Origin of the sequence: Pseudomonas sp. GV105 (genome assembly GCF_003058185.1) — a bacterium.
GTDB classification, from domain to species: Bacteria; Pseudomonadota; Gammaproteobacteria; order Pseudomonadales; family Pseudomonadaceae; genus Aquipseudomonas; species Aquipseudomonas veronii.
Window position 1 is genome coordinate 112495 of record NZ_QBUF01000007.1, and the last position, 113157, is coordinate 225651.

At 60.4% G+C, this 113157-nt stretch carries 111 protein-coding genes, 6 tRNA genes and 2 pseudogenes (2 of these 119 cut by a window edge); 66 read left to right on the forward strand and 53 right to left on the reverse strand.

Translation table 11 applies throughout. The features are described 5' to 3' along the window. A protein-coding gene (sctU, locus tag C8K66_RS15185) for a type III secretion system export apparatus subunit SctU (protein ID WP_046488028.1) crosses the window boundary here: on the forward strand, nt 1–63 show its final stretch. It extends 1035 nt beyond the left edge of the window; only the last 63 of its 1098 coding nucleotides appear in the window; the start codon falls outside the window, past its left edge; its stop codon occupies nt 61–63. On the opposite strand, the gene C8K66_RS15190 is transcribed toward sctU, so the two are convergent. The 11 genes from C8K66_RS15190 to C8K66_RS15240 all read right to left on the reverse strand — a co-directional run bounded on the left by C8K66_RS15190 (nt 64) and on the right by C8K66_RS15240 (nt 7233). Next, a complete protein-coding gene (locus C8K66_RS15190; RefSeq protein ID WP_017844419.1) occupies nt 64–435 on the reverse strand; it encodes a hypothetical protein in 372 nt (123 codons plus the stop codon). It abuts the gene before it with no gap. Beyond that, nucleotides 432–635, reverse strand: coding sequence for an HrpT family type III secretion system protein (gene hrpT, locus C8K66_RS15195; protein WP_108525284.1), 204 nt, complete (start codon nt 633–635; stop codon nt 432–434). The genes C8K66_RS15190 and hrpT overlap by 4 nt, the downstream gene beginning before the upstream one ends. After that, nucleotides 632–2773 carry a type III secretion system outer membrane ring subunit SctC gene (gene sctC / locus C8K66_RS15200; protein ID WP_057005745.1) on the reverse strand — a complete coding sequence of 714 codons (2142 nt, stop codon included), beginning with the start codon at nt 2771–2773 and terminating at the stop codon, nt 632–634. Before sctC ends, hrpT begins: the two co-directional genes overlap by 4 nt. 14 nt (nt 2774–2787) lie before the next feature. After that, nucleotides 2788–3135, reverse strand: a complete 348-nt coding sequence (locus tag C8K66_RS15205) for a type III secretion protein (protein ID WP_226926247.1) — start codon at nt 3133–3135, stop codon at nt 2788–2790. Between the two features lie 46 nt (nt 3136–3181). Further along, entirely contained in the window at nt 3182–3400 is a 219-nt protein-coding gene (locus tag C8K66_RS15210; RefSeq protein WP_026139725.1) for a hypothetical protein, read from the reverse strand. A gap of 86 nt (nt 3401–3486) precedes the next feature. Continuing rightward, on the reverse strand, nt 3487–4083 hold the full coding sequence (gene sctL, locus C8K66_RS15215) for a type III secretion system stator protein SctL (protein WP_017844414.1): 597 nt from the start codon (nt 4081–4083) through the stop codon (nt 3487–3489). A 2-nt stretch (nt 4084–4085) separates the two neighbouring features. Further along, nucleotides 4086–4643, reverse strand: a complete 558-nt coding sequence (locus C8K66_RS15220) for a hypothetical protein (protein ID WP_046488039.1) — start codon at nt 4641–4643, stop codon at nt 4086–4088. Beyond that, nucleotides 4636–5442, reverse strand: a complete 807-nt coding sequence (gene sctJ / locus C8K66_RS15225; RefSeq protein ID WP_026139723.1) for a type III secretion system inner membrane ring lipoprotein SctJ — start codon at nt 5440–5442, stop codon at nt 4636–4638. The genes C8K66_RS15220 and sctJ overlap by 8 nt, the downstream gene beginning before the upstream one ends. A 6-nt stretch (nt 5443–5448) precedes the next feature. Further along, entirely contained in the window at nt 5449–5814 is a 366-nt protein-coding gene (locus C8K66_RS31315) for a hypothetical protein (protein ID WP_232566224.1), read from the reverse strand. Nucleotides 5815–5922: 108 nt separating this feature from the next. After that, the gene (locus C8K66_RS15235; protein ID WP_017844410.1) at nt 5923–6126 is read right to left on the reverse strand and encodes a hypothetical protein; all 204 of its coding nucleotides are present in this window, start codon (nt 6124–6126) and stop codon (nt 5923–5925) included. Between the two features lie 180 nt (nt 6127–6306). Further along, nucleotides 6307–7233 (reverse strand): sigma 54-interacting transcriptional regulator, encoded by a 927-nt coding sequence (locus C8K66_RS15240; protein ID WP_017844409.1) that lies wholly within the window; start codon nt 7231–7233, stop codon nt 6307–6309. A gap of 559 nt (nt 7234–7792) precedes the next feature. Between C8K66_RS15240 and C8K66_RS15245 the strand changes: the two genes are divergently transcribed. From C8K66_RS15245 to C8K66_RS15275, 7 genes are all read left to right on the forward strand, one after another. Next, nucleotides 7793–9070 carry a cystathionine gamma-synthase family protein gene (locus C8K66_RS15245; RefSeq protein WP_046384767.1) on the forward strand — a complete coding sequence of 426 codons (1278 nt, stop codon included), beginning with the start codon at nt 7793–7795 and terminating at the stop codon, nt 9068–9070. 151 nt (nt 9071–9221) lie between these two features. Next, entirely contained in the window at nt 9222–10652 is a 1431-nt protein-coding gene (locus C8K66_RS15250) for an amino acid permease (protein WP_108525286.1), read from the forward strand. 51 nt (nt 10653–10703) lie between these two features. Further along, nucleotides 10704–11594, forward strand: a complete 891-nt coding sequence (locus C8K66_RS15255; RefSeq protein WP_046384765.1) for a LysR substrate-binding domain-containing protein — start codon at nt 10704–10706, stop codon at nt 11592–11594. A 16-nt stretch (nt 11595–11610) separates the two neighbouring features. Next, complete coding sequence (gene thrC, locus C8K66_RS15260; RefSeq protein ID WP_046384764.1) at nt 11611–12990, forward strand: threonine synthase; 1380 nt, start codon at nt 11611–11613, stop codon at nt 12988–12990. A 22-nt stretch (nt 12991–13012) separates the two neighbouring features. Then, nucleotides 13013–13450 (forward strand): Lrp/AsnC family transcriptional regulator, encoded by a 438-nt coding sequence (locus C8K66_RS15265; RefSeq protein WP_046384763.1) that lies wholly within the window; start codon nt 13013–13015, stop codon nt 13448–13450. A gap of 175 nt (nt 13451–13625) precedes the next feature. Further along, the gene (locus C8K66_RS15270) at nt 13626–14669 is read left to right on the forward strand and encodes a homoserine dehydrogenase (RefSeq protein WP_108525288.1); all 1044 of its coding nucleotides are present in this window, start codon (nt 13626–13628) and stop codon (nt 14667–14669) included. 10 nt (nt 14670–14679) lie between these two features. Continuing rightward, on the forward strand, nt 14680–16092 hold the full coding sequence (locus tag C8K66_RS15275) for an aldehyde dehydrogenase family protein (RefSeq protein ID WP_046384761.1): 1413 nt from the start codon (nt 14680–14682) through the stop codon (nt 16090–16092). Nucleotides 16093–16275: 183 nt separating this feature from the next. Here C8K66_RS15275 and ychF read toward each other — a convergent pair whose 3' ends face one another. The 8 genes from ychF to C8K66_RS15315 form a co-directional block, all read right to left on the reverse strand. Next, the gene (gene ychF, locus C8K66_RS15280) at nt 16276–17376 is read right to left on the reverse strand and encodes a redox-regulated ATPase YchF (protein WP_046384760.1); all 1101 of its coding nucleotides are present in this window, start codon (nt 17374–17376) and stop codon (nt 16276–16278) included. Nucleotides 17377–17398: 22 nt separating this feature from the next. Then, nucleotides 17399–17983 carry an aminoacyl-tRNA hydrolase gene (gene pth, locus C8K66_RS15285; protein WP_017844407.1) on the reverse strand — a complete coding sequence of 195 codons (585 nt, stop codon included), beginning with the start codon at nt 17981–17983 and terminating at the stop codon, nt 17399–17401. A gap of 166 nt (nt 17984–18149) precedes the next feature. After that, nucleotides 18150–18749, reverse strand: a complete 600-nt coding sequence (locus C8K66_RS15290; RefSeq protein WP_017844406.1) for a 50S ribosomal protein L25/general stress protein Ctc — start codon at nt 18747–18749, stop codon at nt 18150–18152. Nucleotides 18750–18887: 138 nt separating this feature from the next. Further along, nucleotides 18888–19829: a ribose-phosphate pyrophosphokinase gene (locus C8K66_RS15295; protein ID WP_017844405.1), complete on the reverse strand. Its 942-nt coding sequence runs from the start codon at nt 19827–19829 to the stop codon at nt 18888–18890. Nucleotides 19830–19875: 46 nt separating this feature from the next. Further along, nucleotides 19876–19950 (reverse strand) — tRNA-Gln (locus C8K66_RS15300). A 37-nt stretch (nt 19951–19987) separates the two neighbouring features. After that, the gene (gene ispE, locus C8K66_RS15305) at nt 19988–20791 is read right to left on the reverse strand and encodes a 4-(cytidine 5'-diphospho)-2-C-methyl-D-erythritol kinase (protein ID WP_218168556.1); all 804 of its coding nucleotides are present in this window, start codon (nt 20789–20791) and stop codon (nt 19988–19990) included. Between the two features lie 49 nt (nt 20792–20840). Continuing rightward, entirely contained in the window at nt 20841–21458 is a 618-nt protein-coding gene (gene lolB / locus C8K66_RS15310) for a lipoprotein insertase outer membrane protein LolB (protein ID WP_017844403.1), read from the reverse strand. Nucleotides 21459–21462: 4 nt separating this feature from the next. After that, a complete protein-coding gene (locus tag C8K66_RS15315) occupies nt 21463–23187 on the reverse strand; it encodes a tetratricopeptide repeat protein (protein WP_108525293.1) in 1725 nt (574 codons plus the stop codon). Between the two features lie 182 nt (nt 23188–23369). On the opposite strand from C8K66_RS15315, the gene hemA reads away from it, so the two are divergent. From hemA to C8K66_RS15345, 6 genes are all read left to right on the forward strand, one after another. Continuing rightward, on the forward strand, nt 23370–24656 hold the full coding sequence (gene hemA, locus C8K66_RS15320; protein WP_017844401.1) for a glutamyl-tRNA reductase: 1287 nt from the start codon (nt 23370–23372) through the stop codon (nt 24654–24656). Further along, entirely contained in the window at nt 24656–25738 is a 1083-nt protein-coding gene (prfA, locus tag C8K66_RS15325) for a peptide chain release factor 1 (RefSeq protein ID WP_017844400.1), read from the forward strand. The genes hemA and prfA overlap by 1 nt, the downstream gene beginning before the upstream one ends. After that, nucleotides 25739–26569, forward strand: a complete 831-nt coding sequence (prmC, locus tag C8K66_RS15330) for a peptide chain release factor N(5)-glutamine methyltransferase (RefSeq protein WP_017844399.1) — start codon at nt 25739–25741, stop codon at nt 26567–26569. Then, nucleotides 26563–27318, forward strand: coding sequence for a molybdopterin-synthase adenylyltransferase MoeB (locus tag C8K66_RS15335; RefSeq protein WP_108525295.1), 756 nt, complete (start codon nt 26563–26565; stop codon nt 27316–27318). Before prmC ends, C8K66_RS15335 begins: the two co-directional genes overlap by 7 nt. Further along, nucleotides 27311–28105 carry a glutamate racemase gene (gene murI, locus C8K66_RS15340; RefSeq protein WP_046384756.1) on the forward strand — a complete coding sequence of 265 codons (795 nt, stop codon included), beginning with the start codon at nt 27311–27313 and terminating at the stop codon, nt 28103–28105. The genes C8K66_RS15335 and murI overlap by 8 nt, the downstream gene beginning before the upstream one ends. 113 nt (nt 28106–28218) lie before the next feature. Next, nucleotides 28219–28737: an acyloxyacyl hydrolase gene (locus tag C8K66_RS15345; protein ID WP_046384755.1), complete on the forward strand. Its 519-nt coding sequence runs from the start codon at nt 28219–28221 to the stop codon at nt 28735–28737. A 510-nt stretch (nt 28738–29247) separates the two neighbouring features. On the opposite strand, the gene C8K66_RS15350 is transcribed toward C8K66_RS15345, so the two are convergent. From C8K66_RS15350 to C8K66_RS15400, 11 genes are all read right to left on the reverse strand, one after another. After that, nucleotides 29248–29553, reverse strand: coding sequence for a YkgJ family cysteine cluster protein (locus C8K66_RS15350; protein ID WP_026139835.1), 306 nt, complete (start codon nt 29551–29553; stop codon nt 29248–29250). A gap of 75 nt (nt 29554–29628) precedes the next feature. Continuing rightward, nucleotides 29629–30900: a cyclopropane-fatty-acyl-phospholipid synthase family protein gene (locus C8K66_RS15355; protein ID WP_017845512.1), complete on the reverse strand. Its 1272-nt coding sequence runs from the start codon at nt 30898–30900 to the stop codon at nt 29629–29631. Next, complete coding sequence (locus C8K66_RS15360) at nt 30887–31696, reverse strand: DUF1365 domain-containing protein (RefSeq protein ID WP_108525297.1); 810 nt, start codon at nt 31694–31696, stop codon at nt 30887–30889. The genes C8K66_RS15355 and C8K66_RS15360 overlap by 14 nt, the downstream gene beginning before the upstream one ends. Then, nucleotides 31693–32940, reverse strand: a complete 1248-nt coding sequence (locus C8K66_RS15365) for an NAD(P)/FAD-dependent oxidoreductase (protein WP_108525299.1) — start codon at nt 32938–32940, stop codon at nt 31693–31695. Before C8K66_RS15365 ends, C8K66_RS15360 begins: the two co-directional genes overlap by 4 nt. After that, nucleotides 32937–33719, reverse strand: coding sequence for an SDR family oxidoreductase (locus C8K66_RS15370; protein WP_108525301.1), 783 nt, complete (start codon nt 33717–33719; stop codon nt 32937–32939). Before C8K66_RS15370 ends, C8K66_RS15365 begins: the two co-directional genes overlap by 4 nt. Beyond that, nucleotides 33716–34138, reverse strand: a complete 423-nt coding sequence (locus C8K66_RS15375; protein ID WP_017845508.1) for a nuclear transport factor 2 family protein — start codon at nt 34136–34138, stop codon at nt 33716–33718. Before C8K66_RS15375 ends, C8K66_RS15370 begins: the two co-directional genes overlap by 4 nt. Next, a complete protein-coding gene (phrB, locus tag C8K66_RS15380) occupies nt 34131–35576 on the reverse strand; it encodes a deoxyribodipyrimidine photo-lyase (RefSeq protein WP_108525303.1) in 1446 nt (481 codons plus the stop codon). Before phrB ends, C8K66_RS15375 begins: the two co-directional genes overlap by 8 nt. Next, nucleotides 35577–36506 carry a MerR family transcriptional regulator gene (locus tag C8K66_RS15385; RefSeq protein ID WP_108525418.1) on the reverse strand — a complete coding sequence of 310 codons (930 nt, stop codon included), beginning with the start codon at nt 36504–36506 and terminating at the stop codon, nt 35577–35579. Between the two features lie 15 nt (nt 36507–36521). Next, nucleotides 36522–37487 carry a DUF523 and DUF1722 domain-containing protein gene (locus tag C8K66_RS15390; RefSeq protein WP_108525305.1) on the reverse strand — a complete coding sequence of 322 codons (966 nt, stop codon included), beginning with the start codon at nt 37485–37487 and terminating at the stop codon, nt 36522–36524. Nucleotides 37488–37599: 112 nt separating this feature from the next. Beyond that, nucleotides 37600–37815, reverse strand: coding sequence for a TIGR02450 family Trp-rich protein (locus tag C8K66_RS15395; protein ID WP_017845504.1), 216 nt, complete (start codon nt 37813–37815; stop codon nt 37600–37602). Further along, a complete protein-coding gene (locus C8K66_RS15400) occupies nt 37815–38798 on the reverse strand; it encodes an NAD(P)/FAD-dependent oxidoreductase (RefSeq protein ID WP_046384749.1) in 984 nt (327 codons plus the stop codon). The genes C8K66_RS15395 and C8K66_RS15400 overlap by 1 nt, the downstream gene beginning before the upstream one ends. 211 nt (nt 38799–39009) lie before the next feature. Between C8K66_RS15400 and C8K66_RS15405 the strand changes: the two genes are divergently transcribed. Both C8K66_RS15405 and hemH read left to right on the forward strand, forming a co-directional pair. Next, on the forward strand, nt 39010–39909 hold the full coding sequence (locus tag C8K66_RS15405; protein WP_046384748.1) for a TIGR01777 family oxidoreductase: 900 nt from the start codon (nt 39010–39012) through the stop codon (nt 39907–39909). Between the two features lie 14 nt (nt 39910–39923). After that, nucleotides 39924–40949 carry a ferrochelatase gene (hemH, locus tag C8K66_RS15410; protein WP_057005759.1) on the forward strand — a complete coding sequence of 342 codons (1026 nt, stop codon included), beginning with the start codon at nt 39924–39926 and terminating at the stop codon, nt 40947–40949. 102 nt (nt 40950–41051) lie between these two features. Here the strand turns inward: hemH and C8K66_RS15415 are convergent, their stop codons facing one another. Together C8K66_RS15415 and algW are read right to left on the reverse strand one after the other, a co-directional pair. After that, nucleotides 41052–43148: a TonB-dependent siderophore receptor gene (locus C8K66_RS15415; protein WP_108525307.1), complete on the reverse strand. Its 2097-nt coding sequence runs from the start codon at nt 43146–43148 to the stop codon at nt 41052–41054. A gap of 114 nt (nt 43149–43262) precedes the next feature. Then, on the reverse strand, nt 43263–44417 hold the full coding sequence (gene algW, locus C8K66_RS15420; RefSeq protein WP_017845499.1) for a Do family serine endopeptidase AlgW: 1155 nt from the start codon (nt 44415–44417) through the stop codon (nt 43263–43265). A 102-nt stretch (nt 44418–44519) separates the two neighbouring features. Between algW and C8K66_RS15425 the strand changes: the two genes are divergently transcribed. From C8K66_RS15425 to cysN, 3 genes are all read left to right on the forward strand, one after another. Further along, entirely contained in the window at nt 44520–45278 is a 759-nt protein-coding gene (locus C8K66_RS15425) for a Nif3-like dinuclear metal center hexameric protein (protein WP_017845498.1), read from the forward strand. A gap of 180 nt (nt 45279–45458) precedes the next feature. Then, nucleotides 45459–46376: a sulfate adenylyltransferase subunit CysD gene (cysD, locus tag C8K66_RS15430; RefSeq protein ID WP_010565604.1), complete on the forward strand. Its 918-nt coding sequence runs from the start codon at nt 45459–45461 to the stop codon at nt 46374–46376. Nucleotides 46377–46385: 9 nt separating this feature from the next. Further along, entirely contained in the window at nt 46386–48284 is a 1899-nt protein-coding gene (gene cysN / locus C8K66_RS15435; protein ID WP_046488067.1) for a sulfate adenylyltransferase subunit CysN, read from the forward strand. Between the two features lie 175 nt (nt 48285–48459). On the opposite strand, the gene C8K66_RS15440 is transcribed toward cysN, so the two are convergent. From C8K66_RS15440 to C8K66_RS15450, 3 genes are all read right to left on the reverse strand, one after another. Further along, a complete protein-coding gene (locus tag C8K66_RS15440) occupies nt 48460–49359 on the reverse strand; it encodes an acyltransferase (protein WP_046384745.1) in 900 nt (299 codons plus the stop codon). Next, nucleotides 49360–51459, reverse strand: coding sequence for a phosphate acetyltransferase (pta, locus tag C8K66_RS15445; protein ID WP_046384744.1), 2100 nt, complete (start codon nt 51457–51459; stop codon nt 49360–49362). A gap of 79 nt (nt 51460–51538) precedes the next feature. Next, entirely contained in the window at nt 51539–51829 is a 291-nt protein-coding gene (locus C8K66_RS15450) for a DUF3565 domain-containing protein (protein ID WP_046384743.1), read from the reverse strand. Between C8K66_RS15450 and C8K66_RS15455 the strand changes: the two genes are divergently transcribed. Continuing rightward, complete coding sequence (locus tag C8K66_RS15455) at nt 51828–52313, forward strand: peptidylprolyl isomerase (protein ID WP_017845493.1); 486 nt, start codon at nt 51828–51830, stop codon at nt 52311–52313. The genes C8K66_RS15450 and C8K66_RS15455 overlap by 2 nt on opposite strands. A gap of 164 nt (nt 52314–52477) precedes the next feature. On the opposite strand, the gene rpsT is transcribed toward C8K66_RS15455, so the two are convergent. Beyond that, nucleotides 52478–52756, reverse strand: coding sequence for a 30S ribosomal protein S20 (gene rpsT, locus C8K66_RS15460; protein WP_003215870.1), 279 nt, complete (start codon nt 52754–52756; stop codon nt 52478–52480). 253 nt (nt 52757–53009) lie between these two features. Between rpsT and murJ the strand changes: the two genes are divergently transcribed. The 6 genes from murJ (at nt 53010) to ispH (ending at nt 60485) form a co-directional block, all read left to right on the forward strand. Further along, complete coding sequence (gene murJ / locus C8K66_RS15465) at nt 53010–54548, forward strand: murein biosynthesis integral membrane protein MurJ (RefSeq protein WP_108525309.1); 1539 nt, start codon at nt 53010–53012, stop codon at nt 54546–54548. A gap of 120 nt (nt 54549–54668) precedes the next feature. Beyond that, nucleotides 54669–55607, forward strand: coding sequence for a bifunctional riboflavin kinase/FAD synthetase (gene ribF / locus C8K66_RS15470; protein WP_017845491.1), 939 nt, complete (start codon nt 54669–54671; stop codon nt 55605–55607). Between the two features lie 14 nt (nt 55608–55621). Further along, nucleotides 55622–58453: an isoleucine--tRNA ligase gene (ileS, locus tag C8K66_RS15475; protein ID WP_017845490.1), complete on the forward strand. Its 2832-nt coding sequence runs from the start codon at nt 55622–55624 to the stop codon at nt 58451–58453. Then, on the forward strand, nt 58446–58955 hold the full coding sequence (gene lspA / locus C8K66_RS15480) for a signal peptidase II (RefSeq protein ID WP_017845489.1): 510 nt from the start codon (nt 58446–58448) through the stop codon (nt 58953–58955). The genes ileS and lspA overlap by 8 nt, the downstream gene beginning before the upstream one ends. A 7-nt stretch (nt 58956–58962) precedes the next feature. Next, complete coding sequence (fkpB, locus tag C8K66_RS15485; RefSeq protein ID WP_169850802.1) at nt 58963–59400, forward strand: FKBP-type peptidyl-prolyl cis-trans isomerase; 438 nt, start codon at nt 58963–58965, stop codon at nt 59398–59400. A gap of 137 nt (nt 59401–59537) precedes the next feature. Beyond that, nucleotides 59538–60485 (forward strand): 4-hydroxy-3-methylbut-2-enyl diphosphate reductase, encoded by a 948-nt coding sequence (gene ispH / locus C8K66_RS15490; RefSeq protein WP_017845487.1) that lies wholly within the window; start codon nt 59538–59540, stop codon nt 60483–60485. On the opposite strand, the gene C8K66_RS15495 is transcribed toward ispH, so the two are convergent. Then, on the reverse strand, nt 60439–61020 hold the full coding sequence (locus C8K66_RS15495) for a GspH/FimT family protein (RefSeq protein WP_046384738.1): 582 nt from the start codon (nt 61018–61020) through the stop codon (nt 60439–60441). The genes ispH and C8K66_RS15495 overlap by 47 nt on opposite strands. Nucleotides 61021–61224: 204 nt before the next feature. On the opposite strand from C8K66_RS15495, the gene pilV reads away from it, so the two are divergent. The 5 genes from pilV to thiO all read left to right on the forward strand — a co-directional run bounded on the left by pilV (nt 61225) and on the right by thiO (nt 64537). Continuing rightward, a complete protein-coding gene (pilV, locus tag C8K66_RS15500) occupies nt 61225–61710 on the forward strand; it encodes a type IV pilus modification protein PilV (RefSeq protein WP_032804232.1) in 486 nt (161 codons plus the stop codon). Beyond that, nucleotides 61707–62414 carry a PilW family protein gene (locus C8K66_RS15505; RefSeq protein ID WP_046384737.1) on the forward strand — a complete coding sequence of 236 codons (708 nt, stop codon included), beginning with the start codon at nt 61707–61709 and terminating at the stop codon, nt 62412–62414. The genes pilV and C8K66_RS15505 overlap by 4 nt, the downstream gene beginning before the upstream one ends. 46 nt (nt 62415–62460) lie before the next feature. Then, on the forward strand, nt 62461–62952 hold the full coding sequence (locus C8K66_RS15510; RefSeq protein ID WP_233098929.1) for a PilX N-terminal domain-containing pilus assembly protein: 492 nt from the start codon (nt 62461–62463) through the stop codon (nt 62950–62952). A gap of 11 nt (nt 62953–62963) precedes the next feature. After that, nucleotides 62964–63365: a type IV pilin protein gene (locus C8K66_RS15515; RefSeq protein ID WP_017845482.1), complete on the forward strand. Its 402-nt coding sequence runs from the start codon at nt 62964–62966 to the stop codon at nt 63363–63365. 62 nt (nt 63366–63427) lie between these two features. Continuing rightward, on the forward strand, nt 63428–64537 hold the full coding sequence (thiO, locus tag C8K66_RS15520) for a glycine oxidase ThiO (RefSeq protein WP_108525311.1): 1110 nt from the start codon (nt 63428–63430) through the stop codon (nt 64535–64537). Here the strand turns inward: thiO and C8K66_RS15525 are convergent. Beyond that, a complete protein-coding gene (locus tag C8K66_RS15525) occupies nt 64524–64757 on the reverse strand; it encodes a PP0621 family protein (RefSeq protein ID WP_026139830.1) in 234 nt (77 codons plus the stop codon). The genes thiO and C8K66_RS15525 overlap by 14 nt on opposite strands. 125 nt (nt 64758–64882) lie before the next feature. After that, complete coding sequence (locus tag C8K66_RS15530; RefSeq protein ID WP_017845480.1) at nt 64883–65908, reverse strand: outer membrane protein assembly factor BamD; 1026 nt, start codon at nt 65906–65908, stop codon at nt 64883–64885. A gap of 149 nt (nt 65909–66057) precedes the next feature. Here C8K66_RS15530 and rluD point away from each other — a divergent pair, with 149 nt between their 5' ends. The 7 genes from rluD to C8K66_RS15570 all read left to right on the forward strand — a co-directional run bounded on the left by rluD (nt 66058) and on the right by C8K66_RS15570 (nt 71157). Continuing rightward, nucleotides 66058–67020 (forward strand): 23S rRNA pseudouridine(1911/1915/1917) synthase RluD, encoded by a 963-nt coding sequence (gene rluD / locus C8K66_RS15535; protein ID WP_017845479.1) that lies wholly within the window; start codon nt 66058–66060, stop codon nt 67018–67020. Then, entirely contained in the window at nt 67017–67742 is a 726-nt protein-coding gene (gene pgeF / locus C8K66_RS15540; RefSeq protein ID WP_017845478.1) for a peptidoglycan editing factor PgeF, read from the forward strand. Before rluD ends, pgeF begins: the two co-directional genes overlap by 4 nt. Nucleotides 67743–67873: 131 nt before the next feature. After that, nucleotides 67874–70438 carry an ATP-dependent chaperone ClpB gene (gene clpB, locus C8K66_RS15550; RefSeq protein WP_017845477.1) on the forward strand — a complete coding sequence of 855 codons (2565 nt, stop codon included), beginning with the start codon at nt 67874–67876 and terminating at the stop codon, nt 70436–70438. Between the two features lie 304 nt (nt 70439–70742). Continuing rightward, nucleotides 70743–70818, forward strand: a tRNA-Asn gene (locus C8K66_RS15555). A gap of 10 nt (nt 70819–70828) precedes the next feature. Then, nucleotides 70829–70905: transfer RNA gene (locus C8K66_RS15560), tRNA-Pro, on the forward strand. A 5-nt stretch (nt 70906–70910) separates the two neighbouring features. Beyond that, nucleotides 70911–70986 (forward strand) — tRNA-Lys (locus C8K66_RS15565). 94 nt (nt 70987–71080) lie between these two features. Continuing rightward, a tRNA-Pro gene (locus C8K66_RS15570) sits at nt 71081–71157 on the forward strand. A 115-nt stretch (nt 71158–71272) separates the two neighbouring features. Here the strand turns inward: C8K66_RS15570 and C8K66_RS15575 are convergent. The 4 genes from C8K66_RS15575 to C8K66_RS15590 form a co-directional block, all read right to left on the reverse strand. Beyond that, nucleotides 71273–72571: an NAD(P)/FAD-dependent oxidoreductase gene (locus C8K66_RS15575; RefSeq protein ID WP_017845476.1), complete on the reverse strand. Its 1299-nt coding sequence runs from the start codon at nt 72569–72571 to the stop codon at nt 71273–71275. 60 nt (nt 72572–72631) lie between these two features. Next, the gene (locus C8K66_RS15580; protein ID WP_016976295.1) at nt 72632–72805 is read right to left on the reverse strand and encodes a DUF3094 family protein; all 174 of its coding nucleotides are present in this window, start codon (nt 72803–72805) and stop codon (nt 72632–72634) included. Between the two features lie 90 nt (nt 72806–72895). Further along, nucleotides 72896–73525, reverse strand: coding sequence for a DUF1780 domain-containing protein (locus C8K66_RS15585; protein WP_017845475.1), 630 nt, complete (start codon nt 73523–73525; stop codon nt 72896–72898). A gap of 164 nt (nt 73526–73689) precedes the next feature. Beyond that, a complete protein-coding gene (locus C8K66_RS15590; protein WP_108525313.1) occupies nt 73690–74592 on the reverse strand; it encodes a GntR family transcriptional regulator in 903 nt (300 codons plus the stop codon). A 167-nt stretch (nt 74593–74759) separates the two neighbouring features. On the opposite strand from C8K66_RS15590, the gene C8K66_RS15595 reads away from it, so the two are divergent. The 4 genes from C8K66_RS15595 (at nt 74760) to C8K66_RS15610 (ending at nt 77127) form a co-directional block, all read left to right on the forward strand. After that, nucleotides 74760–75509: a hydroxypyruvate isomerase family protein gene (locus C8K66_RS15595; RefSeq protein ID WP_108525315.1), complete on the forward strand. Its 750-nt coding sequence runs from the start codon at nt 74760–74762 to the stop codon at nt 75507–75509. A gap of 172 nt (nt 75510–75681) precedes the next feature. Continuing rightward, nucleotides 75682–76149 (forward strand): hypothetical protein, encoded by a 468-nt coding sequence (locus C8K66_RS15600; protein ID WP_057005137.1) that lies wholly within the window; start codon nt 75682–75684, stop codon nt 76147–76149. Then, on the forward strand, nt 76146–76835 hold the full coding sequence (locus C8K66_RS15605; protein ID WP_046384732.1) for an energy-coupling factor ABC transporter permease: 690 nt from the start codon (nt 76146–76148) through the stop codon (nt 76833–76835). Before C8K66_RS15600 ends, C8K66_RS15605 begins: the two co-directional genes overlap by 4 nt. Before the next feature lie 76 nt (nt 76836–76911). Next, the gene (locus C8K66_RS15610; RefSeq protein ID WP_003171680.1) at nt 76912–77127 is read left to right on the forward strand and encodes a hypothetical protein; all 216 of its coding nucleotides are present in this window, start codon (nt 76912–76914) and stop codon (nt 77125–77127) included. On the opposite strand, the gene yacG is transcribed toward C8K66_RS15610, so the two are convergent. From yacG to C8K66_RS15630, 4 genes are read right to left on the reverse strand one after another with little or no spacing between them, the layout of a single operon-like run. Further along, a complete protein-coding gene (yacG, locus tag C8K66_RS15615; RefSeq protein WP_017845472.1) occupies nt 77124–77324 on the reverse strand; it encodes a DNA gyrase inhibitor YacG in 201 nt (66 codons plus the stop codon). The two genes, C8K66_RS15610 and yacG, sit on opposite strands and share 4 nt — an antisense overlap. Continuing rightward, nucleotides 77321–77944 carry a dephospho-CoA kinase gene (coaE, locus tag C8K66_RS15620; protein ID WP_046384731.1) on the reverse strand — a complete coding sequence of 208 codons (624 nt, stop codon included), beginning with the start codon at nt 77942–77944 and terminating at the stop codon, nt 77321–77323. Before coaE ends, yacG begins: the two co-directional genes overlap by 4 nt. Continuing rightward, nucleotides 77941–78807 (reverse strand): A24 family peptidase, encoded by an 867-nt coding sequence (locus tag C8K66_RS15625; protein WP_046384730.1) that lies wholly within the window; start codon nt 78805–78807, stop codon nt 77941–77943. Before C8K66_RS15625 ends, coaE begins: the two co-directional genes overlap by 4 nt. Continuing rightward, a complete protein-coding gene (locus C8K66_RS15630; protein WP_108525317.1) occupies nt 78804–80012 on the reverse strand; it encodes a type II secretion system F family protein in 1209 nt (402 codons plus the stop codon). The genes C8K66_RS15625 and C8K66_RS15630 overlap by 4 nt, the downstream gene beginning before the upstream one ends. 201 nt (nt 80013–80213) lie before the next feature. On the opposite strand from C8K66_RS15630, the gene C8K66_RS15635 reads away from it, so the two are divergent. The 10 genes from C8K66_RS15635 (at nt 80214) to C8K66_RS15685 (ending at nt 90933) form a co-directional block, all read left to right on the forward strand. Then, the gene (locus tag C8K66_RS15635) at nt 80214–80627 is read left to right on the forward strand and encodes a pilin (protein WP_017845468.1); all 414 of its coding nucleotides are present in this window, start codon (nt 80214–80216) and stop codon (nt 80625–80627) included. Between the two features lie 35 nt (nt 80628–80662). Next, the gene (locus tag C8K66_RS15640; RefSeq protein WP_108525319.1) at nt 80663–82072 is read left to right on the forward strand and encodes an O-antigen ligase; all 1410 of its coding nucleotides are present in this window, start codon (nt 80663–80665) and stop codon (nt 82070–82072) included. A gap of 39 nt (nt 82073–82111) precedes the next feature. Continuing rightward, nucleotides 82112–82187: transfer RNA gene (locus C8K66_RS15645), tRNA-Thr, on the forward strand. A 524-nt stretch (nt 82188–82711) separates the two neighbouring features. Next, nucleotides 82712–83014, forward strand: a complete 303-nt coding sequence (locus C8K66_RS31645; RefSeq protein WP_108525321.1) for a helix-turn-helix domain-containing protein — start codon at nt 82712–82714, stop codon at nt 83012–83014. Then, on the forward strand, nt 83011–83928 hold the full coding sequence (locus C8K66_RS15655; RefSeq protein WP_108525323.1) for a replication initiator protein A: 918 nt from the start codon (nt 83011–83013) through the stop codon (nt 83926–83928). The genes C8K66_RS31645 and C8K66_RS15655 overlap by 4 nt, the downstream gene beginning before the upstream one ends. A gap of 546 nt (nt 83929–84474) precedes the next feature. Continuing rightward, a complete protein-coding gene (locus C8K66_RS15660) occupies nt 84475–84642 on the forward strand; it encodes an antitoxin VbhA family protein (protein WP_256590933.1) in 168 nt (55 codons plus the stop codon). Between the two features lie 175 nt (nt 84643–84817). After that, nucleotides 84818–86386, forward strand: coding sequence for an anti-phage dCTP deaminase (locus tag C8K66_RS15665; RefSeq protein ID WP_108525327.1), 1569 nt, complete (start codon nt 84818–84820; stop codon nt 86384–86386). A gap of 972 nt (nt 86387–87358) precedes the next feature. Beyond that, nucleotides 87359–88750, forward strand: a complete 1392-nt coding sequence (locus C8K66_RS15680) for an ATP-binding protein (protein WP_108525331.1) — start codon at nt 87359–87361, stop codon at nt 88748–88750. Beyond that, a complete protein-coding gene (locus tag C8K66_RS30615) occupies nt 88750–89730 on the forward strand; it encodes an O-methyltransferase (RefSeq protein ID WP_132849949.1) in 981 nt (326 codons plus the stop codon). The genes C8K66_RS15680 and C8K66_RS30615 overlap by 1 nt, the downstream gene beginning before the upstream one ends. 99 nt (nt 89731–89829) lie before the next feature. Beyond that, entirely contained in the window at nt 89830–90933 is a 1104-nt protein-coding gene (locus tag C8K66_RS15685; RefSeq protein WP_108525333.1) for a DNA cytosine methyltransferase, read from the forward strand. A gap of 122 nt (nt 90934–91055) precedes the next feature. Here C8K66_RS15685 and C8K66_RS15690 read toward each other — a convergent pair whose 3' ends face one another. Next, nucleotides 91056–91565, reverse strand: coding sequence for a hypothetical protein (locus tag C8K66_RS15690; protein WP_108525336.1), 510 nt, complete (start codon nt 91563–91565; stop codon nt 91056–91058). A gap of 256 nt (nt 91566–91821) precedes the next feature. Here C8K66_RS15690 and tnpB point away from each other — a divergent pair, with 256 nt between their 5' ends. From tnpB to C8K66_RS15705, 3 genes and pseudogenes are all read left to right on the forward strand, one after another. After that, entirely contained in the window at nt 91822–92181 is a 360-nt protein-coding gene (gene tnpB / locus C8K66_RS15695; protein WP_256590935.1) for an IS66 family insertion sequence element accessory protein TnpB, read from the forward strand. 18 nt (nt 92182–92199) lie between these two features. After that, nucleotides 92200–93713, forward strand: a pseudogene (locus tag C8K66_RS15700) (IS66 family transposase). Nucleotides 93714–93780: 67 nt separating this feature from the next. Then, nucleotides 93781–94041 (forward strand): DUF6429 family protein, encoded by a 261-nt coding sequence (locus C8K66_RS15705; protein WP_108525338.1) that lies wholly within the window; start codon nt 93781–93783, stop codon nt 94039–94041. 128 nt (nt 94042–94169) lie between these two features. Here the strand turns inward: C8K66_RS15705 and C8K66_RS30620 are convergent, their stop codons facing one another. Next, a complete protein-coding gene (locus C8K66_RS30620; RefSeq protein WP_132849950.1) occupies nt 94170–94421 on the reverse strand; it encodes a hypothetical protein in 252 nt (83 codons plus the stop codon). Nucleotides 94422–94744: 323 nt separating this feature from the next. Between C8K66_RS30620 and C8K66_RS15710 the strand changes: the two genes are divergently transcribed. Beyond that, nucleotides 94745–95050 (forward strand): DUF6388 family protein, encoded by a 306-nt coding sequence (locus C8K66_RS15710; protein WP_017845466.1) that lies wholly within the window; start codon nt 94745–94747, stop codon nt 95048–95050. A gap of 42 nt (nt 95051–95092) precedes the next feature. Here C8K66_RS15710 and nadC read toward each other — a convergent pair whose 3' ends face one another. Continuing rightward, nucleotides 95093–95941: a carboxylating nicotinate-nucleotide diphosphorylase gene (nadC, locus tag C8K66_RS15715; protein WP_046384727.1), complete on the reverse strand. Its 849-nt coding sequence runs from the start codon at nt 95939–95941 to the stop codon at nt 95093–95095. 242 nt (nt 95942–96183) lie between these two features. Between nadC and C8K66_RS15720 the strand changes: the two genes are divergently transcribed. The 6 genes and pseudogenes from C8K66_RS15720 to C8K66_RS15740 all read left to right on the forward strand — a co-directional run bounded on the left by C8K66_RS15720 (nt 96184) and on the right by C8K66_RS15740 (nt 102541). Beyond that, the gene (locus C8K66_RS15720) at nt 96184–98334 is read left to right on the forward strand and encodes a DUF1631 domain-containing protein (RefSeq protein WP_108525340.1); all 2151 of its coding nucleotides are present in this window, start codon (nt 96184–96186) and stop codon (nt 98332–98334) included. A gap of 61 nt (nt 98335–98395) precedes the next feature. Further along, on the forward strand, nt 98396–98959 hold the full coding sequence (gene ampD / locus C8K66_RS15725) for a 1,6-anhydro-N-acetylmuramyl-L-alanine amidase AmpD (protein WP_017845463.1): 564 nt from the start codon (nt 98396–98398) through the stop codon (nt 98957–98959). Continuing rightward, nucleotides 98956–99792: a regulatory signaling modulator protein AmpE gene (gene ampE, locus C8K66_RS15730; protein WP_108525342.1), complete on the forward strand. Its 837-nt coding sequence runs from the start codon at nt 98956–98958 to the stop codon at nt 99790–99792. The genes ampD and ampE overlap by 4 nt, the downstream gene beginning before the upstream one ends. Nucleotides 99793–100924: 1132 nt before the next feature. Next, nucleotides 100925–101128 (forward strand): annotated as a pseudogene (locus C8K66_RS31650) (HAMP domain-containing protein); the annotation flags it as partial. 153 nt (nt 101129–101281) lie between these two features. After that, nucleotides 101282–101986, forward strand: a complete 705-nt coding sequence (locus C8K66_RS31655; protein ID WP_370737529.1) for a methyl-accepting chemotaxis protein — start codon at nt 101282–101284, stop codon at nt 101984–101986. 126 nt (nt 101987–102112) lie between these two features. Next, nucleotides 102113–102541 carry a hypothetical protein gene (locus tag C8K66_RS15740; protein ID WP_017845460.1) on the forward strand — a complete coding sequence of 143 codons (429 nt, stop codon included), beginning with the start codon at nt 102113–102115 and terminating at the stop codon, nt 102539–102541. On the opposite strand, the gene C8K66_RS15745 is transcribed toward C8K66_RS15740, so the two are convergent. Continuing rightward, nucleotides 102488–103264 carry a TatD family hydrolase gene (locus C8K66_RS15745; protein ID WP_046384722.1) on the reverse strand — a complete coding sequence of 259 codons (777 nt, stop codon included), beginning with the start codon at nt 103262–103264 and terminating at the stop codon, nt 102488–102490. The two genes, C8K66_RS15740 and C8K66_RS15745, sit on opposite strands and share 54 nt — an antisense overlap. Before the next feature lie 2 nt (nt 103265–103266). Beyond that, entirely contained in the window at nt 103267–104262 is a 996-nt protein-coding gene (gene cra, locus C8K66_RS15750; protein WP_017845458.1) for a catabolite repressor/activator, read from the reverse strand. Nucleotides 104263–104557: 295 nt separating this feature from the next. On the opposite strand from cra, the gene ptsP reads away from it, so the two are divergent. The 4 genes from ptsP (at nt 104558) to C8K66_RS15770 (ending at nt 111760) form a co-directional block, all read left to right on the forward strand. Further along, nucleotides 104558–107416 carry a phosphoenolpyruvate--protein phosphotransferase gene (ptsP, locus tag C8K66_RS15755; protein ID WP_108525346.1) on the forward strand — a complete coding sequence of 953 codons (2859 nt, stop codon included), beginning with the start codon at nt 104558–104560 and terminating at the stop codon, nt 107414–107416. After that, nucleotides 107417–108358, forward strand: a complete 942-nt coding sequence (gene pfkB / locus C8K66_RS15760) for a 1-phosphofructokinase (RefSeq protein ID WP_046384720.1) — start codon at nt 107417–107419, stop codon at nt 108356–108358. An 11-nt stretch (nt 108359–108369) separates the two neighbouring features. Next, entirely contained in the window at nt 108370–110088 is a 1719-nt protein-coding gene (locus tag C8K66_RS15765; protein WP_017845455.1) for a PTS fructose-like transporter subunit IIB, read from the forward strand. Nucleotides 110089–110218: 130 nt separating this feature from the next. After that, nucleotides 110219–111760, forward strand: coding sequence for an alkaline phosphatase (locus C8K66_RS15770; protein ID WP_108525348.1), 1542 nt, complete (start codon nt 110219–110221; stop codon nt 111758–111760). Between the two features lie 179 nt (nt 111761–111939). Here the strand turns inward: C8K66_RS15770 and C8K66_RS15775 are convergent, their stop codons facing one another. After that, on the reverse strand, nt 111940–113157 hold the end of the coding sequence (locus C8K66_RS15775) for a sulfite reductase flavoprotein subunit alpha (RefSeq protein WP_108525350.1). It continues 1308 nt past the right edge of the window; the window shows 1218 of its 2526 coding nt (coding positions 1309–2526); its start codon lies beyond the right edge, outside the window — the gene reads right to left on this strand; the stop codon is at nt 111940–111942.

Genomic DNA, 113157 nt, shown 5'->3' on the forward strand with positions numbered 1-113157 from the left:
CGCGACCTCGACGATGAGGCCAAGCGTGAAACCCTCGAGTTGCCGGAGCTGGAGCAGCGCTGATCAGCGGTTGGCGAAACCATCCAAGGCGTCGAGATCGGCCAGCGACAGCATTCGGCTGAGGACTTGATCCACGGCCTGAAGCTCGGCGGGCAGGGCGTGCCAGATCACCAGTGCGCCCTGGGCATCGAGGTAGATATAGCAGCCATCAAATACCACTGCCTGATCGAAGCGGCGTTCCAGCACGCGTTGCAGTTGCCCGGCTTGCAAGGCCGCCTGGCTGATGTGCAATGCCAACCCCGGGCGGGCGTTGGCGTGCCGTGTGTGCAGGGCGATGCCCAGACACAACGGCAGGTGAGCGGCATCGCCGCTCACCAGGCTATCGAAGAATGCCTGCCGATGCCGCTCATCGTCCGGCACCCTCCCGGCGTTCATCGTTCCAGCGACACCGTTTGATAGTCCGAACGCTCCCCGGCCGGGCCGGGTTCGACGCGCATGTGCGGCGGCCACCAGATCACCAATTTATCGCTGGTCGATTGTGGGCGTGAGCAGGAGTCCCCTTTGCAGGTCGGGGTGCAACCGCTGATGAACAACGCGGCAATCATCAGGGTGGCGCACAACAGTCTTGGCTTCATGGCGTGGTCTTCCGGGTTGGCGTGAGCAGGGACGGGCGCGGCACACTCAGGTGTTCATCCTTCACCACCGGGCGCATGGCGATGAACACTTCGGCTTCTTCGCCCGGCTTGAGCCAGGCGCGTGGCCAGACGGTGACCGCCAGGGTCTCGGAGTTGCTGCATTCTTTTTCATCGATGCGGACATTGCGCTTGTACTGATTGCGCAGCACCACCACGGCCACGTTGAACTGCGGGCCGGCATACCACTGGCTGCGCTCGGTATTGAGCGCCAATAGCTCGCGAGGGGTACACAACGTGTTCAACGCCAGCGGCATCGGTGCGGCCTTGAAGGCTTTGGGCACTTGCCCGCTGACCAGATGCGCCAGGATGCTGGTGATGTCGCTGCGGTTGATCACCGGCTGATGTGGGGCCAAGCGCCGTGCCAGGGGTTTGAGTGCGGCCTGCAACTCGCTCTGGTCGGCCTGCGGCAAGTAACGCGATGGGTCGGACTGATCGCCGATCACGCGCGGGGTGAGAATGAACAAACGTTCGCGCCGGTTGTTCTGGCGTTCCGTCGAAGAGAACAGCGCTTTGCCCAGCAACGGAATGTCCCCCAGCAAGGGGATCTTGTTTTGCTTGTCCGCGCTGTTCGTTACATGGAAACCGCCCACCACCAGGGAGCGTTTTTCCGCCATGACGGCCTGGGTGCTGACCTTGCCCCGACGCACATCGGGGCCGATGCGTTCGGGGTTGGACTCGTCGAAGTTACCGTCTTCGATGTCCACCGCCAGGTGGATCTGATGACCACCGCGGCTGGTGATGACGCGAGGCACGACCTGGAAACTGGTGCCGACGGTGATCGGCAGGATGGTCGCGTTCTCGCTGCCGGCCGTCAGGTACTGGGTGCGGTTGAAGTCGATCACCGCCGGTTGGTTTTCCAGGGTGAGCACCGATGGGTTGGAGACCATGGTTGCCAGCCCGCGCGCTTCCAGGGCGCGCACGTCGGCGTAAAAGCGGTCGCGGTTTTCGATCGACAATTGTGATGAGGTGCCGGGCGCCATGTTGACCCCGCCGCGGAAGCGACTGTTTTGAAAGCCCCAGTTGACGCCGAACTCACGTAATTGGGTGCGTTCGATGTCGAGGATGATGGCGTCGATTTCCACCAGTTTGCGCGCCACGTCGAGCTGACTGATCAGCTCGCGGTACATCCCCTGACGCTCCGGCAGGTCATAGATCAGAATCGCGTTGTTGCGCACATCGGCCTCGACGCGGATTCGGCTGGGGTTGACCGGCGCCCGCGACGTCAGCGCTATGCCGGCGTCCACCGGCCCGGTTGGCGCGGGTGTGCCGAGCATCTGCCCCAGCAGCGGGTTGCTCAGGCGCGGGAACGCCGGCGTCAGGGGCGCGGGCTGGGACTGCGCGGGGGAGCGCTGAGTCATGCCGGTGAGCATCGCGGGATTGCGTGGGTCGAGCAGCCCGCGCAGCATGGTAGCCACGCCGGGGATGGTGATTCTTTCGTTGCGGTATTCCATTTGGCGGTCCGCGGCGTTGGCGAACTTGAGCGGATAGCTCAACACGCTCTGCTTTTCGTCCGGTGAACGGCGCTGGCTGCTGAACTGCTTGATCTGTTCGATATAGCGCCGGGGGCCGGAGACCAGGACGACACCGTCCTCCGGCAATTCGCCCCAGCCGAAACGACTGTCGAGCAGGCCGATATCGGTCAGCGCCTGCTTGAGGTCGGCAATGGTTTCGGACGACACCTCCAGGCGTGCGGACTCTTGCTGATCGAGGGTGCTGATGTGCAGGGTGTTGTTGTAGAGATACCACTGGAAGCGGTGTTCAACGCCCAGCCTGTCGAGCAGCGACTGCGGGGTATTGGCGCGTATCTTGCCGTTGACGTTGCCCTCCAGCAGGCCCTCGATCTGGAGTTGGGTGCCGAAGGTCTGGGCAAAATCTTCCAGGACTTCACGTAACGGCTTGTGCTGGGCTTCATAGGCGTATGCCGTGTTCTTCCATTCGGCGGGGATGGCGGCGAGGGCGCCTGGCGCCGGGGCCAGCAAGCAGGTCAGGGCGATCAGGCACCGCCAATCGGCGCGTCTGGATGAAGTTTCGGGCGGGTCAATGCGCAAGCTGTCGCGCTTGTGGATCTTGTTATGCATAGAAGCTTCTCTGATTAGTACAGCAACGAACGTAGGGAGGTGGGGTTGCGTCGAGGCGCCGGTCTGTGGAGGCGCGCGACGGTGGCGCGCCAGGTATCGCGTTGGTTGAGCAGGGACTCGAGGCAGAGCTGCAGCTGCTGTTCGTCGTGCTTGTCATGCAGGCAATGCATCAGCCAGAGCGCGCCACTGGCCGGCGCCTGGGCGAGAGCGCCTGGAAAGTGTTCCAGGCTGACCTCGCCCAGGCGCAGCCAGCTCAGCAGCAATGATTTGTCCGGGCGAAGTGGCGTCAACTGGACACTGAGCAACAGGCTGTTCGAACAATGACGCAGGATAATTTCGTCATTGTTTTCGAATAACCTCAATTCTCCGGAGCCGCGTTTCAAACACTCGGCCAGCAGCGCGTTCAAGTTACTGACCGCTGTCCAGGCCTGACTTCAGGAGCATATGTTTGACGCGGGCATGCTCATTGAAGACGTATTCGGAAGTTCGATGCTTGGCGACAAGATCGAAAAAAAAGGCAAGGTCTTCTTCAGACCCGGAATTGGTTTCTGCGGCGAGGTTGAGGTCACGTTTAACCTCCCTCGCGTCGTTTAAAAGCCGATTGCTGTAACCGTCGTAATAGTTCATGGATTCACTCCGTTGGGATGTTCTCCTTTTTGGTTTGTATTTCGAATTGGTTCCATGTGCGGCAATTTTTATTTCATGAAGTGTGTTTAAAACCCGTTGTCTGAAGGGCTGTCATCGGGCTTCATGAAAATATTGATCAAGGACGTCCAGTCAATCCGGAAGTCCCCTTCTTCGGTGGTCAATATGAGCGATTGCAGTTTGATCGTATCGTCGGCGCGCAGTGTCCAGTGCGTGCTGCCGCGGTTGGTCAGGCATGCCCGCACCGCCTCCAATTCGAGCGGGTGGCAAACCAGTGTTGCCTTCACCGCTGGCACATGGCTCGCCAGTAATTGCTTGATCAGGGCGGCCATGCGTTGGGGCGCGGGGGTGTCTTCAAGCAGCAGGTGAATGGCCTGGTTGGCGATCGAGGTGGCGTATTGTTCAAGGCTGTCGCACAGGGCCTGACGCTCGATTTCCCAGCGTTTGAGTTGTGCATTGGCACGTTGCCATACTTCAACGCTGACTTTTTCCAGCAGCGCTTCACGTTGGGCGTGTGCCGTCTTCAGCAACTGCCTGGCCTCGGCTTTTGCCTGGTCCACCACATTGCTGGCCTGGGTATAGCTCGCCAGTGTTTCGCAAGAGATCAGGCTCCCCGGCAGGGGCGGCGCGCCCCCGGGCGAGCTGATTTTATATCGGCATAACATCGTTAATCTCCGTGCCCCTCTGAGGCGGCAGCGCTACTGTTCCTGTTCATCGCGCCAATGCGCCACGCCACCGCATGCCAAAGGGTATCGAGGCGGCTATGGGAGTCGCCGAGCGACAGGGCTTTTTCGTCCAGATCCAAAATGCGCCGGCGCGCAAAACGCAACCGGATGCGCTGCCAGGTGGCCGGCGTGACCCAGGCGCGGAGCAATTGCAGCGGGTCATTATCGGGTTGCACCATATCCAGGGGCAGGGCCTTGGCCAGCCTGTTGCACCACTGTCGATGGTTGTCATCGAGTGCGGTGGCATAGGCGGGACGGCAGATGCCGTCAATCAGGGCGAGCCCCAGGTCGAGTTGATCCGTGGGGGCGAGTGCCAGTTGCAGGAGTGCGGGGTCGGGCATTGGCGGCAGGCAAGGGGCAACGCCATAAGGCGTGCCCGTGACGACCTGCCGGCTGCGGTGCAGCTCATTCAGCGCGGCGTGTTGAACGGGGGCTTTCCAGTCTTCGTGGGCACACAACCAGGGCGCGGACCACCATTGGGCCCATGAGAGATTACTCATTGCGGGCCTGGACAGGCGCATCCGGGGATGGGCCGTCTGACAGCGCGTCTGCGGCTCTTTGTGTGCGTTTATGCCAGAACATGCCCGCCGCGATCATCAGCGCCAGGGCGATCAGCCCGAATGTCACACTGGCCCGCCAAAAACCGATGTCATCTCCCGGAACCAGGAACGGCCCGAAGTAAGCCAACCGTTGCTGCTCTAAGTAAGCGGTTGCCGGCACGAAGACGACCGTCAGTTTTTGCGGGTTTTCCACCGCGGCGGTCATCCCCGGAATACTGCTTGCAACCATCCTGCGCACCCGGGCCCTGATATTGTCGGGGTCGAGTCGCGGGTCATGCTTGATGAACACCGAGGCGGAGGCGGGTTGTACCGGTTCCCCCGGAGCGACGCGCTCGGGCAGCACCACGTGTACGCGAGCCACGATGACACCATCAATGTTCGACAGCGTGGTCTCCAGCTCCTGGGACAGGGCATAGATGTAGCGTGCTCGTTCTTCAAGCGGCGTGGAAATAACCCCCTCTTTGCGAAAGGTGTCGCCCAGCGTCGCGCGCGCGACCCGCGGGAGGCCGGCGGCCTCCAGCGTTCGCACAGCGCGGCCGATATCGGTTGAGTTGACCACCACCACAACGCCATCTTTCGCGGGAACCTTGGTGGCGCGGATATGTTTGTCCGCCAGTTCCGCAACGACCTCATTGGCCTCTTGTTCGGTTAACTGACGATGAAGTTCGACACGGTCACTGCAGGCATTGAGCAAGAATGAGAGCGACAGGATTACTAGGATAAGCCGCGGGCGAGTCATGTTGGCCTACTGGAGGTTGCTGATTTTATCGATGCACTGCGCGGTTTTACCGACGCTCTTCGACAACATATGCGTCAGCAGGAGTGCGTCGGAAAGTTGCCCCGGGTATTTTCGCGCCTCTTCCAGTTTGTTCTTGCTGCTTAATGCCCGCAGGCTTTTGGTCATACGCTCAGTCATGGAATTGAGCTTGCCTGCGGCTTCGGAAAGCACATTCGGTGGCAGCGCATGATCGACCGCGGTATTCGCAACTGGGGAAGGCATGAGCGTTGAGTTGAAAAAGCTGACATCGGTGGCCGAGTGGGAGGCCTCCTGTATGCCCGAGGTGCCAGGGAGTTGATTGATTTCAGTCGTGCGGATGCTGCCTATCATCATGTTGCCCTGTCAGATAAGGGTTAGAGGATGAGCGTGTATATGACAACGCTCGTGGCGGTATGGCCTTCCCGGCATCGACTGTCGAGAAGGCCAGCAAGCGTTCAGCTATTACAGGCGGAGCATGTCAGCGGCTGCTTTAATACCGTTGGTATTAGCGTTCTCTGCTGCTTTATATGCGTTTTTTACGCCATCTTTGCGCTTCTTTGATTCTACAGCCTCCATACCAGCATCTGCCTCATCAGCAGACATATTGTTGGCGTCACCGCCACCATAGGAGGCGCCAGAATACGAGCCAATCGAACCGATAGTCATGTTGTTTTCTCCGTGCTTGACGTTAGTTTTACTGGAGTCAGCGATACATCAAAAGACGCTGTTGCACACCTGTATCGCTGTTCCATGACTTATGTGGCTAAACGGATTCATGCGTTCCATATGTTGCGGGAAGGTATGTTTCAAAAGATGTTATTGCGTTAACAGGGGCGGCACCCTGTTTCAGTTGAGTGATATTCCCAAATGCTTTATTCGGTGGTACAGCGTTCGCTTGGCGACGCCTAAAGCGATTGCCACACTGTCCACACAGTGGTCGTGTTGACGAAGCGATTCTTCAATCAACGATTTCTCCATCTGTTGCAATCGTGTCTTCAGGTTCAATTCAAGTTCATGTCGGTTGATCACCGCGGTGGATAACGGCGGCAGGCCCAACACGAATCGCTTGGCCGTCGAGCGCAGTTCGCGCACGTTGCCCTTCCACGGGTGGCACAGCAGTTGTTGCAATAACTGCTTGCTAGGGGGCGACGGCGCGGCGAGCCGGAAGTGATCGGCCTCTTGCTCAATCATGTCCAGGAACAAGGGAATGATCCGCTCTCGCCGATCCCGTAAGGCTGGTAGGTGGATATTGACCACATTCAGACGGAAGTAGAGGTCGCGTCGGAAAGTGCCTTGCTCGACCATTTCGTGCAAGGCGTGCTGGGCCGAGGCGATCACACGCATGTCTACCGGGATAAATCGTGTAGACCCCAGGCGTTCGACCCCGCGTGATTCCAGTACACGTAACAGCTTGGCTTGCAGCGACAGCGGCATGCTGTCGATTTCGTCGAGGTATAGGGTGCCCAGATGAGCGGCTTCGACAAACCCCGCGCGAGATTGCATGGCGCCCGTGTAGGCGCCGCTGTTGACGCCGAACAGTTGGCTTTCGGCCAGGGTTTCCGGGATGGCGGCACAGTTAACTGCAACGAAGTTTCCTTTGCGACGAGACAGCTGATGGATGCGTTGCGCCAACGTATCTTTACCTGTGCCGGTTTCTCCCAAGAGGAGAATATCGATATCGAGAACGGCCGTATTGTTCACGGTCGTTTCGATGGCCGGGCAATCGCTAAAGGTCATGTCCGTTATAAGAACGTTTTCGCAGAGCGTCGACATCGTGTTGTGCTCCGATACTGTTGCCACGTCAGGAGGGCAATTAACCTATGGGCCGGCACGCAGTTAAACAGGAAAGCTTAGTGTTGTCATGATGCGCTGCTTGAGCTGTAGAGTCGCTCGGGTACTTGAATCGCAAGAACTATAAAGTTGCAAGCGCTGCTCGGGGTAGTTGCCCGTGGTTGGTGTAAGATAAATCTTAGAGTGATGAGGAATAGTTGGGATGTTTGATGAGGGTGCAGTTATGTTGCGGTGTGTGTTCTAGAATTCTCGTTATTTTATAATGTGTGGCGATGTTTCACTATCTTGATGCATCGCCCTTTATAGTTCGGCTTCTACCGCAATCAACGTTTGCACGTTAAATCAGCCAGCTAGACAGCCCACTGCCCGCACAAAAACCCACCAGGGCTGGACCCCCTCACCCCGCACATGGATAGCCATTAAAAAAAACAGCCCTTTGGCACCGATAACATCGTTTCTCGGGCGCACGGGTTTTCAATATATTGGCCGCCAGATCCGATTAATGATTCAACATTCACCACTCTCAGTGCGAGTAGTCTTAATGAACAATAAACCTGACAGCACAAGGCTTGAAAATGCCGGAGCGGGGACCCGGGCGGTCTGGGGTGGGGAGCAAGTCAGGCACCCCTACAATGCCACTCAAACACCTATCGTGGTCAGTGCCGCTTACGGTTACGACGACATCGACGTCTGGTACGACGTTGCTCTGGGCAATGCTCCGGGCTTTATCTACAGCCGCATGAGCAACCCGACGGTCGAGACCCTCGAAGCCAAAATCCGCGAGTTGGAACATGCTGAGTCCGCCGTGGCCTTCAGCAGTGGCATGGCGGCGATCAGCAGTGTGCTTTACACCTTCCTGGCCCACGGCAATCGTGTGGTGTCCACTAAGGACAGCTATGGCGGAACCAACAAGATTTTCGAAGAGTTCCTGCCGCGCATGGGCGTCGAGGTGACCTTGTGCGAGACGTTCGATCACGAGGAGATCGAGCGTGAAATCGCCAAAGGCTGCCAGTTGGTGTACCTGGAAACACCGACCAACCCGACCCTGAAAATCCTCGATATCCAGCGTCTGGTGGCTGCGGCCAAGCGCGTCGGTGCCGTGGTGGTGGCGGACAACACCTTTGCCACGCCGCTGAATCAAAACCCACTGGCGCTGGGCGTGGACGTGGTCATCCACAGCGCGACCAAGTTCCTCAGTGGTCATGGCGATGTGCTCGGCGGCCTGGTATGCGGCAGCGAATCGTTGATGGCCAAGGTTCGTCATTACCGGGAAATCAACGGTGCGACGCTCGATCCCTTCTCGGCCTACATGATCATCCGCGGCATGAAAACGCTGGTGCTGCGCCTGCGTCAGCAGCAACACAGTGCCCGTGCCCTGGCAGAGTTCCTCTGCACCGAACCGTTGGTGGCGTCGGTGAATTATCCCGGCTTGACCAGCCACCCGAACCACGCTGTGGCGTGTGCGCAAATGTCCGGTTTCGGTGCCATCGTCAGTTTTGTCCTGGTCGGTGGCATGGACACGGTCAAGGTGCTGTTGCCGCGCCTGCGCTTTGCTCACTGCGCGGGCAATCTGGGCGCGGTGGAAACCATTTACGGTCCGGCGCGGACCACCAGCCATGTGGAGAACACGCTGGAGGAGCGTCTGGCCCTGGGTATCTCCGAAGGGCTGGTACGCGTCTCCGTCGGCATCGAAGACACCGATGATTTGCTCGACGATCTGCAGCAGGCGTTTGCCTTTGTCAGGCATTCACGGGATGAACAGCTACCAGCAAGCAAACAGCCCTCAATCAATGAAACATGCACTGAGGTAGCCAGTTGAAGTTTTAACGTTACTCCCTCACGACAGGGCCGTTAGTGAGGCGTTCATGAAGCGGAATAATAATAAAACCCAGTGGCGACATTTTTTGACTCTGCCCAGTAACTCAGCGCAGACGTTAATGCGTGCCCCGCCAACTTTCATGAGAACAACCATGTCCATACAAGAACAGCAAATCAACCCGCGTGCCAGTTTCAAACAGGAAATGCAGACGCGCCATATTGTCATGTTGGCATTGGGCGGCGTGATTGGTACCGGGCTGTTTCTCACGTCCGGATACACCGTTAACCAGGCCGGTCCGTTAGGTGCGGTCATTGCTTACATCATCGGCGCCCTCATGGTCTACATGGTCATGATGTGCCTGGGCGAGTTGGCGGTGCAGATGCCGGAAACCGGCTCCTTCAGCATCTACGCCACGCGCTTTCTTGGCCCAGGTACCGGCTACACCGTGGCCTGGCTGTATTGGCTGACGTGGACTGTGGCCATCGGCTCGGAATTCACCGCCGCCGGTATTCTTATGGTGCGCTGGTTCCCGGACACGCCGGTGTGGATCTGGAGTGCGCTGTTCGCTGGCGTGGTGTTCCTGACCAACGTGATCTCGGTGCGTTTGTTTGCCGAGACTGAGTTCTGGTTGTCCTTGATCAAAGTAGTGACGGTGGTGGTGTTCCTGATAATCGGCGGCGGGGCGATTCTCGGCCTGTTGCATATCGATCAGGCGCACAGTGCCGGCCTGGGTAACTTCACCCGCGAGGGCTTGTTCCCCACCGGTTTCATGTCGATTGCCATGACCCTGTTGGCGGTGTCCTTCGCCTTCTCCGGTACGGAGTTGATCGGTATCGCTGCCGGTGAAACCAAGGACCCTCAGCGCAATGTGCCGCGGGCCATTCGCACTACCGTGTTGCGTCTGGCGATCTTTTTCGTCGGCACCATTTTCGTCCTGGCGACGCTGTTGCCCCGCGAGCAGGCCGGTTTGGTGGAGAGTCCGTTCGTCACTGTATTTACCTACATCGGCATTCCTTACTCCGCCGACATCATGAACTTCGTGATCATCACGGCGCTGTTGTCTGCGGCCAACTCCGGGTTGTACGCCGCTTCGCGGATGCTCTGGACCTTAAGCGATCAGGGACACCTGCCTAAGCAGTTCTCTAACCTGACCCGCACGGGGACGCCGTTGAATGCCATCGTATTGAGCATGTTCGGCGGCGGTGCCTCGTTGCTCAGTAGTGTGTTTGCCGCTGACACCGTCTATCTGGCGCTGGTGTCGATTTCCGGGCTGGCGGTAGTGGTGGTGTGGATGAGCATCGCCGCGAGCCAGATCGCATTCCGCCGTCACTATGTGGCCAATGGCGGTGATGTCCGCGACCTCAAGTTCCGCGTCCGGGGTTATCCGTGGGTACCTCTGGGAGCGCTGGCCTGCTGCAGCCTGGCCTGCGTCGGGATCGCTTTCGACCCCGAGCAGCGGGTGGCGCTGTACTTCGGTTTGCCATTCATCGCCTGGTGCTACTTCGTGTATTACATTACCCGCAAGAGCCGCGAGCGACGCTTGTCGCTTGCCCCCTTGGCACAACCGTCCGATGCATTCTAGGCAGGGTGGGCAAGCGTGCTCGGTGCGGGGGGCGTCAATGAGGTCCAGACCATGAAGCAAAAGCCGTTACCCCCATTGAACTGGCTGCGGGCATTCGAGGTGTCTGCCCGCTGTCTGAACTTTACCCACGCCGCCGAGGAACTGTTTTTGACCCAGGGCGCGGTCAGCCAGCAGATCCGCCAATTGGAAAGCCATCTGGGGGTGGCGCTGTTCAAGCGCTTGCCCCGTGGCTTGGGGCTGACCGAGGAAGGCCAAGCCTATCTGCCGGTGGTGCAGGATGCGATCACTCGGCTGGCGGTGGGGACCAACGAGATTTTTGGCCAACACAAGCGCCGGCCGATCAAGGTGCGTGGCAGCCTGGCGTTTTTCGTACATTGGCTGGCGCCCAAATTGGTCGACTTTCGTCAGGCTCATCCCCATGTCTACATCCGCTATATCAGCAACATTTGGGTCAAGGAGCTGGATGGCGAAGATGATATGGAAATTCGTTGGGGTCATGGTCAATGGCCCGGCCTGGTCTCGCAACGCCTGACCTGGGACACCTTGTTTCCGGTCTGCTCGCCCGCCCTGATGGCGCGCTCGCCGCTGAAGGTCGCGGCCGACGTGGCTCATCATCCGTTGCTGCACGTTCTGGGTTACGAAGAGGGCTGGGGTTACTGGTTGAACATGGTCGGAGCGGACACCGTCGATTCGTCGACCGGCATGCAGTTCGACACGCTGATCTGCACCTTGCGCATGGCCGAGTTGGGGCAGGGGATTGCCCTGGCCCGCTCCTCGATGGTCGACGAGATGCTCCAGGACGGGCGTCTGGTTGAACCCTTCGCCCAGCGCATCGAAGCCAGCGAATCGTTTTATCTGGTACGCGGTTCGGGGGCCGACCAGCATCCCGACGCGGTCATGTTTTCTACCTGGCTGGTCGAGCAGGCACATCGTTACAAATGAATGGCCGGAGTCAACCATGCACTATGTGAGTACGCGAAGTTCGGCCATGCAGGTCGATTTCGAAAAGGTCGTGTTATCCGGTATTGCCGAGGACGGCGGACTGTTCGTGCCCTTCGAGTTGCCGCTGTTCGAACCCCAGGACATGGCCAATTGGTCGATCTTGCCGTATGACGAACTGGCCTATCGGGTCATGAGTCCGTTTGTGGGTGGGGCCATCCCTGAGGTGGATCTCAAGCGCATGCTCAAAGAGGCGAGCAGCCGCTTCAGTCATCGCTCCGTGGCGCCCTTGCATCAGGTCGACCGCAACGAGTGGGTGCTGGAGCTGTTCCACGGACCTACCCGTTCCTCGAAGGATTTTGCCGCCCAGTTGCAGGCGCAGTTGGTGCAGTATTTTCTGCACAAACGCCAGCGACGCGCGGTGGTGCTCGGGGCTACCAACGGTGATACCGGGCTGGCGGCCATCGAGGCGTTCAAGCACTGTAACGACACCGTCGTGGTGGTGCTCTATCCGGCATCCGGCGTACCACAGAATCAGTTGCAGCATCTGCAGGCGGTGGCTCACCCGAATGTCCATACGTTCGCGGTCAACGGTAGCTTCGATGAGTGCCAGACCATCGTGAACCGGCTGTTCCGGCAGTGGCCATGCACGCAGCACGAGGCAGTCAGTTTCAACTCCAGCAACTGGGTCAGTGTGTTGGCGCAACTGGTGTTTTATTTCCACGCCGTGCTGCAACTGGGAGGCGCTCAGCGTCTGATTGGTTTCAGCGTGCCCGCCGCGAGTTTTGCCGAGGTATATGCCGGTTACATTGCGCAGAAAATGGGCCTGCCGATCACCCAGATGATCGTTGCGACCAATCAGAACGACGCATTGCATCAGTTGTTTCTGAAGAACCACTACTCCAGGTTGCGAACCAACAAGACGTTGTCGCCGGCCATGGACCTGTCGATTTTTTCCAACCTTGAACGTTTCCTCTGGGAGCTCTACGGGCATGACGATCAGGCGGTGAGCGCGCTGATGGCAGCGTTCGAATCCAGCGGCGAGATGACCATCGCCAACGAGTTCTGGTTGCAGGCGCGGATGATCATCGACTCCTACGCGGTCAGCGATGACGAAACCCTGCAGGAAATGACCTCGCTGTACCGTGACACCGGTTACGTCATTGATCCTCACACCGCCACCGGCGTCCTGGCAGCTCGACTGTACCGCCGCAGCCTGGTCGCGCCGATGGTCACCCTGGGGGAAATCTCACCGGCCAAATCTACCGTGCTGCTCGGCGAACTGGGGATCGGTGCGCCGGCGCAACACAGCCCGCTCGCGGAGCAGGGATCGGCACAGCATTACCGGATTCAACCGGACGACCTCGACACCATCCATCAGCTGCTCGGCGCGCTGTGACGGCGTTGCCGCAGGAGGTCAAGTGAAGCGCATTCTGGACCCGCTCGATGAACGTATCATCGCTGAGCTGCGGCTCAATGCCCGGGCGGCCCACGCCGAGCTGGCGACCAAGGTCAATCTGTCGCGCAATGCCGTGCGCCAACGGATCGAACGGCTCGAGCGCGACGGTGCGATACAGGGGTATACGGTGCGAACGGGGGAGGGGCGACAAGCCTCTTCGAGCATCAATGCGGTGATTTTTGTCTATCGCTACGACCGCATGCGCGGCGCGGATGTGCTGCAGGCTTTGCGGGCAATACCGGAAGTCATCGAGTGCGATGTCATGAGCGGCGAGTTCGACCTGATGCTGCGCGTCGGCGCTGCGAGCCCGGAGCGGGTGCATAAGGTCTGGAATGAAATCTCCGCGCTGCCGGGCGTGGAAAACACGGTGACTTCATTCGTTTTATCGTCTGTTGTCTAGCCGGTTTTTTGCTGTGAAAAAGTCAACTTCGGTTGGCTTTTTTTATGCCCGGACGCTTTGCCCAGGCACTGGTCAAAACGCCCATGAAATAGAGCAAATTGGCATATTTCACTGCCCAGGACGTGTCCCTAATCTAGTGCCCAACAACCCATCACCCAGATCAAGGACAATAAAAATGACTGAATACAAACTGGCGCTGGTCGGCTTCGGTGGTGTCAACCGGGCGCTGGCTCAGCTGATTGCAGAGCGTAACGACAGTTGGAAAAACGAACTGGGTTTTACCCTGAAAATCGTCGGCGTCACTGATCTGTTCCTCGGTTCGGTGATCGGTCGCGACGGGTTGGATGCCGCGTTGCTGGCCAATCTTCCAGCGGTCAAGGGCGCTTTCGCGCAACTGCCGGGGGGCGAAGCCGTAGCTCTCAACGAAGCGGTGATCAAGGCGTCCGGTGCGGACATCATTGCCGAAGCGACCTTTACCAACCCGGTGGATGGTGAGCCGGCTACTTCGTTCTGCCGCTGGGCGCTGGAGAACGGCAAACATGTGGTCACCACCAACAAGGGACCGATTGCCCTGCACGGTGGCGAGCTGAAAGACCTGGCCCAGCGCAATAACGTCGCCTTTGAATACGAAGGTTCGGTGATGAGCGGCACACCGGTGATCCGCCTGGCCAGGCAGTTGCTGGCGGGCAGTTCGGTTGTCGGTTTCGAGGGGATTCTCAACGGCACGTCCAACTTCGTCCTGACCCGCATGGAAGGCGGCCTGGGTTTCGCCGAGGCGGTCAGTGAGGCGCAGGCATTGGGGTATGCCGAAGCCGACCCAACGGCGGACGTCGAGGGGCATGATGTACGTCTGAAGGTGGTGATTCTGGCCAACGAGCTGCTGGACGCCAAGCTGAACGTCAACGATGTCAGTTGCAGCGGTATTTCCTCACTTGGCCTTGGCGACATCGAAAAAGCCCGGCAGGACGGAGCACGCTGGAGGCTTATCGGCGCGGCCACGCGTCATGCCGATGGTTCGGTCAGTGCCAGTGTCGAGCCGCGCCTGTTGAACCATGATCATCCGCTGGCCGGTATCTGCGGCGCCACCAATGCCGTGTCGTTCGCCACCGATCTGCTCGGCGCTGTGACGGTTTCGGGGCCGGGAGCTGGGCGCACGGAAACAGCGTTTGCGTTGCTGTCGGACATCATCAGCATCCATCAGTCTGTTGCGCACAACTAGGAGAACGCCTGTGAAACTATCGAGTCTTGCGCTGGCTGCCGTGGCGCCGCACATCGAAGTCTTCAACCCCTTTGACGGGACTGTTATCGGGACCGTAGCGGATGTTTGTGCATCGCAGGTGCCGCAGTTGCTGGTGCAGGGTCGCAGCGGTGCGCAAGCCTGCGCCGAACTACCGCGTCATCGTCGGGCACGCATTCTCGAACAGGCCGCCTTGCACATCGAACGCGATGCCCCGGCATTTGCCCGGCTGATTGTCGACGAAGCCGGCAAGACCCTCAAACAGGCGGAAAAAGAGGTCAAACGCTGCGTCAACACCCTCAAGCTTTCTGCCGAAGAGGCCAGGCGCAATGCCGGGGAAGTGGTGCCTTTCGATGCCTATGAGGGCTCCGAGTCGCGCCAGGGCTGGTTCTCCCGCGAGCCGCTGGGCCTGATCGTCGCGATCACCCCGTACAACGATCCATTGAATCTGGTGGCGCACAAGCTCGGTCCGGCCATTGCCGGCGGCAACGCGGTGATTCTCAAACCGTCTGAGCTGGCGCCGTTGTCGGCCATCAAATTGGTCTCGTGTCTGGTTAAGGCCGGGTTGCCCGAGTCGGTGGTCACCGTCGCCACCGGCGGCGCGGAACTGGGCAAGGCCTTGGTCGCCTCCCGTGAGGTGCGGATGATTTCCTTTACTGGCGGCTTCGTCACCGGCGAGCAGATTGCCCGCACGGCCGGCCTGAAGAAGCTCGCCATGGACTTGGGCGGCAATGCGCCGGTGATCGTCATGGCGGACTGCAACCTTGCGGCCGCCGTCGACAGTTGCCTGTCCGGGGCCTTCTGGGCGGCGGGACAGAACTGCATCGGCACTCAGCGCCTGCTGATCCAGGCGTCGATCTACGCGCGTTTTCGCGAGCACTTCGTCAGCCTGGCGCAGAAACTGGTGACCGGAGACCCATTGCTTGCCAGCACCGACATCGGCCCGATGATTACCCCCCAAGCGGCGCAGAAGGCCGAGCAGGTGGTCAACGAAGCGTTGGAGGAGGGCGCCAGGTTACTTTGCGGCCACCGGCGCGAGGGCTCGTGCTACGCCGCGACAGTGCTGGAAAATGTCGATCATGCCAGTCGCCTGTGGCGCAACGAAGTGTTTGCCCCAGTGGTCGTGTTGCAGCCTTTTGAAACCTTCGATGAGGCCATCTCGTTGGCCAATGAACCCGATTACAGCCTGCACGCGGGTATCTTCACCAATGATCTGGCGACGGCGATGAGTGCGGCGCGGCGGATCGAGGCGGGTGGCGTGATGATCAACGATTCGTCCGACTATCGTTTCGATGCCATGCCGTTTGGCGGCTCCAAGTACGGCAGCCTCGGCCGGGAAGGGGTGCGCTTTGCCTATGAGGAAATGACCCAGCCCAAGGTGGTGTGTCTGAACACCCTGGGTTAAGCGATTCAAGGCAGATTAAATCAGGTCGTTTGGCATTGGGAAGGTCTGGTCACCCGCCCAATGCCTTTTTCTAGCGTTAGCCATGCATTTATTGCCGAGAGTTCAGATCGAATGGCTCGCATGCCTTCAAAGCGCCCACAAAAAAGCCGCGAATAAACGCGGCTTCTTTGATTCCGACAACGCTTACACGTTGAAACGGAAGTGCATCACATCGCCGTCCTTGACGATATATTCCTTACCTTCCAGGCGCCATTTACCGGCTTCCTTGGCACCGGCTTCACCCTTGTACTGGATGAAGTCGTTGTAGGCGATCACTTCGGCGCGGATAAAGCCTTTTTCGAAGTCGGTGTGGATCACGCCGGCGGCCTGTGGCGCGGTGGCGCCGACCTTGACGGTCCAGGCGCGGACTTCTTCGACACCGGCGGTGAAGTAGGTCTGCAGGTTGAGCATTTCGTAACCGGCGCGGATCACGCGATTCAGGCCAGGCTCTTCCAGGCCCAGAGCCTCGAGGAACATGTCTTTTTCTTCGCCGTCATCGAGCTCGGCGATTTCCGCTTCGATCTTGTTGCACACCGGAACCACGATCGCGCCTTCTTCGTCGGCGATGGCCTTGACCACGTCGAGCAGCGGGTTGTTCTCGAAGCCGTCTTCGGCGACGTTGGCGATGTACATCACCGGCTTGGTGGTCAGCAGGTGGAAGCCCTTGACTGCGGCCTTCTCGTCAGCGCCCATGGTCTTCATCAGGCTGCGTGCCGGCTTGCCCAGGGTGAAGTGGGCGATCAGCTGCTCCAGCAGGCCTTTCTGGACCACGGCGTCCTTGTCGCCACCCTTGGCGTTACGCGCGACTTTCTGCAGTTGCTTCTCGCAGCTGTCGAGGTCGGCGAAGATCAGTTCCAGGTCGATGATCTCGATGTCGCGTTTCGGGTCGACGCTGTTGGAGACGTGAATCACGTTCTCGTCTTCAAAGCAGCGGACCACGTGGGCGATGGCATCGGTTTCGCGGATGTTGGCCAGGAACTTGTTGCCCAGGCCTTCACCTTTCGACGCACCGGCCACCAGGCCGGCGATGTCGACGAATTCCATGGTGGTCGGCAGGATGCGCTTGGGGTTGACGATCACGGCCAGGGCGTCCAGGCGTGGGTCCGGCATCGGCACGATACCGCTGTTGGGTTCGATGGTGCAGAAGGGGAAGTTCTCCGCCGCAATACCGGACTTGGTCAGCGCGTTGAACAGGGTGGATTTGCCGACGTTGGGCAGGCCGACGATGCCGCAATTGAATCCCATGGTGTTTCCCCTCGGAAAAGAGTCAGGCCTTCTGGCTGTGCAGGTTTTTCATCGCGCGGTTCCATTCCCCGGCGAGGATATCCGGCAGCACGCCGAGGGCAAAGTCGATGCAGGCATCGAGTTTTTCCTGTTCGGCGCGTGGCGCACGACCCAGGACGAAATTTGAAACCATACTGGCAACGCCTGGGTGGCCAATGCCGAGCCGCAGACGGTAAAAGGTATTCTGATTGCCCAGCTGCGCGATGATGTCGCGCAGGCCATTGTGCCCGCCATGCCCGCCGCCTTGCTTGAGCTTGGCAACGCCGGGAGGCAGGTCCAGTTCGTCATGGGCCACCAGGATTTCTTCGGGTTTGATCCGGAAGAACCCCGCAAGCGCCGCGACAGCCTGGCCGCTGCGGTTCATGTAGGTGGTGGGAATCAACAGACGAACATCCTGACCCTGATGCGAAAAGCGTCCGGTCAGGCCGAAATACTTGCGATCGGCCACCAGGTTTACACCTTGGGCGTGGGCGATGCGCTCAACAAAAAGGGCCCCCGCGTTATGCCGGGTCTGTTCGTATTCTGCGCCTGGATTTCCCAGGCCAACGATCAGTTTAATGGCAGTCACGACAGGGGCCCTTCCTTTGGAGTTGTGGATAACAATGCCGACCTGAGTGCGGCGAAAGTGGACGACAAGGGATCATTTACTCAAGAGTAAACGTCGCGTTATCGCCCGCTTTCTCGCTACGTTTCGGTCCGCGATGTTTCCTCAAGCTCCGGCAATACAGAGTGAATTACTCTGCAGCGCCTTCTTCAGCTTCTGGAGCAACGCGTGGAGCGTGAACGTTGGCAACCGCTTTGTCATCACCGTGAACCAGTGCGACAAACTCAACGCCTTTAGGGGCTTTGAGGTCGGACAGGTGCAGGATTTCGCCGATTTCCAGAGCCGACAGGTCGACTTCGATGAACTCAGGCAGGTCTTTCGGCAGGCAGGTCACTTCGATCTCGGCAACAACGTGCGAAACTTCGCCGCCTTTTTTGATCGGAGCTTCTTCACCAACAAAGTGCACAGGCACGACGGCAGTCAGTTTCTGGCCGGCAACGACGCGAACGAAGTCAGCGTGCAGCACGTGGCCTTTAGCTGGGTGACGTTGCAGGGCCTTGATGATGACGTTCTGCTTGGTGCCGCCGACGTTCAGCGAAATGATGTGGCTGTAGGCCGCATCGTTTTCCAGCAGTTTGGCAACTTCTTTGGCCAGCATGCTGATGGATTCAGGGGCTTTGTCGCCACCGTAAACTACAGCTGGAACCAGGCTTGCGAGACGACGCAGGCGGCGGCTCGCACCTTTCCCCAGGTCGGAACGCACTTCAGCATTCAGAATAAATTCGTTCATGTTGTATCTCCAAAATAACCACATTCGCCCCAGCGTTTGCGACCAGCGCTAAAGGCGATATGGGCAAAAAAGCCCCGCCCCGACAATATGCCGGGGCGGGGCGCTTTTCGTCAGTGAGGTGATCCGAAGGTTTGACCCTTAACGGAACATCGCGCTGATCGATTCTTCGTTGCTGATGCGGCGAACCGCTTCGGCAACTACCGGTGCGATATCCAGTTGGCGGATACGCGGACAGGCTTGAGCTGCAGCGGACAACGGGATGGTGTTGGTCACCACCAGTTCGTCCAGCATTGAGTTCTCGATGTTCTCGATCGCTCGGCCCGACAGCACAGGGTGTGTGCAGTAGGCGAAGACTTTTGCCGCACCGTGCTCTTTCAAGGCTTTCGCCGCGTGGCACAGGGTGCCGGCGGTGTCGACCATGTCATCAACCAGAATACAGGTACGCCCTTCGACATCACCGATGATATGCATCACTTCAGAGTGATTGGCTTTCTCGCGGCGTTTGTCGATGATCCCGAGATCAACGCCCAGGGATTTGGCGACAGCCCGTGCACGCACGACGCCACCAATGTCCGGGGACACGATCATCAGGTTTTCAAAGCGCTGGTCTTCGATGTCATCCACCAATACGGGGGAGCCGTAGATGTTATCTACCGGAATATCGAAGAACCCCTGGATTTGGTCAGCGTGCAGGTCAACCGTGAGAACACGGTCGATGCCTACCACGGTGAGCATGTCAGCCACGACTTTCGCGCTGATAGCTACACGTGCGGAACGCGGACGGCGATCCTGACGGGCATAACCAAAGTAAGGGATTACAGCTGTGATTCGAGTCGCTGAGGAGCGGCGGAAGGCATCAGCCATCACGACGAGTTCCATCAGGTTATCGTTGGTCGGAGCGCAGGTCGGCTGGATAATGAAGACGTCTTTACCGCGGACGTTTTCATTGATCTCGGCGGTAATTTCGCCGTCGGAGAATTTACCGACAGAGATGTCACCGAGAGGGATATGCAGCTGACGAACAACACGTCGAGCCAGATCGGGGTTGGCGTTCCCCGTAAAGACCATCATCTTGGACACGCGCAGTACCTAGAGGCTGAGGGTAACCTGGATGAGTAAAGGAAAATGGCAGGGGCGGCTGGATTCGAACCAACGCATGGCAGGATCAAAACCTGCTGCCTTACCGCTTGGCGACGCCCCTGTATCTGTTGCAACGAGTACCCAGTACTCGGTTCCTTTTAGAGCAGACTTTGCAGCTTGCGATGCAACATCGAAACGTTGCTTCCTTTCGCTACAAACCCTGTAAGGGTCTCTGTAAGAAGGGCCGAGACTTTATCAGCTTCAGCTTTGTTTGGGAAGCCCCCAAACACACAACTTCCAGTGCCGGTTAATTTTGCTTCGGTAAATTTACCTAACAAATTCAAAGCGTTACGTACTTCTGGATAACGCCTTGCTACAACCGGTAAGCAGTCATTTCGACTGTTTCCCTTGGGAACGGGGCGCACTTTAATGGGAGGAGAGTTACGTGTCAACAGTGGATCTGAAAAAATTTCTGCTGTACTTACAGATACTTGCGGGACAAGCACGACATACCAAGGCTCTTCGGGGTTTTCCGGGGTGAGTTTTTCTCCCACGCCCTCGGCAAAAGCCGCGTGCCCATGCACGAAAACCGGGACGTCGGCGCCCAGTGTCAGGCCCAGTGCGGCCAGGCGATCGAGGTCCCAGCCGAGCTTCCACAAGTGGTTCAGGCCCAGCAGTGTGGTCGCGGCATTCGAGCTGCCGCCACCGATGCCGCCGCCCATGGGCAGGATTTTATCGATCCAGATGTCGATGCCCAAGGCGCAACCCGATTGCGCCTGAAGTTTTTTCGCGGCCTTCACGATCAGGTTGCTGTCGTGGGGCACCCCTTCGAATTCGGTGTGCAGTCGGATCACGCCATCGTCGCGCACGGCGAATGTCAGTTCATCGCCGTAGTCGAGAAATTGAAACAGCGTCTGCAACTCGTGGTAGCCGTCTTCGCGGCGTCCCAGGATGTGCAGCATCAGATTGAGTTTGGCCGGGGAGGGCAGGGTCAGTTTCTCTACGGTCACGTTATTGCCCCAGCTTGCGTGGTTGCCAGTCCTTGATCACCAGCGTGATATCAAGGTCGGTGCCGTGCAGTTTGATCCGCTCGGGCAGCCAATAACCGCTCTGTTGCACGTAGCTCAGGTATTCGACCTGCCAGCCGTCCTGCTCCAGGGAAGCCAGGCGGCTGTCGCCATTGAGGCTCAGGCGGCTTTTGCTGTCGGGGGCGGGCAAGCCGCGTACCCACCAGACCAGGTGCGACACCGGCAGTTTCCAGCCGATCTGCTCTTCCAGCAGCGCCTCCGGGGAGACGGCTTCGTAGCGACCCTGGTTGGCCACTTCGAGGCTGACTTGCCCCGGTCGGCCGGTCAGGCGGGCGGCGCCGCGCCCCAATGGGCCGGACAGGCGGATATCGAAGTAGTCCTGGCGTTGCAGCCAGAACAAGGTGCCGCTGCCGGAATCTTTCGGCGCGCGTACCCCGACTTTTCCTTCGATCTGCCAGCCATCGATGCTGCTGAGCTGGGCCTTGTGCTGTTTCCATTGCGCCGGGTTGCCCTGGCCCTCAACGGACTCGCGGGCACCGAAGCCCGCGCAACCGGCGAGCAAGGCGATGAAGCTGAAAACGATAAAGTGGCGCAAGAACATAAACTTAAAGGGTCTCGGAACCGGTCAGGCGCTTGATGGTGCCGCGCAGGATGGGGCTTTCGGGTTGTTCCTTGAGGAACTTCTCCCAGATTTGCCGGGCTTCGCGCTGTTTGCCATTGGCCCAGAGCACTTCGCCCAGGTGGGCGGCAACTTCCTGGTCGGGGAAGCGCTCCAGCGCCTGGCGCAGCAGGCGCTCAGCCTCGTCCAGGTTGCCCAGGCGGTAGTTCACCCAGCCCAGGCTGTCGAGTACGGCCGGGTCTTCCGGGTTGAGCTTGTGGGCCTGTTCGATCAGCACCTTGGCTTCGGCGTAACGCGTGGTGCGGTCGGACAGGGTGTAGCCCAGGGCATTGAGCGCCATGGCGTTGTCCGGGTCGCGCTTGATGATCAGGCGCAGGTCTTTTTCCATCTGCGCCAGGTCATTGCGTTTTTCCGCCTGCATCGCACGGGTGTAGAGCAGGTTCAGGTCGTCGGGGTATTGCAGCAAGGCTTGTTGCAAGACTTTCCAGGCGCGCTCGGCCTGATTGTTGGCCGACAAGGTTTCGGCCTGGATCAGGTACAGCTGGATCGCGTAGTCCGGTTCCGCCTCGCGCGCCGCGACCAGACGTTTTTCCGCCTCGTCGGTGCGCCCGTTGCTCATCAGAATGTCGGCCTGGCGCAACTGGGCGGGCAGGTAGTCGTTGCCGGGGCCGACCTTGGCGTATTCGAGCAGGGCGGCCTGGGGATCGTTGTTTTCTTCGGCGATGCGGCCGAGGTTCAGGTGCGCCGAGTCCACATGGCTTTCGCGCTCGATCAACTCTTCCAGATAGCCCTTGGCCTCGTCCCAGGCCTTGGCTTCCAGGCACACCAGCGCCAGGGAGTAGCGCAATTCGTCATCGTCCGGGTATTGCTGGACCAGGTTGGCGAACTGCACTTTGGCGTCCTCCATGCGGTCCTGCTCCACCAGCGTGCGCGCGTAAGTCAGGCGCAGGCGCTTGTCTTCCGGGTACTTCTTGATGCTTTTTTCCAGCAGCGGAATCGCTTCCTTGCCGCGGTTGAGGTTCTGCAACAGGCGTGCGCGCAGCAGGATCGGCGCGATCTCGCCTTCTTCCGGTGGGTTCTGTTCCAGCAGCTTCAGCGCGGCTTCGGCTTCGTCGTCCTGTTGCAGCAGCAAGGCCTTGCCGAACACGAGCTGGCTGTTCTTCGGGTGTTTTTGCAGCAGGCGGTCGAAACTCTTCATCAGCCCGTTGCGCGTGTCCTGGTCGGTATCGGCCGCCGACAGCGCAAGAAAGTCGAAATGCGTGTCGCCCTTGCCCTGCAGGACTTTCTCCATATAGGTCATGGAGTCGTCGTAGCGCCCCGAGCGCGCCAATTGAATGGCTGCCGCCCGTTGTGCCTCCAGGTCGTCCGGCGCGTTTTTCGCCCAGATCAGCGAGGTGTCCAGCGCAGCCTGGTCGGCCCCCAGGTACTCGGCGATGCGAAACGCCCGCTCCGAGATGCCCGGATCTTGCGTATTGATGGCCTGGGTCACGTAATTATCCAGCGCAATATCGAAACGATTGCGCTGGCCGGCCAGTTCTGCGGTCAGCAGGCTGTACACCGTATCTTCAGTGAACGAGGAGTAAACCTTGGGCTTTTCAGGGGCTGGGGTGCTCTCTTCCACCGGCGGTGTACCGTCGGTCGACACGGGGGCCATGGCCTGGCAGCCGTTGAGGAAGACAAAAGCGAGGAGCAACGCGGAGGATCTATTCATATAGGAAGAGGACGACTAACCTGCGGTCGGATCATCATGACACAAGCCTTCGGCCAAACATAACCGAGTCTCAGTGGATGCCTTTATAGGCACAACGCATAGGGACAATAGACGACGGTGGTTGTTCTGAATCTATCGAAGTAGGACAATTGTCGGCTTCCCGACATCATCAGCGATATTGAATGGCCTTCCTCGCACTCGGTATTAACCACAAGACTGCCTCCGTAGACGTGCGCGAGCGCGTGGCGTTTACGCCTGAGCAGTTGGTTGAGGCCTTGCAGCAGCTCTGCCGACTCACCGACAGCCGCGAAGCTGCGATCCTTTCCACCTGCAATCGCAGCGAGCTTTATATAGAGCAGGAGCATCTTTCAGCGGATGTCGTGCTGCGCTGGCTGGCCGATTACCACCATTTGGACTTCAATGACCTGCGCGCGAGCGCTTATGTGCATGAGGACGATGCGGCAGTTCGTCACATGATGCGTGTGGCGTCCGGTCTCGATTCGCTGGTCCTGGGCGAGCCGCAGATCCTCGGCCAGATGAAATCCGCCTACGCCGTGGCGCGTGAGGCTGGCACCGTGGGGCCGCTGCTGGGGCGCCTGTTCCAGGCCACGTTCAATTCCGCCAAGCAGGTACGCACCGACACCGCCATCGGGGAAAACCCGGTGTCCGTGGCGTTTGCCGCCGTCAGCCTGGCCAAACAGATTTTCAGCGACTTGCAGCGCAGCCAGGCCTTGCTGATCGGTGCCGGCGAGACCATCACCCTGGTCGCCCGTCACCTGCACGACCTCGGCGTGAAGCGTATCGTGGTGGCCAACCGCACCCTGGAGCGTGCCAGCATCCTCGCCGAACAGTTCGGCGCCCACGCCGTGCTGCTGGCCGATATCCCGGCCGAGTTGGTGCGCAGCGACATCGTCATCAGTTCCACCGCCAGCCAGTTGCCGATCCTGGGTAAAGGCGCGGTAGAAAGCGCGCTGAAGCTGCGCAAGCACAAGCCGATCTTCATGGTGGATATTGCCGTTCCCCGGGATATCGAGCCTGAAGTCGGCGAGTTGGACGACGTTTACCTGTATAGCGTCGACGATCTGCACGAAGTGGTCGCCGAAAACCTCAAGAGCCGTCAGGGCGCAGCCCAGGCCGCCGAGGAAATGGTCAGCGTCGGCGCCGAAGACTTCATGGTGCGCCTGCGCGAACTGGCGGCGGTGGACGTGCTCAAGGCGTATCGTCAGCAGGGCGAACGCCTGCGCGACGAGGAGTTGAGCAAGGCCCAGCGCTTATTGGCCAATGGCGGCAACGCCGAAGACGTGCTGATGCAACTGGCCCGCGGCTTGACCAACAAGTTGCTGCACGCTCCCAGCGTACAACTGAAAAAACTCACTGCCGAAGGCCGCCTCGATGCGCTGGCCATGGCGCAGGAACTCTTTGCCCTCGGTGAGGGCGCGTCAGATAGCTCTTCGGATAAAAAACCGTAATGAAAGCGTCACTGCTCAACAAACTGGACGTGCTCCAGGACCGTTTCGAAGAACTGACTGCGTTGCTCGGCGACGGCGAGGTCATCTCCGATCAGGCCAAGTTCCGCGCTTATTCCAAGGAATACGCCGAAGTTGAGCCCATTGTGCTCACCTATCAGAACCTGTTGAAAGTACAGGCCGACCTGGAGGGCGCCCAGGCCCTGCTCAAGGACAGCGACCCGGACATGCGTGAAATGGCCGTGGAAGAAGTCCGTGAAGCCAAAGACAAACTGGCCGAGCTCGAAGGCGACCTGCAACGCATGCTGCTGCCCAAGGACCCCAACGACGGGCGCAACGTCTTCCTCGAAATCCGCGCCGGCACCGGCGGCGACGAGGCGGCGATTTTCTCCGGCGACCTGTTCCGCATGTACTCGCGTTATGCCGAGCGGCGTGGCTGGCGCGTCGAGATCCTGTCCGAGAACGAAGGCGAACACGGCGGCTATAAAGAAGTCATCGCCCGCGTCGAAGGCGACAACGTGTACGGCAAGCTGAAATTCGAGTCCGGCGCGCACCGCGTGCAACGGGTGCCGGCCACCGAATCCCAAGGCCGTATCCACACCTCGGCGTGTACCGTGGCGGTGTTGCCCGAGCCGGACGAGCAGGAAGCCATCGAGATCAACCCGGCGGACCTGCGCGTCGACACCTACCGTTCATCCGGTGCCGGTGGTCAGCACATCAACAAGACCGACTCGGCGATCCGCATCACGCACTTGCCGTCGGGCATCGTGGTTGAATGCCAGGAAGAGCGTTCGCAGCACAAGAACCGGGCGCGGGCCATGTCCTGGCTGTCGGCCAAATTGAATGACCAGCAGACCAGCGCCGCCGCCAACGCGATTGCCAGTGAACGCAAACTGCTGGTCGGCTCGGGCGACCGTTCCGAGCGCATCCGCACCTACAACTTTGCCCAGGGCCGGGTCACCGACCACCGGGTCAACCTCACGCTCTACTCCCTGGACGAGATTCTCGCCGGTGGCATCGACGCGGTGATCGAGCCGTTGCTCGTCGAATACCAGGCCGACCAATTGGCGGCGATAGGTGAATAAATGACCATCATCGCCAGCCTGCTCCGCGCCGCCGACCTGCCCGACTCGCCCACCGCACGCCTGGACGTGGAGCTGTTGCTCGCGGCTGCCCTGGGCAAGTCCCGCAGCTACCTGCACACCTGGCCGGAAAAAATCGTCAGCAGCGAAGCCGCGCTGACCTTCGCCGATTACCTGCAACGCCGCCGCGCCGGTGAGCCGGTGGCCTACATCCTCGGCCAGCAAGGTTTCTGGAAGCTGGACCTGGAAGTCGCGCCCCACACGCTGATCCCGCGCCCGGACACCGAACTGCTGGTCGAGGCGGCCCTGGAATTGTTGCCCGCCACGCCGGCCAAGGTGCTCGACCTCGGCACCGGCAGCGGCGCCATCGCCCTGGCCCTGGCCAGCGAGCGCCCGGCCTGGCACGTCACCGCCGTCGACCGCGTGCTCGAAGCCGTGGCCCTGGCCGAACGCAATCGCCAGCGCCTGAACCTGCACAATGCCACTGTGCTCAACAGTCACTGGTTCAGCGCGTTGCAAGGCCACACCTACGACCTGATCATCAGCAACCCGCCCTACATCGCCGCCAACGATCCGCACCTGGCGGCTGGCGACGTGCGTTTTGAGCCGGCCAGCGCGCTGGTGGCGGGCCATGATGGGTTGGACGACCTGCGGCTGATCATCGCCGAGGCGCCGGCCCACCTCAACGCGGGCGGTTGGTTGTTGCTGGAACACGGTTACGACCAGGCCGCGGCGGTGCGTGACCTGCTGCTGAGTCAGGGCTTTGAAGGCGTCCACAGCCGCATCGACCTCGGCGGCCACGAACGCATCAGCCTGGGGCGCCGGCCATGCTGAGCGACCAGGAGCTGTTGCGCTATAGCCGACAGATTCTGTTGAAACAGGTCGACATCGACGGCCAATTGCGCCTGAAAAACGGTCGCGCCTTGATCGTCGGCCTCGGCGGCCTGGGCGCGCCGGTGGCGCTGTACCTGGCGGCGGCCGGGGTCGGCGAGTTGCATCTGGCGGATTTCGACACCGTCGACCTGACCAATCTGCAACGCCAGATCATCCATGACACGGACAGTGTCGGCCTGAGCAAGGTCGATTCGGCCATCCGACGTCTGACCACGCTCAACCCCGAGGTCAAACTGCTCACCCATCGCACTGCGCTGGATGCCGACTCCCTGGCCGCGGCAGTGGCGGCGGTGGATGTGGTGCTCGATTGCAGCGACAACTTTTCCACCCGCGAAGCGGTCAACGCCGCCTGCGTGGCCGCCGGCAAGCCGTTGGTCAGCGGCGCGGCGATCCGCCTGGACGGGCAGCTCTCGGTATTCGACCCGCGGCGCGCCGACAGCCCGTGCTACCACTGTTTATACGGGCACGGCAGCGACACCGAACTGACCTGCAGCGAAGCCGGCGTGGTCGGCCCGCTGGTCGGTCTGGTCGGCAGCCTGCAGGCCCTGGAAGCGTTGAAGTTGCTCGCCGGTTTCGGTGAGCCCCTGGTCGGACGCTTGTTGCTGATCGATGCCTTGACCACGCGTTTCCGTGAGTTGCGCGTCAAGCGCGATCCCGGTTGCAGTGTGTGTGGGGCGCAGCATGGTTAAGGATGCACCGATCGGTGTGTTCGACTCCGGTATCGGCGGGTTGACGGTGCTCGAGGAAATCCAGCAACTGTTGCCCCATGAGTCGCTGCTGTACGTCGCCGATTGCGGGTACATCCCCTACGGCGAGAAAACGCCGGCCTTTATTTGCGAACGTTTACACCGGGTTGCGGCGTTTTTCCGCGAGCGCGGCGCCAAAGCCTTGGTGATTGCCTGCAACACAGCGACCGTTGCTGCCGTGGCCGACTTGCGCAAGAGCTACCCCGACTGGCCGCTGGTGGGGATGGAACCCGCCGTCAAACCCGCCACCGCTGCGACCCGCAGTGGCGTGGTCGGCGTACTCGCCACCACCGGCACCCTGCAGAGCGCCAAGTTCGCCGCGTTGCTCGACCGTTTCGCCACCGATGTGCGGGTGATCACCCGGCCGTGCCCAGGCCTGGTGGAACTGATTGAAACCGGCGACCTGGGCAGCCCGGCCCTGCGCCAGTTGTTGCAAAGCTATGTCGAACCGTTGCTCAGCGCCGGCTGCGACACCATCATCCTCGGTTGCACCCACTACCCCTTCCTCAAGCCGCTCCTGGCGCAGATGCTGCCCCCCGGCATCAGCCTGATCGACACCGGCGCCGCCGTGGCCCGCCAACTCAAGCGCCTGCTCGGCGAACGCGATCTGCTGGCCGCCGGCACTCCGGGCCCTGCCCAGTTCTGGACCAGCGGCGATGTGTGTCATCTAAGAAATATCCTACCGACACTATGGAAACATCCCGGAGTTGTGAGAAGCTTCGGCTCGTGAAAATTTCGTCAAAATTCGCCGTTAGACGCTGAATTTCTGGCAGTAAGTCGGCTTCTATAAGCGAGATTTCCCTGTGTAAAAACCTATAACTTCGTTCGGAAAGGATGTTTCTTATGAAGCGCTTGTTCTGTTTGGCCGCGATTGCGGCCGTTGTGGTGGGACACTCTTTTTCGGCGCAGGCCGCCGGCCTTGAGTTTGGCCTGGGGGCCACCGGTGATTCGACGCTCACCTATCGATTGGGGCTGACGTCGGATTGGGATAAGAGCTGGATGCAGAGCGACGTCGGTCGCCTGACCGGCTATTGGAGTGGTGCATACACCTATTGGGAAGGTGATCACCGTGCAGGCGCGAGCAGCCTGTCGTTCTCCCCGGTATTTGTGTATGAGTTCGCCGGGGAATCGGTAAAACCTTACATCGAGGCCGGGATCGGGGTGGCGGCATTCTCCCGCACGCGGTTGGAAGACAACAACCTCGGCCAGGCCTTCCAGTTCGAAGACCGCCTGGGCTTCGGTTTGCGCTTTAACGGCGGGCATGAAGTGGGCATTCGTGCCATGCACTACTCCAACGCCGGGCTCAGCGACCATAACGACGGCATCGAAAACTACTCGTTGCACTACACGATGCCGCTGTAACTTCAGAACCCTGCAAAACCCTGCAAAACCTGTGGGAGGGGGCTTGCCCCCGATAGCGCAGTGTCAGTCGCAGAATTTGCCAACTGACCCACTGCTATCGGGGGCAAGCCCCCTCCCACATTGAGATATTCGTCGGCCTGAGATCAGCGGTAAGCGGTCGCGAATCCGTTCGCGTTCGGTGGCATCGAAAACTACTCGTTACCCTGCAAAACCCTGTGGGAGGGGGCTTGCCCCCGATAGCGCAGTGTCAGTCGCAGAATTTGCCAACTGACCCACTGCTATCGGGGGCAAGCCCCCTCCCACATTGAGATATTCGTCGGCCTGAGATCAGCGGTAAGCGGTCGCAATCCCTTCGCGTTTGGTGGCATCGAAAACTACTCGTTACCCTGCAAAACCCTGTGGGAGGGGGCTTGCCCCCGATAGCGCAGTGTCAGTCGCAGAATTTGCCAACTGACCCACTGCTATCGGGGGCAAGCCCCCTCCCACATTGAGATATTCGTCGGCCTGAGATCAGCGGTAAGCGGTCGCAATCCCTTCGCGTTCGGTCAGGCATTCCGGCGCGCCCATCTCGAATTCCCGGCAGATCAGCGGCCGACGCGTATAAATCGTACACATCATCGTGTCCCGGTCCAGCGCTGCGCACCAGCCGTCGTCCAGGCGCAGCATGACTTCGCCGCCCCAATCGTCGGTGTCGATATAGCGCTCGGGCACGCCCGTGTCGGTGATCAGCATGACTTCCAGCTGGCAGCAGCAGGCCGCGCACGTCGAGCAGGTGACGGCGGGGGTGGTGATTTGGGTGTGGGGGATGTTGGTCATAGGCACGCAGTGTAAGGCAAGCGGGTGACACAGGTGTGAAAGGGCTGACAGACGTTAGCGTACCCGGCGCATTGGTTAAGCACTGAAACGCCCAAGCAACGGCGGGTTGATGGCTGCCGGCTTGGCCAGCAGCAACTGCGCGGTGCCGATGGTGCGCTCCATAAAGCCGCCTTCGCAGTAGCACAGGTAAAACTCCCACAACCGCAGGAAGTATTCGTCGTAGCCCAATTCCATGAGACGGCCGTGAGCGCGGCGAAAGTTCTCATGCCACAAGCGCAGGGTTCGCGCGTAATGCAGGCCGAAATCTTCCATGTGCAGCAGGTTCATGTCGGTGTCGCGGCTGATGATCTGCAGCATGTTCTGCACACAGGGCAAGGCGCCGCCGGGGAAGATATAGCGCTGGATGAAGTCGACGCTGTTCTTGGCCTGTTCAAAGCGTTGCTCACGGATGGTGATGGCTTGCAGCAGCATCAGCCCATCGCTCTTGAGCAGGCGCGCGCACTGTTTGAAGTAGGTCGGCAGGAAGCGATGGCCCACCGCTTCGATCATTTCGATGGACACCAGCTTGTCGTATTGGCCGCTCAGGTCGCGGTAGTCCTGCAACAGCAGCGTCACCTGGTCTTGCAGCCCCATGGCGGCGATGCGTTGCTGGGTGTAGACAAACTGTTCCCTGGACAAGGTCGTGGTGGTGACTTTGCAGCCATAGTGCCGCGCCGCGTACAACGCCATGCTGCCCCAGCCGGTGCCGATCTCCAGCAGATGGTCGGTGGGTTTAAGCGCGAGTTTCTGGCAGATGCGTTCCAGCTTGTTCAGTTGCGCCTGTTCCAGGGTGTCTTCGGCGCTCAGGAACTGCGCCGCCGAATACATCATGGTCGGGTCGAGGAATTCTTCGAACAGGTCGTTGCCCAGGTCATAGTGGGCGGCGATGTTCTTCTGCGAACCCTTGCGCGTATTGCGGTTGAGCCAATGCAAGCCTTGGGTGAACGGCCGCGCCAGCTTGGCCAGGCCGCCCTCCAGCGCGTCGAGCACCTCCAGGTTGCTGACCATCACACGCACCACGGCGGTCAGGTCCGGGCTGCTCCAATAACCGTGGATAAACGCTTCGCCCGCACCGATCGAGCCGTTGGCCGCCACCAGGCCCCACACCGCCGAATCGAGGATCTGGATCTCGCCCAGCAGATGCGCTTCGCGGGCGCCGAACACTTGGCGTTCGCCGTCTTCGATCAGCACCAGTTGGCCGTGGCGCAATTGGCTGAGTTGCCGCAGCACGGCTTTGCGCAGCAGTGCGGTGGTCACGCCGTTGACGTTCAGGCGGTTGGCCTTGACCGATAAGCTAGGGGATTTCATGGCGGCGATCCTTGGTGTACCCGACGGCGGTGCGAGAGGCGCCATCGGCGACCTGATGGGGAAAAATCGGTGTGCGTTTGAGCAACAGGCGCAGGGCCTGCCAATAGATCGCCAGGCAGGTCTTGGCGGTCATCCACGGAAAGCGCCACAGATAGCGGTGCAGGCTGGCGCGGCTGAGGGCTTCGCGCTGCAGGCTCAAGGTGGCGTCGAAGACTTTCCGATCGCCCTGCCAGTCGGCCATGTGGACCCCAAGCCTGGCGGCGGGCGGGCTGAAGCTCATGCGGTATTCCAGGTCGGGCGGCAGGAACGGCGATACATGAAACGCCTTGGCCACGGCGAAGTGCTGATGCTCGTCGGCGCCCAGCGCCAGGGCCGGCAGCACGTAGTGATAGCGCTCGCGCCATGGGGTGTTGGTCACTTCACACAGGATCGCGGCCAATTGTCCGTCGGCCTCAAAGCAGTAGAAGAAACTCACCGGGTTAAACGCCAGGCCCCAACTGCGGGCCTGAGTCAGTAGGCAGATAGCGCCCTGGGGTGTACGCCCCAGCGCCTTGCCGACTTGCTGGCGCACGGCATCGCTCAGGCTCATGCCGTGACGGGTGAATTCACGCAGGTAATCCTGCTGGCGAAAGCCGAAGGCGGCCAGGCGACCTGCGCCGGCCAGGGGCGACAGCCCGAGCACTGCGTCCTGTTCGCTCAAGTCCAGGTACAGCAAGCCGATGCGGTAGCGAAACGCGTGGGCCTTGGGCGCAAACCGGCGATGGGCGATCCAGCCGCTGTACAAGGCGCTGTTCACAGGGCTTCTCCAAACGCCTGGGCCACGCGCAAGGCGCTGATCACGCCGTCTTCGTGGAAGCCGTTGGCCCAATAGGCGCCGCAATAATAGGTATGCTGCGCACCGTTCAACTCTTCCCAACGCGCTTGTGCGGCCACGGCCGCCAGGCTGTATTGCGGGTGGGCATAGGTGTAGCGGGCGAGGATCTTCAGCGGGTTGATCATCGATGTCTGGTTGAGGCTGACGCAAAAGGTCGTGGCGCTGTCGATGCCTTGCAGGATGTTCATGTCATAGGTCACCGCCGCCTGGCTCTGCGCATTGCCGCTGAGCCGGTAGTTCCAGCTGGCCCAGGCCAGTTTGCGGTCTGGCAGCAGGCGCGTGTCGGTGTGCAGCACCACGTCGTTGTCGGCGAAGGGCAGGGCGCCGAGGATCTGCTGCTCGGCACTGCTCGGCTCGCCCAGCAGGGCCAGCGCCTGGTCGCTGTGGCAGGCGAACACCACTTTGTCGAAGGCTTCGGTGCCCGCGGCGCTGTGGATCGTCACGCCCTGTGCATCGCGCTCGACCCGATGCACGGGGCAATCGAGGCGAATCCGTTCACGAAAGCCGCGGGTCAGCGGTTCGATGTAGCGGCTTGAGCCGCCCTCGATCACGCACCATTGCGGGCGGTTGCTCACCGACAGCAAGCCGTGGTTCTTGAAGAAGCGCACAAAGAACTGCAAGGGGAAACCGAGCATGTCCGCCAGGGACATCGACCAGATCGCAGCGCCCATCGGCACGATGTAATGCCGGATGAATCGCGGGCCGTAGCCGCCGGTGTCGAGGTAGTCACCCAGGGTCATGTCGGCACTGATGCGTTGCGCTTGCAGGTCCGCCGGCGCCTCGCGGTTGAAGCGCAGAATATCGCGCAACATGCCCCAGAACCCCGGCGACAACAGATTGCGCCGCTGCGCAAACAGGCTGTTGAGGTTATTGCCGTTGTACTCGAACCCGCTGCGGCGGTCGCACACCGAAAAGCTCATCTCGGTGGGTTTGAACTTCACGCCGACCTGACCCAGCAGGCGGATGAAGTTGGGGTAGGTCCAGTCGTTGAATACGATAAAGCCGGTGTCCACCGCATAGCTTTTACCCTCGACGGTGACGTTGACCGTGTGGGTATGCCCGCCGATGCGATCGCCCGCTTCGAACAGGGTGATGTCGTGGCGACGGCTGAGCAGGTAGGCGCTGGTCAGCCCGGCAATGCCGCTGCCGATAATCGCGATCTTCACAGGTCGTCCTTTTTTGGCGGCGGGCTGCGCAGCATGCGTTTGCCGATGATCAGTTGCGCGCGATTCGGCAGTTTCGACAACGGCCACAGGGTGGCGATGAACATCGCCGGGAAGGCGATTTCCAGTGGGCGTTTGTCCAGCTTGGCGAAGATATGCCGGGCCGCCTTGTCGGCAGACCAGGCCAGGGGCATCGGGAAGTCATTGCGCTCGGTCAGCGGGGTGTCGACAAAGCCCGGGCTGATCACGGTGACGTCAATGTTTTCCGGCGACAGGCTGATGCGCAGGGATTCGAACAGGTAGCGCAAACCGGCCTTGGACGCGCCATAGGCTTCGGCGCGCGGCATCGGCAGGTAGGTCACGGCGCTGGCCACGCCCACCAGATGCGGTGCGCGCCCGGCGCGCAACAGTGGCAGTGCGGCTTCGATGCAATAACTGCTGGCGAGCAGGTTGGTGCGTACCACGTGTTCGACGATCGACGCGTCGAATTGCTTGGCATCGACATATTCACAGGTGCCGGCATTGAGGATCACGGTGTCCAGCGCCCCCCAGACCTGGGCGATGTGTTCGCCGATTTCGCGCACGGTCTGGCTGTTGGTCAAGTCGCCCGCCACGACCAGCACTTGGCCGGGAAAGCGCTGGGCGAGCGCTTGCAGCGGGCCTTTGGAGCGCGAGCTGAGGGCCACGTGGGCGCCGCTGTTGAGCAGCTCCACGGCGAGGGAGGCGCCGATGCCACTGCTGGCGCCGGTCAGCCAATAACGACGGGGCGGTGTGAGGTTCATCCGACTCTCCTTTTCAGCCAACTGATCACACGGCCGAACACCGGCAAGTGTTCGTAAAGCATTGCGCCGGCATCGAAATAATCCCGATGGCGGTACACCTTGTCGCGCCACATCAGGTGCGAGCAACCTTCCACTCGGATCACCTTGCCCTTGGCCAGGCGCGGGTGGCAAAAGCTCATTTTCCAGCGCAGGTAACCTTCGCCTTCGGCCACCTGGTCGAAGCCGTGGAAGTCGAAGCGCAACTGGCTGACATTACCGTACAACTGCGCGAAATAGTGGTGCAGCGGCGTGAGCCCGTGGACCTCGTGCAGCGGGTCGGTGAAGACGATGTCCTTGCTGTACAGGCTGTCGAGCAGGTGCAGGTTGTGCTTGTCCAGAGTGGCGAAGGCCTGGGCGAAGCGGCGCAGGAAGTCACTCATGTTCGGCTCCGACGGCCTGGCGCGACGGCAGGCTGCGGAATGCCGCCAATGCACGTTCGCGGGAGTGTTTCAGGTCGACGATCGAGCGCGGGTAGTCGGCCACGCCGAACAGGCCGCCAGCGGCCTGCGGGTCGTGTACGTCGTTTTTATTCAGCGTCGCCAGTTGCGGCAGCCAGTGCTTGATGAACACGCCGTCGCGGTCAAATTTCTGCGACTGGCTCAGCGGGCTGAAAATCCGGAAATACGGCGCCGAATCGGTGCCGGTGGAGGCGCTCCACTGCCAGCCGCCATTGTTGGCTGCCAGGTCGCCGTCGATCAGGTGGCGCATGAAAAAGCGCTCGCCTTCGCGCCAGTCGATCAGCAGGTTCTTGGTCAGGAACATCGCCACCACCATGCGCAGGCGGTTGTGCATCCAGCCGGTTTCCAGCAGTTGGCGCATGGCCGCGTCGATGATCGGCAAACCGGTGCGCGCCTGCTGCCAGGCGGCGAGGTCGTTGGGCGCGTCGCGCCAGGCCACCGCCTCGGTTTCGGGGCGGAAGGCGCGGTGACGGGACACCCGCGGGTAGCCCACCAGGATGTGCTTGTAGAACTCACGCCAGAGCAGTTCGTTGACCCAGGTGATCGTGCCGATATCGCCGCTTTCGAACTCGCCCTGGTTGCGCTGCAGCGCGGCATGCAGGCACTGGCGCGGCGAAACCACGCCCGCCGCGAGGTACGCCGACAGCTGGCTGGTGCCGGGCTTGGCCGGGAAGTCGCGCTCATCCTTGTAGTAGCTGATCTGCTGCGCGGCGAACGCGTCGAGGCGGCGGCGCGCTTCGTCTTCACCGGCGGGCCAGAGGGCGCGCAGCGTTTCGCTCGGCGTTTCGAAACCGTCGACCTGTTGCGGTACCGGGTCGCTGGTCAGCGCGAGGGCCGCTTGAGCCTTGGGCGTGGCCACCCGGCGCGGCAGGGCGCTGTGCAGGCGGGCGTAGCAGACTTTGCGGAACTGGCTGAACACCTGGAAGTAGGTGCCGGTCTTGGTCAGCACGCTGCCGGGCTGGAAAAACAATTGGTCCAGGTAACGGTGGAAGCTCACGCCGTCGGCTTCCAAAGCCTTGGCCACCGCCGCATCGCGACGGCTTTCGTGGATGCCGTATTCCTCGTTGACGTGGACCGACTCGACCGATAGCTCGCGGCACAGTTGGCCGAGTACGGCGGGCGCGTGGTCCCAGGTCGCGGCGCGGCGGATCAGCAAGGGAATATTCAGCGCGCCGAGGGCCTGGCTCAAGTGCTGCAGGTTGCGCAGCCAGAAGTCGACTTTGCACGGCGCATCATCGTGGGCCAGCCATTGCTGCGGGGTGATCAGGTACACGGCCGCCACCGGGCCGCGCTGGCTCGCGGCGGTCAGGGCGGTGTTGTCATGCAGGCGCAGGTCGGTGCGCAGCCAGATCAAGTGCATTTAAACAAGTCCCTGCTGGATCAGTATCTGGTGAGCCGACAACGGGTTTTCGGCGACGAACAATTCAGGGGTGTCGCCGGCTAATGCCGTCAGCTCGGCCTGGTGGATGCATACCGTTGGCCCGACGATCAACTTTGGGCAAGCGATGCCGCCCAGAAGTTTTGCGAGTGCCGACAAATGGAGCGCCTGGCTTGAATACAGCAGCACCGCGCGCGGTTGCAGGTGTTCCACGGCCAGCGCCAGTTCACCGGTCGGCAGCGGCCAGTCGAAGACTTCCACCGGGCAGTCGGCGCTGCTGGCCAGCCAGGCGCTGAGCCACAGGTGCGGTGCCAGGGGCAGGTCGGAATGATTCACCAGCAGCAGCGGTGCGCCGTGCAACTGGCGATTGTTGTGATAGATCCGTGCGCCGAACTTGCTGCGCAACCAGGACAGGAAGAACACCCGTTCCATCTGCGCGCCGAATTGGCCCTGCCAGCGTTGCTCCAGTTCGCGGAGCAGCGGCAGCAGCAGTTGTTCGCACAGGGTGCGCGGCGGGTAGAGCGCCATGGCCTGGTTGAAGGCATCGTCGACCCGGCGTTCGGCCAGCTCGCTGATGGCCTGCACCAGGGTCTGGCGCAGGGTGTGCCATTCGTTTTCGACGGCGTCGGGAGCGACGTGCGCGGAGTCGATCAGGTTTTTCACCTGGCTGACCGGCACGCCGCGATTGAGCCAGGTGAGGATGGTGTGGATGCGCTGCACATGGTCGCGGCTGAACAGCCGGTGACCCTTGGGCGTGCGCTGCGGCACGATCAGGCCATAGCGGCGCTCCCAGGCGCGCAGGGTCACGGCGTTGACGCCGGTCTGGCGCGCCACTTCACGGATCGGCAGCCAGCCGTCTTCGAGGGCTTGGGCGATATCTTCGCCGGGTTCGTCTTGCAAGGCTGTGGTCATGAGGTTTTTCATGGTTCAGATCGCATTGCGCAGGCTGAGATTTTCCGGGTGTGGCTGCAAGTAAGCCTGCTGCGCGATGTAGCGGTCCGGGTGGAGGCGAAAGTGGTGCTTGAGCAAGGTCAGCGGCACCACCAGCGGCACGATGCCTTGGCGGTATTGGCCGATCACGGTTTGCATTTCCTGTTTGTCGTCGGCGCTGATGGCCTGCTTGAGGTAACCGCTGATGTGTTGCAGCACATTGGTGTGGGTGCCGCGGGTGGCGCACTTTCTCAGGCCGCTCATCAGCGCGCTGAAATAGCCGCTGCCCAATGCGTCGAGGTCCTCGCCCTTGGCCATGCCGCCGAGCAGGTTGCCGAGGCTTTTGTAATGCGCCGGGCTGTGGGCCATCAGCAGGTATTTGTAGCGCGCGTGAAAGGCCAGCAGGCGATGGCGGCTCAGGCCTTCGCCGAGCAATTGTTGCCAGCTGGCGTGGACGAAGACGCGGGTCAGGAAGTTTTCCCGCAGCACCGGGTCATTCAGGCGGCCGTCTTCTTCCACAGGCAGGTTGGGGTGGCGCGCGCAAAAGGCTTGGGCATAGATGCCACGCCCGCCGCCGTCCACCGGTGCGCCGTTTTCACGGTAGACCTTGACCCGTTCCAGGCCGCAGGACGGCGATTTCTGCATGAAGATATAGCCGCACAGGTCGCTGTGCTCGGCGGCCATTTTTTCGCCGTATTCACCCAGCGGCGCGGTGACGTTCAGCTCGCGATGCACGCTGCCGACGGCTTGAGGGGACGCGGCATCGCCCACCAGGCGAATGGTCTCTCGGGGAATGCCCAGGCCGATCGCCACTTCCGGGCACAACGGCACAAAGTCGAAGTACGCGGCGAGCACCTCGCTGCAGAGTTGCGATTGCTTGTGGCCGCCGTTGAAACGGACGTTCTCGCCCAGCAGGCAGGCGCTGATACCAATCTTCGGCTTGAAGGACGGGGTGCTGGACATGGGCAAACCTCTGCAAGATTCCTGTACAAGCGTAAAAGCATGTACAGCTAAATCTCATCATAGGTTTGATGCTGTACAAGTCAAATGGTTTGTACAAGTATTTGTGCGAGGGCTATTTCCAGCCGATTCGCCAGTCCTCGGCGCTTTGCAGGGTTTGCCAGGGCAGGCGTTCACCGCGCCGGGTCATGACGGCTTGCAGCTCGATGTCGAGCACGTTGCCTTCTTCATCACAAAACAGTTCGGTGACCAGGAAGTGTTTTTCCTTGTTGCGCGGGTGTGCTGCTGTCCACTTCGACAGCAGCAATTTAGCGGGGTTTATGCGGTTCATTACAGGTGCTCGATCAAGCGTCGCGCGGCTTCCTGGCCACTGAGCCAGGCGCCTTCCACGCGGCCCGACAGGCACCAGTCGCCGCATACGTACAAGCCCAGGTCGGCGTCGGCCAGCACGCCGAATTCATGGGCGCTGGACGGTCGTGCGTAGAGCCAGCGGTGCGCCAGGCTGAACGAAGGCGCGGGCATGGCGCTGTGCAGCAGTTCGGCGAAGGCGCCGTGCAGGTGTTCGATCACTGCTTCTTTGGGCAGGTCCAGATGTTCTTTGCTCCAGGCGCTGGTGGCGTGCAGCACCCAGGTGTCGAGGACGGTGTCGCGCCCCGGTTTGCTGCGGTTGCGGGCCAGCCAGTCGAGGGCGCTGTCTTGCACGAAGCAGCCTTCCATCGGGGTTTCCAGCGGCTTGTCGAAGGCCAGCGCGATGGCCCAGGTCGGGTCCATCTTCACGCCGGCGGCGGCACTTGCCAGCTTCGGTGCGGCGGCCAGCAGGGCGGTCGCTTGCGGGGCGGGCGTGGCGATGATGACGTGGCTGAACGGACCATGGTTGCCGCCGTCGGCGTCCAGCAGGTTCCAGTGCCGTTTGCCTTGGAACACTTCGGTGATACGGCAGCCGAACTGCACCGGCAGATCGTCGAGCAGGGCGCGGGTGATGGCGCTCATGCGCGGCGTGCCGACCCAGCGGATCTGTTCATCGGGGGAGGGCGTGAGTTCGCCGGACTTGAAGTTATACAGCTGCGGCTTCCATTGCTCGGCCCAGCCATTGCTTTGCCAGCGCTGCACTTCGTTGACGAAGCGGCGGTCGCGGGCGGTGAAGTACTGCGCGCCCATGTCCAGTGCGCCGGCGTCGCTGCGCTTGCTGGACATGCGGCCACCACTGCCGCGGCTTTTATCGAAGAGTTGTACAACATGCCCGGCGTCTCGTAACGCTCGGGCGGCGGAGAGACCGGCGATGCCGGTGCCGATGATCGCGATGGGGACAGTCATGGGAGGCCTCGTTTTACCGTTGGGTACAGACTACGCCGACACCAATAGCTGTACAATATTGTTTTTTGGTATAAGTTTTGGCGTACCTGATCGTTTGGCGTGACCTATGGTTAAAGCTGAGGCTTAAATCAATGTCACGCCCGATTGCAAATGATCCCTGCTTATAAAATAGACCAGTGATCGGTGGCGAACGTTACATGAGGAAGATCCCATGCATATTTTGCTGACCGGCGGTACCGGCCTGATCGGCCGTCAACTCTGCCAACATTGGCTGGCGCAAGGGCATCGCCTGACGGTGTGGAGCCGTCGCCCTGAACAGGTCGCCCGGTTATGTGGCGATGCGGTGCGCGGTGTCGCCAGCCTGCAAGAGGTTATCGGCCCGGTGGACGCCGTCATTAATCTGGCCGGCGCGCCGATCGCCGATCGCCCCTGGACGCATAAACGCAAGGCGCTGCTGTGGAGCAGCCGCATCAGTCTGACCGAAACCCTGCTGGTGTGGCTGGAAGGCCTGGCGGAGAAACCGGCGGTGTTGATTTCCGGTTCTGCCGTGGGCTGGTACGGCGACGGCGGCGAGCGCGAACTGACCGAAGCCAGCGGCCCGGTGCAGGACGATTTCCCCAGCCAGTTGTGCGTCGCCTGGGAAGAAACCGCCCAGCGCGCCGAAGCCCTGGGCATTCGCGTGGTGCTGGTGCGTACCGGGCTGGTGCTGGCGGCCGAGGGCGGCTTTTTGTCGCGGCTGTTGCTGCCGTTCAAGCTGGCACTGGGCGGGCCGATTGGGAATGGCCGGCAGTGGATGCCGTGGGTGCATATCCACGATCAAATCGCGCTGATAGATTTTCTTCTGCACCAGCACGACGCTCGCGGTCCCTATAATGCCTGCGCGCCGCACCCGGTGCGTAACCGCGAGTTTGCCAAGACGTTGGGCCAGGTGCTGCACCGCCCGGCGTTCATGCCCATGCCGGCCTTCGTGTTGAAGGTGGGGTTGGGCGAGTTGTCCGGTTTGTTGCTGGGCGGCCAGAAAGCTTTGCCCGAACGCCTGTTGGCGGCCGGTTTCACTTTCCAGTTCACTGAGTTGAAGGCGGCCTTGGACGACTTGTCCAGCCGCCTCTAGAGATAGGATGTTGCATGACGGATCACGCGTTGTTACTGGTCAACCTGGGGTCACCGGCGTCTACTTCGGTGGCCGATGTGCGCAGCTACCTCAATCAGTTCCTGATGGACCCTTACGTGATCGACCTGCCGTGGCCGGTGCGGCGCTTGCTGGTGTCGCTGATCCTGATCAAGCGTCCCGAGCAGTCGGCCCATGCCTATGCCTCGATCTGGTGGGAGGAAGGCTCGCCGCTGGTGGTGCTCAGCCAGCGCCTGCAGCAGAAAATGACTGCGCAGTGGACCCAGGGGCCGGTGGAGCTGGCGATGCGTTATGGCGAGCCGTCCCTTGAAACGACCCTGACGCGGCTGGCCGCCCAGGGGGTTCAGAAAATCACCCTGGCGCCGTTGTACCCGCAGTTCGCCGACAGCACCGTGACCACGGTGATTGAAGAAGCCCAGCGGGTGGTGCGCGACAAGAAGCTCAAGGTGCAGTTCTCGATCCTGCAACCGTTCTACGATCAGCCGGAGTACCTCGATGCGTTGGCGGCGAGCGTGCGGCCTTACGTGGCGCAGGAGTACGACCACCTGCTCCTGAGTTTCCACGGCCTGCCCGAGCGCCATCTGACCAAGCTCGACCCTACCGGCGCGCATTGCTTCAAGGATGCCGATTGCTGCCGCAACGCTTCGCCGCAGACGCTTGCCACGTGTTACCGCGCGCAGTGCTTCAGCGTCGCCCGCAATTTTGCCGAGCGCATGGGGCTGCCGGACGGCAAATGGTCGGTGGCATTCCAGTCGCGCCTGGGCCGGGCGAAGTGGATCGAACCCTACACCGAGGCACGCCTGGAAGCGTTGGCCCAGCAAGGCGTGAAAAAGCTGCTGGTGATGTGCCCGGCGTTCGTGGCCGACTGCATCGAGACGCTGGAAGAGATCGGCGACCGTGGCCGGGAGCAATTCCGCGCAGCGGGCGGCGAGGAGTTGGTGCTGGTGCCGTGCTTGAATGACAGCGAGCAGTGGGCGGTGGCGCTTAACACCCTGTGCGAGCGGGCCCCCGTGGCACTGTAATGTGGGAAGGGGCGTGCTCCCGATAGCGGTTTGCCAGTCACTGGGTGAGGTGACTGTTGTAGCGCTATCGGGGGCAAGCCTCCTCCCACAGGTTTGACCGCGTTACAGGTTGAGGGTCAGGCTGACCGTGAAGTTGCGCGGTTCACCGGGGCTGACCCAATAGTTGCTGTAGGCGCGTTCGTAGTACTTTTCATCAAACAGGTTGTTAAGGTTCAGGCCCACGGTGACGTTGTCGGTGGCTTTGTAATGCGCCAGCAGGTCCACGGTGTGATAGGCGGGCAGTTCGAAACTGCCGCCGGCTTCACCGGAGCGATCACCGACATAGGTGAACGCCGCGCCCACGTCTGAACCGCGCAACGTGCCGTCCTGGAATTCATACACGCCCAACAGGCTGCCGCTGCGCTTGGCCACGCCGAGAATGCGGCTGCCGGTGGGGATGGCTTTATCGCCCTTGGTCACTTCGGCATCGATGTAGGCGAACGCGCCGATCACGCGCACTGCCTCGCTCAGTTGCCCGCTCAGTTGCAGGTCAAACCCTTGGCTGCGTGCCTTGCCCATGGCGCGTTGGGTGTCGGTGGCCGGGTCCACGGTCAGCACGTTTTCCTTCTCGATGTGGAACGCGGCGAGGGTGGCGCTGAGGCGCTCGTCGAACAGCTCGCTCTTGATCCCCACTTCATACCCCACGCCCTCTTCAGGCTTGAAGGATTTGCCGCCAGCGTCCAGGCCGTTGTTCGGCTTGAATGAGGTCGAGGCGTTGGCGAACACCCCGACTTCAGGTGTGAGCTGGTAGAGCAGGCCGGCGCGCTGGGTCAGGGCATCGTGGGTCTGGCGGCTCTTGGCGTGATGACGGGTGAAGTCGTCGGTGTGTTGCTCGAAGTGCTCGAAGCGCGCGCCGAGCATGCCGCGCAGGCGTTCGGTGAAGACGATCTGGTCTTGCAGGTTCAGTGCCTGGCTTTTTACCTGTTCGGAGAAGTCAGTGCCGGAGCGCTCGCCATCGGGTTTGGGCTGGCCGTAGACCGGGTTGTAGATGTCGATCGCGTAGGGGCTGCCGGCGATGGCGGTCACGCGTTCCTTCTTGCGGTAGTCCTCGTACTCGGTGCCGATCAGCAGCTCATGTTGCCAACGACCGATGTCGAACAGACCGCGCAGTTCCAGTTGGGTGATGCTGTCGTGCCAACCCATGGAGCGTTCGCGGTAGCGGCGGTTGACGGTGTGGCCGTCGCTGTTCAGCGCGCGGTTTTCCGAAGCGTCGCCCCACAGGCTACCTTGTTTGTAATGGCTGGCCAGGCGCAGGGCCCACGTGTCGTTGAGGTGATGTTCGAGGGTGGCCTGGAGGCGGTTGTTGTGGTTGTTGATGTCGCCGTCGTTGGGCTCGCCGAGGAAGGTGGAGCGCGACATGCCGCGCGGCGCGACGATGCCGCGGTCGAAGGTGGAGCGGTGGCGCACGAATTCGCTTTCCACCAGCAGGTGCGTGTCGGGGGCCAGTTGCCAACTGAAGGACGGCGCGACGAACACCCGCTTGGCGTCTACGTGATCGCGGAAACTATGGTTGTCTTCCACCGCCAGGTTGACCCGTGTCAGCAGTTGCCCTTCGCTGTCGAGCGGGGTGTTCACGTCCAGCGCGGTGCGATAGCGGTCCCAACTGCCGGCGCTGGTTTGCAGGGTGGTGAACGCGTCGGGCTGGGGTTTCTTGGTGACGATATTCACCGTGCCGCCGGGATCGCCGCGCCCGTACAGGCTGGCGGCGGGGCCTTTGAGCACTTCGATGCGTTCGAGATTGGCGGCGTCCGGCGTGCTCGGGTAACCGCGGTTGGCGCTGAAGCCGTCCTGGTAGAACTCCGACGTGGTGAAGCCGCGCACGCTGTATTCGTAGAGGGTGAGGCCGCCGAAGTTGTTCTGCTTGGAGACGCCGCCGGCAAATTCCAGGGCGCGTTCCACGTCGGTGCTGCCCAGGTCGTTGAGCACATTGGCGGGAATCACGCTGATGGATTGCGGGATGTCACGCAGCGCGGTGTCGGTCTTGGTTGCGCTGGCGGAGCGGGTGGCGCGATAGCCGTTGACCGGGCCGGTGGCGGATTCGTAGGCGTCGGTGGTGACGCTGATGGCGTCCAGTTCAATGCGGGTGTCTTCGGCGCAGGCGGGGTCCAGCAGCAAACCCAAGGCCAGGCCGGCCAAGGGGGGAAACGTGCGAGGCGACATGATAGAGCGTTCCAATGGCGATATTGAAACAATATAACATGTCATTATGCAAGCGGTTCGGTTCTGAAATATGTGCTTACAGGTGCCCGCGAACGGGCACCTGGAGGGCGCGGGTTATTCCTCTTCCGTCACCGGCGCGGGCGGTGGGCGCAGGCCGATTTCCGCCGTCAGGTTGAGCTCTTTACCGTTGCGCATCACCTGGATCGTGACCTTGTCGGTCGGTTTGATCCGCGCCACTTGGTTCATCGACTTGCGGCCATCACCGGCCGGTTCGCCGTCGATGCTGAGGATCACATCGCCCAGTTGCAGGCCGGCCTTTTGCGCCGGGCCGTCGCGGAAGATCCCGGCGACCACGATGCCCGGGCGCCCGGTCAGGCCAAACGACTCGGCCAGTTCCTTGCTCAGCGGCTGCACTTCGATCCCCAGCCAGCCACGGATCACTTGGCCGTGCTCGATGATCGACTTCATCACTTCCATCGCCAGCTTGACCGGGATCGCGAAACCGATGCCCTGGGAGCCGCCGGACTTGGAGAAAATCGCCGTGTTGATGCCGGTCAGGTTGCCGTTGGCATCCACCAGCGCGCCGCCGGAGTTGCCCGGGTTGATCGCGGCGTCGGTCTGGATGAAGTCTTCGTAGCTGTTGAGGCCCAACTGGTTACGCCCGGTGGCGCTGATGATGCCCATGGTGACCGTCTGGCCGACGCCGAACGGGTTGCCGATGGCCAGCGCGACATCGCCGACCCGCAGCCCTTCGGAGCGGCCGATGGTGATCGCGGGCAGGTTTTTCAGGTCGATCTTCAACACCGCGAGGTCGGTTTCCGGGTCGCTGCCGACCACGCGGGCCAGGGTTTCGCGGCCGTCGCGCAGGGCTACCACAATCTGGTCGGCACCGGTGGTCACGTGGTTGTTGGTGAGGATGTAGCCTTCCGGGCTCATGATCACCCCGGACCCCAGGCTGGATTCCATGCGTCGCTGCTTGGGGCTGTTGTCGCCGAAATAGCGGCGGAACTGCGGGTCTTCGAACAGCGGGTGCGCCGGCTTGTTGACGACCTTGGTGGTGTACAGGTTGACCACCGCAGGGGCGGCGATGACCACGGCGTCGGCGTAGGTCACCGGGCCTTGCACCATCGTATTGGTTTGCGGGGCCTGTTGCAGGTTCACATCAAGGCTCGGTAAGCCCACCCACTGGGGGTAACGCTGAATAATCATCATCGCGATCAGCACGCCAGCCAACAATGGCCATCCAAAAAAACGCAGTGCCTTGAGCATCAAGTAAGTCCTGACAGGTTGCAGGGGGCGGGGGAGCGCCCATAATGTCGCGCATTATACGAGGCTGCGAGCGCCTCGGAACGGGATATTTAGGAGTCTTTTATGGCCGTTGCTTTGAGCACCCTCGTCGAGGAAGCGGACCGCTACCTTGGCAGCGCAAAAATTGCCGATTACTGCCCCAACGGCCTGCAGGTCGAGGGGCGCCCGCAGGTGATGCGTATCGTCAGCGGCGTCACCGCCAGCCAGGCATTGCTGGACGCCGCCGTCGAAGCCCAGGCCGACCTGGTGCTGGTCCACCACGGTTATTTCTGGAAGGGCGAGAACCCGTGCATCACCGGCATGAAGCAGCGCCGCCTGAAGACCCTGCTCAAGCACGACATCAGCCTGCTGGCCTACCACCTGCCGCTGGACCTGCACGCCGAGGTCGGCAACAACGTACAGCTTGCTCGGCAGTTGGACATCACCGTCGAAGGCCCGCTGGACCCGGCCGACCTCAAGATCGTCGGGCTGGTCGGCTCTCTCGCCGAGCCGCTGTCGCCGCGTGACTTCGCCCACCGCGTGCAGAGCGTGTTGGGGCGCGAGCCGCTGCTGATCGAAGGCAGCGAGATGATCCGCCGCGTCGGCTGGTGTACCGGCGGTGGCCAGGGTTACATCGACCAGGCGATTGCGGCCGGCGTCGACCTGTACCTGAGCGGCGAAGCCTCCGAACAGACCTTCCACAGCGCCCGCGAAAACGACATCAGTTTTATCGCCGCCGGCCATCACGCCACTGAGCGTTACGGTGTGCAGGCGTTGGGCGATTACCTGGCGCGGCGTTTCGCCCTGGAGCATTTGTTCATCGATTGTCCCAACCCGATCTAACGCACACCACCCTCCCACATTTGGGAGGGTTCGGCCGCCCATCGCCGCCAAACCTCGGGGCATATCCATATACCGTTTCGATCTAGTCGGCGCCCTGAATAGAAGCAGGTGCTGTGCTAGCATGCCTCGCTCGAACACGGCCCGCTGGCCGTCCATAAGATCGTTTTTCCGTGAGTAGCCATGGTCGACAAACTGACGCATCTGAAACAGCTGGAGGCGGAAAGCATCCACATCATCCGCGAGGTCGCCGCCGAGTTCGACAACCCGGTGATGCTCTACTCGATCGGTAAAGACTCCGCCGTGATGCTGCACCTGGCACGCAAGGCCTTCTTCCCGGGCAAGCTGCCGTTCCCGGTGATGCACGTCGACACCCAGTGGAAATTCCAGGAGATGTACACGTTCCGCGACCGCATGGTTGAAGAACTGGGCCTGGACCTGATCACCCACGTCAACCCGGACGGTGTGGCGCAGGGCATCAACCCGTTCACCCACGGCAGCGCCAAGCACACCGACATCATGAAGACCGAAGGCCTCAAGCAGGCCCTGGACAAGTATGGTTTCGACGCAGCCTTCGGCGGTGCCCGTCGCGATGAAGAGAAATCCCGTGCCAAAGAGCGCGTGTACTCGTTCCGCGACAGCAAGCACCGCTGGGACCCGAAAAACCAGCGCCCGGAGCTGTGGAACGTCTACAACGGCAACGTCAACAAGGGCGAGTCGATCCGTGTGTTCCCGTTGTCCAACTGGACCGAACTGGACATCTGGCAATACATCTACCTGGAAGGCATCCCGATCGTGCCGCTGTACTTCGCCGCCGAGCGCGATGTGATCGAGAAGAACGGCACGTTGATCATGATCGACGACGACCGCATCCTCGAGCACCTGTCCGACGAAGACAAAGCCCGCATCGTCAAAAAGAAAGTCCGTTTCCGTACCCTTGGCTGCTACCCGTTGACGGGCGCGGTGGAGTCCGAAGCGGAGACGCTGACGGACATCATTCAGGAAATGCTCCTGACGCGAACTTCCGAGCGCCAGGGCCGGGTCATCGACCACGATGGTGCCGGCTCGATGGAAGATAAAAAACGTCAAGGCTATTTCTAAGGGGTTGTCATGTCGCATCAATCTGATTTGATCAGCGAGGACATCCTCGCCTACCTGGGCCAGCACGAGCGCAAGGAAATGTTGCGCTTCCTGACCTGCGGCAACGTCGACGACGGCAAGAGCACCCTGATCGGGCGCCTGCTGCACGACTCCAAGATGATCTACGAAGATCACCTGGAAGCCATCACCCGCGATTCGAAGAAGGTCGGCACCACCGGTGACGACATCGACCTGGCTCTGCTGGTCGACGGCCTGCAGGCCGAGCGCGAGCAAGGCATCACCATCGATGTCGCCTACCGCTACTTCTCCACCGCCAAGCGTAAATTCATCATCGCCGACACCCCCGGCCATGAGCAGTACACCCGCAACATGGCCACCGGTGCGTCCACCTGTGACCTGGCGATCATCCTGGTCGACGCGCGCTACGGCGTGCAGACCCAGACCCGTCGCCACAGCTTCATAGCCTCGTTGCTGGGCATCAAGCACATCGTGGTCGCCATCAACAAGATGGACCTCAACGGTTTCGACGAAGGCGTATTCGAGCAGATCAAGGCCGACTACCTGAAGTTCGCCGACGGTATCGCCTTCAAGCCGAGCACCATGGCGTTCGTGCCGATGTCGGCGCTCAAGGGCGACAACGTGGTGAACAAGAGCGAGCGTTCGCCGTGGTACACCGGCCAGTCGCTGATGGAGATCCTCGAGACCGTCGAGATCGCCAACGACCGCAACTACACCGACCTGCGTTTCCCGGTGCAGTACGTCAACCGTCCGAACCTGAACTTCCGCGGTTTCGCCGGCACCCTGGCCAGCGGCATCGTCCACAAGGGCGACGAAGTCGTGGTGCTGCCGTCGGGCAAGAGCAGCCGCGTCAAATCCATCGTCACCTTCGACGGTGAACTGGAACACGCCGGTCCCGGCCAGGCCGTGACCCTGACCATGGAAGACGAGATCGACATCTCCCGTGGCGACCTGCTGGTGCATGCCGACAACGTGCCGCAAGTGACCGACGCCTTCGACGCCATGCTGGTGTGGATGGCCGAAGAGCCGATGCTGCCGGGCAAGAAATACGACATCAAGCGCGCCACCAGCTATGTGCCGGGTTCCATCACCAGCATCGTGCATCGCGTGGACGTGAACACCCTGGCCGAAGGCCCGGCGAGTTCGCTGCAGTTGAACGAAATCGGCCGGGTCAAGGTCAGCCTCGACGCCGCCATCGCCCTGGACGGTTACGCGAGCAACCGCACCACCGGCGCGTTCATCGTCATCGACCGCTTGACCAATGGCACCGTGGCCGCGGGCATGATCATCGCGCCGCCGGTCAGCCACGGCAGCGCCGCGCAGCACGGCAAGTTGGCCCATGTGGCCACCGAAGAGCGCGCCCAGCGCTTCGGTCAGCAGCCGGCCACCGTGTTGTTCAGCGGCTTGTCGGGCGCCGGCAAAAGCACCCTGGCCTATGCGGTTGAACGCAAGTTGTTCGACATGGGCCGCGCGGTGTTTGTACTGGATGGCCAGAACCTGCGCCACGACCTGAACAAAGGCTTGCCGCAGGATCGCGTCGGGCGTACCGAGAACTGGCGTCGTGCGGCTCACGTCGCGCGCCAGTTCAACGAAGCCGGCCTGCTGACCCTGGCCGCGTTCGTTGCGCCGGATGCCGAAGGGCGTGAACAGGCCAAGGCACTGATCGGTGCCGACCGCTTGCTGACGGTCTACGTGCAGGCTTCGCCGCTGGTGTGCGCCGAGCGCGATCCACAAGGCTTGTACGCGGCCGGTGGGGATAACATCCCTGGCGAGTCCTTCCCCTACGACGTGCCGTTGAATGCCGATCTGGTGATCGACACCCAGGCCCTGTCGCTGGAAGACAGCGTCAAGCAAGTGCTGGAGCTGTTGCGTCAGCGCGGCGCGATCTAAACCTAGCTGCTACAAAAAGCCCGCCACCGAGTGATCGGTGGCGGGCTTTTTCACATCTTCAAGATCGGGCTCGGTCAAATGTGGGAGGGGGCTTGCCCCCGATTGCAGAGTGTCAGTCAGAGCATCGGGTGACTGAACCACCGCTATCGGGGGCAAGCCCCCTCCCACCTTTTGATCAGTGGCGGCCTGGGTAGTCGGTGTGCAACTGTTTCAGCAGCGCGTCCTTGTCTTCCCACAACCGGTTGATCCAGGCCTGGAACGCCAGCCGATACTCGCTATCCTGCTCATAATTCTTGCCAATGAACTCGGCCGGAATCTGCACCTCTTCGAACTGCACCACCACGTCCTGCACATTCCCACACAACAAGTCCCAGTAGCCTGGGCGCCCGGCGGGGTAGTGGATGGTCACATTGACCAATGACTTGAGCTGCTCACCCATGGCATCCAGCACAAACGCGATACCGCCAGCCTTGGGCTTGAGCAGGTAGCGAAACGGCGACTTCTGCTGCGCATGCTTGCCGACGGTAAACCGCGTGCCTTCGGCAAAGTTGAAAATGCCCACAGGGTTGGCGCGAAACTTAGCGCAGGTCTTGCGGGTGGTTTCCAGGTCCTTGCCTTTCTTCTCCGGGTGTTTTTCCAGGTAGGCCTTGGAGTAGCGCTTCATGAACGGAAAGCCCAACGCCCACCAGGCCAGGCCAATCACCGGCACCCAGATCAGTTCCTGCTTGAGAAAGAACTTCAGCGGGCGAATGCGGCGATTGAGCACGTATTGCAGGACCATGATGTCGACCCAGCTCTGGTGGTTGCTGGTCACCAGATAAGAGTGCTGGTAGTCCAGCCCTTCCAGGCCTTTGAGGTGCCAGCGGGTGCGCCGCACCAGGTTCATCCACGCCTTGTTGTTGCTGATCCAGGCTTCATGGGTGTGGTTCATCAGCCATTCGCTGAAACGTTTGGCGAACGGCAGTGCCTTGAACAGCGCGACGATGAACAGGAACGAACACAGCAGGATCGTGTTCAGCGCCAGCAGCAACGACGCGATTACCCCGCGCACGGCGGCAGGTAGAAAATCCAGCATTTAGATATCCATAGGTCGGTTGGCGGCTTGAATCGCGGTCAGGGCGATGGTGTACACAATGTCGTCGACCTGGGCGCCGCGCGGCAGGTCGTTCACCGGTTTGCGCAGGCCCTGGAGCATCGGCCCGAGGCTGACGCAATCGGCGCTGCGTTGTACCGCCTTGTGGGTGGTGTTGCCGGTGTTCAGGTCGGGGAACACGAAGACCGTGGCCTTGCCCGCCACCAGGCTGTTGGGCGCCAGTTGCCGGGCGACGGTTTCGTTGGCGGCGGCATCGTATTGCAACGGGCCGTCGATCAGCAGCGAACTTTGCTGTTCATGGGCGAGCAGGGTGGCTTCGCGGACCTTTTCCACCTCTTCGCCGCTGGCCGACTCACCGCTGGAATAGCTGATCATCGCCACCCGCGGGGTGATACCGAACGCGGCCGCCGAGTCGGCGCTCTGCAGGGCGATTTCCGCCAGTTCGGCGGCGCTCGGGTGCGGGTTCATCACACAGTCGCCGTACACCAGCACCTGTTCGGGGAACAGCATGAAGAACACCGACGACACCAGGGTGCAGCCCGGCGCGGTCTTGATCAGTTGCAGGGCCGGGCGGATGGTGTTCGCGGTGGAGTGGATAACGCCGGAGACCAGGCCGTCGACTTCATCCAGTGCGAGCATCATGGTCGCGATCACCACGGTGTCTTCGAGCTGCTGTTCGGCCATCGGCGCGTTGAGGCTTTTGCTTTTGCGCAACGCGACCATCGGTTCGACATAACGCTCGCGGATCAGGTCCGGGTCTAGAATCTCCAGGCCTTCGGGCAATTCGATGCCCTGGGCGCGGGCGACCGCTTCGACGTCCGCCGGCTTGGCCAGCAACACGCAGCGGGCAATGCCGCGGGCCTGGCAGATCGCGGCGGCTTGCACGGTCAACGGCTCGCTGCCTTCGGGCAGGACGATGCGCTTGTTGGCGGCCTGGGCGCGTTGGATCAACTGGTAGCGGAACACCGCCGGCGACAGGCGCATTTCCCGTGGCGTGCCGCAGCGTTGGTGCAGCCAGCGCGCATCGAGGTGGCTGGCGACGAAATCGGTGATGATCTCGGCCCGCTCACGGTCATCGATGGGGATTTCCTTGTTCAGGTTGTTGAGCAGGTTCGCTGTCTCATAGGAACCGGTACTCACCGACAGCACCGGCAACCCGGCCTGGAACGCGCCTCGACAGAGGTCCATGATGCGCGGGTCGGGCAGGGTGTCGCTGGTCAGCAGCAGGCCGGCCAGGGGCACGCCGTTGATCGCCGCCAGGCTGACGGCGAGGATGATGTCGTCGCGGTCACCCGGTGTCACCACCAGCACGCCCGGCTTGAGCAGTTCCACGGTGTTGCGCATGGTGCGGGCGCAGATGATGATCTTGGTCATGCGCCGGGTTTCGTAATCCCCGGCGTTGAGGATCTGCGCGCTCATCAGGTCGGCGACGTCACGGGTGCGCGGCGCGTTGAGTTCGGGCTGGAAAGGAATGCAGCCGAGCAGGCGGAAATCCCCGCTGCGCAGCAACGGCGAATGCTCCTTGAGGCGCGCCGAGAAGGCCTCCATGCTTTCATCGGTGCGTACCTTGTTGAGGATCACGCCGAGCACTTTCGGGTCCTTCGGGCCGCCGAACAGTTGGGCCTGCAGCTCCACGCGGCCGGAGAGCTCGGTGAGCACTTCGTTTTCCGGCGCCGAGACCAGGATCACTTCCGCGTCCAGGCTCTTGGCCAGGTGCAGGTTGACCCGCGCCGCATAGCTGGCGCTGCGGGTCGGCACCATGCCTTCGACGATCAGCACGTCCTTGCCCACGGCGGCCTGCTGATACAGGGTGATGATTTCTTCGAGCAACTCGTCGAGCTGGCCGTCGCCGAGCATCCGCTCGACATGGGCCAGGCCCAGGGGCTGCGGCGGTTTGAGGCCGTGGGTGCGCGCCACCAGTTCGGTGGAGCGTTCGGGGCCGGTGTCGCCGGGGTGCGGCTGGGCAATCGGTTTGAAGAAGCCGACTTTCAACCCGGCACGTTCAAGGGTGCGGACCAGCCCAAGGCTGATAGAGGTCAGACCCACACCAAAATCGGTGGGCGCGATAAAAAAAGTCTGCATGCGAATTCTCTGGAGGTGCATGGCTTCGGTGGCGCTCTATGGTTGAGTGCCTACCGGGAATCAGGCGCCAAGGTTATCGTTATTCGCGCTCCTGCGCACACCAGCCGCAGGCAAAGGGCTGGCCTATTTTTTCCAGGCGGCGTGCGGGGTCGAGCACCCAGGCGCGCGATTGCCAGGGCGGCTGGTGGCGCAGGTGCTGGGTGTGGCCGCAGGACAGCTCGGCAACCCAGTGCCGGTCGTCGTCCTGGTGGAATCCGATGATGACGACGGCCGTTGATTGGTCCCGTCCGTCCGGGTTCTGTTCGCTTTCGGGCAAATCCTTGTTTAGACTTGTCCGTTCTTCATTCTTATGCAAAAGGTCTCGCCCCATGACGATCGCCGCTAACAAGGCTGTCTCCATCGACTATACCCTGACCAACGACGCTGGTGAGGTCATCGACAGCTCAGCCGGCGGCGCGCCGCTGGTCTACCTGCAAGGCGCAGGCAACATTATCCCGGGCCTGGAAAACGCCCTGGTCGGCAAGAGCGTCGGTGATGAACTGACCGTTGTCGTAGAGCCTGAAAATGCTTACGGCGAATACTCCGCCGAACTGGTCAGCACCCTGAGCCGCAGCATGTTCGAAGGTGTCGACGAACTGGAAGTGGGCATGCAGTTCCACGCTTCCGCGCCGGACGGCCAAATGCAGATCGTCACCATCCGTGATCTGGACGGCGACGACGTCACTGTCGACGGTAACCACCCTCTGGCAGGCCAGCGCCTGAACTTCCAAGTGAAGATCGTTGCCATCCGCGACGCTTCCCAGGAAGAAGTCGCTCACGGCCACGTCCACGGTGAAGGCGGTCATCACCATTGATCGATGTTTTGATCAGGTGGTAGCAAAAACGCCCCGACTGGTTCGGGGCGTTTTTTTGTGCGTGCAATAAAGATGTATGGCGCCCAAACAAAAATGCCCCGGACCTTTCGGTACGGGGCATTTCTTAACTGTTACGCAGGTAAACCTGCGTGGCAGTTTATCGCTTAGGCTGCAGCAGCAAGGTTCAGAGCCTTGATGTGGCCGTTCAGGCGACCTTTATGGCGAGCAGCTTTGTTCTTGTGGATGATGCCTTTATCGGCCATACGGTCGATAACTGGCACAGCCAGAACGTAAGCAGCTTGAGCTTTTTCAGCGTCTTTTGCGTCAATGGCCTTAACTACATTCTTGATGTAGGTACGAACCATGGAACGCAGGCTGGCGTTGTGGCTGCGACGCTTCTCAGCCTGTTTTGCACGTTTTTTGGCGGAAGGTGTGTTGGCCACCGTCGAGCTCCTCGAAAGACTTTTTAGGAAATAGCAAACAAAATAGGCCGCGAATCATGCCGATGAGTTGATGGGTTGTCAAGGGCGGTTGATGCGAACTGCTGAGTGGTCGATCTGAAGAGGCGGGTGATTTATTTCCGGCGCTTGACCTGTAAACTCGCGAGCTTTGGCGCTGTGCTGTTGCAGGCGCGCAGTATCGCATAAGTAGGCGCGTAGTTCGCCTGCTCTTTATCTATAGGCGCAAACTCTTTCAATGAATCTGCTCAAATCGTTGGCTGCCGTCAGCTCAATCACGATGATTTCCCGGGTATTGGGGTTTGTGCGTGACACCTTGTTGGCACGCATTTTCGGCGCCAGCATGGCCACGGATGCGTTCTTCATTGCCTTTAAACTGCCCAACCTGTTGCGGCGGATCTTCGCCGAGGGCGCGTTTTCCCAGGCGTTCGTGCCGATTCTGGCGGAATACAAGACGCAGCAGGGCGAGGAGGCGACCCGCACATTCATTGCCTATGTCTCGGGCTTGCTGACCCTGGTGCTGATGCTGGTGACTGTGATCGGTATGCTCGCCGCGCCGTGGGTGATCTGGGCCACGGCGCCCGGTTTTGCCAATACGCCGGAAAAATTCGCGCTGACCACTGATCTGCTGCGGGTGACTTTCCCCTACATATTGCTGATTTCCCTGTCATCCCTGGCTGGCGCCATCCTCAATACCTGGAACCGTTTCTCGGTGCCGGCGTTCGTGCCGACCCTGCTTAACGTCAGCATGATTATTTTCGCGCTGTTCCTCACGCCTTACTTCGATCCACCGGTCATGGCCCTGGGCTGGGCCGTCCTGGCCGGCGGCCTGGCGCAATTGCTCTACCAACTGCCGCACCTGAAAAAGATCGGCATGCTCGTGTTGCCGAGCCTGAACCTCAAGGACACCGGCGTCTGGCGCGTGATGCGCAATATGCTGCCAGCGATCCTCGGGGTGTCGGTCAGCCAGATTTCGCTGATCATCAACACCGCGTTCGCCTCATTGCTGGTGTCCGGTTCGGTGTCGTGGATGTACTACGCCGATCGCTTGATGGAGCTGCCGTCCGGCGTCCTCGGCGTGGCCCTGGGCACGATTCTGCTGCCGACGCTGGCGCGTACTTACGCGAGCAAGGACCGCCATGAATACTCGCGCATTCTCGATTGGGGCCTGCGCCTGTGCTTCGTGCTGGTGTTGCCGTGCTCGCTGGCCCTGGGAATCCTCGCCGAGCCACTGACGGTGTCGTTGTTCCAGTACGGGCAATTCGGCGCGCACGATGCCTTGATGACTCAGCACGCGCTGATCGCTTACTCGGTCGGTCTGCTTGGGATTATCGTGATCAAAGTGCTGGCGCCGGGGTTCTACGCCCAGCAAAACATCCGCACGCCGGTGAAGATCGCGATCTTCACGCTGATCGTCACGCAACTGCTCAACCTGGTGTTCATCGGTCCGCTGGCGCATGCCGGCCTGGCCCTGGCCATCAGCGCCGGTGCCTGTATCAATGCCGGCCTGCTGTTTTACCAACTGCGCAAACAGCAGATGTTCCAGCCGCAGCCTGGCTGGGGCATGTTTGCCCTCAAGCTGCTGGTGGCGGTGGCGATGATGTCGGCGGTATTGCTGGGTCTGATGCACTTCATGCCGGCCTGGGATCAAGGCCATATGCTCGAGCGTTTCTTGCGCCTGGGCGTGCTGGTGGTGGCGGGCGTGGTGGTGTACTTCGGGATGTTGCTGCTGCAAGGTTTCCGCCTGCGGGATTTCAATCGCAAGGCGCTGGGTTAGCGAGTTTGCCGCGATAAAACCGGTGTTTTATCGATTCCATCCATTTTGCCCTGCGCTGTTGCCTGTGATCCGGGGCCGGGTGTGGTTATAATCGACCACTTTATGAGCAAGAAGCGCGTTATGCAGCTGGTTCGAGGTCTCCACAACCTGCGCCCCCAGCATCGGGGCTGCGTCGCCACTATTGGCAACTTTGACGGTGTACACCGTGGCCACCAGGCTATCCTGGCCCGGCTGCGCGAGCGTGCGGTCGAGTTGGGCGTGCCCAGCTGCGTGGTGATTTTTGAGCCACAGCCGCGGGAATTCTTTACCCCGGAAACGGCGCCAGCGCGCCTGGCCCGCTTGCGCGACAAGCTGCAACTGTTGGCCGAGGAGGGCGTGGACCGTGTGCTGTGCCTGGCCTTCAACCAGCGTTTGCGCAGCCTCAGCGCCGCCGAGTTCGTCGACCGTATCCTGGTGGATGGCTTGGGCGTACAGCACCTGGAGGTCGGCGACGACTTCCGTTTCGGCTGTGATCGGGTCGGCGATTTCGATTTTCTGCAGCACGCCGGCGTAACCCAGGGTTTTACCGTCGAAGCCGCGCAAACCGTCGAACTGGACGGCCTGCGCGTGAGCAGTACCCAGGTGCGTAATGCCCTGGCCGCTGCCGACTTCGCCTTGGCCGAGCGTTTGCTCGGTCGCCCGTTCCGCATTGCCGGGCGGGTATTGCACGGCCAGAAGCTGGCGCGCCAACTGGGCACGCCAACCGCCAACGTGCAGCTCAAGCGCCGTCGTGTGCCGCTGACCGGGGTTTACCTGGTGAGCGTCGACATCGACGGCCAATCGTGGCCGGGAGTCGCCAATATAGGCGTCAGGCCCACGGTTGCAGGTGATGGCAAGGCCCACCTGGAGGTTCACCTTTTGGATTTTGCCGGTGATCTGTATGACCGGCGTTTGACGGTGGTTTTCCACCAAAAGCTGCGTGAAGAGCAGCGTTTCGCCTCCCTCGAGGCGTTGAAAACGGCGATCAATGCGGATGTCGCCGCCGCCCGTGCCCTAGCCGCACCTAGCGCCCATCGCTAACCGAAGAGCCTTAAATGACCGACTATAAAGCCACGCTAAACCTTCCGGACACCGCCTTCCCAATGAAGGCCGGCCTGCCACAGCGCGAACCGCAGATCCTGCAGCGCTGGGACAGTATTGGCCTGTACGGAAAGTTGCGCGAAATTGGCAAGGATCGTCCGAAATTCGTCCTGCACGACGGCCCTCCTTATGCCAACGGCACGATTCACATCGGTCATGCGCTGAACAAGATTCTCAAGGACATGATCGTCCGCTCGAAGACCCTTTCGGGCTTCGACGCACCGTATGTCCCGGGTTGGGATTGCCACGGCCTGCCGATCGAACACAAAGTCGAAGTGACCCACGGCAAGAACCTGGGCGCCGATAAAACCCGCGAACTGTGCCGTGCCTACGCCACCGAGCAGATCGAAGGGCAGAAGTCCGAGTTCATCCGCCTGGGTGTCCTGGGCGACTGGGCCAACCCGTACAAAACCATGGACTTCAAGAACGAGGCCGGTGAAATCCGCGCCTTGGCCGAAATCGTCAAGGGCGGTTTCGTGTTCAAGGGCCTCAAGCCCGTGAACTGGTGCTTCGACTGCGGTTCGGCCCTGGCTGAAGCGGAAGTCGAGTACGAAGACAAGAAGTCCTCGACCATCGACGTGGCCTTCCCGATCGCCGACGACGCCAAGCTGGCCGCGGCCTTTGGCCTGGCAAGCCTGGCCAAGCCAGCCGCCATCGTGATCTGGACCACCACCCCGTGGACCATCCCCGCCAACCAGGCGCTGAACGTCCACCCGGAATTCACCTACGCCCTGGTGGATGTCGGTGATCGCCTGCTGGTGCTGGCCGAAGAGATGGTCGAAGCCTGCCTGGCGCGTTACGCGCTGGAAGGTTCGGTGATCGCCACCACCACCGGTTCCGCGCTGGAACTGATCAACTTCCGTCACCCGTTCTACGACCGCCTGTCGCCGGTGTACCTGGCTGACTACGTTGAACTGGGCGCCGGCACCGGCATCGTTCACTCCGCGCCTGCTTACGGCGTAGACGACTTCGTGACCTGCAAGGCCTACGGCATGGTCAACGACGACATCTTGAACCCGGTGCAGAGCAACGGTGTTTATGCGCCGTCCCTGGAATTCTTCGGTGGCCAGTTCATCTTCAAGGCCAACCAGCCGATCATCGACAAGCTGTCGGAAGTCGGCGCGCTGCTGCACACCGAGACCATCAAGCACAGCTACATGCACTGCTGGCGCCACAAGACCCCGCTGATCTACCGCGCCACCGCGCAGTGGTTCATCGGCATGGATAAAGAACCGGCCAGCGGCGACACCCTGCGCAACCGTGCGATCAAAGCCATCGAAGACACCAAGTTCGTCCCGGCCTGGGGCCAGGCGCGCCTGCACTCGATGATCGCCAACCGTCCGGACTGGTGCATCTCCCGCCAGCGCAACTGGGGCGTGCCGATCCCGTTCTTCCTCAACAAGGAAAGCGGCGAGCTGCACCCGCGTACCGTCGAACTGATGGAAGTCGTGGCCCAGCGCGTTGAGCAGGAAGGCATCGAAGCCTGGTTCAAGCTGGACGCCGCCGAGCTGTTGGGCGACGAAGCGCCGCTGTACGACAAGATCAGCGACACCCTCGACGTGTGGTTCGACTCCGGCACCACCCATTGGCACGTGCTGCGCGGTTCGCACCCGATGGGTCATGCGGCCGGCCCGCGCGCCGACCTGTACCTGGAAGGTTCGGACCAGCACCGTGGCTGGTTCCACTCGTCGCTTTTGACCGGTTGCGCCATCGACGACCACGCACCGTACCGCGAACTGCTGACCCACGGTTTCACCGTCGACGAAAACGGCCGCAAGATGTCCAAGTCCCTGGGCAACGTGATCGCGCCGCAAAAGGTCAACGACACCCTGGGCGCTGACATCATGCGTCTGTGGGTGGCCTCGACCGATTATTCGGGCGAGATGGCCGTGTCGGAGCAGATCCTGCAGCGTAGCGCCGATGCCTACCGCCGTATCCGCAATACCGCACGCTTCATGCTGTCGAACCTGACCGGTTTCAACCCGGCTACCGACATCCTGCCGGCCGAGGACATGCTTGCCCTGGACCGTTGGGCCGTGGACCGTACCCTGTTGCTGCAGCGCGAGTTGCAAGAGCACTACGGCGAATACCGCTTCTGGAACGTCTACTCGAAGATCCACAACTTCTGCGTGCAGGAGCTGGGCGGTTTCTACCTCGACATCATCAAGGATCGCCAGTACACCACCGGCGTCAACAGCAAGGCGCGCCGCTCGGCGCAGACCGCGCTGTACCACATCTCCGAAGCGCTGGTGCGCTGGATCGCACCGATCCTGGCCTTCACCGCCGACGAACTGTGGGAATACCTGCCGGGCGAGCGCAACGAATCGGTGATGCTCAACACTTGGTACGAAGGCCTGACCGAACTGCCGGCCGACTTCGAACTGGGCCGCGAGTACTGGGACGGCGTGATGGCGGTGAAAGTGGCCGTGAACAAGGAGCTGGAAGTGCAGCGCGCGGCCAAGGCCGTCGGTGGCAACCTGCAAGCCGAAGTCACCCTGTTTGCCGAGGAAGGCCTGAGCGCCGACCTGGCCAAGCTGAGCAACGAACTGCGCTTCGTGCTGATCACCTCCACCGCGAGCCTGGCGCCATTCGCCCAGGCCCCGGCGGACGCCGTGGCTACCGAAGTGCCTGGCCTGAAGCTCAAAGTCGTCAAGTCGGCCTTCCCCAAGTGCGCCCGTTGCTGGCACTGCCGTGAAGATGTCGGCGTGAACCCTGAGCATCCGGAAATCTGCGGTCGTTGCGTCGACAACATCAGCGGTGCCGGCGAGGTTCGTCACTATGCCTAACGCCAGTCGTTTCGGACGTCTTGGCTGGCTCGTATTGAGCGTGCTGGTCCTGGTCATCGACCAGGTCAGCAAGGCTCACTTCGAGGGCTCCCTGGAGATGTTCCAGCAGATCGTGGTGATCCCGGATTACTTCAGCTGGACGCTGGCCTATAACACCGGCGCGGCGTTCAGCTTCCTGGCCGATGGCGGCGGCTGGCAGCGCTGGTTGTTCGCCCTGATCGCCGTGGTGGTCAGTGCGGTGCTGGTGGTCTGGCTCAAGCGACTGGGGCGCGATGACACCTGGCTGGCCATCGCCTTGGCGCTGGTGCTGGGTGGCGCGCTGGGCAACCTGTACGACCGCATCGCCCTGGGCCATGTGATCGACTTCATTCTGGTGCATTGGCAGAACCGCTGGTACTTCCCCGCGTTCAATTTTGCCGACAGCGCCATCACCGTCGGTGCAATCATGCTGGCACTCGATATGTTCAAAAGTAAGAAAACCGGAGAGACCGTTCATGACTGATCAGGTATTGGCTGAACAACGCATCGGCCAGAACACGGAAGTCACCTTGCATTTCGCATTGCGCCTGGAGAATGGCGACACGGTCGACAGCACGTTCGACAAATCCCCGGCGACCTTCAAGGTGGGCGATGGCAACCTGCTGCCGGGTTTTGAAGCGGCCTTGTTCGGCTTCAAGGCCGGCGACAAGCGCACCCTGCAGATCCTGCCGGAAAACGCCTTTGGCCAGCCCAACCCGCAAAACGTACAGATCATCCCGCGTTCGCAGTTCCAGGACATGGAACTGTCGGAAGGCCTGCTGGTGATCTTCAACGATGCGGCGAACACCGAGCTGCCGGGTGTGGTCAAAGCCTTCGATGACGCGCAAGTGACCATCGACTTCAACCACCCGTTGGCCGGTAAAACCTTGACGTTTGACGTAGAAATCTTCGACGTTAAAGCGCTCTAACTGACAGAACCGGCTCCTGCGGGCGCTGGCTTGTGTGGGAGCTGGCTTGCCTGCGATGGCATCACCTCGGTGTACCTGATACACCGAGTCGACCGCATCGCACGCAAGCCAGCTCCCACAAAGACACGAGGCACAGCATGCAAATCAAACTCGCCAACCCCCGTGGCTTCTGCGCCGGCGTGGACCGCGCGATCGAAATCGTCAACCGTGCCCTGGAAGTCTTCGGGCCGCCGATTTATGTGCGCCATGAAGTCGTCCACAACAAATTCGTGGTCGAAGACTTGCGCGCTCGCGGCGCCATCTTTGTCGAAGAGCTCGACCAGGTGCCGGACGACGTTATCGTTATCTTCAGCGCCCACGGCGTATCCCAGGCGGTGCGGACCGAAGCAGCAGGCCGCGGCCTGAAAGTGTTCGATGCCACCTGCCCATTGGTTACCAAGGTGCATATCGAAGTCGCGCGCTACAGCCGTGATGGCCGTGAGTGCATCCTGATCGGCCACGCCGGCCACCCGGAAGTCGAAGGCACCATGGGCCAGTACGATGGCAGCAACGGTGGCGCGATCTACCTGGTGGAAGACGAAAAAGACGTCGCCAACCTGCAGGTACGCAACCCTGAGCGTTTGGCCTTCGTCACCCAGACCACGTTGTCGATGGACGACACCAGCCGAGTGATCGATGCCTTGCGCACACGCTTCCCGGCAATTGGCGGCCCACGCAAGGACGACATCTGCTACGCCACGCAAAACCGCCAGGACGCAGTCAAGCAACTGGCCGATGAATGTGATGTGGTGCTGGTTGTCGGCAGCCCTAACAGCTCCAACTCCAACCGCCTGCGTGAACTGGCTGAACGCATGGCCACGCCGGCGTACCTGATCGACGGCGCCGAGGACATGCAGCGCAGTTGGTTCGACGGCGTCGAGCGCATCGGCATCACTGCGGGCGCCTCGGCACCGGAAGTGCTGGTGCGCGGTGTGATCCAGCAGTTGCAGGCCTGGGGCGCCACCGGTGCCGATGAGTTGGCCGGTCGTGAGGAGAACATCACTTTCTCCATGCCCAAGGAGCTGCGGGTGCGTTCGCTGCTCTGAGTCCCAGGGTGTTGAGCGAGCCCCGGCATAATGCCTGCTCGGTTTTATCCCGGCGCAGGCTGATGCGTCCGCTGGGAGCCAGCACCACTTGAAACAGGCTTTGTGCCTGATCCGTGGCGCATACATGCACGGTGCCGGCACGAAAGCCCCCGCCGGCAAAGACCGGCTCGCCCAGCCCGCTGAAGCGTACCTGGCTCCTGACCGGGCCATTGCCCACGATCGGTACGCGCCCATTGTCCTGGTGCTCCAGCAGTACGGGATTATCGTCGTCCAGATGGCCGCGCCCGTTCAGGTCCACGATCACCCGCCAGCCCCGGCTCCAATCGTCGTCCAAGGCATGAATGACTACCGCCCGGTTGCGTGCGATGGCTTCGCTGCGCGCATAGCGCAGGCCGCCAACCAGAGACTGGGCCGCACTGTGTCGCTGCTGGGACTCCAGCAACCCCTTGAAACTGGGGACCGCCAGCTGCGCGAGGATGCCGCTCAGGATCAGCCCGAGCAGTAGTTCGATCAGGGTGAAGCCTCGTTGTGTCATGTGCGGTCCCTCCGTGGACGCGATGAATATTCAGGTGGCATGCCTAGGTATAGCGCTCCGGTCGTGGCGTTGAATGCTGGCCTTTATGTCCAAAGTATTTCCCTTTGTTCCGGGAGCGGCACAGGCCGAAAACCGCCGCTAGTCTTGGGCCGCACAGCAGGTTTTTCCTGCTTTTTCCGGCCTTTGACAGGGATGACGACGGTAATGCTTGCTTGCTCGACTGCTTTGTTTCGACCGGTGACTTCCCGCCACCAAACCGGCATGACCCTGATCGAGGTGGTGGTGGCGGTGCTGATTCTGGTGATCGGCCTGCTGGGCGCTGCGGTGGTCCAGCTCAATGCGCTCAAGTACACCGACAGTACGCGGATGACCAGCCAGGCCAGCTTCATCGCCTACGACATGCTGGACCGCATTCGCGCCAATGCTGGCGCCGACTATTCGTGGGTGCGAACCGAGCGCGCGCCACTGTTCACGTCGACGGGCAGCGTGCGCGACCTCGACCTGCACGATTTCGAGGCCAATATCATCGGTTTCGCCGGCGACAGCGGCAGTGGCTCGGTGCTCGTTCGTGCCGATGAGGTGACCGTGAGCATCAGTTGGGATGATGCCAGGGGGGCAAAAAAAGCCGGGGCGAGGGAAACGCTCACACTCACCAGCCGCATCGCCGATGAATCGCAGGTGTCGCAATGAATCGGCGGGTGCGGGGTTTCAGTGTGTTGGAGCTGCTGCTGGCGTTGACGCTCGGGTTGGTGCTGAGCCTTGGGTTCAGCCAAATCGCCATCAGCGCTCGAACCACCGATGCCAGCCAGCAGGCCGCCATGCTGCTGCAGGATGATGCGCGGTTTGCGCTCGGCAAGCTGATTCAGGACATTCGCCTGGCGGGCATGTTCGGTTGCCTGGCTACGGCATCGATCGAAGGTGCGCCGTTGGCTTTCGATCGACCAATCAGCTGGAGTGCCACGGGTGACGCAAGGTCGCTGACGCTGGTCAGCGCTGAGGTCGGCGAGGACGGCGGCGCGCCGGATTGGACCGTATTGTCCGACTGCTCCGGCTCAGCCCACGCTTATGCCGGTACGCCACCACCCGCCGTGCCGGGGCAGATACGCTTTGCGATACGCCAGCTCACCTACACCTTCGAGGCTGGCCAGCTGAAAGTCAGTACCCCGTCAGCCCCGGCCAAGGCGGTGCTGGTGGACAACGTGCAGGCGTTCGAGATCAGTTTCGGCGTGGCAGCCAAGCCTGACTCGACGCCGGTGGTGGGTTATGACCCCGGCCCGGCCGACAATTCGCTGATACGCAGTGTACGCATCCGTTTGACGCTGCAAGACCCGGACGGGTTGGTGAAGGCGCAAACCTGGAGCGTGGTTGCAGCGCTGCGCAACCGGCTGGGGTAGGGCGACCATGGCAGGGTTTCGTGTTGTTGAACGACGGCAGGCGGGCATGGTGCTGCTGATCAGCCTGGTGTTCCTGTTGCTGTTATCGCTGATCGCGTTGTCTTCGATGCAGGGTGCGGTGTCCCAGCAGAAGGTCGTTGGCAGTGTCTGGCATCGCAACCAGTCGCTGCAAAGTGCCGAAAGTGGCCTGAGGCTGGGGGAGGCGGCCGTGCGGCGGGCAGGCGCCGCATGGCCTGTGTGCGCGTCGATCATCACCTGTGCGCCGCCGCGCGAGTCGTCTTCGGTGATAGCTCCCGGAACCGATCCCGTTTCGAGGGTGAACTGGGCCGCCATGGACGGCGGTCTTTACGCGGTTCAAGCGCTCGGGCCTGTCGTGGGGCTGGCTCATTTGCCTGCGCAGATGCCGGCAATGCTCTATCGGGTTACGGCGGTGGGGCTCCGTGGCCAATCGCGCACGGTGCTGGAGGCCATGTATGCGCGGGTGGACGAGGGGGGGCGCTCGCGGTTTCAGCGAGTGATGTGGCGACAACTTTACTGAGGAGCGGCGCAATGGGCATGGATAGCCAGGGTTTTACATTGATTGAGTTACTGACTGCCGTGGCGATCGTCGCGGTGCTGGCCGGTGTCGTTTATCCGGCGTATGTCGGCCATGTGAACAAGGCCTATCGCGCGGAAATTGTCGTGCTGTTGACCGAGCAAGCTCAGTCTCTGGAGCGGTATTACACGAGCAATGGCAGTTTTATTGATGCAAGCGGCGTCAGCGTCGGCAATGATCGCTATAGAATCACGGCTGCGCTGAACCCTCAGGATTTCAGCCTGCTGGCCACACCAGGCGTCGACTCTGTCATGGCAGGCGACGCTTGCGGGGCATTCAGCCTGACCAGTAGCGGTGCGCGGACCAACCCCGGAGCGGCCCCAGGCATGTCACGCAAGACATGCTGGGGGCAGTGATGGGTGTACTCCATGAGTGGGCGCCGAGTGCGCTTTTCCCTTTTTATCGGCTGGATCAAATGATGGCTAAGCAACAGCGAGTGGTGGTGGTCGGTGGCGGAGTAATCGGCTTGTTGACGGCGTTCAACCTGGCGACCCAGGGCCTGGCAATCGTACTGCTGGAGCGCTCGGGGCTCGGGCAGGAGTCCTCGTGGGCAGGCGGCGGCATTGTCTCGCCACTGTACCCGTGGCGCTACAGCCCGGCAGTCACGGCTTTGGCTCATTGGTCCCAGGACTTTTATCCACAACTGGCCGAGCGCTTGTTTGCCGATACCGGCGTTGATCCGGAGGTCCACACCACCGGGCTCTACTGGCTGGACCTGGAGGATGAAGCCGACGCATTGGCCTGGGCCGCGCGCGAAGGACGGCCATTGAGCAAGGTGGATGTATCGGTCGCCCATGATGCGGTTCCGGTGCTGGGCGGTGGTTACTCCCAGGCGATCTACATGGCGAATGTGGCGAATGTGCGCAACCCGCGCCTGATCAAATCCCTCAAGGCGGCGCTGCTGGCGCTCCCACGCGTGACGATTCATGAACAGTGCGAAGTTGACGGCTTTGTGTTGGACGGCGACAACGTCGTCGGCGTGAATACGCCTGCCGGGCCGGTGCTCGGTGATCAGGTCGTGCTTGCGGCGGGGGCCTGGAGTGGGCAGTTGCTGGACAAGCTGGGCCTGTCGCTGCCGGTTGAGCCGGTCAAAGGCCAGATGATTCTGTACAAATGCGCCTCGGACTTTCTGTCGAGCATGGTCCTGGCCAACGGGCGTTATGCGATCCCGCGGCGTGACGGGCACATTCTGATTGGCAGTACCCTGGAACATGAAGGGTTCGACAAGACGCCGACCGGATCGGCGCTGGAGAGCCTGAAGGCTTCGGCCGTGGAGTTGATTCCCGCCCTGGCGGATGCCGAGGTGGTGGGCCATTGGGCGGGCCTGCGGCCAGGCTCGCCGGAAGGTATTCCCTACATCGGTCCTGTCCCCGGTTTCAACGGGCTGTGGCTCAATTGCGGGCATTACCGCAACGGCCTCGTGCTGGCGCCGGCGTCGTGCCAGTTATTCGCCGATTTGTTGTTGGGGCACACGCCGATCATCGACCCGGCGCCCTACGCGCCCGCAGGTCGGATCAACGTTGAATAGCTTTCGGCCCTTGCTCCAGATGCGCCTGGGTGCAATACCATTCTTGCCGTGAGCTCAGTGCTCGGTCCTGCGGCAGATGTACGCCGCAGTGAGCGCAGCGCACCATTGGCGTTGCGTCGGGTTCGCCGGAGCGTTGTTGTTTGACGGCCGGGTTTTTGAATTTGCGCCAGAACCATACCGCGGCAGCAATGACGGCAATCCAGAACAGTAGACGAACCATGATGGGCAGTTTCTCGACAAGGAATGCGCCAGTTTAGCCAAGGACGTGGCAGGCGCACAGCGCAATAACGCTTGCGCATAAAAAAGGGAGCCCCGAGGGCTCCCTTTTTACGTTGCGTCGGATGATCAGTCGAACACACCGAAGGTCATGTAGCTGAACCACGAGCGGTCCTGGTTGTTGCCCAGGGCTTGCGGCGCTTGTTCTTCGATCACATCGCCATTTTCATCATGGGGCTTGAGGTCCGCAGGGATGGCTTCCTTGGCGTCCTGGAACTGTTTCATCACGTCCTGGTTGGCGCGGGTTTCACCCGGCGGCAGCGGTGGACGCGACTCGATCAGGCCCAGGGTGTACTTGCTCAGCCACGAACGGTTGTCCGCTTCGGCAACCTGAGGCACGAACTGGCCGTCTTTCAGGCTTGGGTGATCCGGGTAGTTGAGCTTCAGGGTTTCCAGGCTGGTGGCCGCCAGGGCGTCCAGGTGCAGGCGCTGGTAGGCCTCGGTCATCACCGCCAGGCCGTCACCCACGGAAGGGGTTTCCTGGAAGTTTTCCACGACATAGCGACCACGGTTGGCGGCTGCCACGTAAGCCTGACGGGTCAGGTAGTAGTGGGCCACGTGGATTTCGTAGGAGGCCAGCAGGTTGCGCAGGTAGATCATGCGCTGCTTGGCGTCCGGCGCGTAGCGGCTGTTGGGATAGCGGCTGGTCAGCTGGGCGAACTCGTTGTAGGAGTCGCGGGCAGCGCCCGGGTCACGCTTGGTCATGTCCAGCGGCAGGAAGCGCGCCAGCAGGCCAACGTCCTGGTCGAACGAGGTCAGGCCCTTGAGGTAGTAGGCATAGTCGACGTTCGGGTGCTGCGGGTGCAGGCGGATAAAACGCTCGGCGGCGGACTTGGCGGCTTCCGGCTCGGCGTTCTTGTAGTTGGCGTAGATCAGCTCGAGCTGGGCCTGGTCGGCGTAGCGCCCGAACGGATAGCGCGACTCCAGGGCCTTCAGCTTGGCTGTGGCACTGGTGTAGCTATTATTGTCCAAGTCTTTTTGAGCTTGTTGATACAGCTCGACTTCGCTCAGGTTTTCGTCGACGACTTCCTTTGTTGACGAGCAAGCAGCAGTCATGGCGAGGATGGCGATCAGCAGCAGGTGTTTCACTTGCATGGCGGCTTGCGTCCCTATGACGGCCGCTGTCTTGGGCGGGGCCGTCCTGTTATGATGAGCGCCCCGTTGAAAGCATCGGGGCAAAAGACGCCGTATTTAACCACAAGCGCGCAGCCGAAACCAAAGGCTGTGCCACGCCTAGTCTGAGCATGTCCGATAAAATTGAACTTCGCGCAGAGGTGCCGTCCGAATTGGGCGGCCAACGCCTCGATCAAGTCGCCGCACAATTATTCGCTGAGCACTCGCGCTCGCGCCTTTCCGCCTGGATCAAAGACGGCCGCCTGACTGTGGATGGAGCGGTTATCCGCCCGCGAGACATAGTCCATGGCGGTGCGATTCTTGAGCTGACTGCCGAGCAGGAAGCCCAGGGAGAATGGATCGCCCAGGACATCGAGCTGGACATCGTCTATGAAGACGACGACATCCTGGTCATCAACAAACCCGCAGGCCTGGTGGTTCACCCGGCGGCCGGGCACGCTGATGGCACCTTGCTCAATGCTCTGTTGCACCATGTGCCGGATATCATCAATGTCCCGCGCTGTGGCATCGTACACCGCCTGGACAAGGACACGACCGGCTTGATGGTGGTGGCCAAGACCATTCAGGCCCAGACGCAGCTGGTTACACAGTTGCAGAGCCGCAGCGTCAGCCGGATCTACGAGTGCATCGTGATCGGCGTCGTGGTGGCGGGTGGCAAGATCAATGCGCCTATCGGTCGTCACGGCCAGCAGCGCCAGCGTATGGCGGTGATGGAAGGCGGCAAGCAGGCCGTCAGCCACTACCGTGTGCTGGAGCGTTTCCGGTCCCACACCCATGTGCGGGTCAAGCTGGAAACCGGCCGTACCCACCAGATTCGTGTACACATGGCGCACATCAACTTCCCGTTGGTCGGAGATCCGGCCTACGGCGGTCGCTTCCGTATTCCGCCGGCGGCCAGTGTCACCATGGTTGAATCGCTGAAGTCCTTCCCGCGTCAGGCGCTGCATGCGCGGTTCCTGGAGCTGGATCATCCGACGAGCGGTAAGCGGATGAGCTGGGAATCGCCTCTGCCGGACGATCTGGTCTGGTTGCTGTCGCTGCTCAGGCAGGATCGCGAGGCATTTATCGGATGAGTGACTGGCTGATTCCTGACTGGCCCGCGCCGGCTCAGGTCAAGGCCTGCGTCACCACCCGTGCGGGCGGCGTCAGCCTGGCGCCGTTCGACAGCCTCAACCTGGGCGATCACGTCGAGGACAGCCCCGAGGCTGTGCTTGAAAATCGCCGTCGCCTCACCGAAGTCTTTCATGTCCGGCCGGCCTGGCTCCGCCAGGTCCACGGCGTGAACGTGGTCGAGGCCGACCCCGAGCGCATTGCCGAAGCCGACGGCAGTTGGACCAGCACGCCGGGCATCGCCTGCACCTCCATGACCGCCGATTGCCTGCCTGCGTTGTTCTGCAACCGCGCCGGCACACGCGTCGCCGCCGCTCACGCGGGTTGGCGTGGCTTGGCCGCGGGCGTGCTGGAGGCCACCGCCGAAAGCCTGCAAGCCGAGCCTGCCGACATATTGGTCTGGCTGGGCCCGGCCATTGGCCCGCAAGCCTTCGAAGTCGGCCCGGAAGTGCGGGAAGCGTTCGTGCAGCAACTGCCGGGCACCGCCCAGGCCTTTGTGCCCAGCCGCAACCCTGGCAAGTTCATGGCCGATATCTACCAGTTGGCCCGTTTGCGCCTGGCTGCCCGCGGTATCACTGCCGTTTACGGTGGCGGGTTCTGCACCGTGAACGATCCGCGCTTCTTTTCTTTCCGCCGCAGTCCACGCACGGGTCGGTTCGCCTCCCTTATTTGGCTGGAGCGCTAGACTCTTCTGATCTACGTCAACTGTCCGACGCTTGAATCTCCCAGAATCGACCACATCTATAGGGCTATCTGGCAGGTTTCTTCATTCAGGATGTGTTTGTAGCTCCGGCCTGCTCAAAAGGAAGGTGACTAATGCGTATTGATCGTTTAACCAGCAAACTGCAATTGGCCTTATCGGACTCCCAGTCCCTGGCAGTCGGCCTCGACCACCCGGCCATTGAGCCTGCGCACTTGATGCAGGCGCTCCTGGAACAGCAAGGTGGTTCTATCAAGCCCTTGCTGATGCAGGTGGGCTTCGACGTCAACAGCCTGCGCAAAGAGTTGAGCAAAGAGCTCGACCAACTGCCGAAAATCCAGAATCCTACGGGCGACGTGAATATGTCCCAGGACCTGGCGCGCCTGCTCAATCAAGCGGACCGCCTGGCTCAGCAGAAGGGCGACCAGTTCATCTCCAGCGAGCTGGTGCTGCTCGCCGCCATGGACGAAAACAGCAAGCTCGGCAAATTGTTGCTGGGCCAGGGCGTCAGCAAAAAAGCCCTGGAAAACGCCATCAACAACCTGCGTGGCGGCGAAGCGGTGAACGACCCCAACCACGAGGAGTCGCGCCAGGCCCTGGATAAATACACTGTCGACCTGACCAAGCGCGCCGAAGAAGGCAAGCTGGACCCGGTGATCGGCCGTGACGACGAGATTCGTCGCACCATCCAGGTCCTGCAGCGCCGTACCAAGAACAACCCGGTGCTGATCGGTGAGCCTGGTGTGGGTAAAACCGCGATTGCCGAGGGCCTGGCCCAGCGCATCATCAACGGTGAAGTGCCTGACGGCCTCAAGGGCAAGCGCCTGCTGTCCCTGGACATGGGGTCGCTGATCGCTGGCGCCAAATTCCGCGGCGAGTTCGAAGAGCGTCTCAAATCCCTGCTTAACGAGCTGTCGAAGCAGGAAGGGCAGATCATTCTGTTTATCGACGAGTTGCACACCATGGTCGGCGCCGGTAAAGGCGAAGGCTCGATGGACGCCGGCAACATGCTCAAGCCTGCCTTGGCGCGGGGTGAGTTGCACTGCGTGGGTGCCACCACGCTCAACGAATACCGCCAGTACATCGAGAAGGATGCAGCCCTTGAGCGGCGTTTCCAGAAAGTGCTGGTGGAAGAGCCGAGCGAAGAAGACACCATCGCGATCCTGCGGGGCCTGAAAGAACGCTATGAGGTCCACCACAAGGTAGCGATCACTGACGGCGCGATCATTGCGGCGGCGAAATTGAGCCATCGCTATATCACCGACCGGCAGTTGCCCGACAAGGCCATCGACCTGATCGACGAAGCGGCCAGCCGTATCCGCATGGAGATCGACTCCAAGCCGGAAGTGCTCGACCGTCTGGATCGGCGCCTGATTCAACTGAAAGTCGAATCCCAGGCACTGAAAAAAGAAGAGGACGAAGCGGCGAAAAAACGTCTGGAAAAACTTCAGGAAGAAATCCTCCGCTTGGAGCGCGAGTACTCGGACCTCGAGGAAATCTGGAACGCGGAAAAAGCTGAAGTACAGGGTTCGGCACAGATCCAGCAAAAGATCGAGCAGTCGCGCCAGGAGCTGGAAACCGCACGCCGTAAGGGCGACCTGAACCGCATGGCCGAGTTGCAGTACGGGGTGATCCCGGACCTGGAACGCAGCCTGCAGATGGTCGACCAGCATGGTCACAGCGAGAACCAATTGCTGCGCAGCAAGGTGACCGAGGAAGAAATTGCCGAAGTTGTCTCGAAGTGGACCGGTATCCCCGTGTCGAAAATGCTCGAAGGCGAGCGCGACAAGCTGATGAAGATGGAAAGCCTGTTGCACCAGCGCGTCATCGGCCAGGAAGAGGCGGTGGTGGCGGTGTCCAACGCGGTACGGCGTTCCCGTGCCGGGTTGTCCGACCCGAATCGTCCAAGTGGTTCGTTTATGTTCCTCGGCCCGACCGGTGTGGGTAAGACCGAGTTGTGCAAGGCCTTGGCCGAGTTCCTCTTCGACACCGAAGAAGCCATGGTGCGGATCGATATGTCCGAGTTCATGGAGAAACATTCCGTGGCTCGCCTGATCGGGGCGCCACCGGGCTACGTAGGCTACGAGGAAGGCGGTTACCTGACCGAAGCGGTACGGCGCAAGCCTTACTCGGTGATCCTGCTGGATGAGGTCGAGAAGGCCCACCCGGACGTGTTCAACATCTTGCTGCAGGTGCTGGAAGATGGCCGGCTGACGGACAGCCACGGGCGTACTGTGGATTTCCGCAACACGGTGATCGTGATGACCTCCAACCTGGGGTCGGTGCAGATCCAGGAACTGGTGGGCGATCGTGAAGCCCAGCGCGCAGCTGTGATGGATGCGCTGACCACGCACTTCCGCCCGGAATTCATCAACCGGGTCGATGAAGTGGTGATCTTTGAGCCTTTGGCACGGGATCAGATCGCGGGCATCACCGAGATCCAGTTGGGCCGCCTGCGCAGCCGTCTGGCCGAGCGCGAGCTGGCGCTGGAGCTGAGCCCCGAGGCGTTGGACAAGCTGATCGCGGTCGGTTACGACCCGGTGTATGGCGCACGGCCGTTGAAGCGTGCGATCCAGCGCTGGATCGAAAACCCGCTGGCCCAGCTGATTCTGTCGGGCAGCTTTATGCCGGGCACCAGCGTCAAGGCCACGGTGGAAAACGACGAAATCGTCTTCCACTGAGTTCGGTCGGTCGGGCTATAAAGAGAGGGCCTCGCGTTGCGAGGCCTTTTTTTTCGATAGGGCGTTGAACTGTAAGGCAAAGGCTTGTAAAGTGCGCCCCGCAGCAACGTCAGCCCACGGGTTTCTTCTCCCCAAGAAGAAATCAGAAAGAAGCGCAAATCATTGTCTTAAAAGCAATTTAAAGGGTTGACAGGGGTTTTTAAGATTGTAGAATAGCGCGCCTCAGAGACGCGAACGTAGCGATACGGACGCATCGAAGAGAAGGTTACACCGCAGTAAAAGTTGTACATTTGAAATGTGTAGTTCCGTGATAGCTCAGTCGGTAGAGCAAATGACTGTTAATCATTGGGTCCCAGGTTCGAGTCCTGGTCACGGAGCCAATTTCAAAACCGGGGTATAGCGCAGTCCGGTAGCGCGCCTGCTTTGGGAGCAGGATGTCAGGAGTTCGAATCCCCTTACCCCGACCATTTTTGGGTCGTTAGCTCAGTTGGTAGAGCAGTTGGCTTTTAACCAATTGGTCGTAGGTTCGAATCCCACACGACCCACCATTTTTGAAACCAGTTAACGCTGGAATCAGATCTTAAGATCAGCGGCCAAAAGCCCTGATCGAAGAAGGCGGCTGAGAGGTCGCCTTTGTTTTACCGGGGTATAGCGCAGTCCGGTAGCGCGCCTGCTTTGGGAGCAGGATGTCAGGAGTTCGAATCCCCTTACCCCGACCATATTAAAAATCCTCGTATCGAAAGATACGGGGATTTTTTTTGCCTGAAATTATCCCAAATCCAACACAACACCAATGTGGGAGGGAGCAAGCCCACTCCCACATTGATCGCGTGTTTAGTGAAGTTTGAGACGTGGCTCAGTTCCGCGCCCAATCCGGCTGCCCAGCATCAGCATCGCCGTGCGGAAGACCCCATACAGCGCCATCTGGTGCATGCGGTACAGCGACACATAGAACATCCGCGCCAACCAGCCTTCCAACATCACACTGCCTGTGAGGTTGCCCATCAGGTTACCCACCGCCGAGAAGCGCGACAGCGAGATCAGCGAGCCATAGTCGGTGTACTTGTACGATGGCAGGTCCTTGCCTTCGATCCGCAGCTTCAACGATTTGGCCAACAATGAAGCCTGCTGGTGCGCGGCCTGGGCGCGTGGCGGTACGTTGCGGTCGGTGCCGGGTTGCGGGCAGGCGGCGCAGTCACCGAAGGCGAAGATGTTTTCGTCGCGGGTGGTTTGCAGTGTCGGCAGCACCTGCAGTTGATTGATGCGGTTGGTTTCCAGGCCGTCGATGTCCTTGAGGAAGGCGGGCGCACGGATGCCGGCGGCCCACACTTTCAGGCTGGCCGGAATCACTTGGCCGCTGCTGGTGATCAGCGCGTCGGCCGTCACTTCGCTGACCGCCGAGTTGGTCAGCACCGTCACGCCGAGCTTCTCCAGGGTTTTATGCACCGGTCCGCCGATCCGCTCTGGCAGGGCAGGCAGGACCCGTGGGCCGGCTTCGATCAGGGTGATGTGCATGTTTTCCGGTTTGATCCGGTCCAGCCCGTAGGCTGCCAGTTCATGGGCGGCGTTATGCAGTTCGGCCGCCAGTTCAACCCCGGTGGCGCCAGCGCCGACGATGGCCACGCTGATCTTTTCCACCACGTCGGTTTGCCCGGCATGGGCACGCAGGTAGTGGTTGAGCAACTGCTGATGGAAGCGCTCCGCCTGTTTGCGCGTGTCGAGGAACAGGCAGTGTTGCGCCGCGCCTTCGGTGCCGAAGTCGTTGGTGGTACTGCCGACCGCAATCACCAGGCTGTCGTAGCCCAGTACGCGCGCAGGCACCAGTTCGCGGCCTTCTTCGTCGAGGGTCGCGGCCAGTTGGATTTTCTTCTGTTCACGGTCGAGCCCGCTCATGCGCCCCAGTTGGAACTCGAAGTGGTTCCATTTGGCCTGGGCGACATAATTGAGTTCGTCTTCCGAAGAGTTCAGCGAGCCGGCGGCCACTTCGTGCAGCAGCGGTTTCCAGATATGGGTCAGGTTGGTGTCCACCAGCGTGATGCTGGCGGTGCCGCGCTTGCCCAGAGTCTTACCCAGGCGGGTAGCCAACTCCAGGCCGCCGGCGCCGCCGCCGACGATAATAATACGATGGGTCATGGGGATATCTCGCAAGGCTAAAAGAAATCGAAGCGGTTACCCCCGCGAGCGCCAGGCAGCTCATAGCGTCAGGTAACTCAAAAGGCGGCTCAGCAGGCCGAGCCCGATCACCACCACCAGCACCACACCAAGGAGCAGCCACGGCCGGAAAGGCTTGCGCTCGACTCGGTTCTGGGAGAGTTGCAGGTACTCTTCGACATGCTGTTGGTCGTCGGGGTTCAGGCGGCTGGTCATATAAGGCCTCGTCAGGTAGACGTTGCAAAAGGGCGCCACGTTACAGTCAGGGGGTTGGCGGTATCGCCATAAGCGTAGCCTGTGCTCGCGTCACAGGCTGATGCCCACGTCGAACACGATGCTGCGCCCCAGATTGTTGCGCAAGAAATCCGGCGCGTCCGGGTGGGCGAACAGTACCCGGGCAAACGTCGGCCCCACCAGCGACAGCGAGCGCCAGCCCTGGCGCAAGTATTCGGTGGGCGGTGGGAAATGACTGTTGAGGTCCAGCACCTCGCGCTTGAGGCTGGCGAAGGCGACGATATCCAGCTCGCCCAGGTCCATCCCGCGTTCTTTGTAGTTGTGCGCTTTTTTGCGCAGGGTCGGCGCCAGGCGCAGCAGGAATTCATGGGCCGGAATCCGCCGCGGCTTGGCTTCGCGCCTGACCAGTTGGCTGAGGGAAAACGCACTGCGTCGACGCAGCAATTCGTCGCGCCATTCATCGTTCAGACGGCGTCCTTCGTCCAGCACGAAAAACACTTCGAAACTGGCGTCACGAAACAGCACGTCCGGCGGTTCTTGCCCGGCGGCATGAAACTCTTCGGCGCGGTACGGCACGTTCAAGCCTTGCAGCAGGCGCTGGCAGACCCAACGCTCACGCTCCCATTTACGGGCATTGGACAGGAACGCATTGGCTTGTTCGGCTGCCACGGTGAGCAGGCGCAAATAATCTGAGTCATCCATGCGTGCAGCTTAGCGCCCAAATGTGATCTTAAAAACATACTCCGTCGCGAAAAAATAAAGTCTGTCGTTCGCTGTTTTGTATTTTGTTATCGCAGGGAACAATCATGCTAAGCTGATGTGCGAATTTCAGAGCGCGCGCGGTTCATCGATGCCAGCGGTGCTCTCTAGATCCCATCACTTTTTGGCAGGATGCCCTGATGAGTTTTGAGTCGGCCCACTTCGTCCAGGTGCCTCCAGAGAAACTGCGCGGCTTCTTCGCGGCGACCGGACTCGATGAGGTTGAGCAAATGGATGTGCTCCTGGCATTGCGTCACAAGGCGACTGCGATCGACGTTCGCTTTGTAGCTCATGAAGCGCCGGAGCTGGTTCTGCTGGCGGAGAGCATCCATGAAAAAGACATTCCCCGAGCACTGCACGATCAGTTCGTGGAACTGGGCGCCGATTTGGAACAGTTGGGCGCGGGACAGCGTGTTGATGCCCCCGTCGATCAGGACCTGTTGTTGCTGCCTGGCTTGGGCAAATGCGGTTTGGTTGACCTGATAGCCGGGCTCGAGCAGGGCCGCCGGCTCGATAGCCATGCGGAAACGGTAGCTCTGGATGTGAGCCGTCGTGCTATGCACGAAGTCTTTGAGCTCCCATCCTTGCCCCGGTTTGCGCTCCACCATGGCTTCGCCAGCCAGTCGGTTCAATACCTTGAGCAATTGCCCTCGAGGCACGTCGTAACGCCGCAACAGCTGGGCTTCGAAAAACTGGGCGGGTATTTCACCAGCCAAAATATCGTCGACTACGCGAAGATAAAAGTCTTCGAAAGGGTCGCTGGCGAGAGGGAATGCGGACTCCTGGATATCCCCAGCGTCTTGCTTCAGAAAGTAGCCGCGATTGGGTTCTTGAGTCGCAAGATCCCACTCGGCAAGCAAGGCAAACACTCGTCGGATAGGCGAGCGCGAAACGCCCAGCGCTTGAGCGAACGTCTGCTCGCGCAATGGCTCGCCGGCCCGCATCGAGCGGGCGCGAACCATGCCGATGACCTTCGGTGCCAGCTGCAAGGCAAGGTCTTTCTTGATCACAGGCTCTCTCTTGAATGGTCGGCGTCAGTCCGTGCCTGTCGGGGCAGGGCCACATCGAACTGGGGTGGGAAAATACCATACCCGGCAGTGCCGAGTATCTGCGCCGAAGACGCAGGAACTTGTGGAACAACTTTTTAAAGCTCCTTTCCTGGACGGATACCTGCCTTATGCTGAAATTCAACGCTCACCTTGGCTTTCAATTCAATGAATTGCCATTCCTGCAACGCATCGAAGCCGCCGCCGCCGCTGGTTTTCGTGCGGTTGAGTTCCCGTCGCCTTATGAGTTCGACGCAAGTCTGCTTGCAGATCATTTGGCTCAACACAACTTGCCGTTGATTCAATTTTCCGCTCCGGCGGGCCTGACCAAAGGCATCGCGGCCTTGCATGGCAAGGAAGGCGATTTTCGCAGTGGCTTGCTCCAGGCCGCCAACTATGCAAAGGCGCTGGGCTGTTCGGACGTCCACATCATGTCGGGCATTACCACTCGGGATGACGCGGCGCTCATCTACGAGAGCAACCTGGAATACACCGTCAAGTATTTTGAAGACCAGGGTTTGCGGCCATTGATCGAAGTCATCTGCGCGCAGGAAATGCCGGGCTATTACATGTCCGACTTCAGCAAGGCGCAGCACGTTCTGGAGACGTTCCCGAGTGTCGGGCTGATTCTTGATCTGTACCACGCTCAGCGCCTGACTGGAGACGCGGCGGATGTCCTGGCGCGGTTTTACGAACGAACCGTGCATGTGCAAATCGCCGACTGTCCGGGGCGTCATCAGCCGGGCACGGGGAGCATGGATTTCTCCGCGCTGTTCACCACATTAGAACAGCGCGGTTATCAGGGATGGATCGGCTGTGAATACCGCCCGACCGGCGTCACGGTTGAAAGCTTGGATTGGATCAAGCCGTTCACTGCTTAGTTGGCGATGCGTCGGAGGCGCAACCAGGGGCGGCGAGAGCATCCTGATTGCTCAGTGTTCGCTTGCTGCCCGCGCTGTGGTTTTTCCGCATTCGTTCAGACTGCAGGAGGTCCCAGGGAGAAAGCCCGGTGTAGACTGTCGACTCGGTTTTTTCCCAAGCATGAGGTGTGCAGTGAAGTTTTTCGCCGTGCTGTTGTTGAGCCTGTTGCCCGTGTGGGCCCAGGCGGTTGAAGTGGGTGAGCGCGTGGCGCCCTGGACTCTGCTGGATCAGTTCGATCAGGCCTACACCCTGGATGACCAGGCACAGGTCCTGTTGGTGGCCCGCAGCATGGATGCCGCCAAGCTGGTGGACGCCGCCCTGCAAGGCCAGCCCAAAGGCTATCTCGAAGCACGGCATGGGGTGTTTGTCGCGGATATCCAGCGCATGCCTCGGCTGGTCGCCAAGCTGTTCGCGGTGCCGGCCATGCAGTCCTACAACTACCGGGTCATGCTGGACCGGGACGCACGCATCGCTCCGCGTTATCCCGCGCCTGTGGATAAGGTGCTGTGGCTGCAACTGAATAACGGCAAGCTGACAGCGCGCCACGAGTACGGCTCTGCGGCTGAACTGCGCGAGGCCCTGGAGCAGGTGAAACCGTGATCAGTGCCGCGGTGCTGGCGCCGGGAACCCTCGGCATCGGCTGGCTGTTGTACGCGCCGGTGCTGTTGTGGGCGATCATGCGTTCGCCGTGGGTCGAGCTGTTCGCTGACCGGCGGCGCCAGCATTTGCTGTTCGGTACCGTGTTCGCGTTATTCATGTTGTGGTTGGTGAGGCGGGACTTCGATACCGGGGTCTCCTACCACTTTATCGGCATGACGGCCGTAACCCTGCTGCTTGACTGGCCGCTGGCAATCGTCGGCGGTTTCGCCGCGCAGTTGGGCTTGCTGTTGCTGGGTCGCCAGGACCTGGCGGCCGTGGGCCTCAACGGCCTGCTGCTGGTCGTGCTGCCGGTGCTGGTCACTGAAACCTGCGCGGTGCTTGTCGAGCGGGCACAACCGCGCAATCCGTTCGTCTACATCTTCTGTTCCGGCTTTTTTGCCGCCGCTTTGTCGGCGTTGCTCTGCCTGTTGGCCGGGCTGGGGGTGTTGTGGTTCGACGGGCGTTTCGCGATGCCGGAATGGCTGGAGGATTTTGTCGGTTACCTGTGGCTGATCATCTTCCCCGAGGCCTTCATCAACGGCATGGTCATCAGCGCCCTGGTGGTGTTTTGCCCGGAATGGCTGGAGACATTCAACCGCACGCGCTACCTCTCGGCGCCCTGGAAAGACGACAATTCGCAGACTTGACTCAGATCAAATCGCGCCCAGCGTGGCGGGCCCATGCTTTGTGAAACTTTTCCTGAGCAAGATGGGAGCACGGATCATGAGTGTGTATGAATGGGCACGTCAGGAGTTGCGCAGAAGCCAGGATGCGGCACAAGAAATCGGCTTTGATCCAGGCTTGACCTTGCGCGCGATGCTCAGCGCGGTGGTGCAGCAGAGCAAGGGCGTGCGCAGTTTCGAAGACCTGGCCGACGAGTTGCAATACCTGGCAGAGAACCTCGACGACCAGCAGGAATATGCCTTTATGCGGCCTTAATGGCGCGGTGGCAGGTCTTCGGAAAACAGCTCGTCTTCGGCGTCCGGCGCCACGGGGATCTTATGTTCCTCAGCGGCCCAGGCACCCAGGTCGATGAGCTTGCAACGGTCCGAGCAGAACGGCCGGTTGAGGTTGGTCGCTTTCCATTCCACGGGTGCGCCGCAGGTTGGGCATTCGACGGTCAAGGGTTGGCTCATGATCGGCCTCCACGCAAAGTAAGGTAAAAGTGGTGCAGTCGTTCGACCTCGCTGTGCAACCAGGCGAGGTCGCGGTCATTGACCAGCACGTCATCGGCATGGCTCAGGCGCTCTTCGCGGCTGGACTGGGCCTTGAGTATCGCCTGCACCTGTTGTTCGCTGATGCCGTCGCGCTGCAGGGTACGCTGAATCTGCAGGGATTGCGGCACGTCGATCACCAGGATGCGTTGGGTCATGCTGTGCTGGCCGGATTCGATCAGCAGCGGCGACACCAGGATCGCGTAAGGCGAGCGCGCACGCGCCAGGTGGTTGCGAATCTCTTCGCCAATCAACGGGTGCAGCAAGGCTTCCAGCCAGCGGCGTTCTTGCGGCACTTCAAAGATCAACTTGCGCAATGCGGCGCGGTCCAGCTGGCCGTCGGGCTGCAGCACGCCGGCACCGAAGTGTTCGACAATGCTGGCGAGCGCCGGCCGGCCGGGTTCGACCACCCAGCGCGCGGCGTGATCGGCGTCTACCAGGTCTACGCCGAGGTCGCTGAAGTGCTGGGCCGCGGCGCTCTTGCCGCTGCCGATGCCGCCCGTAAGGCCAAGAATCCAGGGTGTTGCAACAGGAGTGGTCATTTGAAACCGACAGACTGCAAATAGAAGTCGGTTATTTGACCACCCCAGAGCACGGCAATCCAGCCGGCAATTGCCAGATAGGGACCAAACGGCATCGGCGTGGCCGCCTGGATCTTGCTCCGACGCAGCAGGATCAGCCCGCCGCACACGCCCACCAGCGATGACATCAGCAGCGTCATCGGCAGGATTTGCCAGCCACCCCAGGCGCCGAGCAGCGCCAACAACTTGAAGTCGCCGTAGCCCATGCCGTCCTTGCCGGTGGCCAGCTTGAACAGCCAGAACACCGTCCACAGGCTCATGTAGCCGATCACTGCACCCCACAGTGCATCGGGCAGGGGCACCAGCAGCTCGACGCTGTTAAGCATCAGCCCCAGCCACAACAGCGGCAGGACCAGCACATCGGGCAGCAGTTGGTGGTCGACGTCGATCAGGCTCATCGCCAACAAGCCCCAGCTCAACAGCATCACTGCGCCCGCTTGCCAGCCAAAGCCGAAATGCCAGGCCACCACGGCCGAGATCAACCCGCACGCCAGTTCGGTCAAGGGATAACGCGCACTGATCGCTTCGCGGCAATGGGCACAGCGGCCCCGGAGCATCAGGTAGCTGAGCAGCGGGATGTTTTCCCACGGCCGAATCGGCTGATTGCAGTGCGGGCAGCAGGAATTGGGCTGCATCAGGTTGTATCTCGGCCCGACGGGGTCGCCGGGCAAACCGAGCACTTCATGGGCCTGTGCGCGCCATTCCCGTTCAAGCATTTTCGGCAGGCGCCACACCAGCACGTTGAGGAAACTGCCCACGATCAAGCCCAGCACCATTGCCATGGCGACAAAGGCCCACGGCTGCTGGCTCAACAGCAGGCTCAAAATGCCGTACCGAGTTGGAAGACCGGCAGGTACAGGGCGATTACCAAAGCGCCGACAATCCCGCCGAGCACCACCATGATCAGCGGTTCCATCAGGCTGGTGAGCTGGTCGACCAGCGTGTCGACGTCCGACGCATAGTGGCTCGCGACTTTTTCCAGCATGTGCTCCAGGGTGCCGGATTCTTCACCAATCGCCGTCATCTGGATCGCCATGCCAGGGAACAGGCCGCTGGCGGCCATGGCCCGATTCAGCGGCATGCCTGTGGATACATCGTGACGCATATGTTCGATAGCCTGTTTGAATAGCTGGTTGCCGGCAGCGGCGGCCACTGAATCCAGGGCCTGCACCAAAGGCACTCCGGCCGCGAACGTAGTCGAAAGCGTGCGCGCGTAGCGGGCGACCGCCGACTTTTTCAGCAGTGTGCCTGCCAGGGGCGCTTTCAACAAACTGGCATCCAGCCAATGACGAAAACCGGGCGATACGCGATAGGCCCGGCGCAACCCCAGACCTCCCGCGCCCAGGCTGAGCGCCAGCATCCACCAGGCTTGTTGCAGGAACTCGGACAAGGCAATCACGTACAGAGTAAAACCGGGCAACTCGCTGTCCACGCTGGCGAACAGGTTCTGGAATTGCGGCACCACATGGATCAGCAAGAGACTGCTGACAAGGCTGGCGACCACGATGACCGCGATGGGGTAGGTCATGGCCTTCTTGATCCGGGCCTTGAGCCGTTCGCTCTTTTCCAGGTGATCCGCCACCCGCTCCAGAAGGGTTTCCAGGGCGCCGGCCTGCTCACCCGCCGCCACCAGGTTGCAGTACAGGTCATCGAAGTAGCGCGGCTGTTTGCGCAGGGCCGACGCCAGGGTATTCCCGGCGCCGATCTCCTGTTTCAGGCCTTTTACCAGCCTGTACATGTGACGGTTGTCGAAGCCTTCGCTGATCACGTCGAAGGCTTGCAGCAACGCAATGCCGGCCTTCAGCAGTGTCGCCAGTTGGCGGGTGAACAGGGCAATGTCCGCCGGTTTGATCGGCGCAGCGAGGCTTGGCAGGCCGGCGGATTGTTTGCGCACGCGGCCAGGGCAAATCCCTTGCTGGCGCAGTTGTGCCTTGACCCGCGCGAGGTCGTGGCTGACGGTTTGCCCGGACACCCTGCGTCCCTGGCGGTTGATGCCTTCCCAAGCGTATGTCGTGGCAGCGTTGGTCATGTCTCTGTTCCGCACACAGGTCGTCGAATCTTTATAGCGTAGCCAGGTGACGGATTCGGATTGCTCGGCGTTCAACGATAAAATGTCAGATTGTGCGTCTTGGACGCGATTGGCCGCTCGCGGGTGAGTACACTGGCGCGGCTGCACGATACGGGGCGCAGGACGCGCCTTGTCATGGGTTCTGTTCTGGAGAGGAATGTGATGCGTCAGAAAGGTTTTACTTTGATCGAGTTATTGATCGTCGTGGCAATCATCGGCATTTTGGCCACCATTGGCTTGCCCATGTACACCACGCATCAGGCCAAGGCCAAGTTCACGGCCGGGCTGGCTGAAATCACCGCGTTGAAAGCCGGCTACGAGGATGTATTCAACCAAGGCACAGTGCCAACCGTGGCATTGATCGGTGGCACCAGCCCGACCGCCAACTGCAAGATCGATGTGGCAGGGGATGTCGCCACCGGCGCCGGTTCCATCAGTTGCGAAATCCTCGATGCCCCGGCACCGGTACTGGGCAAGACCATTACCCTGACGCGCAGCGCCACCGCCGGCTGGAAATGCGCCACGACGGCAGAGGCCAAGTACGCCGCCAAAGGGTGTGGCGCCGACGGGGCATGACTGCCAAACCCTGCGCACGGACGTAAAGGTGGCCGATGTCGTTATCCCCGCAGCAGCGCGACAAGACGTTCCTGGTGATTGCAGCGTGCTTGCTCGCGCTGGGTATCTGCGCACCGTTCAGCGGGCATGACTGGCAGCGCGCAATGCAGGTGGCCATGGGCCTGGGCGCGGTGGTGTATGGGCTGACGGTCGTTCCCGTCGAGCGTCTGGTGGACCGGCCGACGGTCCTGGGCCTGGTGCTGATCGTTGGGCTGGGCCTGGTGTCATCGGCACTGGCCCATCAGCCGCTCTGGGCCTTCACCGAGGTCGCGCTGTTCATCAGTTGTGGGGCGATCGCCGTCGCGGTTGCCCTGCTGCGCCGTCATGCAGGTGAGCCGTTGGACCGCGTGCTGATCCTCATGGTGGTGCTGCTGTGCCTGATCAAGTCGATCCAATACCTGTATGCCGGCGCGCTCGCCTTCGCCAGTGGCGCGCGGGTTCTTGATCCGGACGCGTTGCTGTCCGGGTTTTCCAACAAGCGCTTCTACGGTCAATTCCAGACCTTCACCCTGCCATTGCTGGCGCTGCCCTTGCTGATGCCCAAGGTCTCCCGCTCCGTGCGCGGCGTGGTGTTTGCGTTGCTGTGTGTGTGGTGGTTGATCGCGATCAGCGGCGGCACCCGCGGCACCTGGCTCGGCATGGCGGTGGCCGGGGTGGCGTTGACGCTGCTCGGGCCGTGGGGGCGACGCTGGTTGGCCTGGCAATTGGCTGCGGTGTGCGGCGGTTTGTTGCTGTATACGGCGTTGTTCACGCTGTTGACGGGTGCGCTGGGTGTCGAGGTCGGCAGTGGCGTCAGCGATCGCCTCACCACTTCGCTGTCGGGGCGTGGCCCGATCTGGTGGCAGGCCTGGCACATGATCGTCGAGCGTCCGTGGCTGGGGTTCGGGCCGATGCATTTCGCGGATATCGCCAACCCGATCGCCGCGCACCCGCACCAGGCAATCCTGCAATGGGCCAGCGAGTGGGGCGTTCCCTCGGCCTTGTGCGTGGCTGCCTTGGCGTGGCGCGGTGGCTGGGCCACCCTCCGCGTGTTGCGGGCGCGGGCTTGTTCTACAGCGCGCGTGGACTTGCTGCGCGGGTGCCTGTTCGCGGCATTGCTGGGCGCGCTTACGCAAGCGATGGTCGACGGCGTCATCGTGATGCCCAACTCGCAGGTCTGGTTGGCGCTGGTGGTGGGCTGGTTGATGGCGCTGCACGTGTGGCGCGCCGCTCCTGGCGCGTCGCTGCCGTGGGCCTGGGCAGGGTGGCGGGTGGCGGCGGTGCTGTCCGTTGGCCTGCTGGTGTGGGTCGTGATGCGTGATGCCCCGCACATCGAGCAAGCCCAGCAAGACTATCTTGAAGGTGGCAACCAACACCTGCAGCCGCGCTTCTGGGCCCAAGGGGTGATTGCCCTGCGACGTCAGTGAGTTGCCGGACGCCCGATGCGGTGCTAGCTTTAGCCCACCGCCCGTGTAGCTCAGCCGGTAGAGCAGCGCACTCGTAACGCGAAGGTCGCAGGTTCGATTCCTGTCTCGGGCACCAGGAACAAAATATGTTAAGGCCTTGGAATGGTGTCCGTTCCAGGGCCTTTTTGCTTTTATGTATCAGTTTTCATTGAGCTTTCATAAATTTTGTAAGTCAGTGAGTAGGTGTGATCGGAGAGTTTTGGTAAACCGAAGTACATCTAGATATATGCGCAAATCCCATAAAAATTTGTGCCTCGGTGGGACAAATCTGTCATGGATCCTCCTGATCGATCCGGCTTCGTCAATCAGCGCTCACGTTAACTGACGGGGCTATACCATTTGGCGTTATCGGTAACGTGGCTTATGATCCGGGATATTGAGCTTAGGCTCGATACCTTTCGAGGTACTCAACCTCGAATGTGATCCAGGATGAGTGGGAGGCTAGGACTGTGAATGTTCTGGCGCTTTCCGGACGGGCGATTAATCCGCCCATGCTGCCCAATGGGTGTCCCAAGAAAGCTAAGCTGCCGCGGATTCAACCACTCAGGGATCACTGGACGCTAACGCGGCAGTTGAGCCACCCCAAAGGTGAGATAGGGGATCGAAAGCTATCCGCCGACGCTTACCGTTGAGCAGGTCAGCGAAATCACTAGTGAGCAGCCTCAGACCATTCGTAATTTGGTCAGCCAGGGGCGCTATCGCATTCCTTCCTTCAAAATTGGTCGCAAGCGTGTTTTTCGTTTAATCGACGTTGCGCAATTTATTGATCAGCAATTCTTGGCTGATCCCAGTCATCCAAGCAAAAAGAAACCCCGCCGTGGTCGTCCAACCAAAGTTGAGCAGATGGCTCGTCAGTCTGGGGACGTGCGTGCTTCTCTCCGTGTGGTTGGAGCGCAGTTATGACGTTGGATTCCGGGTCTGATCAGCAATACGTCGGTAGCCGGCTTTTGTCCGATCAGTTTCAACAACGAGATTTCTTTGTAGCAGATATCCTTGAGAGTGCACCGAAGGACGATCTGGTTTCCATGGAACATTCTTTGTTTGCCCTCAGGGCTGGCGACAAACGTATCCGGCGTTACGAGCGAAATGGACACGTTGTGGAAGTGCAACCGGGAGCAAAGGGCGCCGCCACGATTCACGACAAGGATGTATGGATCTATTGTATAAGCCAGCTTGTAGAGGGCGCGAATCGTGGACGGGCCGATATGAGTCGTGTCGTCCACTTCACTGCTTACAGCTTTCTTATGGCAACGAATCGAGGCATATCCGGCGATAGCTACCTTCGACTTGGAGATGCGCTGGAGAGGCTTCGCGGTACCTCCGTTGTAACGAACATATCCACTGCCGGTCGACGAGAACGAAATGGATTCGGTCTCATTGATAGCTTTCGCATCGTCGAGCGCAACTCAAACGATAATCGTATGGTTGCCGTATCGGTGACATTGCCGGAATGGCTCTATCGGTCTGTGCAAAACAAGCAAGTGTTGACCCTCAGTCGCGACTACTTTCGCATTAGGAAACCAATAGACCGCAGGGTATATGAACTTGCTCGCAAGCACTGTGGCGTGCAGCCGAAATGGCGTGTGACGCTGCAGGTACTGCATGTCAAAAGCGGTAGTTCCGCGACGCTAGCCAAGTTCCGAATGAACATCAAAAGCCTTGCGGCAAGCAGCACGCTTCCAGACTATCGAATGGTTTGGGATGAGCATCAAGACTCGATAACGTTCTATTCTCGCGGACCGAAGGGGGCTAAAGCTGAGATTACGGATATCTTGGCAGGAACGGCACCGAAACGTAAACGGAAGCTGCCAAAATAGTCACTATTCCTGAAACCACGTGCTCAATGGACTGACGAAAAATTGCGCCATGTGAACAGACACGTGGTTTTAGGGACGCCTTTCTGTGGTTTGGCACGTGGTTTAAGAATGACGCGTTTCGTGGTATCAGGAATAGATATGCCCTTTTGAATCAGGTGCGGTGGGGGAACAGATACCGTAACGCGCGCGCGCGGATTAACTTTATATAAAAGCTTTTAACGTCCCAGGGTCAAAGTCGAGCATTGAAACTGGAGAGGCTGGACTTTTTCTCCTGCTTGACCACTCCCCTCCGCCCCTCGCCAGCGAGGGGAACGAGTCGCCCTCTGTCGTCAGCGGACAGCCGGCGGACTCTTCGCTATCTTTGGCTGCCCGCAGACGTGAGCTTGGACCGCTCCACCCGCATCAAGGGGCCGGGTCCTCGCTACGCTGCGGGCCGTACCAACCCCTTGACCCGGCTTCTGCTACATTTGTCGGGATAGCTGAGACAACTTGAGAGGATTGATGGTAGCGCCCCCTACGTTCTCACCGAAAGCCCCGATAAGTGCAATGGAGCGTAAACGTCGGGAATGCGCTGTTACCTACGCTCGCGCATCTGTCGCCTTAGAAGGTTTTGAGCTAAACGAGCATGACACCAAGCACGCACAACGTTTTATAGACGGTGAAATTGAACTGGAAGAATTTGTGCAAATTCGCGTTGAGTGCGGTTCTGAATGAATGGCATTATCATTTGAATGTCACTATTCTCCGCGCTACATCGTTCTAGGCTGGCGATGCGAATACCTAAGGCTGCGGAATTAGAATTTCCATTATAGTGATCCGTTGTAAGGGGTATCCCACTCTGTGGCCGTGTGCCATTATTCAGCAACGCAATTACAAAAGGATGTGTCTCATGGCAGCCGTAGAGTCAGGACTTCGTGTAGTAACTGGAGCCAAAACGGGGACCGGTTTTGACGATGTAGTAGCAATCGAACGAACCTTAACACCCCAGGTGGTTATTGCATTATGTGGCCCCTTAGGTACGCCTCTGCATGAGGTCGCTAAGAGCTTTAAAGAGCTGCTTTTGAGTACCGATTATGGATATGAGTTCGTAGAAATAATTAGACTTAGTGAAGAAATTAGAAAGCATACTGGTCTAGGCGCCGACTCTTCAGTAAAGGAGCTTATTGAAGCGGGAAATGACTTGCGCAAGGAGCATGGTAACGAGGTCCTTGCGAAGCTTGCGGTAAGAAAAATAAGCGTTGCACGGGCGGCGGAGCAAGCCAAAGCGGCTGCTCAGAAAAAAGCGGAACACCCTGACCTGTTTAATGACGATAGTGACGATGGGTTGGTTCCAAATGTGACATTGAAATGGTGTCATATCATCGACTCTGTAAAGCACATTGATGAGTTGCGGTTACTGAGATCTATATATGGCGAAATGCTTTATGTCGTAGGAGTATATTCTCCTATTGAAATGCGTATTGCGCGCCTCGAAGGTGCCCTAAAGGGTGAGAGAGTTCATGACCTAATAGATCGTGATTCTGGCGAAGAGATCGACCATGGTCAGCGGGTTGAAGAAACGTTTCCTCAGTCTGATTTTTTTCTGCGCGTAGAAAAGACAACCGATTCACATCGGCTCAGCAGAGTGCGGCGCTTTTTGGATCTGATGTTGGGAACTGTAATAGCAACTCCAACAGTAAACGAAAGAGCCATGTATGCGGCTTTCTCTGCGGCTAGGAACTCAGCATGCCTTTCGAGGCAGGTAGGCGCTGCAATAACTAGTGAAGAAGGTGATTTGATTTCCACAGGGTGGAATGATGTTCCAAAGGCGTTTGGTGGTTTGTATCAAACTGAGGGTGATGGATTAAATTCGGACGAAGATCGTCGGTGTTGGAATATGGGGGGTGGTGTTTGTTCTAATGATCAAGAAAAGAAGATGATATCCAATTATATAGTGGAGAAATTGATCGAGGCTGATCTGATTTCGCTAGATAAAAAAGAAAACGCTTTATCTGTCATTAGAGGAAAGACTCAACTTAAGAGTTTGATCGAGTTTTCAAGAGCGGTACATGCCGAAATGCATGCGCTGCTCAACGCCGGAGCAACGGAAGGGGCGAAAATTCGGCACGGTAAGCTGTTTGTAACCACGTACCCTTGTCATTCTTGTGCGCGACATTTGGTAGCTGCTGGCATCAAAGAAGTCATTTTTCTCGAGCCCTACCGTAAGAGCCTTGCCACCAAGCTTCACCAAGATGCTATAACTGAGAATGAAAGCGATGTGACGAAGGTTCGAGTGCTTCCATTCGATGGTGTAGCACCGGCTCGGTTCTTGAAATTCTTCTCCGCCCATCCCGCTGGTCGGAAAAAGGATGGACGAATGATCCTCCGAGACGCAGAACCCGTGGCACGGATCTCAATGGAGGCGGTCTCTACTCTTGAGGGATTGGTGGTGAAGGGGCTAGAATCCCGCCGCCTTTAAGGCCTGAAGCGAAGGAGCTCTGTATGGACGTGTTAGAAGATAAGACTGAAGCTGAAACCATGGCGCAGCTATCCTTCTGTTTTGAGCCACCTAGCTATGTGAAATTTAGTGGAAGCACTAGCTGCCGCCAAATCGATACAGAGGGCAGCAGGGCTTCTCGTGACAACGTTCAGGCGAGAAGTGTCGTTCTTGCCTTTCCACAGGATCGATCTTCAGGCGTCCAGGCACAGCTAATTCAGCGTATCCTCCAGCGATATCGGTTTTTTTAGCGCTCAAGCTGAAATTTGGCTGTATACAACAAATCCTCGATTGGGGATCTGCTGAAAGAACACGTGCTGAACCCTCTCTTCAAGAGAGGGTTTTTTGTTTCAGCTGTCAGATACTCCCGCCCCTCGGCTAAAAGATGGTGTCAAGGGCGCCTTTCGAAGCCGCAGCGCCGGCTTGCCGGTGACCGGGTGAGGAGGGCGGGCGAAGTTCACCCTTGATACCACGTGGGCCATACAGCCTAATCGGTCAGAGCAGGACAAGGCGTAGCCGTAAGGCCACCCTGAGCCAAAAAAATATCACCAGGCTGGGTACGCGAAAGAATCAAAGAAACGCTTTGAGATCCTACTCACTGGGTAACCATTTAGCGGATCGAAGCACTCAGTCGTCTGATTGAAAAACATACAGACGTTGTCAGCGATGCGATGGCCGCGAGCTTAGAACGCTGGCAGCTAATTTAGCCGCAGCCGGTAACCAATCCGTTTCGCGTTGCTAGGTGATCCATCTACGTATGGCTCCTGGTTGCTTATGAAGTGGCGATTCACGCTACCTGCATCAGCCAGAATGGCGGCCAACTCGCCAATTCAGTACGTAATGTGCTCCTCTCAATGAGCCGTCTGAGCGGGCGGGTAGCAAAAACATGATGCAGAGCTTCATAGCCACATGCCATCCTATGCTGTGGCTTTCTCAATTCAGGAAAAGGATTTTATGGCAGACGAAGTCAAGGCATATCCAGCTAAGCGGTTTTTTGTCGAAATGCTGACGCGAGACATCGAGCTAAAAGACTCTTTGCTCGATCTTCTTGACAACTGTATTGATGGGGTAATGCGCGAAAGGAATGAGTCTCTTGGGGAGGCTCAACCGTACGCTGGCTATGAAGCACGCATTACCTTCAACAAAGACGGTTTTGAAATAACTGACAACTGTGGAGGAATCCCCAAAGGTGTCGCGCTTGAAAGAGCATTTCGCTTAGGCCGTCCTGATAGAGAGACGGATAAGAACATACCCACTGTAGGTGTCTACGGGATTGGTATGAAGCGAGCTATCTTCAAAATGGGACGCGAGGCGGTAGTTTCTTCCTTTACAGACGAATGTTCTTACAACGTCACGATTTCCCCAGAATGGATTGAGGACGATTCAACTTGGGTTCTTCCCATCTCCGAAATTGAGCGGGGCTCAAAAAAAACAGGCGTAACTGTCTCCGTTAGTAACCTATATCCGGGAGTGGCTCGACTGTTTTCTGATGAGACTGCATTTGAAAATGATCTAATAAAGTCTATCTCTGCATATTATGGCAACATAATACTTAAAGGTTTTGACGTATACGTTAATGAGAAAAAGGTCGTCCCCATCGGCTCATCATTCATCTTAAGTCAAAAATCTTTCGACTCTGGAGAGGGCATAGCGCCCTATGTGTACACCGGTGAGCTGAATGGCGTCACTATCGAATTAGTCGTAGGTTTCTATAGGAACTTACCAACAGATGAGGAGCAAGAGGAGTCGTTGGCAGGCCGGCCATCGACCGAGCAAGCAGGGTGGACCATCATATGTAATGATCGAGTTGTGCTCTATGCCGATAAAACAAAAGTCACTGGTTGGGGCGAAGCCGGCGTGCCCCAATACCATACTCAATTTGTCTCAATCGCAGGAGTTGTAAATTTCAAAGCCAACGACGCAGCGCAACTTCCGATAACTACAACGAAGCGCGGTATTGACGGAAACTCTGAGCTATACCTCTCGATAAAAGAATTCATGCGAGAGGGTATGAAGCTTTTCACCAGTTATACGAACAAATGGAAAGTTCCGTCACCGGATAGACCTGAGTTAGCGATTCCGGCTGTGGTTTCGACTGCCAGAAGTATTGCTGATATGGTCCCTAAAGACAAATGGTCTCAAGACCGGAAAAGCGCTATTAAAGGAAGCAAGTTTAAACCCGTGTTGCCTGTCCCCGAAAAAAATATTGAATATCGGTTTATTCGATTTTCACGCCCCCTCTCCGACATAAGAGCTCTTGGCGAGCGCTTCTTCGACGACCCTGATTACGCTCCAGGAGAGATTGGAGGTCTTTGCTTTGACGAAATACTCAAGGGGATGAAGTAATGAGTGCAGGAGGCAGCATTCCGTACCATCTTCGCCAGAACAAAGCAATTGAGCGGAACCTTTTCGTTGATCTTCTATCGAGAATAGGTAGGTATTTCAACGTCTCAGATTTTCAGTATATTGGATTTGGCGGTCCGTTTTTAGAAGACTTCAAACATCTTCATTCGTCTCTGCGCATCTCCAATATGGTGTCTTTGGAGATGGATCACAATGTTTTCTCAAGACAAAAATTTAATAAGCCGGTTTCCTGCATTTCTTTGCGTAATCAAAGCAGTTCCGAATTTTTAGAGTCCTATGATTTCGACAGCACCGAGAATCTAATCGTTTGGTTTGATTATGCAACAACTCAAATAAGCGAACAGCTGTCTGAAGTTCAGCAGCTCGTGGAAAAGCTTAGCCATGGGGATGTATTCAAAATAACCGTAAATGCGAGTCCTGTTTCATTAGGTCATGCGGACGCGAAGGCGGATATCCTTAAATGTCGTGCTGAAGAAGCAACTGTTCGTTTAGGCGAGTATGCTCCGGCCAATATTCAACCAAATGACGTAAATACAAAAAATTATCCTGCGCTACTTCTAAAATCAATAATTAACGCCGCTAAGCATGGTCTTGCGGGAGATTCCAGCTTAGTTTTGGAGCCGTTGGCTTCATTTGTCTATAGTGATGGACAACAGATGCTTACATTCTGTGGCACGCTTCTTAATGTGAATGAGCGGGATGGTTTTTATGAAAAAACTCGACTTCGTAGCTGGCCATTTTACAGCGATTGCACCCAAAAACCTCAGTCGATTAGTGTGCCGGTACTCTCGCTGAGAGAGCGAGTGCACGTGGAGTCGTTGTTGCCAGGAGCTTCCGCTGAGCAAATTATTGAAAATTTACAATACTACGTCGGACAAAACGAAGACACAGCTCGGAGTGAAATGGGAAATTTCATCTCTTTTTACCGGATGTTTCCTTGGTACTCCAGAGTCGTGGTATGAGTTTGTAAGTTTAGGAACGAGCTAGGGCGGCGCTCCCGCCGCCGATCGACAAAGCCGCTCCGCTAGGGTACAATGCGGTCATCATAACGGATGTACTATATGCTGACCCTTCTAGATCTCTTCAGCGGCTGCGGCGGCCTTACCCTAGGCTCAAAAAAAGCAGGTTTCACAACCGAGCTTGCGGTTGATATCGACCCAATCCTGTCAAGCTCATTTGGTCAAAATTTTCCAGCCGTCCCTTTCTTGGAGGCTGATGTCACCTCCCTCACATCTGGCCGCCTTAAAGCATTGCTTCCGAATGGTGTAGCCGGAGTCATCGGGGGGCCGCCGTGTCAGGGCTTCAGCGGGATGGGTAGGGGGCTGGCAGACGACCCTAGACGCAACTTACTCGGAGAATTTTTTCGGATAGTAGCCACAGTAAAACCTGCTTTTTTCATGATGGAGAATGTTCCGGGCTTAATTTTTCCGAACAATAAACCGTTGTTGGAGGCCGCTATCGCATCGCTAGGCAACAAATGGCATATTGTTGGTCCAGTAGTTCTTGATGCCTCTGACTTTGGAGCGCCGACCAAACGCCGTCGTGTTTTTGTGTTTGGCTTCGATAAGCAGAAAATGCGCCTTCCTAGTCTTGAGGATTTAGTTCGAACAGATGCTTCTAGAGTTAATGTTCAGGAAGCAATCGGAGATTTAGCAATATCACACTCCGTGAAAGGAACGGTCGACCTGTGGAGCTATGGGGTTAACTCTGGTGTCTCTCCTTATGCTCAGAAATTGCGTGCATCATCGGGTATCTTTACAAGTCACCAGTTGACTGCGCACAAAGTTGATACTGTGCGGCGCTTTGAGTCGGTCCCGCAAGGTGGAGTTGATCCGGTAGGTAAGTATAAACGGCTATCTTGGGAAGGGTTGTGCCCAACGTTGAGAGCGGGCACCGGAAGTGATCGAGGCTCTTATCAGGCGGTTAGACCATTACATCCAGTTGAGAATCGGGTAATTACTCCGCGGGAATGCGCAAGGCTTCAAGGATTTCCCGATGACTTTGTTTTTCATCCAACTGTCTGGCATAGTTGCCGGATGATTGGCAATAGCGTTTCTCCAATTATTGCAGAAGTACTGCTGCGCAACATAAAAATATTTATAGAGCCATCTGTCATGCAGAGTGCTGTTGATGATCAGCTTGAGAGTGTTTTGCAAGTTTATTGAGTTGTTATTTATTAAAGTGTGAATGGAATAGGTATTTTGCATTGCTTTTCTAATTTGCGCTGTGATGCTGGTCTCGGTAGGGGCCGGAACGCCCTGCTATAGATTAGAGAACGTTATTCTTCTCAGGAAATTTGCTCTTCCATTTTTTTGTCGATCCAGTCTAATTGATATTTCCACCAAGATATCGCCTCATCCAAAAGTGTCCGTCCATCCTCCCCTTCGTAGAAACCGCCTCCCATAGGTCTATAAATATTTTCATCTATTAAGGCGTGCTGTTCAAATAAAAGGCCGGTATTTTGGTTTTTAACAACAGCTACTATAGGTACTGGGCCCTCTGATATACCAAACTCATACTCCTTGAGGATATTGTTGCGCTCTTGCTCAATGAAATTCAGGAATATTTCATCCTCATCTCTGCCAGTCTTCCATTTTTGGTGCAGTTCATTTGCTAAGATGCGAACAGCAGGTGCTAAATGACCATCTACTTTAGTAAGAACGTGCCCCACAGCGCGTATTAGAACTATGGCTGTTACCCAATGAAGACGCCATTCGACACGTTCAGTTTCAATTTCGAGTTTTTCTCTTACAACCTCCACATCGCTTAGTACTCGCCTAGCATGTGACGTATACATATATTTCTCCAAGAAGAGCGCTTTCTGTTGAGTTTGTTATTGCTTTAAATCTCATATCCTACTAGGCCTCTCGCTCATAGATGGCTAGGACCGTTTAGCCTAGGCATGATCATAGGTTGTTCCTCGAAAGGAGGCGTTTTCTATTATGCCAATCTCTTAGCTAAGTCCTTAGTAAGCGCTCCATGAACTCCACATTCAAAGTCATCACCTGATCCCCGATGCTGTGCTCCCGATTTCTTTCCGGAGCCAGCACCTCATGATGCGTCCCGACGCAAAAGTCGAAAAAGTCTATCTGTACCCCAAGTCCGTCGACTTCCGAAAATCCATCGACGGCCTCGCCGCTCTGGTCGAACTGGACATCAAGGTCGCGGTGTTTGATCCGGTGCTTTTCGTCTTCCTCAACAAGCCTCGAAACCGAGTGAAGATTTTATATTGGGAACGCAACGGCTTTTGCCTTTGGCTGAAGCGCCTGGAGTCCGAGCGTTTCAAAACGTCGCCGGATTGTTCGGATGAAGCCATCGTGCTGACGGTTCAAGAGCTCAACTGGTTATTGGACGGTTTTGATTTGTGGCGCAACCGGCCGCATCAAGTTTTGACGCCTCGATTCGTCGCCTGATTCGGTATAATCCACGGCATGATTTCCATGCCCAAAGACCTTCCTGACGACCCTGTTTTGCTCAAGCAACTGCTTGAGCAAATGCTGAGTGAGCGCGAGTCGGATAAGGGCAAGATCGTTCATCTTGAAGAAGAAAACGCGCTGTTGCGTCAGCGCCTTTTCGGGCGCAAGTCAGAGCAGACAGCCGATCCCGCGACCCCGCAAATGGCCTTGTTCAACGAAGCTGAAAGCGTGGCCGAGTCTGTCGACGAAACGGTTGAAGAAGAGGTCGTAGCGCCGAGCAAACGACGAGGCAAGCGCAAGCCTCTGCCCGCCGATCTTCCACGTATCGAAGTCATTCACGAACTGCCCGATCACGAGCTGACCTGTGCCTGCGGTTGCCGTAAACACAGCATTGGCGAGGAAATCAGCGAGCAGCTCGAGATCGTGCCGATGCAAATCCGCGTGATCAAACATGTGCGCAAGGTCTACGCCTGCCGTGGCTATGAAACCGCGCTGGTCACCGCCGACAAACCGGCGCAACTGATCGAAAAGAGCATGGCTAACACCAGCGTTTTGGCGATGTTGCTGACGACCAAATATGTCGATGGCCTGCCACTGCATCGCTTCGAAAAAGTACTCGGTCGCCACGGCGTCGATATTCCACGACAAACCTTGGCACGCTGGGTTATCCAGTGCGGCGAACACCTGCAACCCTTGCTCAACTTGATGCGTGATCGACTGCTGGAAAGTCGCGTCATCCACTGCGACGAAACGCGCGTGCAGGTGCTGAAAGAGCCTGATCGAGACCCGACCAGTCAATCCTGGATGTGGGTGCAAACCGGCGGGCCGCCGGATCAGCCTGTTATCCTTTTTGACTACTCGACCAATCGCGCCTGCTCGAAGGTTATCGCGGCTACCTGATGACCGATGATTACGCTGGTTATAACGCCTTGCGCGCGCAATCCGGTGTCGAACGTTTAGGCTGTTGGGCACATGCGCGACGCAAGTTTGTCGAGGCGCAAAAGGTGCAGCCTAAGGGCAAAACCGGGCGTGCGGATATCGCCCTGAATCTGATCAACAAGCTGTACGGTATCGAGCGAGATTTAAAAGAAGTCGGCGATGAACATCGCCATGAAAGCCGACAGCAAAACAGCCTGCCGGTGTTGGCGCAGTTGCACACATGGCTGGAGAAAACCCAGCCACAAGTGACGGCGCAAAATGCATTGGGCAAAGCCATCAGCTACCTGGCCAGCAACTGGATCAAGTTGGTTCGCTACACCGAAGCCGGTTACTTGCCGATCGACAACAACGCCGCCGAGCGTGCGATCAGGCCCTTCGTTATCGGGCGTAAGAACTGGCTGTTCAGCGACACGCCCAAAGGCGCAGCGACCAGTGCTCAACTTTACAGTTTGGTCGAGACGGCTAAAGCCAACGGCCAGGAGCCCTATGCGTGGCTGCGCCACGCACTTGAGCGCCTGCCGACAGCTTCTTCGGTTGAGGACTACGAAGCTTTACTGCCCTGGAACTGCTCGCCGGTATCGCATAGTTAAACGCGCTGTCCATCTTGATGGCCGGTAGGGTTTACGGTGAGTTTAAAGAACGAGCGGAGCAACGATCATGGAATACGACGATAAACTGATTGAAGAAGCCATGCTTGCCCTGTTGGTAACCTTCAGTTTTGATAACGGCAATGCTTGGAAAGGGTTCGACTTCGAGACCATGAGCCGATTGCATGAACATGGTTTCATCAGCAATCCGATGAACAAGAACAAATCGATTTGGTTGACGGCTGAAGGGCTGGAGCGCGGTCGACAGATAGCCGACCGATTGTTTGGGGTAAGAACTCAAGTGGAGCATGGATCCGACTCGGATACCTGACTTCATACCACGGCCATATGGTAGGTGGGGTTTATGGATCGCATACCACGTAACTTGGCGATATCAGAGCTGCCAATTGCCGGCATCGTTCTCATGGCAAGCTCGCAGGCCTTCCAAATTCGCAGCACTCAACGCTCAGCTACCTCTCCTTTTTTATGGGCGGTGATCTCTCGCTCATAACGGCTCAACGTTTCGTAGAGCGTGGTAGCTTCAGCTTCAGTGCGGCTGACGAATGCCCCTCGATCTATTTGATGCTCAATGGCCCTGGCCCATTCTTCTGCATCGGCCCGAGTATTGAATGTTTTTACCTGGTCGGGGTAGCCTCTGCGACGAACACGTGCCTGCCATTGCAGTTCGCCGCGTTTACGGAAGCTAGCCATACTTTTTTCTCCCCAATGAATTCAGCCACCAGTGGGACAGAATTGGGACAATAAAGCCAAGTGCTGTCTTCTTCCGACGCTGAGTTGCCTACAAAGTGCTTGTAGACTAGGCTACTAAGATTCCATGAAATGTCGAGTTCAGGCACTCGTAACGCGAAGGTCGCAGGTTCGATTCCTGTCTCGGGCACCAAAGCAACACCGTTTTCAGATGATCCCAGAATGGTTCTGAAGGCCAGGCGAGTCGGCATTCGTGCCCGCTCTTTTGTATCTGCGCAACCTTGATGACCCAGATGCATCCCCATTCCTCGATCTAAGAGAACAACATGACCACGACTGAAATGACCCAGGAAGTTCGGCACCAAGCAGCCCTCGACAAATACCTCGGGGAATCGCCGCAGCTTAAAGAAGAGATCAAGGACCTGAGCGCTGACGATCAGCGCGACCAGATCCAGTGGGCATTCGAGGACGAGGCCGAGAGCCAGGGCCTCCAGCCATGGGAGCTGAGCCTCAAGTACACCTCGTCAGCGGACGAGTTCGAAGCCGCACGGCTGGCCTTGCACCAAGAGGCGGCTGAAGTGCTCGGTGTCGAATGGGAAGAGTATTGCGAGATGAATAACCTGGTGGTCTGAACCGCTGTTGCAGGAGCCGGCAACCCGGCTCCTGCAACGGCTTCAGATACTGAGGCGCATCGACAGGTCCACCGCTTTCACATCCTTGGTCATCGCGCCGATGGAGATGTAGTCCACCCCGGTTTCAGCGATGGGCAGCAGGGTTTTTTCGTTGATCCCGCCGCTGGCTTCCAGCTTGGCTTTGCCGCCGTTCAGGCGCACGGCTTCACGCATGTCATCCAGGCTCAGTTCGTCGAGCATGATGATATCGGCGCCCGCCGCCAACGCTTCGCGCAATTCGTCCAGGCTTTCCACTTCGACTTCCACCGGTTTGCCCGGGGCGATCTTGTGCGCGGCCGAAATCGCCTGGGCGATACCGCCACAGGCGGCGATATGGTTTTCCTTGATCAGGAACGCGTCATACAAACCGATGCGATGGTTGTGGCAACCGCCACAGGTCACGGCGTATTTCTGCGCCAGACGCAGGCCCGGCAGCGTCTTGCGCGTGTCGAGCAACTTGACCTGGGTGCTCGCGACGCTATCCGCCAGGTACTGGGCGCGTGTGGCGACGCCGGAGAGCATCTGCAGGAAATTCAGCGCGCTGCGTTCGCCGCTGAGCAGCGAACGTGCCGGGCCTTCGAGGTGGAACAGTGCCTGGTTGGGGCTGACGCGTTCACCGTCGGCCACCAGCCAATGCACCGCGACCCGCGGGTCCAGTTGGCGGAACACCGCGTCCACCCAGGCCGTGCCAGCGATAACGGCCGCATCGCGGGTGATGATCGTGGCCTTGGCCAGCCGTTCGGCCGGGATCAATTGCGCGGTGATGTCGCCGCTGCCGATGTCTTCGCGCAGTGCGCGGCGCACGTTGGCTTCGATTTCGGCGGTGAGGTCGGCAAGACGGAGATTCGGCATAACAGGCTCCACAAACAAAGTGCGCCGATTATAGGGGCTGTGCGCGTTTGAACCCAGTGGCGTGCTCATTTACAGCGCTATGACAGAGTTCGCTGGCGCAACGACCCCCATTTGCAAGATAATCTCGCGCCTTGCAATTGGCGTCATAGCTTTGACGTCCTGGTGGTAACCGGATATTCGCAGTGCCCAACTGGGCCTGCCCCGACTTTGCCCTACCCACACCGCCGTTTCAGGAGGCCTGGATGCACAACGACGGAAAGGTGGTGCCGATCAATAAGGCACAGACCACGCCATCGCCGCTCGCGCGCCTACCGGTGGTGTTGCTGCAGGTTCGCGACAAGGCTGCGCAGCAACTGCAGCAAGGTTTGCAGGAGCTGTTCGATAACGCCGACGACACCCTGTTCGAAATGGCCGACAAGGCCCTTAACAACGTCGACCACCATATTTTCTTTGAAGCCATGCGCGACCTGCGTCTCAAGCGCAAGAATTTCGAGCGCGTGTTCATGGGGCAACTGTTCGAGGCCTTCGCCAACCTGGGCGGGGCAGGGCGCGGTGAACGGCAGTTGGTGCCGGTGGTGTCCTACGACAAGGTGCCCGGCATCCTCAGGGAGGACCTGGAAAAAGCCCTGGCGCTGGAGGCAATGCTCGGGCGGGTGCAGCATCGCGACGGCCTCGCCCTGGGGCAACTGACCACTCGCCTGGGCGCCTTGCTCGGCAGGTCCATGGATGACTGCGAGAACCCCCTGGGGCCGGCGCTGCTGTGCGAGTTTTTCCTGCGCGCGGGGCGCAGCCTGGGCGTGGAAATTCGCGTCAAGCTGGTCATGCTCAAGCTCTTTGAAAAGTACGTGCTCAGCGACGCCGACCACCTGTACGGTGAGGCCAATCAGTTGCTGGTCGCCACCGGCGTGCTGCCTGAACTCAAGGCGGTGCCGGCCCGTCGTTCCGGCGGGCGCGTACCGTGCAAGCACACGCGCGAAGCCCGGTTGCCAAGCGCCGACCAGCCAGTCGACGAAAATGGCGAGCACGCCTTTTCTACCTTGCGAGCGCTGCTGGGCGCCGTGCGCGGCAGTGTCGCGCCGACCCTGGAAGCCAGCGCCGAGCCCCAGCCCATTGCCACCCGCGACCTGCTGCGGCTGTTGTCCCATTTGCAGCAATACGTGCCGGAGCCGGATGTCGAGGACGACTTCGACCTGCGCAACCAGTTGAAGCAACTGCTGACCCGAGTCAGCGTCAAGAGCGGCAAATCCCGGGTCGTGGAAGAGGCCGACGAAGACGTGATCAACCTGGTCGCGCTGTTGTTCGAATTCATCCTCAATGACCACGCCGTCCCGGACGCCTTCAAAGCCTTGATCGCCCGGTTGCAGATCCCGATGCTCAAACTGGCGGTGCTGGACAAGAGCCTTTTCAGCCGCGCCGGCCATCCGGCGCGGCGGCTGCTCAACGAAATCGCCGGTGCCGCCATCGGTTGGAGCCCGGCTGAGGGTAACCCGCGTGACAGCCTGTACCTGCGCATCGAGCAGGTGGTGCAGCGGTTGCTGAATGATTTTGCCGAAGACCCGGCGTTTTTTTCCGAACTGCTGTCGGAGTTCTGCGCGTTTACCGCTGACGAGCGCCGGCACAGTGCATTGCTCGAACAGCACACCCGCGATACCGAGGAAGCGCGCCTGCGTAACGAGGCGGCCCGACAGCGCGTGGCCGACGTGCTGAACCGGCGTTTGCTGGGCAAGGTCCTGCCGCGCTCGGTGGTGCAGTTTGTGCAACAGGCCTGGAGCCAGGTGCTGTTGCTGGCCAGCCTCAAGCACGGTGAGCAATCGGTGCAGTGGCAGGCGGGGCTGCGCACCCTGGACGAGTTGATCTGGAGCGTTAGCCTGCACGACGACACCGAGGCCGGGCGGCATCTGCTGGAGCAGTTGCCGGCGTTGCTCAAGGCCTTGCGCGACGGGATGAGCGGCGCGGGGTTCGACCCTTTCAGCACCCGTGAGTTCTTTGTTCGGCTGCAGGCCTTGCATGTTCAGGCGTTCGAGGGCGGCGAGAGGTTGATCGAGGTGCAGGAGCCCTTCGTGTTCGACTCTGGCTTGCCCGATGCCGCGCAGGACCTGGCCGCGGATGATCCCGACCTGCTCAAGGTGCGCCAATTGCGCGTCGGCGTTTGGCTGGAGTTCCTGGAACCCGAGGAAACCGCTCTGCGCGGCAAACTGAACGCGATCATGGCACCGGCCGATCGCTATGTTTTCGTCAACCGCGCCGGGCTCAAGGTACTCGAGCGCAGCGCCGGCCAACTGGCCCTGGCGTTCAAGCGTGGTGCGTTGCGTATCCTGGACGAAGCCCTGCTGTTCGAACGTGCGCTGGCGACGGTGGCGGGTAACTTGCGTCAACTCAATCGCGGCAAGTGATCGCAACCATAGGGCTGAACGCGGCATACTGGTCAGACTTAGTCACGTTCAAGGAACCTGTATGCAGTTGGACCCCGCCAGCGGTTGGTGCCAGGGTGTTCGTCATTGCCCTTCGCCCAACTTCAACGAGCGCCCCGCAGGTGAAGTCTCGCTGTTGGTGGTGCATAACATCAGCCTGCCGCCGGCGCAGTTCGCCACCGGCAAGGTGCAGGAATTTTTCCAGAATCGCTTGGATGTCACGGAACATCCTTACTTTGCAGGGATTGCCGACCTACGCGTGTCAGCGCATTTTCTGATTGAACGCGACGGAGGGGTGACGCAGTTTGTGTCCTGCCTCGACCGCGCCTGGCATGCCGGGGTTTCCAGCTTCGAGGGGCGCGAAACGTGCAATGACTTTTCCCTGGGGATCGAGTTGGAAGGTACGGATGACCTGCCGTTTACCGATGCCCAATATGCGTCACTGATCGACCTGACACGTCAGTTGCTGGCGACTTACCCGGGCATCACCCGTCAGCGCATTTGTGGTCACAGCGATATCGCCCCGGGGCGCAAGACCGATCCCGGGCCCGCTTTTGATTGGATGCGCTTTCGCAGCGCCCTGCAGGATGGAGGACACGCACAATGAGTTTCCTGGTGTTGGTGCTGGCGGTCTGGATCGAGAAATTCTCGGCCTTGCGCCAAAAGTTGCAGCGCGACGGCAGATGGCTGCGCGAATTGGCCAGATTGGAATCGAGCCCGCGCCTGGGCGAACAGCCCTGGTTGATTCTGGCGCTGCTGGTGTTGCTGCCGGTAGCCGTGGTGGCGTTGTTGCTGCTGATGCTGGAACCGGTGGCCTACGGCCTGTTGGCGCTGCCGGTGCATTTGCTGGTGCTGATCTACAGCCTGGGGCGCGGTGATCTGCTGGCCGGGCTTGGCCCGTTCCGCGATGCCTGGCGGCGCGGCGACCTGCAGGCCGCCGAGCATGTGGCCGAGCGTGACCTGAAGGTCGCTGCCGACAGTGGCGAGCAGTTGCTGGAGGGTGTCCAGGGGTATCTCCTGTGGCAGGCCTATCAGAGCTTCTTTGCGGTGATCTTCTGGTATTTCCTGTTGGGCCCGGTCGCAGCCCTGGCCTATCGCCTGCTGGCGCTAGCCAGCGAACACAGTCAGAACCCTCTGGTGGCCGAGCGTGCCGCGCAACTGCGGCATGCCTTTGACTGGTTGCCGGTGCGCTTGCTGGCGGCGAGCTTCGCCTTGGTGGGCAACTTTGTCGCGGTCAGCCGAGTGATGCTCCACGAGCTGTTGAGCTGGGACATCAGTGCCGCGCAACTGGTGGACAAAGTCGGCCTGGTGGCCGCCGAAATCCTGCCGCCGGTGGTGGGTGCCGACGGCATCAACAGCCTGGATCGCCTGTGGGAACTGCTGCTGCGCGCGGCGGTGCTGTGGTATGCCGGTTTCGCCATCTGGACCGTGTTGCCCTAGCGGTCACGCTCAATCCCTGTGGGAGCAAGCCTGCTCCCACAGCGCGTTAACTTTACGTTACAAAACTCCCTTGCGATTTGAGCTATACAAGTAGAGCGCCAAATAGTGGCTATCTGCCGCCGCCCTGCGCCTCAAATAAAAATAATAGGAAGGGAGTTCACCTGTGAAGAGCTTGCTCTATCCCGCCGTCGCGCTGATGAACCGCCTGAGCTTCGGCATGAAGTTCAGTTTGATCAGCGTGTTGTTCCTGCTGCCGATGCTGGCGACCAACTATTTCCTGGTGCGCGACTCCTGGCGTGAATTCCAGGGCACCCGCATCGAACTGCAAAGCCTGGATTTGCTCGGCAGCAGCCTGGCCTTGCGCCGTGACCTGGAAACCCTGAACAACCAGGTGCAGATCAACGCGACCCTCGGCCAATCCGGCAAGGCGGGCGATCTGGAGGGCACGATCAACACCCTGGAACAGAGTGTGCTGGCGCGCCTGCAAGGCCTGAGCGCGATGGCCACCGACCCCGAGCAAGTCGCCGTCTTCGACGCCAAGCGCGACGAACTGGTCGGCGCCTTCAAGGCACAGCAACAGGAGTCATCGCTACAGAGCAAAAGTGCGCTGATCGGCAAACTGCTGAACAAGGCGCAGATGCTCAGCCAGATCATCGCCAGCCAATCCGGCTTGAGCCGCGACCCCCAGAGTGATCTGCGCCAGCTCAGCGAACTGATCACCGGCGTCACGCCGCAAGTCACCCAGACGTTGGGCGAAGGGCGGGCAATGGGCGCGTACTCCCTCGGCCAGGGTTTTCTCAACTCCTCCTCCAGCACGCGCTTCGACGAGCTGTTGCAGCAGTTGGAAAAACTCCAGGCCGAATACGGCTTGAAGCTGCAGGACGCCCTGGGCTCCAGCAAAGCCGCCCACACAGCGCTCGACAGCCTGGCCAAGGCCAGCAACGCGAGCCTCAAGCAAGGCAGTGAACTGTTTGAAGAGCAGGTGGTGATGGCCGAAACCCTCGACGCACCGTGGCAGGGCTTCTACGACGACGTGAGTCAACTGATGGCCCAGACCTACCAACTCAATGAGGCCACCCTGGGTTTCCTCGGACAGCAGTTGGAGCAACGGCTGACGCAAAACCGCACGCACATGGTCGTACTGGTGTCGGCCCTGGCGGCGGTGTTTTTGCTGATCTTTTATCTGTACGCCGGTTTCTATGCCTCGACGCGTACCACGTTGCGGCGCTTGGGGGCGATGATGGACAAGGTGGCGGCGGGCGATATGACCGTCACGTTTGTCGCCCGCAGCCGCGACGAGTTGGGCGAACTGGGCCAAGTGTTCAATGGCACCGTGGCCAAGATCCACGACCTGATCGAGCGCGTCGGGCACACCGTCAGCCAGGTTGAGTTGCAGGCCGGCCAGGTCGAGGCGATCTCGGCCCGCAGTAACCAGGCGGTCTCCGGGCAGCGCAGCCAGATCGAACAGGTGGCGACGGCCATGAACCAGATGTCCTCCACCGCCCAGGAAGTGGCACGCAGCGCGGCGGCGGCGGTGAGCAGCGCCCATAGCGTCAACGATGAAACCGTCAGCGGCCGTGGCCTGGTGCAGTCCCAGCAAGGCAGCATTGCGCGGTTGGCATCGGAGATCGATGAGTCGGTACGCGTGATCAATCAATTGGCCACCGACAGCCAATCCATCAGCAGCGTGCTGGAAGTGATCAAGAGCATCGCCGAGCAAACCAACCTGCTGGCGCTCAACGCCGCGATCGAAGCGGCCCGCGCCGGGGAGCAGGGCCGCGGCTTTGCGGTGGTGGCTGATGAAGTGCGGACCCTGGCCCGGCGCACCCAGCACTCCACTGAAGAGATCGAGCAGATGATCAGCCGCTTGCACAGCGGTGTCGGCGCGGCGGTCAAGGCCATGGGCACCAGCCATGCCATGGCTGAAGGCACCGTGGGCCAGTCGGAAAAGGTCCAGCAGGCCCTGGAAAATATTCTCGGCGCCGTCGGCATGATCGTGGATCAGAACCAGCAGATTGCCGCCGCCGTCGAGCAGCAAACCGCGGTCGCCCACGACATCGACCGCAACATCGTCGAAATCAACCGCGCCGGAGAGCATGCGGCCGACGGTGCGTACCAGACCGAAGCGGCCAGCCGGCAGTTGTCGCAGCAGGTGATCGAGCTGAAGCAACTGATCGGCGCATTTCGGGTGTAGGGCCTGTTAGTAGGATTTGTCCTTTGTGGTTGTGGTGTTTGTCTTAATTTTGCGACGTATCTTTTCTGGTGGCGTGAATAGGTGAAAATTTGTTTCACCTGGTCACAGTCCCAAGGAGGCACGGCGATGATCGCTGCATTCGGTATCAGAGGGCGCTGCGCCCGATGCGACATGACGTTTGAACTCAAGCCTTGGCAGTTGAACGCGATTGCCATCGACGAACCGTTCGAGTGCGTGTATTGCCAGTCGGGCCTGCAGTTGCGGTGTCGCAAACAGCAGCGTCAATTTCGTGCGCTGGACCAGTGGGCGCTGGTTCGCCCGAGCATGATCATCCTGACCTGCGTGACCTTGCTGGTGGCACTGGTGGCGGAGTGGGTGGGGTTGCTCAGTGTGATCGAGCAGCTCAACCTTTCACTGGTGACGGTGCTGATCCACTGCCTGGTGCTGCGTTTTGCCCGCCATCGGCAACGCATGACCCTGGACCTGCAGGCCGTCAGCCCGCTACCAATTGAACAGCTCGCACGCGTTGCGTGTGCTCGCCTGCGCCAGCGATAACGGGCTCAGGCCCATGCGCTCGGCCAACGCGGCGCAGATCTCGGGCAGGTGTTCCGGGCTGTTGCGCTGGCCGGGGTGCATGGCGGGGGCCATGTCCGGTGCATCGGTTTCCAGTACCACGGCTTCCAGGGGCAGTTGCGCGAGTACTTTGTGCATGCGCAGCGCCTGTGGCCAGGTGGCCGCGCCGCCCAGGCCCAGTTTGAACCCCAGCTTGATGTACTCGCGCGCCTCTTCGCGGCTGCCGGCGAAGGCGTGGATGATGCCGCCCCGTGGCAGGCGGATGCGCTTGAGGGTGGCGATCACGGCGGCATGGCTGCGGCGCACATGCAGCAGGGCCGGCAGTTGGAAATCCACGGCCATCTTGAGTTGGGCTTCGAACAGATGTTGCTGGCCTTCACGGTCGAGGTGTTCGAGGAAGTAATCCAGGCCGATCTCGCCCACCGCGCACAATTGCCGATGGCCCCGCAGGCGGGTCAGCCAGTCGCCCAGGGCCGTCAGGTCGGCGGGGCGATGCTCGTCGAGGTACACCGGGTGCAGGCCGAAGGCTGCGAACAAACCTTCATCGTCTTGCACCAGATCCCACAGTCGTTGCCAATTTTGCTGATACACCCCCAACACCACCATGCGCTTTACGCCGAGTTGGCGGCTGTGCGCGAGGACTTGCCGGCGATCGCTGTCGAAGTCCGGGAAGTCCAGGTGGGTGTGGGTGTCGATCAGCTCCACGCTCAAACCTCGTGAATGCGCTGCTTGAAGGTGCGGCCGATGGCGTTTACGCCGGGTTGATACTGTTGTTCTTCAATCGCAGCCAGGGCCAGGCGCAGCGCGGTGTCGGCGATCAGCTGATGTTGCTGGGCCATGGCATTCACCGGCAGCGGCAGGAAATCCAGCAGTTGGGTATCACCGAAGGTGCCCAGGCGCAGCGGCCGCGTCTTGAGCGGGAAGTCATGCAGTGCGTCGAACACGCCTTGCAGCAGCACGTAGGACGTGGTCACCAGCGCGTCAGGCAAATGCCCCAGGCGCTGCAGTAATTGCTCCATCAGTTGCCGGCCGCAGTCGCGGCTGAACGCCTCGCCGTGTTCGACGATCACTTCACCGCCGAACCCCTGCAGCGCTTCACGGAAACCGGCGGCGCGCGCCTGGCTGATGCTCAGCTCGGGCCGCGCGCCGATCAGCGCGATCTGCTTGGGCAGCGGTTGCAACAGGCTGCTGGTCAGTTGCTGGCAGGCCTGGCGGTCGTCGCTGACCACCGAGCAGAACTGCGCGGGGTCCATCTCCCGGTCGATGGCGATGACCGGCAAACCCTTGGCTTGCAGCTCGCGATAACTGTCGTCGCTGGCCGGCAGGCAGCTGGCAACGAACAGCGCGTCGCAGCGTCGGGCGCGGAACAGTTGCAGCAACTGGCGCTCGCTGTCGGCGTCATCGTCGGAGCTGGCGATCAGCAATTGATAGCCTCGCGCGCGCGCGCCCTGTTCCAACAACTTGGCAATTCGTGCGTAACTGGGGTTTTCCAGGTCTGGCAGGATGAAACCCAAGGTGCGCGTATGCCGGCTGCGCAGTCCCGCAGCCTGGGGGTTGGGCGTGAAACCATGGGCTTGGACCACCGCACGCACGCGCTCGACGGTTGCGCTGCTGATGCGTTGTTGTTCGGCTTTGCCATTGATGACATAGCTGGCGGTGGTCACGGACACACCGGCGAGACGGGCGATATCACTGAGTTTCAAACCGGGATTTCCTTGTTTTCTGGAGCTTGCCCCGACATTTTGTCCAATCGTAACCGATTACTGCAGACGACCAATGTCTCAGCTCAAGTGCCGAGTGGGTCTTCAAGGATGCGCAATTAACGCGTAATCTGCCACGAATTCTAGATTAAACGTTTCAGCAGGCGTATTTTTGCGATGTTCGCTACTGAGTGGCTACTGCCAACCGACTGCTCAGTCAGTTTGTTCATGAACGACTTTAGACTGATTTATTCAAAACAATACCTAGTGCGCCCGACGCACTAACTAGGAGAACGGCATGCTTGAGCTCACCATAGAGCAGATTTCCATGGGCCAGACGGCTGTGGACAAATCTGCTGCCTTGCACCTGCTCGCTGACAAACTGGTGGCCGACGGCCTGGTCGCCGAGGGTTATCTCAGCGGCTTGCAAGCCCGTGAAGCCCAAGGTTCGACCTTTCTCGGTCAAGGTATCGCGATCCCTCACGGCACCCCCGAAACCCGCGATCAGGTATTTTCCACCGGCGTGCGCCTGCTGCAGTTCCCCGAAGGGGTGGACTGGGGCGATGGCCAGATCGTCTACCTGGCCATTGGCATTGCCGCCAAATCCGACGAACACCTGCGCCTGCTGCAATTGCTGACCCGCGCCCTCGGGGAAACCGACCTGGGCCAGGCACTGCGCCGCGCCGCTTCCGCCGAGGCCCTGCTGAAACTGTTGCAGGGCGCGCCGCAGGAACTGGCATTGGACGCGCAAATGATCGGGCTCAGTGTGTCCGCCGATGATTTTGAAGAGCTGGTGTGGCGTGGCGCCCGCCTGCTGCGCCAGGCCGATTGTGTGAGCAATGGCTTTGCCGCCGTGTTGCAGCAGGTCGATGCGCTGCCCCTGGGCGATGGCCTGTGGTGGTTGCACAGCGAGCAGACCGTCAAGCGCCCGGGGCTGGCGTTTGTCACCCCGGACAAACCCATGCGTTACCTCGGCCAGCCCCTCAATGGTCTGTTCTGCCTGGCCAGCCTCGGCGAGGCGCACCAGACCTTGCTCGAACGCCTGTGTGCGCTGTTGATTGAAGGGCGTGGCCAGGAACTGGGCCGCGCCACCAGCAGCCGTGCGGTGCTTGAAGTATTGGGCGGTGAGCTACCACCCGACTGGCCCAGCGCACGCATCGCCCTGGCCAATGCCCATGGCCTGCACGCGCGGCCGGCGAAGATCCTCGCGCAACTGGCAAAAAGTTTTGACGGCGATATTCGTGTACGCATCGTCGATGGCGCGGTGGGCGCCGTGTCGGTGAAAAGCCTGAGCAAGCTGCTCAGCCTCGGCGCCCGGCGTGGCCAGGTGCTGGAGTTTGTCGCAGAGCCGACGATTGCCGACGATGCGCTGCCCGCCTTGCTGGCCGCGGTACAAGAGGGGCTTGGCGAAGAGGTCGAGCCGCTGCCTGTCGCGAGTGCACAAGCCGCCGCCGTGGTGCTCGAACCGACGCTCAGCGCGCCCCTGGCCGGCAGCCAGATCCAGGCCATCGCCGCCGCACCGGGCATCGCCATCGGCCCGGCGCATATCCAGGTGCTGCAACCGTTCGACTATCCGTTGCGTGGCGAGTCCTCGGCCATCGAGCGCCAGCGCCTGCACGCCTCACTGGCCGATGTGCGCGGCGATATCCAGGGCCTGATCGAACGCAGCCAGGCCAAGGCGATCCGCGAGATTTTCATCACCCACCAGGAAATGCTCGACGACCCGGAACTGACCGACGACGTCGACACCCGCCTCAAGCAGGGTGAAAGCGCCGAAGCCGCCTGGATGAGCGTGATCGAAGCCGCCGCCAAGCAGCAGGAATCGTTGCAGGACGCCTTGCTCGCCGAGCGCGCCGCCGACCTGCGCGACATCGGTCGCCGTGTGCTGGCGCAGTTGTGCGGTGTCGAAACCGTCCAGGAACCGAACGAACCCTACATCCTGGTGATGGACGAAGTCGGCCCGTCGGATGTGGCGCGCCTCGACCCGGCCCGCGTCGCCGGCATTCTCACCGCCCGTGGCGGCGCCACCGCCCACAGCGCCATCGTCGCCCGCGCCCTGGGCATCCCCGCCTTGGTGGGCGCCGGCCCGGCCGTGTTGCTGCTGGCCGCCGGTACGCCGTTGCTGCTCGACGGTCAGCGCGGCCGCCTGCATGTCGACGCCGACGCCGCGACCCTGCAACGCGCCAGCGTCGAACGCGACACCCGTGAACAACGCCTGCAAGCCGCCTCGGCGCAGCGCCATCAGCCGGCCCTGACCCGGGATGGGCACGCCGTGGAAGTGTTCGCCAACATCGGCGAAAGCGCCGGCGTGGCGAGCGCGGTGGAGCAGGGCGCCGAAGGCATTGGCCTGCTGCGCACCGAACTGATTTTCATGGCCCACCCCCAAGCGCCGGACGAAGCCACCCAGGAAGCTGAATACCGCCGCGTGCTCGATGGCCTCGGCGGTCGCCCGTTGGTGGTCCGCACCCTGGATGTGGGCGGCGACAAACCGCTGCCGTATTGGCCGATCGCCGAGGAAGAAAACCCCTTCCTCGGCGTGCGCGGCATTCGCCTTACGCTGCAACGCCCGCAGATCATGGAAGCGCAATTGCGCGCACTGCTGCGCTCGGCGGATAACCGGCCGCTGCGCATCATGTTCCCCATGGTCGGCAGCGTCGATGAGTGGCGCGCTGCGCGGGACATGACCGAGCGCCTGCGCCTGGAAATCCCGGTGGCCGACCTGCAACTGGGGATCATGATCGAAGTGCCGTCCGCCGCGTTGCTCGCGCCGGTGCTGGCCAAGGAAGTCGACTTCTTCAGCGTCGGCACCAACGACCTGACCCAGTACACCCTGGCCATCGACCGTGGCCACCCGACGCTGTCGGCCCAGGCCGATGGCCTGCACCCCGCCGTGTTGCAACTGATCGACATCACCGTGCGCGCCGCCCATGCCCATGGCAAATGGGTTGGCGTGTGCGGTGAGCTGGCCGCCGACCCGCTGGCGGTGCCGGTGCTGATCGGTCTCGGCGTGGATGAGTTGAGCGTGTCGGCCCGCAGCATTCCCGAGGTGAAGGCGCGGGTGCGAGAATTCAGTCTGAGCGAGGCCCAGGGCCTGGCGCAACAAGCACTCGCGGTGGGTTCGCCCGCTGAAGTGCGAGCCCTTGTGGAGGCCGTGTAGATGGCAAGGATTTTGACCCTGACGCTGAACCCGGCGTTGGACCTCACGGTACGCCTGGCGCGCCTGGAACCCGGTGAAGTCAATCGCAGCGAGACGATGCTGACCCACGCGGCCGGCAAGGGCGTGAACGTCGCCCAGGTGCTGGCCGACCTCGGTCATCAGGTCACCGTCGGCGGTTTTCTCGGCGCGGACAACCCCCAGGCCTTTGACGCGCTGATCGCGCGCCGTGGGTTTGCCGATGCGTTCATCCGCGTGCCCGGCGAGACCCGCAGCAATATCAAGATCGCCGAACAGGATGGCCGCGTCACCGACATCAATGCGCCGGGGCCGCTGGTCAGCGAGCAGGCGCAGCAGGCGTTGCTCAACCAACTCACGCTGATCGCCCCGGGGCACGATGCGGTGGTGGTCGCCGGCAGCTTGCCGTGCGGTGTCAGCCCGCAGTGGTTCCAGGGCTTATTGGTGCTGCTGAAAGACCTCGGCTTGAAAGTTGCCCTGGACACCAGCGGCGCTGCCCTGCGCGCCGGGTTGCAGGCCGGCCCGTGGTTGATCAAGCCCAATACCGAAGAACTTGCCGAAGCGCTGGACTGCCCGACCGACTCCGTCGACCAACAGGCCCAGGCCGCCGCGCGTTTGCATGCCAGCGGCATCGAGCATGTGGTGATTTCCCACGGTGCCGACGGCGTCAACTGGTTCAGCCCCGGCACGGCGCTGCATGCTACGCCGCCGAAAGTCAGCGTCGCGAGTACGGTCGGCGCGGGCGATTCGCTGCTGGCCGGGATGCTCCACGGTTTGCTCGGTTTCGATCTGCCCGAGACCACCTTGCGCCGCGCCACGGCGATTGCCGCGATGGCCGTCACGCAGATCGGGTTTGGCATCAGCGATGATGCGCAATTGGCGCGTCTCGAAAGCGGCGTCCATGTGCGCCCGCTGACAGAACAATAAGAGGGTTTGTGATGAATTTAGCCATTGTTACCGCCTGCCCGAACGGCATGGTCACCAGTGTGCTGTGCGCCCGTTTGCTCGACGCCGCCGCGCAGCGCCAGGGCTGGAGCACCAGCGTCGAAGTGGTAGACGTGCAGCGCCCGGAACGCCAGTTGTCCCAGGCCACGCTCGATGCTGCCGAGTGGGTGTTGCTGGTCAGCAGCACGCCGCTGGATATGCAGCGGTTTGTCGGCAAGCGTGTGTATCAGAGCACCCCGGCCCAGGCCTTGCAGGACGTCGAGGCGGTATTGCGGCGCGGCGCCGAAGAGGCTCAGGTGTATGTCGCCAGCGAAGCCCCGGTGGCGGCCAAGCAAGCCCCGCGTATTGTCGCGATCACCGCCTGCCCGACCGGCGTGGCCCACACCTTCATGGCCGCCGAAGCGTTGCAGCAGACCGCCAAGCGCCTGGGCTATGACTTGCAGGTAGAAACCCAGGGTTCGGTCGGCGCGCGCACGCCGTTGAGCCCGCAAGCGATTGCCGAGGCGGATGTGGTGCTGCTGGCGGCGGATATCGAAGTCGCCACCGAGCGCTTCGCCGGCAAGAAGATCTACCGCTGCGGCACCGGTATCGCCCTCAAGCAAGCCGAAGCGACCCTCAACAAGGCCCTGGCCGAAGGCACCGTGGAAAGCGCGGCGAGCGGGGCGGTGGCCAAGTCGGAAAAAACCGGGGTCTACAAACACCTGCTGACCGGCGTGTCGTTCATGTTGCCGATGGTGGTGGCGGGCGGTCTGTTGATTGCCTTGTCGTTCGTGTTCGGCATCCATGCCTTTGAAGAAAAAGGCACCCTGGCGGCGGCGCTGAAAACCGTCGGCGACCAGGCCTTCATGCTCATGGTGCCGCTGCTCGCGGGCTATATCGCCTATTCGATTGCCGACCGCCCCGGCCTGGCCCCCGGCATGATCGGCGGCTTGCTGGCCGGGACGTTGGGCGCGGGCTTTATCGGCGGGATTATTGCCGGTTTCCTCGCCGGTTACTGCGTCAAGCTGATCACCGGCGCGGTGCGCCTGCCGCAAAGCCTGGAGCCGCTCAAGCCGATCCTGATCATCCCGTTGCTGGCGAGCCTGTTCACAGGCCTGGCGATGATCTATCTGGTAGGCCCGCCGGTGGCGCGGCTGCTCACCGGGCTGACCGACTTCCTCAGCACGATGGGCACCACCAATGCCGTGCTGCTCGGCATCCTGCTCGGCGGCATGATGTGCGTTGACCTGGGCGGGCCGATCAACAAGGCCGCGTATGCGTTCTCTGTCGGCTTGCTGGCGGCGTCCAGCGGTGCGCCGATGGCGGCGACCATGGCGGCCGGCATGGTGCCGCCGATCGGCATGGGCATCGCGACCTTCCTGGCCCGGCGCAAGTTTGCCCAGACCGAACGCGAGGCCGGCAAGGCCGCGATGATTCTGGGCCTGTGCTTTATCTCCGAAGGCGCGATCCCGTTTGCTGCCAAGGACCCGCTGCGGGTGATCCCGGCCAGCATCGCCGGTGGCGCGTTGACCGGTGCGCTGTCGATGTACTTCGGCTGCAAACTGGCGGCGCCCCACGGCGGCTTGTTTGTGCTGGTGATCCCGAATGCGATGAACCATGCGCTGCTGTACTTGCTGGCGATTGCCGCCGGTAGCGTGTTGACGGGGTTGGTGTATGCGCTGATCAAACGCCCGGAAGCGGTGGAACTGGCGGTCACACCCGCCCAAGCCTGACACCGTTGAACATGTGGGAGGGGGCTTGCCCCCTCCCACATTAAGATCTGCGAGGCTTTGAAGGCGGTGTCATATCGGCTTCATCCCTGCATGTTCTAGTTGCCCTTTTGATACTCAAGAGGGCACTTGCATGAGCCATTTCGATCTCGGCCGTCGCCGCGTGATGCAAGCCGTCGGCGCGGGCCTGTTGTTGCCGGGGCTGGCACCGGCGGTGATTGCGTCGGTGAAGGACCGGCCGCAACTCACCGATGGCGTGCAGTCCGGCGACCTGCTCGGCGACCGCGCGATGATCTGGAGCCGCAGCGACCGCCCGGCGCGGATGGTGGTGGAATGGGACACCCGCAGTGTGTTCAGCAACCCACGTCGATTCGTCTCGCCGCTGGCCGACAACCGCAGCGACTTTACCGCCCGCGTCGAACTCACCGGCCTGCCCGCCGACCAGGCGATTTTCTACCGCGTGCACTTCGAAGACGCCCAGACCGGCGTCGCCAGCGAGCCCTGGTTCGGCCACCTGCGCAGCGTGCCGCAACAGCGTCGCGATATTCGTTTTGTGTGGAGCGGCGACACCGTCGGCCAAGGCTTCGGCATCAACCCGGACATCGGCGGCATGCGGATCTACGAAGCCATGCGCCTGCGCCTGCCGGACTTTTTTATCCACAGCGGCGACACCATCTACGCCGACGGCCCGGTGCCGGCGCAACTGACCACCGAAGGCGGGCGCATCTGGCGCAACATCACCACCGAGGCCAAGAGCAAAGTCGCTGAAACCCTCGATGAGTATCGCGGCAATTACCGCTACAACCTGCTGGATGAAAACGTGCGGCGCTTTAACGCCGAAGTGCCGCAGATCTGGCAGTGGGACGACCACGAAGTGGTGAACAACTGGTCGCCGAGCAAGCAGCTCGATGAGCGTTACCAGACCAAGGACATCAACACCCTGGTCGGCCATGCGCGTCAGGCCTGGCTGGAATATTCACCCATGCGTCGGCAAAGCGCCGACGGCGGCGGGCGGATTTATCGCAAGCTCAGTTATGGCCCGCTGCTGGATGTGTTCGTGCTCGACATGCGCAGCTATCGCGGGCCCAACGATGACAACCTGGGCGGCGCCAAACCCTTCCTCGGCCGAGAGCAACTGGACTGGCTCAAGCGCGAACTCAAGACGTCCCAGGCCCAATGGAAGGTGATCGCCGCCGACATGCCGATCGGCCTCGGCGTGCCCGACGGCGAAGTCAGCCCGGGCGTACCGCGCTGGGAAGCGATCGCCAACAACGACCCCGGCCCGGCGCAAGGGCGCGAGTTGGAAATCGCCGAGCTGCTCGGGTTTCTGCGCGCGCAGCAGGTGCGCAACCATGTGTGGTTGACGGCGGATGTGCATTACTGCGCGGCGCATCACTATCATCCGGATCGGGCGGCGTTCCAGGACTTCGAGCCGTTCTGGGAGTTTGTCGCGGGGCCGTTGAATGCGGGGAGCTTCGGGCCCAATCCGCTGGATAAAACCTTTGGTCCGCAGGTGGTCTTCGAGAAAGCACCGCCGGCGCAGAACACCTCGCCGTTTGCCGGTTTCCAGTTTTTCGGCGAAGTGCAGATCGATGGGCAGACGGCGGAGTTGACGGTGATGCTGCGTGATCTGGATGGGGTTTCAGTGTTCGAGCAAAAGCTGCAACCGGTCTGATTGAGGGTGCAGTCAAAAACTGATTGGAGTGCAGTCAAAAACTGACTTGGAATACAGTCAAAAACTGTGGGAGGGGGCTTGCCCCCGATAGCGGTGGATCAGTCAACTCTTGGGTTACTGACACACCGCTATCGGGGGCAAGCCCCCTCCCACATAGGTTCTTCAGTGGTTAGAGGATCTCAGTAGACATCGCGGCGATAGCGGCCCTGTTCGATCAAGCGCTCCACCGCCTCACTGCCCAGCACCTCATGCAGCACCTGATCCACTCCTGCGGCCATCCCCTGCAAACTGCCGCACACGTAAATCGCCGCGCCGTCCGCCAGCCATCGACGCAACACGTCCGCCGATTCGCGCAGGCGATCCTGCACGTAGATCTTTTCCTCCTGGTCGCGGGAAAACGCCAGGTCCAGCAGCGCCAGGTCACCGCTGGCCTGCCAGCCTTGCAGTTCGTCCTGGCACAGGTAGTCGTGGGCGATGGTGCGTTCGCCGAACAACAGCCAGTTGCGCTGCTGGCCGTCGGCAATGCGTGCCTTGAGCAAGCTGCGCAAACCCGCCAGGCCGGTGCCGTTGCCCAGCAGGATCAACGGCGCAGGCGCGTCCGGCAGGTGGAAAGCGCTGTTGCGGCGCAGGCGCAGGCTGATGCTCGAGCCGAGGGCCGCGTGTTCGGTCAGCCAGCCCGAGCCAAGGCCGAGGGTGCCGTCCGGATGACGTTCCTGGCGCACGATCAACTCCAGCACGCCGTCGCTGGGAATCGAGGCGATGGAGTATTCGCGCATGCCCAGGGGCGCCAGCGCGTTCACCAGCGCTTGGGCATGCAGGCCCACCAGGTGGGCGCGGTTGTCCGGCAATTGGCGGGTGGCCAGGGCCTGGTCGAGGGCGTGGGCCAGGCCGTCGATCAGCACGCTCTCGCTGCCGGCCAGGCCCAGGCCTGCGAGGAACTGCGCGATGGCCCGGCTGCCGTTGCGCGGCAGGATTTCCACCAGGTCGCCGGCCGTCCAGCGTTGCCCTGACGGCACGCTCAGCTCCAGCAGGTACACAGCCGAACCGATACTGCCAGGGTTGAGCAAGGTGCGTTGGTTCAAGCTGCAGTTTTCATACTGTGCGCTCGGCCACGCCGCTGTCGGTGCGTGCCCGGTGAGTTGCCCCAGCTGTTGTTGCCAGTGCTGCAGGGCATGGGTGTCGCCGCTGTCGACTTCCACGGGGGCGAACAACGGGGTGCCGCCCTGGTTGGTCAGCCAGAAGTGCAGGCGCCGCGCAAAGCCGCAGAAGTGCTGGTACTGGCGATCGCCGAGGGCCAGTACCGAGTAGTTCAAGCCTTTGAGGGACAGGTCCTGCCCGAGCACGCTGCGCTCGAAGCCACGGGCGCTGTCGGGGGCTTCGCCGTCGCCGAAGGTGCT

Coding starts and splice junctions, on each gene's coding strand:
- C8K66_RS15190 (WP_017844419.1), bottom strand. CDS start 435: ATGAACGCCGGGAGGGTGCCGGACGATGAGCGGCATCGGCAGGCATTC.
- hrpT (WP_108525284.1), bottom strand. CDS start 635: ATGAAGCCAAGACTGTTGTGCGCCACCCTGATGATTGCCGCGTTGTTC.
- sctC (WP_057005745.1), bottom strand. CDS start 2,773: ATGCATAACAAGATCCACAAGCGCGACAGCTTGCGCATTGACCCGCCC.
- C8K66_RS15210 (WP_026139725.1), bottom strand. CDS start 3,400: ATGAACTATTACGACGGTTACAGCAATCGGCTTTTAAACGACGCGAGG.
- sctL (WP_017844414.1), bottom strand. CDS start 4,083: ATGTTATGCCGATATAAAATCAGCTCGCCCGGGGGCGCGCCGCCCCTG.
- C8K66_RS15220 (WP_046488039.1), bottom strand. CDS start 4,643: ATGAGTAATCTCTCATGGGCCCAATGGTGGTCCGCGCCCTGGTTGTGT.
- sctJ (WP_026139723.1), bottom strand. CDS start 5,442: ATGACTCGCCCGCGGCTTATCCTAGTAATCCTGTCGCTCTCATTCTTG.
- C8K66_RS31315 (WP_232566224.1), bottom strand. CDS start 5,814: ATGATGATAGGCAGCATCCGCACGACTGAAATCAATCAACTCCCTGGC.
- C8K66_RS15235 (WP_017844410.1), bottom strand. CDS start 6,126: ATGACTATCGGTTCGATTGGCTCGTATTCTGGCGCCTCCTATGGTGGC.
- C8K66_RS15240 (WP_017844409.1), bottom strand. CDS start 7,233: ATGTCGACGCTCTGCGAAAACGTTCTTATAACGGACATGACCTTTAGC.
- C8K66_RS15245 (WP_046384767.1), top strand. CDS start 7,793: ATGAACAATAAACCTGACAGCACAAGGCTTGAAAATGCCGGAGCGGGG.
- C8K66_RS15250 (WP_108525286.1), top strand. CDS start 9,222: ATGTCCATACAAGAACAGCAAATCAACCCGCGTGCCAGTTTCAAACAG.
- C8K66_RS15255 (WP_046384765.1), top strand. CDS start 10,704: ATGAAGCAAAAGCCGTTACCCCCATTGAACTGGCTGCGGGCATTCGAG.
- thrC (WP_046384764.1), top strand. CDS start 11,611: ATGCACTATGTGAGTACGCGAAGTTCGGCCATGCAGGTCGATTTCGAA.
- C8K66_RS15270 (WP_108525288.1), top strand. CDS start 13,626: ATGACTGAATACAAACTGGCGCTGGTCGGCTTCGGTGGTGTCAACCGG.
- ychF (WP_046384760.1), bottom strand. CDS start 17,376: ATGGGATTCAATTGCGGCATCGTCGGCCTGCCCAACGTCGGCAAATCC.
- C8K66_RS15290 (WP_017844406.1), bottom strand. CDS start 18,749: ATGAACGAATTTATTCTGAATGCTGAAGTGCGTTCCGACCTGGGGAAA.
- ispE (WP_218168556.1), bottom strand. CDS start 20,791: ATGCTGCACATCCTGGGACGCCGCGAAGACGGCTACCACGAGTTGCAG.
- lolB (WP_017844403.1), bottom strand. CDS start 21,458: ATGTTCTTGCGCCACTTTATCGTTTTCAGCTTCATCGCCTTGCTCGCC.
- C8K66_RS15315 (WP_108525293.1), bottom strand. CDS start 23,187: ATGAATAGATCCTCCGCGTTGCTCCTCGCTTTTGTCTTCCTCAACGGC.
- hemA (WP_017844401.1), top strand. CDS start 23,370: ATGGCCTTCCTCGCACTCGGTATTAACCACAAGACTGCCTCCGTAGAC.
- prfA (WP_017844400.1), top strand. CDS start 24,656: ATGAAAGCGTCACTGCTCAACAAACTGGACGTGCTCCAGGACCGTTTC.
- prmC (WP_017844399.1), top strand. CDS start 25,739: ATGACCATCATCGCCAGCCTGCTCCGCGCCGCCGACCTGCCCGACTCG.
- C8K66_RS15335 (WP_108525295.1), top strand. CDS start 26,563: ATGCTGAGCGACCAGGAGCTGTTGCGCTATAGCCGACAGATTCTGTTG.
- murI (WP_046384756.1), top strand. CDS start 27,311: ATGGTTAAGGATGCACCGATCGGTGTGTTCGACTCCGGTATCGGCGGG.
- C8K66_RS15345 (WP_046384755.1), top strand. CDS start 28,219: ATGAAGCGCTTGTTCTGTTTGGCCGCGATTGCGGCCGTTGTGGTGGGA.
- C8K66_RS15350 (WP_026139835.1), bottom strand. CDS start 29,553: ATGACCAACATCCCCCACACCCAAATCACCACCCCCGCCGTCACCTGC.
- C8K66_RS15355 (WP_017845512.1), bottom strand. CDS start 30,900: ATGAAATCCCCTAGCTTATCGGTCAAGGCCAACCGCCTGAACGTCAAC.
- C8K66_RS15370 (WP_108525301.1), bottom strand. CDS start 33,719: ATGAACCTCACACCGCCCCGTCGTTATTGGCTGACCGGCGCCAGCAGT.
- C8K66_RS15375 (WP_017845508.1), bottom strand. CDS start 34,138: ATGAGTGACTTCCTGCGCCGCTTCGCCCAGGCCTTCGCCACTCTGGAC.
- phrB (WP_108525303.1), bottom strand. CDS start 35,576: ATGCACTTGATCTGGCTGCGCACCGACCTGCGCCTGCATGACAACACC.
- C8K66_RS15385 (WP_108525418.1), bottom strand. CDS start 36,506: ATGACCACAGCCTTGCAAGACGAACCCGGCGAAGATATCGCCCAAGCC.
- C8K66_RS15390 (WP_108525305.1), bottom strand. CDS start 37,487: ATGTCCAGCACCCCGTCCTTCAAGCCGAAGATTGGTATCAGCGCCTGC.
- C8K66_RS15395 (WP_017845504.1), bottom strand. CDS start 37,815: ATGAACCGCATAAACCCCGCTAAATTGCTGCTGTCGAAGTGGACAGCA.
- C8K66_RS15400 (WP_046384749.1), bottom strand. CDS start 38,798: ATGACTGTCCCCATCGCGATCATCGGCACCGGCATCGCCGGTCTCTCC.
- C8K66_RS15405 (WP_046384748.1), top strand. CDS start 39,010: ATGCATATTTTGCTGACCGGCGGTACCGGCCTGATCGGCCGTCAACTC.
- hemH (WP_057005759.1), top strand. CDS start 39,924: ATGACGGATCACGCGTTGTTACTGGTCAACCTGGGGTCACCGGCGTCT.
- C8K66_RS15415 (WP_108525307.1), bottom strand. CDS start 43,148: ATGTCGCCTCGCACGTTTCCCCCCTTGGCCGGCCTGGCCTTGGGTTTG.
- algW (WP_017845499.1), bottom strand. CDS start 44,417: ATGCTCAAGGCACTGCGTTTTTTTGGATGGCCATTGTTGGCTGGCGTG.
- C8K66_RS15425 (WP_017845498.1), top strand. CDS start 44,520: ATGGCCGTTGCTTTGAGCACCCTCGTCGAGGAAGCGGACCGCTACCTT.
- cysD (WP_010565604.1), top strand. CDS start 45,459: ATGGTCGACAAACTGACGCATCTGAAACAGCTGGAGGCGGAAAGCATC.
- cysN (WP_046488067.1), top strand. CDS start 46,386: ATGTCGCATCAATCTGATTTGATCAGCGAGGACATCCTCGCCTACCTG.
- C8K66_RS15440 (WP_046384745.1), bottom strand. CDS start 49,359: ATGCTGGATTTTCTACCTGCCGCCGTGCGCGGGGTAATCGCGTCGTTG.
- pta (WP_046384744.1), bottom strand. CDS start 51,459: ATGCAGACTTTTTTTATCGCGCCCACCGATTTTGGTGTGGGTCTGACC.
- C8K66_RS15455 (WP_017845493.1), top strand. CDS start 51,828: ATGACGATCGCCGCTAACAAGGCTGTCTCCATCGACTATACCCTGACC.
- C8K66_RS15450 (WP_046384743.1), bottom strand. CDS start 51,829: ATGGGGCGAGACCTTTTGCATAAGAATGAAGAACGGACAAGTCTAAAC.
- murJ (WP_108525309.1), top strand. CDS start 53,010: ATGAATCTGCTCAAATCGTTGGCTGCCGTCAGCTCAATCACGATGATT.
- ribF (WP_017845491.1), top strand. CDS start 54,669: ATGCAGCTGGTTCGAGGTCTCCACAACCTGCGCCCCCAGCATCGGGGC.
- ileS (WP_017845490.1), top strand. CDS start 55,622: ATGACCGACTATAAAGCCACGCTAAACCTTCCGGACACCGCCTTCCCA.
- lspA (WP_017845489.1), top strand. CDS start 58,446: ATGCCTAACGCCAGTCGTTTCGGACGTCTTGGCTGGCTCGTATTGAGC.
- ispH (WP_017845487.1), top strand. CDS start 59,538: ATGCAAATCAAACTCGCCAACCCCCGTGGCTTCTGCGCCGGCGTGGAC.
- C8K66_RS15495 (WP_046384738.1), bottom strand. CDS start 61,020: ATGACACAACGAGGCTTCACCCTGATCGAACTACTGCTCGGGCTGATC.
- pilV (WP_032804232.1), top strand. CDS start 61,225: ATGCTTGCTTGCTCGACTGCTTTGTTTCGACCGGTGACTTCCCGCCAC.
- C8K66_RS15505 (WP_046384737.1), top strand. CDS start 61,707: ATGAATCGGCGGGTGCGGGGTTTCAGTGTGTTGGAGCTGCTGCTGGCG.
- C8K66_RS15510 (WP_233098929.1), top strand. CDS start 62,461: ATGGTGCTGCTGATCAGCCTGGTGTTCCTGTTGCTGTTATCGCTGATC.
- C8K66_RS15515 (WP_017845482.1), top strand. CDS start 62,964: ATGGGCATGGATAGCCAGGGTTTTACATTGATTGAGTTACTGACTGCC.
- thiO (WP_108525311.1), top strand. CDS start 63,428: ATGGCTAAGCAACAGCGAGTGGTGGTGGTCGGTGGCGGAGTAATCGGC.
- C8K66_RS15525 (WP_026139830.1), bottom strand. CDS start 64,757: ATGGTTCGTCTACTGTTCTGGATTGCCGTCATTGCTGCCGCGGTATGG.
- C8K66_RS15530 (WP_017845480.1), bottom strand. CDS start 65,908: ATGCAAGTGAAACACCTGCTGCTGATCGCCATCCTCGCCATGACTGCT.
- rluD (WP_017845479.1), top strand. CDS start 66,058: ATGTCCGATAAAATTGAACTTCGCGCAGAGGTGCCGTCCGAATTGGGC.
- pgeF (WP_017845478.1), top strand. CDS start 67,017: ATGAGTGACTGGCTGATTCCTGACTGGCCCGCGCCGGCTCAGGTCAAG.
- clpB (WP_017845477.1), top strand. CDS start 67,874: ATGCGTATTGATCGTTTAACCAGCAAACTGCAATTGGCCTTATCGGAC.
- C8K66_RS15575 (WP_017845476.1), bottom strand. CDS start 72,571: ATGACCCATCGTATTATTATCGTCGGCGGCGGCGCCGGCGGCCTGGAG.
- C8K66_RS15580 (WP_016976295.1), bottom strand. CDS start 72,805: ATGACCAGCCGCCTGAACCCCGACGACCAACAGCATGTCGAAGAGTAC.
- C8K66_RS15585 (WP_017845475.1), bottom strand. CDS start 73,525: ATGGATGACTCAGATTATTTGCGCCTGCTCACCGTGGCAGCCGAACAA.
- C8K66_RS15595 (WP_108525315.1), top strand. CDS start 74,760: ATGCTGAAATTCAACGCTCACCTTGGCTTTCAATTCAATGAATTGCCA.
- C8K66_RS15610 (WP_003171680.1), top strand. CDS start 76,912: ATGAGTGTGTATGAATGGGCACGTCAGGAGTTGCGCAGAAGCCAGGAT.
- yacG (WP_017845472.1), bottom strand. CDS start 77,324: ATGAGCCAACCCTTGACCGTCGAATGCCCAACCTGCGGCGCACCCGTG.
- coaE (WP_046384731.1), bottom strand. CDS start 77,944: ATGACCACTCCTGTTGCAACACCCTGGATTCTTGGCCTTACGGGCGGC.
- C8K66_RS15630 (WP_108525317.1), bottom strand. CDS start 80,012: ATGACCAACGCTGCCACGACATACGCTTGGGAAGGCATCAACCGCCAG.
- C8K66_RS15635 (WP_017845468.1), top strand. CDS start 80,214: ATGCGTCAGAAAGGTTTTACTTTGATCGAGTTATTGATCGTCGTGGCA.
- C8K66_RS15640 (WP_108525319.1), top strand. CDS start 80,663: ATGTCGTTATCCCCGCAGCAGCGCGACAAGACGTTCCTGGTGATTGCA.
- C8K66_RS15655 (WP_108525323.1), top strand. CDS start 83,011: ATGACGTTGGATTCCGGGTCTGATCAGCAATACGTCGGTAGCCGGCTT.
- C8K66_RS15660 (WP_256590933.1), top strand. CDS start 84,475: ATGGAGCGTAAACGTCGGGAATGCGCTGTTACCTACGCTCGCGCATCT.
- C8K66_RS15665 (WP_108525327.1), top strand. CDS start 84,818: ATGGCAGCCGTAGAGTCAGGACTTCGTGTAGTAACTGGAGCCAAAACG.
- C8K66_RS15680 (WP_108525331.1), top strand. CDS start 87,359: ATGGCAGACGAAGTCAAGGCATATCCAGCTAAGCGGTTTTTTGTCGAA.
- C8K66_RS30615 (WP_132849949.1), top strand. CDS start 88,750: ATGAGTGCAGGAGGCAGCATTCCGTACCATCTTCGCCAGAACAAAGCA.
- C8K66_RS15685 (WP_108525333.1), top strand. CDS start 89,830: ATGCTGACCCTTCTAGATCTCTTCAGCGGCTGCGGCGGCCTTACCCTA.
- C8K66_RS15690 (WP_108525336.1), bottom strand. CDS start 91,565: ATGTATACGTCACATGCTAGGCGAGTACTAAGCGATGTGGAGGTTGTA.
- tnpB (WP_256590935.1), top strand. CDS start 91,822: ATGATGCGTCCCGACGCAAAAGTCGAAAAAGTCTATCTGTACCCCAAG.
- C8K66_RS15705 (WP_108525338.1), top strand. CDS start 93,781: ATGGAATACGACGATAAACTGATTGAAGAAGCCATGCTTGCCCTGTTG.
- C8K66_RS30620 (WP_132849950.1), bottom strand. CDS start 94,421: ATGGCTAGCTTCCGTAAACGCGGCGAACTGCAATGGCAGGCACGTGTT.
- C8K66_RS15710 (WP_017845466.1), top strand. CDS start 94,745: ATGACCACGACTGAAATGACCCAGGAAGTTCGGCACCAAGCAGCCCTC.
- nadC (WP_046384727.1), bottom strand. CDS start 95,941: ATGCCGAATCTCCGTCTTGCCGACCTCACCGCCGAAATCGAAGCCAAC.
- C8K66_RS15720 (WP_108525340.1), top strand. CDS start 96,184: ATGCACAACGACGGAAAGGTGGTGCCGATCAATAAGGCACAGACCACG.
- ampD (WP_017845463.1), top strand. CDS start 98,396: ATGCAGTTGGACCCCGCCAGCGGTTGGTGCCAGGGTGTTCGTCATTGC.
- ampE (WP_108525342.1), top strand. CDS start 98,956: ATGAGTTTCCTGGTGTTGGTGCTGGCGGTCTGGATCGAGAAATTCTCG.
- C8K66_RS31655 (WP_370737529.1), top strand. CDS start 101,282: ATGTCCTCCACCGCCCAGGAAGTGGCACGCAGCGCGGCGGCGGCGGTG.
- C8K66_RS15740 (WP_017845460.1), top strand. CDS start 102,113: ATGATCGCTGCATTCGGTATCAGAGGGCGCTGCGCCCGATGCGACATG.
- ptsP (WP_108525346.1), top strand. CDS start 104,558: ATGCTTGAGCTCACCATAGAGCAGATTTCCATGGGCCAGACGGCTGTG.
- pfkB (WP_046384720.1), top strand. CDS start 107,417: ATGGCAAGGATTTTGACCCTGACGCTGAACCCGGCGTTGGACCTCACG.
- C8K66_RS15765 (WP_017845455.1), top strand. CDS start 108,370: ATGAATTTAGCCATTGTTACCGCCTGCCCGAACGGCATGGTCACCAGT.
- C8K66_RS15770 (WP_108525348.1), top strand. CDS start 110,219: ATGAGCCATTTCGATCTCGGCCGTCGCCGCGTGATGCAAGCCGTCGGC.